We start from the raw sequence: 115,343 nt of genomic DNA on the forward strand, positions 1-115,343 counted from the left end.
TGGTAAGTCGGGATGACCCCCTAGCCTTAACAGTGCTCTACCCCCAGTAGTATTCGTCCGAGGCGCTACCTAAATAGCTTTCGGGGAGAAACCAGCTATCTCCAGGTTTGATTGGCCTTTCACCCCTAGCCACAAGTCATCCGCTAATTTTTCAACATTAGTCGGTTCGGTCCTCCAGTTGATGTTACTCAACCTTCAACCTGCCCATGGCTAGATCACCTGGTTTCGGGTCTATATCCAGAGACTGAACGCCCAGTTAAGACTCGGTTTCCCTACGGCTCCCCTAGATGGTTAACCTTGCCACTGAATATAAGTCGCTGACCCATTATACAAAAGGTACGCAGTCACAGGACAAAGCCTGCTCCTACTGCTTGTACGTACACGGTTTCAGGTTCTATTTCACTCCCCTCACAGGGGTTCTTTTCGCCTTTCCCTCACGGTACTGGTTCACTATCGGTCAGTCAGTAGTATTTAGCCTTGGAGGATGGTCCCCCCATATTCAGACAGGATATCACGTGTCCCGCCCTACTCGATTTCACTGAACACACGTCGTCAACTACGGGACTATCACCCTGTATCGTCGGACTTTCCAGACCGTTCGTCTAACGCGTGTAAAGCTTAAGGGCTAGTCCAATTTCGCTCGCCGCTACTTTCGGAATCTCGGTTGATTTCTTTTCCTCGGGGTACTTAGATGTTTCAGTTCCCCCGGTTCGCCTCGTTATGCTATGTATTCACATAACGATACTTACTTATGTAAGTGGGTTTCCCCATTCAGAAATCCCAGACTCAAATGGTTGTTACTACCTAATCTGGGCTTATCGCAAGTTACTACGTCTTTCATCGCCTCTGACTGCCAAGGCATCCACCGTGTACGCTTAGTCACTTAACCATACAACCCGAAGGAGTTTCGAGCTGATGAACAAGTCACCAAAGTTGTCTGCAATTTTTATACATGATGCAGACTCGATTTTGCCGGACTCAAATTCCAAGAACACTTGAATGTGTTATTTTGGTGTTTGTCTTAAAGACAAACATTGAGAACTTTACAAACAACAATAAATTGTTGTTTTGTCAGCTTTCCAAATTGTTAAAGAGCTAATCACTTCTAATGAAGTAACCATTTTTAAAAGCACTCATCGAATGCGCTTAAAGATGGTGGAGCTATGCGGGATCGAACCGCAGACCTCCTGCGTGCAAGGCAGGCGCTCTCCCAGCTGAGCTATAGCCCCATCAAGGTGTCGATACTGTATGCCAACTCCCTAAAAGGAATTGGTGGGTCTGAGTGGACTCGAACCACCGACCTCTCGCTTATCAGGCGAACGCTCTAACCACCTGAGCTACAGACCCAGTATCGTCTCTTTTACATAAACCGTATCAATCTGTGTGGACACTCATCGTGAGTAATCATCGTTTAAGGAGGTGATCCAGCGCCAGGTTCCCCTAGCGCTACCTTGTTACGACTTCACCCCAGTCATGAACCACAAAGTGGTAAGCGTCCCCCCGAAGGTTAAACTACCTACTTCTTTTGCAGCCCACTCCCATGGTGTGACGGGCGGTGTGTACAAGGCCCGGGAACGTATTCACCGTGGCATTCTGATCCACGATTACTAGCGATTCCGACTTCATGGAGTCGAGTTGCAGACTCCAATCCGGACTACGACGCACTTTTTGGGATTCGCTCACTTTCGCAAGTTGGCTGCCCTCTGTATGCGCCATTGTAGCACGTGTGTAGCCCTACTCGTAAGGGCCATGATGACTTGACGTCGTCCCCACCTTCCTCCGGTTTATCACCGGCAGTCTCCCTGGAGTTCCCGACATTACTCGCTGGCAAACAAGGATAAGGGTTGCGCTCGTTGCGGGACTTAACCCAACATTTCACAACACGAGCTGACGACAGCCATGCAGCACCTGTCTCAGAGTTCCCGAAGGCACCAATCCATCTCTGGAAAGTTCTCTGGATGTCAAGAGTAGGTAAGGTTCTTCGCGTTGCATCGAATTAAACCACATGCTCCACCGCTTGTGCGGGCCCCCGTCAATTCATTTGAGTTTTAATCTTGCGACCGTACTCCCCAGGCGGTCTACTTAACGCGTTAGCTCCGAAAGCCACGGCTCAAGGCCACAACCTCCAAGTAGACATCGTTTACGGCGTGGACTACCAGGGTATCTAATCCTGTTTGCTCCCCACGCTTTCGCATCTGAGTGTCAGTATCTGTCCAGGGGGCCGCCTTCGCCACCGGTATTCCTTCAGATCTCTACGCATTTCACCGCTACACCTGAAATTCTACCCCCCTCTACAGTACTCTAGTCTGCCAGTTTCAAATGCAATTCCGAGGTTGAGCCCCGGGCTTTCACATCTGACTTAACAAACCACCTGCATGCGCTTTACGCCCAGTAATTCCGATTAACGCTCGCACCCTCCGTATTACCGCGGCTGCTGGCACGGAGTTAGCCGGTGCTTCTTCTGTCGCTAACGTCAAATGATAGTGCTATTAACACTACCACCTTCCTCACGACTGAAAGTGCTTTACAACCCGAAGGCCTTCTTCACACACGCGGCATGGCTGCATCAGGCTTGCGCCCATTGTGCAATATTCCCCACTGCTGCCTCCCGTAGGAGTCTGGACCGTGTCTCAGTTCCAGTGTGGCTGATCATCCTCTCAGACCAGCTAGGGATCGTCGCCTTGGTGAGCCCTTACCTCACCAACTAGCTAATCCCACCTAGGCATATCCTGACGCGAGAGGCCCGAAGGTCCCCCTCTTTGGCCCGTAGGCATCATGCGGTATTAGCCATCGTTTCCAATGGTTATCCCCCACATCAGGGCAATTTCCTAGGCATTACTCACCCGTCCGCCGCTCGACGCCGTTATCGTTCCCCGAAGGTTCAGATAACTCGTTTCCGCTCGACTTGCATGTGTTAGGCCTGCCGCCAGCGTTCAATCTGAGCCATGATCAAACTCTTCAATTTAAGATTTTGTTCGGCTCAATGAATACTGAACATTACATAAAGTAATGTTTGAATTGACTGTGCTGAATCCGAAGATTCAATGGTCACTTCGTTTCATTGAAACCTAATTTGATACCGAAGTATCGAATTGGATTATCATCAACGAGTGCCCACACAGATTGATAGGTCTATATTGTTAAAGAGCTTGGCTTTCAGTGCCTTAGCACTCAAGCGAGGTGCGTATAATACGCTTTCCACTTTGAAAGTCAACATAAAATTCTAAAAAAGATTAGAACCTTATGGTGACTTGCTTAAATCTTAAGCAAGTGCAAATTAAAGCCTGGCGATGTCCTACTCTCACATGGGGAAACCCCACACTACCATCGGCGCTATTTCGTTTCACTTCTGAGTTCGGAATGGAGTCAGGTGGGTCCAAAACGCTATGGTCGCCAAGCAAATTCTTTAATTCGGAAAGCTGTTTTTGTGTTCTCTACACATTCAATTCTGTTCTTGCTTCGAGTCCATCAAAACCCCTTGGGTGTTGTATGGTTAAGCCTCACGGGCAATTAGTATCAGTTAGCTCAATGCCTCACAGCACTTACACACCTGACCTATCAACGTCGTAGTCTCCGACAACCCTTTAGGATACTTAAAGTATCAGGGAAGACTCATCTCAGGGCTCGCTTCCCGCTTAGATGCTTTCAGCGGTTATCGATTCCGAACTTAGCTACCGGGCAATGCGTCTGGCGACACAACCCGAACACCAGAGGTTCGTCCACTCCGGTCCTCTCGTACTAGGAGCAGCCCCCTTCAATCTTCCAACGCCCACGGCAGATAGGGACCGAACTGTCTCACGACGTTCTAAACCCAGCTCGCGTACCACTTTAAATGGCGAACAGCCATACCCTTGGGACCGACTTCAGCCCCAGGATGTGATGAGCCGACATCGAGGTGCCAAACACCGCCGTCGATATGAACTCTTGGGCGGTATCAGCCTGTTATCCCCGGAGTACCTTTTATCCGTTGAGCGATGGCCCTTCCATTCAGAACCACCGGATCACTATGACCTGCTTTCGCACCTGCTCGAATTGTCATTCTCGCAGTCAAGCGGGCTTATGCCATTGCACTAACCTCACGATGTCCAACCGTGATTAGCCCACCTTCGTGCTCCTCCGTTACTCTTTGGGAGGAGACCGCCCCAGTCAAACTACCCACCAGGCACTGTCCGCAACCCCGATTAGGGGTCGACGTTAGAACATCAACACTACAAGGGTGGTATTTCAAGGACGGCTCCACACATACTGGCGTACGTGCTTCAAAGCCTCCCACCTATCCTACACATGTAGGGTCAATGTTCAGTGCCAAGCTGTAGTAAAGGTTCACGGGGTCTTTCCGTCTAGCCGCGGGTACACTGCATCTTCACAGCGATTTCAATTTCACTGAGTCTCGGGTGGAGACAGCGTGGCCATCATTACGCCATTCGTGCAGGTCGGAACTTACCCGACAAGGAATTTCGCTACCTTAGGACCGTTATAGTTACGGCCGCCGTTTACCGGGGCTTCGATCAAGAGCTTCGACCGAAGTCTAACCCCATCAATTAACCTTCCGGCACCGGGCAGGCGTCACACCGTATACGTCATCTTACGATTTTGCACAGTGCTGTGTTTTTAATAAACAGTTGCAGCCACCTGGTATCTGCGACTCTCAATAGCTCCATCCGCAAGGGACTTCACCGTCGAGAGCGTACCTTCTCCCGAAGTTACGGTACCATTTTGCCTAGTTCCTTCACCCGAGTTCTCTCAAGCGCCTTGGTATTCTCTACCCGACCACCTGTGTCGGTTTGGGGTACGATTCCTTACAATCTGAAGCTTAGAGGCTTTTCCTGGAAGCATGGCATCAATGACTTCACATCCGTAGATGCTCGACGTCGTGTCTCAGCCTTAAAGAGAGCCGGATTTACCTAACTCTCAAGCCTACGCACTTGAACCTGGACAACCGTCGCCAGGCCCACCTAGCCTTCTCCGTCCCCCCATCGCAATTGTAAGAAGTACGGGAATATTAACCCGTTTCCCATCGACTACGCCTTTCGGCCTCGCCTTAGGGGTCGACTTACCCTGCCCCGATTAACGTTGGACAGGAACCCTTGGTCTTCCGGCGAGGAGGTTTTTCACCCCCTTTATCGTTACTCATGTCAGCATTCGCACTTCTGATACGTCCAGCATGCGTTACCACACACCTTCAACCGCTTACAGAACGCTCCCCTACCCAATATACAAAAGTATATTGCCGCAGCTTCGGTTTACTACTTAGCCCCGTTACATCTTCCGCGCAGGCCGACTCGACCAGTGAGCTATTACGCTTTCTTTAAATGATGGCTGCTTCTAAGCCAACATCCTGGCTGTCTGAGCCTTCCCACATCGTTTCCCACTTAGTAGTAATTTGGGACCTTAGCTGGCGGTCTGGGTTGTTTCCCTCTCCACGACGGACGTTAGCACCCGCCGTGTGTCTCCCGGATAGTACTTACTGGTATTCGGAGTTTGCAAAGGGTTGGTAAGTCGGGATGACCCCCTAGCCTTAACAGTGCTCTACCCCCAGTAGTATTCGTCCGAGGCGCTACCTAAATAGCTTTCGGGGAGAACCAGCTATCTCCAGGTTTGATTGGCCTTTCACCCCTAGCCACAAGTCATCCGCTAATTTTTCAACATTAGTCGGTTCGGTCCTCCAGTTGATGTTACTCAACCTTCAACCTGCCCATGGCTAGATCACCTGGTTTCGGGTCTATATCCAGAGACTGAACGCCCAGTTAAGACTCGGTTTCCCTACGGCTCCCCTAGATGGTTAACCTTGCCACTGAATATAAGTCGCTGACCCATTATACAAAAGGTACGCAGTCACAGGACAAAGCCTGCTCCTACTGCTTGTACGTACACGGTTTCAGGTTCTATTTCACTCCCCTCACAGGGGTTCTTTTCGCCTTTCCCTCACGGTACTGGTTCACTATCGGTCAGTCAGTAGTATTTAGCCTTGGAGGATGGTCCCCCCATATTCAGACAGGATATCACGTGTCCCGCCCTACTCGATTTCACTGAACACACGTCGTCAACTACGGGACTATCACCCTGTATCGTCGGACTTTCCAGACCGTTCGTCTAACGCGTGTAAAGCTTAAGGGCTAGTCCAATTTCGCTCGCCGCTACTTTCGGAATCTCGGTTGATTTCTTTTCCTCGGGGTACTTAGATGTTTCAGTTCCCCCGGTTCGCCTCCTTACCCTATGTATTCAGGTAAGGATACGTGCTTATGCACGTGGGTTTCCCCATTCAGAAATCCCAGACTCAAATGGTTGTTACTACCTAATCTGGGCTTATCGCAAGTTACTACGTCTTTCATCGCCTCTGACTGCCAAGGCATCCACCGTGTACGCTTAGTCACTTAACCATACAACCCGAAGGAGTTTCGAGTTGATGAACAAGTCACCAAAGTTGTCTGCAATTTTTATACATGATGCAGACTCGATTTTGCCGGACTCAAATTCCAAGAACACTTGAATGTGTTATTTTGGTGTTTGTCTTAAAGACAAACATTGAGAACTTTACAAACAACAATAAATTGTTGTTTTGTCAGCTTTCCAAATTGTTAAAGAGCTAATCACTTCTAATGAAGTAACCATTTTTAAAAGCACTCATCGAATGCGCTTAAAGATGGTGGGCGATACCGGGCTCGAACCAGTGACCCCCTGCTTGTAAGGCAGGTGCTCTCCCAACTGAGCTAATCGCCCATTGTTTCAAAATATGGTGGAGCTATGCGGGATCGAACCGCAGACCTCCTGCGTGCAAGGCAGGCGCTCTCCCAGCTGAGCTATAGCCCCATATTTTGAGTTTTAATTCCTAATGGAAGGAATGGTGGGTCGTGCAGGATTCGAACCTGCGACCAATTGATTAAAAGTCAACTGCTCTACCAACTGAGCTAACGACCCAATGGTATCCCGTAGGGGAGTCGAACCCCTGTTACCGCCGTGAAAGGGCGGTGTCCTAGGCCTCTAGACGAACGGGACACTGGATTGAAGAGTTTGGGAACTCTTCTTCTCTTTACTTTATAAACCGTATCAATCTGTGTGGACACTCATCGTGAATAATCATCGTTTAAGGAGGTGATCCAGCGCCAGGTTCCCCTAGCGCTACCTTGTTACGACTTCACCCCAGTCATGAACCACAAAGTGGTAAGCGTCCCCCCGAAGGTTAAACTACCTACTTCTTTTGCAGCCCACTCCCATGGTGTGACGGGCGGTGTGTACAAGGCCCGGGAACGTATTCACCGTGGCATTCTGATCCACGATTACTAGCGATTCCGACTTCATGGAGTCGAGTTGCAGACTCCAATCCGGACTACGACGCACTTTTTGGGATTCGCTCACTTTCGCAAGTTGGCTGCCCTCTGTATGCGCCATTGTAGCACGTGTGTAGCCCTACTCGTAAGGGCCATGATGACTTGACGTCGTCCCCACCTTCCTCCGGTTTATCACCGGCAGTCTCCCTGGAGTTCCCGACATTACTCGCTGGCAAACAAGGATAAGGGTTGCGCTCGTTGCGGGACTTAACCCAACATTTCACAACACGAGCTGACGACAGCCATGCAGCACCTGTCTCAGAGTTCCCGAAGGCACCAATCCATCTCTGGAAAGTTCTCTGGATGTCAAGAGTAGGTAAGGTTCTTCGCGTTGCATCGAATTAAACCACATGCTCCACCGCTTGTGCGGGCCCCCGTCAATTCATTTGAGTTTTAATCTTGCGACCGTACTCCCCAGGCGGTCTACTTAACGCGTTAGCTCCGAAAGCCACGGCTCAAGGCCACAACCTCCAAGTAGACATCGTTTACGGCGTGGACTACCAGGGTATCTAATCCTGTTTGCTCCCCACGCTTTCGCATCTGAGTGTCAGTATCTGTCCAGGGGGCCGCCTTCGCCACCGGTATTCCTTCAGATCTCTACGCATTTCACCGCTACACCTGAAATTCTACCCCCCTCTACAGTACTCTAGTCTGCCAGTTTCAAATGCAATTCCGAGGTTGAGCCCCGGGCTTTCACATCTGACTTAACAAACCACCTGCATGCGCTTTACGCCCAGTAATTCCGATTAACGCTCGCACCCTCCGTATTACCGCGGCTGCTGGCACGGAGTTAGCCGGTGCTTCTTCTGTCGCTAACGTCAAATGATAGTGCTATTAACACTACCACCTTCCTCACGACTGAAAGTGCTTTACAACCCGAAGGCCTTCTTCACACACGCGGCATGGCTGCATCAGGCTTGCGCCCATTGTGCAATATTCCCCACTGCTGCCTCCCGTAGGAGTCTGGACCGTGTCTCAGTTCCAGTGTGGCTGATCATCCTCTCAGACCAGCTAGGGATCGTCGCCTTGGTGAGCCCTTACCTCACCAACTAGCTAATCCCACCTAGGCATATCCTGACGCGAGAGGCCCGAAGGTCCCCCTCTTTGGCCCGTAGGCATCATGCGGTATTAGCCATCGTTTCCAATGGTTATCCCCCACATCAGGGCAATTTCCTAGGCATTACTCACCCGTCCGCCGCTCGACGCCGTTATCGTTCCCCGAAGGTTCAGATAACTCGTTTCCGCTCGACTTGCATGTGTTAGGCCTGCCGCCAGCGTTCAATCTGAGCCATGATCAAACTCTTCAATTTAAGATTTTGTTCGGCTCAATGAATACTGAACATTACATAAAGTAATGTTTGAATTGACTGTGCTGAATCCGAAGATTCAATGGTCACTTCGTTTCATTGAAACCTAATTTGATACCGAAGTATCGAATTGGATTATCATCAACGAGTGCCCACACAGATTGATAGGTCTATATTGTTAAAGAGCTTGGCTTTCAGTGCCTTAGCACTCAAGCGAGGTGCGTATAATACGCTTTCCACTTTGAAAGTCAACATAAAATTCTAAAAAAGATTAGAACCTTATGGTGACTTGCTTAAATCTTAAGCAAGTGCAAATTAAAGCCTGGCGATGTCCTACTCTCACATGGGGAAACCCCACACTACCATCGGCGCTATTTCGTTTCACTTCTGAGTTCGGAATGGAGTCAGGTGGGTCCAAAACGCTATGGTCGCCAAGCAAATTCTTTAATTCGGAAAGCTGTTTTTGTGTTCTCTACACATTCAATTCTGTTCTTGCTTCGAGTCCATCAAAACCCCTTGGGTGTTGTATGGTTAAGCCTCACGGGCAATTAGTATCAGTTAGCTCAATGCCTCACAGCACTTACACACCTGACCTATCAACGTCGTAGTCTCCGACAACCCTTTAGGATACTTAAAGTATCAGGGAAGACTCATCTCAGGGCTCGCTTCCCGCTTAGATGCTTTCAGCGGTTATCGATTCCGAACTTAGCTACCGGGCAATGCGTCTGGCGACACAACCCGAACACCAGAGGTTCGTCCACTCCGGTCCTCTCGTACTAGGAGCAGCCCCCTTCAATCTTCCAACGCCCACGGCAGATAGGGACCGAACTGTCTCACGACGTTCTAAACCCAGCTCGCGTACCACTTTAAATGGCGAACAGCCATACCCTTGGGACCGACTTCAGCCCCAGGATGTGATGAGCCGACATCGAGGTGCCAAACACCGCCGTCGATATGAACTCTTGGGCGGTATCAGCCTGTTATCCCCGGAGTACCTTTTATCCGTTGAGCGATGGCCCTTCCATTCAGAACCACCGGATCACTATGACCTGCTTTCGCACCTGCTCGAATTGTCATTCTCGCAGTCAAGCGGGCTTATGCCATTGCACTAACCTCACGATGTCCAACCGTGATTAGCCCACCTTCGTGCTCCTCCGTTACTCTTTGGGAGGAGACCGCCCCAGTCAAACTACCCACCAGGCACTGTCCGCAACCCCGATTAGGGGTCGACGTTAGAACATCAACACTACAAGGGTGGTATTTCAAGGACGGCTCCACACATACTGGCGTACGTGCTTCAAAGCCTCCCACCTATCCTACACATGTAGGGTCAATGTTCAGTGCCAAGCTGTAGTAAAGGTTCACGGGGTCTTTCCGTCTAGCCGCGGGTACACTGCATCTTCACAGCGATTTCAATTTCACTGAGTCTCGGGTGGAGACAGCGTGGCCATCATTACGCCATTCGTGCAGGTCGGAACTTACCCGACAAGGAATTTCGCTACCTTAGGACCGTTATAGTTACGGCCGCCGTTTACCGGGGCTTCGATCAAGAGCTTCGACCGAAGTCTAACCCCATCAATTAACCTTCCGGCACCGGGCAGGCGTCACACCGTATACGTCATCTTACGATTTTGCACAGTGCTGTGTTTTTAATAAACAGTTGCAGCCACCTGGTATCTGCGACTCTCAATAGCTCCATCCGCAAGGGACTTCACCGTCGAGAGCGTACCTTCTCCCGAAGTTACGGTACCATTTTGCCTAGTTCCTTCACCCGAGTTCTCTCAAGCGCCTTGGTATTCTCTACCCGACCACCTGTGTCGGTTTGGGGTACGATTCCTTACAATCTGAAGCTTAGAGGCTTTTCCTGGAAGCATGGCATCAATGACTTCACATCCGTAGATGCTCGACGTCGTGTCTCAGCCTTAAAGAGAGCCGGATTTACCTAACTCTCAAGCCTACGCACTTGAACCTGGACAACCGTCGCCAGGCCCACCTAGCCTTCTCCGTCCCCCCCATCGCAATTGTAAGAAGTACGGGAATATTAACCCGTTTCCCATCGACTACGCCTTTCGGCCTCGCCTTAGGGGTCGACTTACCCTGCCCCGATTAACGTTGGACAGGAACCCTTGGTCTTCCGGCGAGGAGGTTTTTCACCCCCTTTATCGTTACTCATGTCAGCATTCGCACTTCTGATACGTCCAGCATGCGTTACCACACACCTTCAACCGCTTACAGAACGCTCCCCTACCCAATATACAAAAGTATATTGCCGCAGCTTCGGTTTACTACTTAGCCCCGTTACATCTTCCGCGCAGGCCGACTCGACCAGTGAGCTATTACGCTTTCTTTAAATGATGGCTGCTTCTAAGCCAACATCCTGGCTGTCTGAGCCTTCCCACATCGTTTCCCACTTAGTAGTAATTTGGGACCTTAGCTGGCGGTCTGGGTTGTTTCCCTCTCCACGACGGACGTTAGCACCCGCCGTGTGTCTCCCGGATAGTACTTACTGGTATTCGGAGTTTGCAAAGGGTTGGTAAGTCGGGATGACCCCCTAGCCTTAACAGTGCTCTACCCCCAGTAGTATTCGTCCGAGGCGCTACCTAAATAGCTTTCGGGGAGAACCAGCTATCTCCAGGTTTGATTGGCCTTTCACCCCTAGCCACAAGTCATCCGCTAATTTTTCAACATTAGTCGGTTCGGTCCTCCAGTTGATGTTACTCAACCTTCAACCTGCCCATGGCTAGATCACCTGGTTTCGGGTCTATATCCAGAGACTGAACGCCCAGTTAAGACTCGGTTTCCCTACGGCTCCCCTAGATGGTTAACCTTGCCACTGAATATAAGTCGCTGACCCATTATACAAAAGGTACGCAGTCACAGGACAAAGCCTGCTCCTACTGCTTGTACGTACACGGTTTCAGGTTCTATTTCACTCCCCTCACAGGGGTTCTTTTCGCCTTTCCCTCACGGTACTGGTTCACTATCGGTCAGTCAGTAGTATTTAGCCTTGGAGGATGGTCCCCCCATATTCAGACAGGATATCACGTGTCCCGCCCTACTCGATTTCACTGAACACACGTCGTCAACTACGGGACTATCACCCTGTATCGTCGGACTTTCCAGACCGTTCGTCTAACGCGTGTAAAGCTTAAGGGCTAGTCCAATTTCGCTCGCCGCTACTTTCGGAATCTCGGTTGATTTCTTTTCCTCGGGGTACTTAGATGTTTCAGTTCCCCCGGTTCGCCTCCTTACCCTATGTATTCAGGTAAGGATACGTGCTTATGCACGTGGGTTTCCCCATTCAGAAATCCCAGACTCAAATGGTTGTTACTACCTAATCTGGGCTTATCGCAAGTTACTACGTCTTTCATCGCCTCTGACTGCCAAGGCATCCACCGTGTACGCTTAGTCACTTAACCATACAACCCGAAGGAGTTTCGAGCTGATGAACAAGTCACCAAAGTTGTCTGCAATTTTTATACATGATGCAGACTCGATTTTGCCGGACTCAAATTCCAAGAACACTTGAATGTGTTATTTTGGTGTTTGTCTTAAAGACAAACATTGAGAACTTTACAAACAACAATAAATTGTTGTTTTGTCAGCTTTCCAAATTGTTAAAGAGCTATGTTAGCTACAAGCTTGCGCTTGTGAACTATCAATCTGTGTGGACACTCATCGTGAATAATCATCGTATAAGGAGGTGATCCAGCGCCAGGTTCCCCTAGCGCTACCTTGTTACGACTTCACCCCAGTCATGAACCACAAAGTGGTAAGCGTCCCCCCGAAGGTTAAACTACCTACTTCTTTTGCAGCCCACTCCCATGGTGTGACGGGCGGTGTGTACAAGGCCCGGGAACGTATTCACCGTGGCATTCTGATCCACGATTACTAGCGATTCCGACTTCATGGAGTCGAGTTGCAGACTCCAATCCGGACTACGACGCACTTTTTGGGATTCGCTCACTTTCGCAAGTTGGCTGCCCTCTGTATGCGCCATTGTAGCACGTGTGTAGCCCTACTCGTAAGGGCCATGATGACTTGACGTCGTCCCCACCTTCCTCCGGTTTATCACCGGCAGTCTCCCTGGAGTTCCCGACATTACTCGCTGGCAAACAAGGATAAGGGTTGCGCTCGTTGCGGGACTTAACCCAACATTTCACAACACGAGCTGACGACAGCCATGCAGCACCTGTCTCAGAGTTCCCGAAGGCACCAATCCATCTCTGGAAAGTTCTCTGGATGTCAAGAGTAGGTAAGGTTCTTCGCGTTGCATCGAATTAAACCACATGCTCCACCGCTTGTGCGGGCCCCCGTCAATTCATTTGAGTTTTAATCTTGCGACCGTACTCCCCAGGCGGTCTACTTAACGCGTTAGCTCCGAAAGCCACGGCTCAAGGCCACAACCTCCAAGTAGACATCGTTTACGGCGTGGACTACCAGGGTATCTAATCCTGTTTGCTCCCCACGCTTTCGCATCTGAGTGTCAGTATCTGTCCAGGGGGCCGCCTTCGCCACCGGTATTCCTTCAGATCTCTACGCATTTCACCGCTACACCTGAAATTCTACCCCCCTCTACAGTACTCTAGTCTGCCAGTTTCAAATGCAATTCCGAGGTTGAGCCCCGGGCTTTCACATCTGACTTAACAAACCACCTGCATGCGCTTTACGCCCAGTAATTCCGATTAACGCTCGCACCCTCCGTATTACCGCGGCTGCTGGCACGGAGTTAGCCGGTGCTTCTTCTGTCGCTAACGTCAAATGATAGTGCTATTAACACTACCACCTTCCTCACGACTGAAAGTGCTTTACAACCCGAAGGCCTTCTTCACACACGCGGCATGGCTGCATCAGGCTTGCGCCCATTGTGCAATATTCCCCACTGCTGCCTCCCGTAGGAGTCTGGACCGTGTCTCAGTTCCAGTGTGGCTGATCATCCTCTCAGACCAGCTAGGGATCGTCGCCTTGGTGAGCCCTTACCTCACCAACTAGCTAATCCCACCTAGGCATATCCTGACGCGAGAGGCCCGAAGGTCCCCCTCTTTGGCCCGTAGGCATCATGCGGTATTAGCCATCGTTTCCAATGGTTATCCCCCACATCAGGGCAATTTCCTAGGCATTACTCACCCGTCCGCCGCTCGACGCCGTTATCGTCCCCCGAAGGTTCAGATAACTCGTTTCCGCTCGACTTGCATGTGTTAGGCCTGCCGCCAGCGTTCAATCTGAGCCATGATCAAACTCTTCAATTTAAGATTTTGTTCGGCTCAATGAATACTGAACATTACATAAAGTAATGTTTGAATTGACTGTGCTGAATCCGAAGATTCAATGGTCACTTCGTATCATTGAAACCTAATTTGATACCGAGGTATCTAATTGGATTATCATCAACGAGTGCCCACACAGATTGATAGGTTCTTATTTTTAAAGAGCTTTTCTAACTTACCCAGCAACTCAGTTGCTCGTCGTTAGGGGTGCGTATCTTACTCCGCACCGTGAGAGAGTCAAGCATTTTTTCAAATTTCTTTTTTCTCTCATTTCCGACTCGCTGTGTGACTTTCGTCTCACTCCGTGTCGGTGGATGCGCAGTATAGGGAGTTGAGAAATTAGTACAAGCGTTTTTTACAAAAAAACTTTCAACCGAACAAATAACAAGCATTCTGCATAGATACTCAACGATCTTGTCTAATATTTCGGGTTGTAGAGGATCTTTTCATGAAGAAACACCTGACTTCCGCATTAAAAGATCGCCGATTTCTTGGTAATTTCGGTTGCTGATCTTATCTCTCTTGGTTCTTTTTTCCCTTTCTACCTATATAAAGATGAAAAAAAGAGCAGAACGATGACGAACTGCTCTTTGGTCTTTGCTTTTTACTTGGGGTACTTCAGGTGAAGTCTTGGAAATTACTTCTTCTATATAGAAGAAAAGATCAGAGCATCCTTGCCCTTCTCTTTTACGACAGATTAGCTAGGGGTATATCTAAATGTCGTGGTTGTTCGATGACACATTGAGCTCGTAAGAGTGGAGCATGCTTGCATTCCCAATGGCGTCATCTTCGAGAGGAACTTAGTTCTTCAATACTTTTACGGTGTAGCTACCATCTTTTTGTTGGTACAGGCCGTGGATGTCGGTTTCGAAACCTGGGTAATGCGCACCGATCTCACAAAGCATCTCTAGGAAGTCCAGCACAGGGCGAGACTCTTGAGTCACCATTTCACCAGGAAGTACTAGTGGCACACCTGGAGGGTAAGGAAGGATCATGTTCGCACTTACGCGACCAACCATTTCTTCCAGTTTGATTTCTTCTACGTTACCGCGAAGCTCTTCTTGCCATGCTGCGTGTGGTGTTACTTTCATTTCTGGAAGAACATCGAACGCTTTGTACATTAGCTCTGGTAGATTGTATTTCTTAGTTAGGTCGTGAATTGCTTGTGCTAGTTCTTGAACGCGCATGCCTTCATAGAAGCTTGGGTCTTCGTTATATAGTGAAGGTAGGAAGCTCTTGATGGTTAGGTTCAAGTCATAGCCACGTTTAAATTCAGTCAGACCGCGTAGCAATTGCATTGCTTTTGATTTGTCGATACCGATTGAGAATAGGAACAACAAGTTGTATGGGCCTGTTTTCTCAACCACGATGCCGCGCTCGTCTAGGAATTTAGCCACCAGCGAAGCAGGAATACCTGATTCTTCTAGTTCGCCTTCTTTGTTCATCCCTGGAGTCAGTAGCGTTACTTTGATTGGGTCAAGATACATGTGGTTGTCATCCATGTTCTTGAAGCCGTGCCATGTGTCGCTAGGGTCTAGTTTCCAACATTCTGTGGTATCGATGTTTTCTGGTTGCCATACATCGAAGAACCAGCTGTCGCTTTCTGCTTCTAGGCGTTTGATCTCTTTACGGAAGCGGATTGCGCGATCGATAGAGTCTTGCATCAACTTCTTACCAGTGTTGCCGCGCATCATTGCCGCTGCAGTTTCAGTAGAAGCAACAATGCCGTACTGAGGTGAAGTTGAAGTGTGCATCATGAATGCTTCGTTGAAAGACTCTTTATCAAAGTCACCTTTCACGTGAATCATTGAAGCTTGTGAGAACGCTGCCAACAGTTTGTGTGTTGATTGTGTTTCGTAGAACACTTTGCCTGGCATCGCTTCACCACTCATACCACATTTACCTTCGTAAATTGGGTTGAAGTTAGTGTAAGGCACCCAAGCACTGTCGAAGTGGATGTGTTTACAGTCTAGCGACTCTTTGATGAATTGTGTGTTGTACAACAGACCATCGTAAGTTGAGTTAGTCACTACTGCGTAACTTGGCGCTGTTGCACCTGGTGTTTTCGCCACTTTCTCTGCAATGACATCGCGGCTGAATTCGCTTTGTGGAATACCACCAAGGATGCCGTATGCGTTACGAGTTGGGCGGAAGTAGATTGGTGTCACGTCGCTCATCATCATTAGGTGAGTCAGAGATTTGTGACAGTTACGGTCAATCAGTACTGTGCTGCCCGCAGGTGCTGAGTACATGCCGACGATTTTGTTCGATGTAGACGTACCGTTAGTTACGATGTAAGAGCTGTCTGCATTGAAGGTACGTGCGATGTATTCTTCTGCATCTTTATGAGGACCTGAGTGGTCTAGTAGAGAACCTAACTCAGGCATTGAGATTGATACGTCCGCTTTGAATGTGTTTGGACCGTAAAAATCATAGAAGATGCTACCAGCAGGGCTTTTCTGGAACGCAGTACCACCCATGTGACCTGGAGTACAGAAGGTGTATTTACCTTCTTCTACGTATTTGAATAGCGCTTTAGTGAATGGAGGCATGATGGCATCTTTGTATGCCTCTGTCGCTTGGTTGATTTTGATAGCGATGTCGTCAGCCATACCTAAAGCGTACTCGAAGAAGCTCACGTTTAGACGTAGGTCTGTTAGTGAAATATCTAGAGTAGACTGTTCGTTAGCAAATGCGTGAACAGGCAGTTTTTCGTTGATTTGGCTAATACGTTCACATAGCTCTAGTGAGTATTTATCCCAGTCGAACAGCACACCGCAAATGCGTGGGTTCATCTCAATCATTTTGATCAAGTCTTTATCATCTACTGGGTAAACCACTTCGTAGCCCGCTTTCTCAAGAGCAGCGTGAAGTTGACGAACTGGCTCTTCTTTAAAGAACACACCCATGTGGTTCAAGATAGCGAAAATATTCATTTGGACATCTCCAAGGCGAATGAAGGCGCTCTCTGCCATTTACAGGCAGTGAGTAAGGTGAGCGCCGAGTGAATTTGTTTTTTATTGGCTGGCACCGAAGTGCCAGCGTTTGGGGATTAGTTGCTTGCTTGAGCAGGCATGTCGTCAGCGTGTAGCTTCATGTACTGAGCTAAGCCGGCTTTTTTGCTGTAGAACATCAAGATAACGAGAGACACGATGAAGGTTGCTGTTAGCGTACCGCCTTCTGCACCAGCAAGGGCAATGAAGCAGAACAAACAAGCTACACCAGAGAACAGCATTACGAAGCCGTTGCGTGTTGTCATACCTTCGAAGCGAATCAAGTTAATGCTTGAGTAGAAGTAAGGCAGCATAGTTAGTAGAACTGCATCAGTCGTTAGTTGGTTGAACAGGTCTGATGCATGTGCTGTTTTAGAGCTGAAGAACATCAGTACAACCATTAATGCTGTCATCTTGATTGACGCAAGGATTAGACCTTTCTTAGGCACACCGTTTTTGTCAGTTTCGCCGTAGATTTTAGGGAAGTTGCCATCGCTTGCTGCACGTTTACCAGCTTCGCCCACCAGCATCATCCAAGAACCTAGCGAAGTAAAACATGCTAGTGCTGTGAATGCTGATACGAATGGTGCTGTCCAGCTACCGAATAGCTCAGTGGTAGCCAATGCAAATGGCGCACCTGATGCCGCAACTTCAGAAGCAGGGAACATGCCGCTGATCATTTGAGTTGATAGGATGTAAATCACACCAGCGATACCAGTACCCAGCATGGTTGCTAGCGGTACAGTACGTTTAGGGTTTTCTACCATACCTGTCGATACTGCTGCTGATTCCACACCAACGAATGACCATAGACAGATAAGAACCGCAGTCACAATCGCATGGCTATCAGTACCCGCAGATACGTTCCAGTTTTGGCTGTATAGCGCAGTGTCGAAGTGCGTCCAACCAAATAGAGCGGTACCAACAACTGGAATTAGGATTAGAACAAGACCAAGCGTACATAGACGGCTTACCCAGCTACCACCAAGTAGGTTGACGAAAGTGAAGATCCATACCGATGCAATCGTCGCAATACCTGCTGGGATTGGGTCATTAAGCACAGGGAAGAATACTGAAAGGTAAGAAACACCTGTAATAGCAATAGCTAGGTTACCAATCCAGTTCGCGTGGTAATAAAGCACGCCCGTTTGGAAACCAAAGACTGGGGAAACTTCGCCCGCATAAGCGATAGGACCACCTTCTTGAGGGTTTTTGGTTGCCAGACGAGCGTAAACAAACGCAAGGCTCAGTGCACCGATCAAACAGATCAGCCAGCTGAAAATTGAAACAGAGCCTACTGAAGCTAGGCTAGAAGGTAACAGTGCAATACCACTGCCCATCATGTTACCGGCGACTACACCCGTACAGGCAATTAGGCCGATTTTTTTCGTATTCGATGACATAACATCTCCAAATCTATTCTACTCAAGTCAACGTGACTCAAACTGAACGGTTATTAGCGAGATGCTATGAAGTAGATACCTGCTCGACCTCGCTAAATTTCGAAGTGAAGACTACGCCCAAAAATCGGGAAAAAAATAAACTTGGCGTTATCAATAAAATGATTAGTTAATCAACATCAAGTTGAGATAAACATGATAAACACAAAAATATAAAACCAAATTATTCATGCAGTTATAAGAAAAACATCAAACCTTCTACCGATAGATAAACTCTCATCAACTCGTTGGTAATCGCAATAAAAGTTATCAACCTCTATCAACTTCCCCATCCTGAAGGGTTAATTCCCTGAACTGTTGATTCCATAAATCTCTCCCTGATCGCGCTTTTTGACCCACATCAATATTCATCTCGCCTGCAAGAAAGCATCAGAATCATTCTCGCCACATAACTCAGCCAGACACTCCATACAATCAATAGAGATAGAGATAGAGATAGAGATAGAGATAGAGATAGAGATAGAGATAGAGATAGAGATAGAGATAGAGATAGAGATAGAGATAGAGATAGAGATAGAGATAGAGATAGAGATAGAGATAGAGATAGAGATAGAGATAGAGATAGAGATAGAGATAGAGATAGAGATAGAGATAGAGATAGAGATAGAGATAGAGATAGAGAAGCAAACCGGATATGTTTTCCCGTTGCAAGCTTGCGTTGTTAACTCCTTCGTACGTCATTGCCCCACCCTTTTCACTTTTCGACAGCGACAAAAAAGCCCCTCACCGAAATGAGGGACTAGTATTTGAGTCCGAGAGAATTAAAGCATTCGAACGACAGAAGGGTGAACAGCGCGATACATGGCGTAATCAATCGCCTTCATGTTACTTGGGAAGACCAAGTTTTCGCACAGCAGGTACGTCTCAACCGACGTATCAATATAAAAAGCTTCGCTGTAAGACTCACTGGCCAAATCCAGATCACCATCCAATTCAGCATGCTTACCACGAATCACATAAGACAGCACTGAATCTCGTAACATCAATGCTTGCCCAAGATGCTGCTTGGCTGAAGCTATGTCACCTGCGATGGTTTCGTGTAGGGCCAAAGCTTCATAAATTCGAGGTTGAATTGGCCCAACCATCATTTTCACGTTGGTTTCCAGCGCATCGCTGAGTTGTTGCACTCGCCCTTTCTTTAGTTCGAGAGACGAATCAAGCACTTTCTGCACGTGGTAAGCAATCAGTAATTCAGCTTGAACATAAGCATTATCTGGCTCGATTTCTAAAATATTTTCCATCAAATCGATGCCTTGGCGAAACTGCTTGGCATCAGAGACATTAAGATAATGGTTAGCTTGAACAAACAATTCCAAGGCATCGGGATTCATGGGCATTCCCGCCACCAGCATCGTAGATTTTAATTTGGCATCCGGCACTTTCAGCACTTGCATCAAGTCCAACGATGCTTGTTGAAGCACGGTCTTTAAATGGCTACTGGTTAACGCGTATTGACGACTAAACAACACCTTTTCAGATGAGTTATTGCGATATTCCACCTCTAAAAAGCTGCCACCGTCATTCTCACGAACTCGTACCACAACGGATTTACCAGGCACAATGCCAGAAGTAAACGACGCCTTCTTTAGCATGACTCGGTAATCACTGACTTGAGCAATGTCAGACATCAACTTTTGGGCAAACCCGTCTGCCAAGTCATAGCTTAACCCTTCGCTCGTGAAGTTATCTTGAAACTTGAATTCGATAAGGTGAGTATCGATGGCTTGGGTAATACGCACTTCCGATTGCTTGTAGGTAAACACGCCCATCACCACGACCAAAACACTGATCCAGATGAAGTTCATCAGTCCCAAGCGCCACGGGCTGATTTTATTTTTTTTCTGAGGGGGCTTTTTCTCTTTCGACATCTCGCAGACCGCACGAGTCAGAGGGCCGGCAGGAAAAGTAACGGCAGGTGCGATAGGCAGAGTCTCTTCTTCTGGTTCTTCAACCAAAGGTGCGTTCTCTTCCTCTTCACTTTGGCGACTTGCGACAAACTCTTCATGCGTCATCGGAGTCACGTTCGCCACCAGCTTGTAGCCACGTTTCGGTACTGTAATGACGTAACTGGTATTTTCTTCCCGACCGTCACGCAGCAATTTACGCAACTCAAAAATGGACTGAGTCACCACTTGATCGGTCACAATCGCCCCAGCCCAAACGTACTGGATCAATTCCTCGCGATTGAACACCTCATTTGCATGCTCAGCTAAGAAGTGCAAAAGATTAATTAAGCGCGGCTCAACAGTAACTTCCCTATCTTGTCGATACAGCTTATTTTCATCAACGCTTAAAACCCAGTCATTGATTTGAAAATAGACTCCAACCATGTATGAAAACTCTCGTATCTACCAGACAGCTATCGCTGTAGGAATGATGGAACTTCACATTCGCACAGTCGACCAAAAGCGAGATTATAGGTGGGAAAACGGCGTGCACCTAGAAAAGCAAGCCGCCAAAAATGCAAACTTAAGTTAAGTGATGCAAAAATGAGACTACTCAAGTGCTGCAAGAATAGAACAATGACTGGCATCATCGTTTGTATGGCCACAGCACGCATCATTAATCTTCTTCAAAGCACGGCGAATTTTCGTCAGTTCGTTAATCTTCTCGTCGATCAGCTCTAACTTGGCAGAAGTAATGGCTTTTACCTCTGCACAACTGTGTTCTGTCGCCTCTAACTTAATTTCTAATAGATCTTTTATCTCATCCAAACTCAACCCTAGCTCTTTCGCTTTTAAGATGAAGCGCACCTGCTTTTGATTCTCTTCATTATAAAGTCGGTAGCCTGATTCGCTTCGCCCTGCGGGTTTTATCAACGCATTTTTCTCATAAAAACGCAGTGTATCTGAAGTCACACCACAGCGTTTTGCCAACTCACCTATCTGAAACATAACTTTCCTTATTAACTATCTCGTTACTTTTAAAGCTAAAGAACGACTTTTTTGCAATTATTTTTGAGATGCCAAACGATTGCGCGAGCTTTTTTGTAATAAATTGGTTAGAATACGCGCCATCAAATGTGGAGACTGTTTTCTAAGCATGAAAACACCTGCAAAGGTCTTTACCAAAACTGGCCAATATTTTACCCCAAGAGGTAAAAACAAGTTCATTTTTGGCAAACATCTTTAACTCCGTGAATTTGAGGAAAATGGAAGCATGAATAACGCTCGTCCTATTCGCCGTGCGCTTATCAGCGTATCAGACAAAACAGGTATTGTTGAGTTTGCACAAGCTCTTGCTGAGCGCGGTGTCGATATCCTATCTACTGGTGGTACAGCACGCCTACTTGCCGAACAAGGCATCGCAGTAACAGAAGTCTCTGACTACACAGGTTTCCCAGAAATGATGGACGGCCGCGTTAAAACGCTTCACCCGAAAGTTCACGGTGGTGTGCTTGGTCGTCGTGGTCAAGATGACGACGTGATGGCAAAACATGGCATCAACCCAATCGACATGGTCGTTGTTAACCTATACCCATTTGCAGAAACCGTTGCAAAAGATGGCTGTACTCTTGCTGACGCAGTAGAGAACATCGATATTGGCGGTCCTACCATGGTTCGCTCAGCAGCGAAGAACCACAAAGACGTAACTATCGTTGTCAACGCTTCAGACTACGACCGCGTAATCGCAGAGATGGACGCAAACGACAAGTCCCTAACTCTAGAAACGCGTTTCGACCTTGCTATCGCAGCATTTGAACACACCGCCGCTTACGATGGCATGATCGCAAACTACTTCGGCACCATGGTTCCATCTTACGGTGAGAACAAAGAAGGTGATGAAGAGAGTAAATTCCCTCGCACCTTTAACCAACAATTCGAGAAGAAACAAGACATGCGCTACGGTGAGAACAGCCACCAAGCTGCCGCATTCTACGTTGAAGCCAACCCACAAGAAGCGTCTGTTTCTACTGCTCGCCAAATCCAAGGTAAAGCCCTTTCTTACAACAACATCGCAGACACGGACGCCGCACTTGAATGCGTGAAAGAGTTTAATGAGCCAGCATGTGTAATCGTAAAACACGCCAACCCATGTGGCGTCGCGCTAGGTAAAGACATCCTAGAAGCATACAACCGCGCTTACCAAACAGACCCAACATCAGCGTTCGGCGGCATCATCGCATTCAACCAAGAGCTAGATGCTGAAACAGCAACCGCTATTGTTGAGCGTCAATTCGTTGAAGTAATCATTGCTCCCTCTGTTTCTGCTGAAGCGATTGAAGTCGTTGCCGCGAAGAAGAACGTACGTCTACTAGAGTGTGGCGAGTGGTCAACGAAGACAACGGGCTTTGACGTGAAACGCGTCAACGGTGGTCTACTGGTTCAAGATCGCGACCAAGGCATGGTAAGACTAGACGACCTTAAAGTGGTTTCTAAGCGTCAACCGACAGAAGAAGAGCTGAAAGATGCGCTGTTCTGCTGGAAAGTAGCGAAATACGTGAAATCTAACGCGATCGTTTACGCGAAAGGCGACATGACTATCGGTGTGGGCGCAGGCCAAATGAGCCGCGTTTACTCAGCGAAAATTGCCGGCATCAAAGCCGCAGACGAAGGCTTAGAAGTTGCCGGTAGCGTAATGGCATCTGACGCTTTCTTCCCATTCCGCGACGGTATCGATGCCGCAGCAGAAGCCGGCATTAAGTGCGTAATTCAGCCAGGTGGCTCTATGCGTGACGACGAAGTTATCGCAGCAGCAGATGAGCACGGCATGGCGATGATCTTCACGGGTATGCGCCACTTCCGCCACTAATTTCCTCATCGTATTTGGCACTGTGGCGTCGTTAACTGCTTTTGCCCACCCCAGTTACGTAGCTGGCTATGTTTCCGGGATGGGCTCAATTGTTGCCTAGCCACATCATCAACTACTTTGAGTAAACAGTATTTATAAGATTAAGGATTTTCATATGCGAGTTTTAATCATTGGTTCAGGCGGTCGTGAACATGCGCTAGGCTGGAAAGCAGCGCAAAACCCAAATGTTGAGACTATTTTCATTGCTCCAGGCAACGCAGGTACGGCACTAGAGCCAAAACTAGAGAACGTAAACATCGATGTAGAAGACATCGCTGGCCTTGTTGCTTTCGCCAAAGAGAAAGCGATTGAACTGACTATCGTTGGCCCAGAAGCACCATTGGTTATTGGTGTGGTTGATGCGTTCCGCGAAGCGGGCTTACCAATCTTTGGCCCTACCCAAGCCGCAGCGCAGCTTGAAGGCTCTAAAGCGTTTACTAAAGACTTCCTTGCTCGTCACCAAATCCCAACCGGTGCTTACGCAAACTTCACAGAAATTGAACCAGCGCTTGCTTACGTGCGTGAGCAAGGTGCACCAATCGTGGTGAAAGCAGACGGTCTTGCTGCTGGTAAAGGCGTAATCGTTGCGATGACGCTAGAAGAAGCAGAAGACGCAATCAAAGACATGCTAGCGGGCAATGCATTTGGCGACGCAGGTAGCCGCGTAGTTATCGAAGAGTTCTTAGATGGTGAAGAAGCAAGCTTCATCGTAATGGTCGATGGTGAAAACGTTCTGCCAATGGCCACCAGCCAAGACCACAAACGTGTTGGTGATAAAGACACGGGCCCGAACACCGGGGGGATGGGCGCTTACTCTCCAGCTCCTGTGGTCACACCCGAAATTCACAATCGCATCATGGAAGAAGTCATTTACCCAACGGTACGTGGCATGGCATCTGAAGGGAACCCATACACAGGTTTCCTATACGCGGGTCTGATGATCGACAAAGATGGCACTCCGAAAGTGATCGAGTACAACTGCCGCTTTGGTGATCCAGAGACACAACCAATCATGATGCGCATGGAATCGGATCTTGTTGATTTGTGCCTAGCGGCAATCGACGAGAAGCTTGATCAAGTGGAATCTAAATGGGATCCGCGCGCATCTATTGGTATCGTGCTAGCAGCCGGTGGCTACCCAGCAGCGTACAACAAAGGTGACGTGATCTCTGGCCTGCCTCAAGTTGAAATTGAAGGCGAGAAAGTCTTCCACGCGGGTACAGACAATCAAGATGGCGACATCGTGACAAATGGTGGTCGCGTATTGTGTGCAACTGCATTGGGCAACAGCGTATCAGAAGCACAACAACGCGCATACGAGCTAGCAAAACAGATCAGTTGGGATGGCATGTTCCATCGTAATGACATCGGCTACCGTGCTATCGCTCGCGAGCAAGAAAAATAATAACAACTTCAGTTGGCTAAAAAGACAAAAGGCGCATTCAGCGCCTTTTTTATTGCTCTGTCGCATCCAGCGTAAAAACGTAGAAGCCTTACTCAGAGATAAACTTTGGTCGTGATACACAATCAAAGTCGTCATCATTGAGCATCAAGAGGCTGTCTACCACCACTTCATTACGAGATTCTTTACCAACAAAGGCAATGTAGCTATCGACCGATGATAAACGGTCGACGACAAATTTCGGCAGGGTTTGGTTGAACTCTAGCGTCGAAAACTCTTTCCCTTTGCAGGTTTCAAATGCTTGACCATTCCAATAGCCTTGTACGAGGTTCTGCCCGTTGCGAGACTGCTCTTTGATGGCAACAACGACATCATTAGCTTCGGCTTTGTATCGATCAAGTTGCTCGCGCTGCAACGGCAAGACTTTGCGATTTACGCGATATTGCTGATAAATCGCTTCACCATCTTTATTAAAGCGGATGTGGATTTGAAAAGGCACCAGTCTTTGCTTGGCATCGATTTGCTCACCTTTTCGAATCAACTCACGCAACTCGCCTTCATCCCAACGGTAATCACTTTTATACCAGCCATGATCACCCATCGTGACGTAATCTGCCGCGGTACTGACTCGAGTTAATCGCTCAGTCATCCAATACAAACTACTGGTGTCACCTGCGGTTTTTCCGCCAGAAAAGTGGGTAAATTGTTCTAGATTAGGCGTTTCAACAGAAGAACAGCCAATAAGAGAAAGGCTAGATAGGAGGAGTGAAGTGAGTAGATGTTTTTTCATGAAATTGCACCGAGGCAGGATACCTCGGTGCATTCTAACTTAGTTTACTGATTCTTTCAGCGCTTTACCTGCTACGAATGCAGGTACGTTAGCTGCTGCGATTTGAATCTCGTCACCAGTCTTAGGGTTGCGACCAGTACGTGCAGCGCGGTGGTTTACTTTGAATGTACCAAAACCAATTAGTTGAACTTGGTCACCCTCTTTAAGTGCACCAGTTACACCTTCAAGAGTCGCTTCAAGAGCAGCTTTAGCTTGTGCTTTTGATAGGTCTGCTTTCTCTGCGATAAAGTCGATTAATTGGGTCTTGTTCATTAGGTTTCCCTTCTCATATGTTATCGAATTCGTCTCACTCTAAAGCATAAATGCCCCATCTGGCAAAGGTTTGTAAGCGATCTTTCGATTTTCTGACGTACTTTTAGCCATAATATGAGTAATAACTCACAATTTGTTACCACATGCGGTCTGAAAGCCCTTGCTTTCCTACGTATTTGGACCAATTAATAAGGCACTTTTGCGGTTATAATCACTGCAAATAACAACTATCAGACTACTTTCAAGGGCAACTATGCTGCTGTTATCCATTTATATCTCTATTGCTATCGGCATTTCGTTTATCTGTTCGGTACTGGAGGCGGTACTACTGAGTATCAGTCCGAGCTACATTGCGCAGCTCAATCAACAGGGGCATCCTGCTGCTGAGCAGCTATCTAAACTCAAGTCCGACATCGACCGCCCATTAGCGTCGATTCTGACTCTAAACACTATTGCTCACACTATCGGTGCAGCAACAGCAGGTGCACAGGCGGCCGTCGTATTCGGCAGCGAAGCACTTGGCATCTTCTCTGCTGTGCTGACACTGGCGATCTTGGTTCTCTCTGAAATCGTACCGAAGACCATCGGTGCAACGTACTGGCGTCAGCTTGCACCAGCAGCGGCGGTATCGCTACGTTGGATGGTATGGGCGCTAACGCCGTTTGTATGGTTTTCAGAGCAAATCACCAAGCGTTTGGCTCGTAACCACGAAGCACCAAAAATGCGTGATGAACTTTCTGCGATGGCGATTTTGGCACGCGAAAGTGGTGAATTTGCAGAAGGCGAATCTAAAATCTTAAGCAACCTGCTAGGGATTCAAGATGTGCCTGTCACACAAGTCATGACACCTCGCCCTGTTGTCTTCCGCGTTGACGCAACGATGACCATCAATGAGTTTCTGGACAAACACAAAGACACACCGTTCTCACGTCCGCTGGTATACAGCGAGCAGAAAGACAACATCATCGGCTTTGTGCATCGTCTAGAACTGTTTAAGATGCAGCAATCCGGCAGTGGTCAGAAACAACTCGGTGCGGTCATGCGTCCAATCCAAGTGGTTCTGAACAATACAGCGCTACCAAAAGTATTCGATCAAATGATGACGCACCGCCTACAACTGGCACTTGTGGTCGACGAATACGGCACCGTGCTTGGCCTTGTGACACTAGAAGACATCTTTGAGCACTTAGTTGGTGAAGAAATCATCGACGAAGCCGACAAGAGCACCGACATGCAAGAACTGGCCTACCAACGCTGGGAAAGCTGGAAAGAAATGCACGGTGTAATCGAAAGCCGCGATGACGACGACGAAGAGTTAGAAAAACAAAACGTTGAGCCAGAAACACAAGAGCCAACAAAACCAGACTCAAAAGAATCGTAACCACGTTTCCAACAAAAAAGGCATCCCACGGGATGCCTTTTTCATATTCGCTTTCGCATTACAGTGCGATGCCGATGTTGCTCACGGCTTCTTCGCGTAGTTCTTCACGCAAGTCTTTGATCAAGTTGATATCACGTTCCGTTGCTTCACGCAGCGGACGGAAGATTGCCCACTGGACATCCCACTCTTCACATACGGCTTCATTTTCTTTTTGATTGTCGTTTGTGATTGGCTCGCTGCCCTGTGCTTGCTCTAAATCAGCAACGGTTTGTACCGACTGTTGGCTCACTTTAAGCATTGAATCGAAAAGGTAGTCGCGATCCAACAGACCATGCAATAGAGTAGACAATGCCTGACACGCATCCATCGCTGGGTATACACCGTAAAAATCATACTCGTCGGCACTTGGGAACAATTCTTCGAGCTTCTCTAGTTGACGCTCGAAATTCACTTTCGCGTTCTTAACGGTCAGAATTTCCCATACACTATCAAGAATCGCTCGGTAAGCACGCGGTTCAGCAAATTCTGTGTTCTCACAAAACATCGCATAGTTTGGATACATGCGTTCACACAGACACGCCATAAAGGTAATTTGTTGCCAAGGTTCTAGTTTTTCTAAACGAACCTGAAGAGGATTCTTAAGCATAGTCACTCAATCATTGAAGAAAAAAACAGCGAAAGTGTACTTGATTCATCACAGGGAAAAAAGTTAATGCAGCATCCAAATCAGATTTTCCTGCTCTCAGAGCATCGCGACACCTACGAAACGTTATTGGCGGAGAAAAATCTGCCCGACCTGAACATTACGGACAAGCCGCAAGAGGCACACATTGTTCTTGCCGATCCTCCTTTACTCTCACAAAGATTAGACGAATTTTCACAACTTGAGTGGGTACAATCTACCTATGCGGGCGTAAATGCGCTCATTACCCCAGAATTTCGCCAAGACTATACGCTGACGAATGTGCGTGGCGTGTTTGGGCCGCTAATCGCAGAGTACGTCCTCGGATATTGCATCAGCCACTATCGTCATTTTATGCACTACCACCAGCAACAACAAAACAAGCAGTGGCAACCGCATTTCTACACATCACTGCAAAGCAAAACCATGGTGATTCTCGGTACGGGTAGCATTGGGAAATGCCTAGCACAAACGGCCCAGGCGATGGGGATTAACACGATTGGTATTAATCGCACAGGAATTCCAACAGCCAATGATGAATTTGCACAAACCTTCCACATCAATGAACTAGCAAATGCTTTAAGAAAGGCAGATATTGTCGTTAATACATTACCGAGTACACCTAATACTCGCGCCTTGCTCAACCGTGAAACACTTCAACATCTCAACCAAGCTTTATTATTCAATGTAGGTAGAGGAGATGTGTTGGATGAAGCCAGCTTGTTGCTCGCCATCAAGAATCGCTGGGTAGAACACGCTTTCTTGGACGTGTTTGAGCAAGAACCATTGCCTCCAGCGCATCCGTTTTGGAAATTACCGCAAGTGACCATCACGCCACACATTGCCGCATTGAGCTTTCCTGAACAGGTGGTCGACATTTTTGCCGACAATTACCGACTTTGGCGCGATGGTTTCTCATTAAACAATCAAGTGGATTTCGAGAAAGGGTATTAAAGATTGATGTCTCTAGAGAATCTACTCCAACAAGTGCGCGCGTGCCAGATCTGCGCTGAGAGTTTACCTCTCGGAGCCAACCCTGTGGTTCAAGCCGGTAAAAACGCACGCATTCTGATTATTGGCCAAGCGCCAGGAACAAAAGTTCACAGCACTTCGATACCTTGGAATGATCCAAGTGGTGACCGACTGCGCCAATGGCTTGATATCGACAAAGACGTGTTCTACGACCCGAATAAAATTGCCATTGTACCAATGGGATTCTGCTATCCGGGTAAAGGTAACTCGGGAGATCTGCCACCGAGAAAAGAGTGCGCTCCTACATGGCACAAAAAGATTCTCGAACAGCTCCCCAATATAGAGTTGACTCTGCTTATTGGTCAGTACTCTCAGCAGTACTACCTCACCAACAAGCCCAAAACTCTCACGCAAACCGTTCAGCAATGGCAAGATTGGGAACCTGAGTTTATTCCTCTACCACACCCTTCCCCACGCAATACGCTGTGGTTAAAGAAGAACCCATGGTTTGAGTCGGAAGTCGTTCCCTATATCCAACAGCGCATTCACTCGATGCTTTGAGTTACCTATGATCTAATTGCTGGTTAATCTGAACAAGAAAATTGAAACACAAACAACATAAACTTAAGTCATTGTTTACAATTGACTTTAATTTTTATTGTACAGCTTAGAGAGTAATTAGATCATGGCAGGCCAAATGCTTACTAAGCTGTACAATTCAAATTTCAGGTAAAAAAATACCGGCACTGACGGCCGGTATTGGATTTCAATAAATAGAGGTTACTTGTGGTAAGGCTTAGATAGCTCATGTACCGCTTCAACAAACACACCCGCGTTTTCTGGCGGCACATCTAGGTGGATGCCATGGCCTAGGTTGAATACGTGACCTGTACCAGCATCACCAAAACCTTCTAGGATACCCGCTACTTCTTCACGGATGCGCTCAGGTGAAGCGTAAAGCATAGATGGATCCATGTTGCCTTGCAGTGCCACTTTATCGCCGATACGCGCTTTCGCATCAGCAATATTGATCGTCCAGTCTAGACCAACCGCATCACAACCCGTTGCTGCGATTTGCTCTAGCCACATGCCGCCATTCTTAGTAAATAGCGTAACAGGTACGCGACGACCGTCATTTTCGCGAATCAGGCCATCCACAATCTTGTGCATGTATTGCAATGAGAACAGGTTGTAATCACGAGGAGTCAGAACGCCACCCCATGTATCAAATACCATAACTGACTGCGCGCCGGCTTTGATTTGTGCATTTAGGTATTCAATCACGCTATCTGCTAGCTTATCCAGTAGAAGATGCAGAGTTTGAGGTTCTGCGTACATCATCTTCTTGATCTTCGTGAAGGCCTTAGAGCTACCACCTTCAACCATGTAAGTCGCAAGCGTCCATGGGCTACCAGAGAAACCAATTAGAGGTACATCACCATTCAAATCTTTGCGGATTTGACGCACGGCATTCATTACGTACTGCAGTTCACCTTCTGGATCTGGCAGACCGATTTTCTCTACGTCGGCTTTGCAAGTAATTGGGTTATCGAAGACCGGACCTTCACCAGCAGCAAAACGCAGACCCAGACCCATTGCATCTGGGATAGTTAGGATGTCAGAGAACAAGATCGCTGCATCAAGAGGAAAACGGCGTAGTGGTTGAAGAGTTACTTCAGACGCCAGCTCCGCATTCTTACACAAAGACATGAAATCGCCCGCTTGAGCACGCGTAGCTTTGTATTCTGGTAAGTAACGACCTGCCTGACGCATCATCCATACTGGCGTGTAATCTACCGGCTCTTTAAGAAGCGCACGCAGATAACGATCATTTTTTAATTCAGTCATTCCGTAGTTCCAATTGTTAGGCTTTCTTTGAAAGGGGGTATTCTATCACTGATTTAAGGCCAATAGCTGTGTGCTTTGCAACCTGGATCAAGTTATTAACTTTTAAATCAATGCTTAATTTGCACACAATCCGCATCAGTGTTAAAAATTTGTTCGCTAGCGAAAACTACAATTATAAACTGAGTACTCGGTACTCAGCATCTCATAACGACATCTTACTTACCCCCTCCCTCTCGGAGGGTTTTTTTTGCCTAAATTTCAATAAATTAAAAAGCCACCTTGCGGTGGCTTTAAGAACGAGCAGTTATGACTGGCAAACTTTTTTCATTAACCCTTTTACATGTCCTTTAGACAAATATGTCGGGCAAAGTGCTTCTCTTACGGTCTGCGACTCAATAATGTAATTTTCAAAGTTTGTTAGTGCGGTGTTAGCACACCTTTGTGTAGCAACCTCTTTCGCCAAAGCGAAGTTGGTATTATTTGGTCTGTCCAAGGTGTAGAGCAACGCATTTGCGACGTTTTCATCCGCACAGTAGTTCTCAGCTTGCTGCACTGCTGCTGCAAAAAAAGGAACCGACAGTGACTTCGAGACATTCTGGAAAACTTTGGCTCCTTCTTCGTAACTCACCTCAGCGCTTGGGGCCAAGGTATTAAGAAGCTGACCATAATTTTCCACACATCCCTCTATCGCATATTGAATACATGGTTGTGCTGCAGGCACCAACTCTTTCGAGAACTGCTGAGTAAAACTCTTAGATTGAGAGAGAAATGGGTAAGATAGGATTAACTGCTGACCCAGACCAATCGCATCATCTTTTGCTCCAGATGCGACATAGTGTTCAAACGCTCCCAACGCCGCATTTTGAACTAGGCTTTCCCACTCGCTATTACGTTGAGATGGACGAATATCTTCCGCATGCGCTAATAGCTCATTCCAATTTTTAGAGCCGTTCAATGCCTTTAAGTCGTCCATGGTGTAACGAGCTTCTTCACCGACCACGGCAAAGCTGACGGACACCATGAATAACGACAATAACGTTTTCTTCATCGTGTTAGTTCCATGCCTGCTTAAGGTACTTCAACGTTGAAGAGTCGTAAGCCGCATTTGGATTCAAGGCAACTTTGAGTACGCTACCACCTTCATCTAACGCGAAACCTGCTTTTTTCGCATTCACTGAATCTTGACCTACGAATTGGATTTTTTGAACTTTTTGAAACTCTTCTTTATACAAAGCTGCGTGCTCAGTTGTCGTGCACAACTTCACCATATCATCATAGATGTAGTTAATAAGGCCACCTAACCAACCTGTGGTTTTTACTTTATCAAGTCGAGCTTCAGAAAAATCATAATTATCCCACTGAGCCCAATCGATATTGGTTTCTAGTACTTCATTACCACAAGCCTGCTGCACCTTGGTTACATTTTCTGTCATGGTATTTTCTGTCAACATGCGCTTCGCTTTTACTTCGATACTTGCATTTGCCGACATGCTTACCATTGTGCACGATACTAATCCTAGCCATAACGCTGATTTCAACTTCATTCGGTATACTCCATTATTTATAAACCCATCAATACAGAACGTCATACCAAGCTAGTCTAGCAACAGTGATGTCTCAAAAATGATTAATTTTTAACCTTTACTTCCTTTACGATCAGCATCTCAGTCTGAAAGAATATCACTAACGGTCTGCTCAATTAGCGCTCTTGCAATAGTGCCTGTTGGTGCCACTGGTGGCATCTCTTTCACACCGAACCATTGCGCATCGGATAACTCCGTATAATCCGGATTGAGCTCACCAGAATCATAATCGGCGAGGAACGCCATCATCATACTGGATGGAAAGGCCCAAGGCTGACTGCCAAAGTAACGAATGTTTTTCACGTGAATGCCCGTCTCTTCATGCACTTCGCGCGCGACACAGTCTTCTAAGGTTTCTCCCGCCTCTAAAAAGCCCGCAATCACGGTGTACATGCCATTTCGATGCCTTGGGTGTTGCGCTAGTAAAATCTGATTTTCTTTACGCACAGCAACGATGATGCATGGGAAAATGCGCGGGTAGTGCAAAGTACGACACTCTCCGCATTGCATGGCAAATTGATTATTATTAAGAAAGTTGCGCCCACCACATTGCGGACAAAAGCGTAAGCTTTGGGTCATGTGCCCATATTGGATAGCCTTGCTCAACAGCATAAATAGCGGTTCAGGGAAATGTAGACAGTCGCGCAATGAAACGAGTGGGAGATCTTGCTCCAAATCTGCAAAATTAATCCACATCACTGGCGAACCAAGATAGTCACCAATTTGCCTCGCATTCTCTTCTGGCAGTGAGAACTGCTCCGCACTACCAAAAGGCACAGCACCATCCACCAGCCAAATTTCACTTCCTGCAACAACACACCAGTGTGCATTTGCCACACGGTTAACATCACCTTTTCTTAACATTACACCATCCCTTTGCTTGAAGTTCGTTCATTTTACTGGCAATCTAATTTCATACTAGAGTTTGTTCTTAACGATATTTGCAACTATAAATTCTAGTAAGGACAAGAGTTTGTAATAACTTTACTAACTTTGCTTTGCAAAGGATACGTTCGCCAACCGGCGATCAGATCATGAGGGCATGGTCATGCTAAAAAAATTCAAACAAACACAAGACCAGTGGGGTGGCTCAAGTGATGTCATTGATCACTGGTTAGAGACGAGACAATCCTTAATTGTCGAATATTGTAAGCTTGCAGCACTGCAACCTTGTTCGAAATCCAACGTTCTAGAACTTCCTTCTCCCTCCGAGCTACAAAACTTCTGCCAACACCTAGTCGATTATATTTCCGAAGGCCACTTCAAAATCTACGATATGGTAATGGATAAGTGGAAAGCCACGGGCTTTGTCGCAACAAACGAAATCAACCAAACTTACGGCAAAATCGTGCTAACCACAGAACCGTTGTTAAACTTCACTGATAAGTATTCAGACGTGACAGAAGATGATGAGTTAGAGGATTTCGACTCCGATATGTCTTTGATCGGAGAGATCATTGAAACGCGCTTTGAAGTAGAAGACCATTTGATCCAGCTTATCGCGGATAGCCTTGCGATGCCTCCTGGTGCATAAATGATAATAGAAAGGAGTGAAAGGGTTGATGACTATATATCAGCCCTTTTTTGTACCTCACAACCGAGTGAAGTGAATAGATACAAAAAAGGCACCCGAAGGTGCCTTTTCTTTTAAGCTCTTAACGATTACTCGTCAGAAGAGAAGCCAGCGTTTAGAAGTGCTGCTAGGTTATCTGTTGCTTGTTCAGCAGATGGACCTTCTTGCGCTTCAGCACGTTTAGCCTGACGCTCTTGGTGGTATGCGAAACCAGTACCAGCTGGGATCAGACGACCAACAATTACGTTCTCTTTCAGACCACGTAGGTCATCACGCTTACCAGAAACCGCAGCTTCTGTTAGTACGCGAGTTGTCTCCTGGAACGATGCCGCAGAGATGAACGACTCAGTCGCTAGAGACGCTTTAGTGATACCTAGAAGTTCACGTTCAAAACGTGCAGGCTCTTTGCCTTCAGCTTCTAGATTACGGTTAGCAATCTTAACTTGTGAGTATTCAACTTGCTCGCCAGGTAGGAACTCAGAGTCACCAGCGTGAGTAATTGTACACTTACGTAGCATTTGACGAACGATAGTCTCGATGTGCTTATCGTTAATCTTAACGCCTTGTAGACGGTAAACTTCTTGTACTTCGTTAGCGATGTACTGAGTTACTGCGTGTACGCCACGTAGACGTAGAATGTCATGTGGAGACTCTGGACCATCAGCGATTACATCACCACGTTCAACGCGCTCACCTTCGAACACGTTAAGCTGACGATGCTTAGGAATCATCTCTTCGTAAACTTCACCGCTATCACGCGTGATAACTAGACGACGCTTACCTTTGGTCTCTTTACCGAAGCTAACTGTACCTGTGTGTTCAGCAAGAATCGCAGGCTCTTTAGGCTTACGAGCTTCGAACAAGTCAGCAACGCGTGGAAGACCACCGGTGATATCTTTGTTACCGCCAGATTTTTGAGGAATACGTGCTAGCGTATCACCCACACCTACTTCTGCGCCGTCTTCAATGTTCACGATCGCTTTACCAGGTAGGAAGTAGTGAGCTGGCATTTCAGTACCAGGGATCATTACGTCGTTACCTTGCTCGTCAACAAGTTTGATAGCTGGACGCATATCTTTACCTGCTGCTGGACGAGCTGCTGCGTCCGTTACTTCGCTTGAAGATAGACCAGTTAGGTCATCTGTTTGACGAGAAACTGTTACGCCATCAATCATATCTACGAACTGGATACGACCAGCTACTTCAGTGATGATTGGCAGTGTGTGCGCTTCCCAGTTCGCTACTGTTTCACCAGCTTCAACTGCGTCGTTGTCGCCTTTGCTTAGTAGCGAGCCGTATGGCAGTTTGTGTTTCTCTTTCGTACGGCCGAACTCATCGATGATAGTTAGTTCAGATGCACGAGAAGTGATAACTAGCTTGCCATCTTTGTTTGTTACGAACTTAGCGTTGTGAAGCTTAACAGAACCGTTGTTCTTCGCTTGGATGCTGTTCTCTGCTGCTGCTGTCGATGCCGCACCACCGATGTGGAACGTACGCATCGTAAGCTGTGTACCCGGTTCACCGATAGACTGAGCAGCGATAACACCTACTGCCTCACCTTGGTTTACTAGGTGACCACGTGCTAGGTCACGACCGTAACACTGTGCACAACAACCGAAGTCAGAATCACACGTTACTACAGAGCGCACTTTCATGCTGTCTACTGAGTTCTCTTCCATGATTTGACACCACTTCTCATCGATCAGGGTGTTACGTGGAATAAGAACATCTTCAGTACCAGGTTTTAGAACGTCTTCAGCAACTACACGACCTAGAGCTAGCTCAGACAGTGCAACTTTAACATCACCACCCTCGATGTGAGGCATCATGTCAACACCCTCGTGAGTGCCACAGTCATGTTCAGTTACAACAACGTCTTGAGCAACGTCTACTAGACGACGAGTTAGGTAACCCGAGTTCGCTGTTTTCAGTGCCGTATCCGCAAGACCCTTACGAGCACCGTGCGTTGAGATAAAGTACTGAAGTACGTTTAGACCTTCTTTAAAGTTCGCTGTGATCGGCGTTTCGATGATTGAACCATCTGGACGCGCCATCAGACCACGCATACCGGCAAGCTGACGAATCTGTGCTGCAGAACCACGAGCGCCCGAGTCCGCCATCATGTAGATGCTGTTGAATGACTCTTGCTGTTCCTCTTCACCTTCACGGTTAACTACCGTTTCAGATGAAAGGTTTTCCATCATTGCTTTCGCAACGCGGTCGTTGGTCGATGCCCAGATATCGATCACTTTGTTGTAGCGTTCGCCTGCAGTAACAAGACCTGATTGGTACTGTTCCTGGATTTCACGTACTTCTTCTTCCGCTTCTGCGATTTCAGTGTACTTAGCTGGCGGTACAACCATATCGTCGATACCAACAGATACGCCAGAAAGTGCCGCGTAAGCGAAACCTGTGTACATGATTTGGTCAGCGAAGATTACAGTGTCTTTCAGACCTAGCTTACGGTACGCCTCGTTTAATAGGTTAGAGATTTGCTTCTTACCTAGTTTTTGGTTAACGATGCTGTACGGTAGACCAGCTGGCACGATTTGCCATAGCATTGCACGACCAACAGTGGTATCTACCATCTTGGTCTCAGTTGTGCTGTTGCCGTCTTCGTCTACAACTGTCTCTGTAATACGTACTTTAACGCGCGCGTGAAGCTCAGCTTGTTTAGTGCGGTATGCTTTCTCAGCCTCTGCTGGGCCAGAAAGGTACATGCCTTCACCTTTCACGTTGATCTTTTCACGAGTCATGTAGTACAGACCCAATACAACGTCCTGAGAAGGTACGATGATCGGATCACCTGACGCTGGCGACAGAATGTTGTTTGTCGACATCATCAGAGTACGAGCTTCAAGCTGTGCCTCTAGAGTTAGAGGTACGTGAACCGCCATTTGGTCACCATCGAAGTCCGCGTTGTACGCCGCACAAACAAGTGGGTGTAGCTGGATCGCTTTGCCTTCGATTAGTACTGGTTCGAACGCCTGGATACCTAGACGGTGAAGTGTAGGTGCACGGTTCAATAGTACTGGGTGTTCGCGGATTACTTCGTCTAGGATATCCCAAACAACCGCTTCTTCACGCTCTACCATTTTCTTCGCAGCTTTGATTGTAGTCGCAAGACCACGAGTCTCTAGCTTGCTGTAGATAAATGGTTTGAATAGCTCAAGTGCCATCTTCTTAGGAAGACCACACTGGTGCAGACGAAGGTATGGACCTACTGTGATTACAGAACGGCCAGAGTAGTCTACACGTTTACCTAGAAGGTTCTGACGGAAACGACCTTGTTTACCCTTGATCATATCAGCAAGAGATTTCAGAGGACGCTTGTTAGAACCAGTGATCGCACGACCACGACGACCGTTATCTAGTAGCGCATCAACAGACTCTTGCAGCATACGTTTTTCGTTACGTACGATGATGTCCGGAGCAGCTAGCTCTAGAAGACGCTTCAAACGGTTGTTACGGTTGATCACACGACGGTATAGGTCGTTCAGATCAGAAGTCGCAAAGCGACCGCCATCTAGTGGTACTAGAGGACGTAGATCTGGCGGAAGTACTGGAAGTACAGTCAGGATCATCCACTCTGGGTTGTTACCCGATGCGATGAACGCTTCTACCAGTTTAAGACGCTTAGTGACTTTCTTACGCTTAGTTTCTGAGTTTGTAGTCTCAAGCTCTTCGCGCATTTGTTCAGCTTCAGCGTGCATATCCATAGAACCTAGTAGGTCCTTGATAGCTTCTGCACCCATCTTAGCTGTGAACTCGTCACCCCACTCTTCTAGACGGTCTAGATACTCTTCTTCAGTTAGCATCTGACCTTTTTCTAGATCAGTCATACCCGGTTCAGTTACTACGTACATTTCGAAGTAAAGAACACGTTCGATATCACGTAGAGGGATATCCATTAGTAGACCGATACGAGACGGTAGCGATTTTAGGAACCAGATGTGAGCTACTGGTGAAGCAAGCTCGATGTGGCCCATACGGTCACGACGAACTTTAGTTTGTGTAACTTCTACACCACACTTCTCACAGATAACACCACGGTGCTTCAGGCGCTTGTATTTGCCACAAAGACATTCGTAGTCTTTAACTGGGCCAAAGATACGCGCACAGAACAAACCATCGCGTTCAGGTTTGAACGTACGATAGTTGATCGTTTCAGGTTTTTTAACTTCACCGAAAGACCATGAACGGATCATGTCTGGTGAAGATAGACCGATTTTGATTGCATCAAATTCTTCGGTCTTATGCTGTGCTTTTAGAAAGTTTAATAAGTCTTTCACAATCAGCTCCTGTAAGGAGTTAAAAGGAGCTCACCCGCAAAAGTGAGCACCTTTCTACCGATAATCCCGTGGGGATTACTCTTCGTCTTCTAGCTCGATGTTGATACCTAGCGAGCGGATCTCTTTCAACAATACGTTGAACGATTCTGGCATGCCAGGTTCCATGCTGTGGTTACCGTCTACGATGTTTTTGTACATCTTAGTACGGCCGTTAACGTCATCTGACTTAACGGTTAGCATTTCTTGTAGAGTGTAAGCCGCACCGTATGCTTCTAGTGCCCATACTTCCATCTCACCGAAACGCTGACCACCGAACTGAGCTTTACCACCTAGTGGCTGCTGAGTTACTAGGCTGTACGAACCAGTTGAACGTGCGTGCATCTTGTCATCAACAAGGTGGTTCAGTTTCAGCATGTACATGTAACCAACAGTTACAGGACGCTCAAACGCATCACCTGTGCGACCATCAAACAGCGTTAGCTGACCAGATGTTGGCAGGTCTGCTAGCTCAAGAAGTGCTTTGATTGATGCTTCTGGAGCACCATCAAATACAGGTGTCGCGATTGGTAGACCGCCACGCAAGTTCTTGATCAGAGTACGTACTTCATCATCAGATAGAGAAGCAATGTCTACTTTCTGGCGAGTGTCGCCTAGATCGTAAACTTTTTGTAGGAACTCGCGGAATTTCGCTAGTTCTTGCTGCTCTTTAACCATCTGGTTGATCTTGTCACCGATACCTTTCGCTGCCAGACCTAAGTGAACTTCCAGGATCTGACCGATGTTCATACGCGAAGGTACACCCAGTGGGTTAAGTACGATGTCTACAGGCTGACCTTTCTCATCGTATGGCATGTCTTCAACAGGGTTGATCTTAGAGATTACACCCTTGTTACCGTGACGACCCGCCATCTTATCACCAGGCTGAATGCGACGTTTAACCGCTAGGTAAACCTTAACGATCTTCAGTACGCCAGGTGCTAGATCATCACCTTGAGTGATCTTGCGACGCTTAGTTTCGAACTTCTTATCGAAGTCAGCTTTTAGCTCGTCCCACTGCTCAGCAAGTTGCTCAAGCTGAGTTTGTAGTGCGTCATCTTCTAGCGTTAGTTCTAGCCACTTCTTACGATCAGTCGCGTCTAGTTTCGCTTCAGAGTAACCGCCTTCAATCAATACAGCTTTAACACGGTTTAGAAGGCCACCCTCAAGAATCTGGAATTCTTCAGTTAGGTCTTTCTTCGCTTCTTTAAGCTGCATCTGTTCGATTTCAAGCGCACGCTTGTCTTTCTCTACGCCATCGCGAGTGAAGACTTGAACGTCGATGATCGTACCTGAAACAGAGTTAGGTACACGTAGTGAAGTATCTTTAACGTCAGATGCTTTTTCACCGAAGATTGCACGTAGTAGCTTCTCTTCAGGCGTTAGCTGAGTTTCACCTTTAGGTGTTACTTTACCAACTAGGATGTCGCCACCCTTAACTTCAGCACCGATGTAAACGATACCTGACTCGTCTAGTTTAGACAGAGCAGATTCACCTACGTTTGGAATATCCGCTGTGATCTCTTCAGAGCCCAGCTTAGTGTCACGCGCCACACAAGTCAGTTCTTGAATGTGGATTGTCGTGAAGCGGTCTTCTTGAACTACGCGCTCAGATACTAAGATCGAGTCTTCGAAGTTGTAACCGTTCCAAGGCATGAACGCGATACGCATGTTTTGGCCAAGCGCTAGCTCACCAAGGTCTGTTGAAGGACCATCAGCAAGAACGTCACCGCGTGCTACAGGTTCACCTGGCATCACACATGGGCGCTGGTTAATACATGTGTTCTGGTTAGAACGTGTGTATTTAGTCAGGTTGTAGATGTCGATACCAGCTTCACCTGGTACTAGCTCTTCTTCGTTCACTTTAACAACGATACGAGAAGCATCTACTGACTGGATTACACCACCACGTTTAGCAACAGCCGTTACACCTGAGTCAACGGCTACGTTACGTTCGATACCAGTACCAACAAGCGGTTTGTCAGCTTTCAGTGTTGGAACTGCCTGACGTTGCATGTTCGCACCCATCAATGCACGGTTCGCATCATCGTGTTCTAGGAACGGGATAAGCGATGCAGCGATAGATACAACCTGGTTTGTCGCAACGTCCATGTACTGAGCGTGCTCACGAGGGTGTAGACCAGATTCACCTTTCTGACGAGCTGTGATCAGCTCATCTGCAAAAGTACCATCTTCGTTTAGCTTAGCGTTCGCCTGAGCGATAACGAATTGGCCTTCTTCGATTGCAGATAGGTAATCTACTTCGTCTGTTACAACACCATCTACAACGCGACGGTATGGCGTCTCAAGGAAACCGTACTCGTTACAACGCGCAAACGCAGATAGAGAGTTGATCAGACCGATGTTTAGACCTTCCGGCGTTTCGATAGGACATAGACGACCGTAGTGAGTTACGTGTACGTCTCGAACTTCGAAGCCAGCACGTTCACGAGTCAGACCGCCAGGACCCAATGCAGAAATACGACGCTTGTGCGTTACTTCTGATAACGGGTTGTTTTGGTCCATGAACTGTGAAAGCTGTGAAGAGCCAAAGAATTCTTTAACCGCTGCAGAAATTGGCTTCGCGTTGATCAGGTCTTGAGGCATGATTGCGTCAAGATCGCCTAGGCTTAGACGCTCTTTAACTGCACGCTCAACACGTACTAGACCTACACGGAACTGGTTCTCAGCCATTTCGCCGACAGAACGGATACGACGGTTGCCTAGGTGGTCGATATCGTCCACTTCGCCTTTGCCGTTACGGATCGCGATAAGCTTCTTCATCACTTCGATGATATCTGTTTCATCAAGTGTGCCTTGCTCTTGAGCATCTTCACGACCGATAGAGCTATTAAACTTCATACGACCAACAGTCGATAGATCGTAACGCTCTTCAGAGAAGAATAGGCTTTCGAATAGTGCTTCTGCAGCTTCTTTTGTTGGTGGCTCACCAGGGCGCATCATACGGTAGATTTCTACCAATGCAGAAATACGGTCAACAGTGCTGTCGATGCGTAGTGTTTCTGACATGAATGGACCGTGGTCTAGATCGTTCGTAAACAGAACTTCTAGCGCTTTGTGGCCAGCTTGAGACAGGTTCGCTAGCGCTTCCAGGCTGATTTCCTGGTTAGCATTAACAATGATCTCGCCTGTTGCTTCGTTGATGTAATCTTTCGATGCAACTTTACCAACGATGTACTCTACTGGTACTTCGATGTGATCAACGCCATCTTTCTCTAGTTGGCGGATATGACGAGCTGTTACGCGACGACCTTGCTCTACGTAAACTTTACCATTCGATTCGATGTCAAATGACGCAGTTTCACCACGTAGACGATCTGGAACCAACTCCATCAGTAGAGTTTGGTCTTTCACTTCGAAGTTCACTTTCTCGAAGAAGATATCTAGGATTTCTTCAGTCGATTTACCTAGTGCACGAAGGATGATCGATGCTGGTAGCTTACGACGACGGTCGATACGAACGTACAAGTTATCCTTAGGATCAAACTCGAAATCAAGCCATGAACCACGGTAAGGAATAACGCGCGCGTTGTATAAAACTTTACCTGAAGAGTGGGTCTTACCCTTATCGCTGTCGAAGAATACGCCTGGGCTTCGGTGCAGCTGGGATACGATAACCCTCTCGGTACCGTTAATTACGAAGGTACCATTGTCTGTCATGAGTGGAATTTCACCCATGTAGACTTCTTGTTCTTTAATGTCTTTTACAGTACCTGCTGGCGCGTCTTTATCAAAGATAACTAGGCGTAGTTTTACACGTAGTGGCTTTGAGTAAGTTACACCGCGGATTTGACATTCTTTAACGTCAAAAACTGGCTCACCAAGACGGTAGCTAACGTATTGCAGCTCAGAATTGCCGTTGTAGCTCTGAATCGGGAATACAGAACGGAAAGCAGCTTCAAGACCGTATTGACCTTCAGGATCCTGTTCGATGAATTTGTCGAACGAATCGAGCTGGATCGATAGCAGGTATGGAATGTCCAAAACTTGTGGACGAGTACCAAAGTCCTTATGGATGCGCTTTTTCTCGGTATAAGAGTAAACCATGGGGTTCCTCAGCTCGCTGATAAGTGACCCAAACTGTCCGCCCACTCCTAGTTACTTAAGGGGGGTAAGGGACAGTGACTAATATAGCTGTTTACTGTAGTGACATTTCATTTCGAAAGAATGAAATGTTTTTTGCATGGATATCAGGCGCTTAAACAGCGGGAAAATTCGCCTATACCCTACAGCGCAAAAAGGCCGGTGGTTAAAAAACCACCAGCCAATTAGCCGTTAGGCTAAGAAACTATGCAATAATTACTTAACAGCAACAGTTGCACCAGCTTCTTCTAGCTGAGCTTTAAGAGCGTCAGCTTCTGCTTTGTCAACACCTTCTTTAAGAGGTGCTGGAGCGCCGTCTACAAGAGCTTTAGCTTCTTTAAGACCTAGGCCAGTTGCGCCACGTACTGCTTTGATTACAGCAACTTTGTTACCGCCAGCAGATTCTAGGATTACGTCGAATTCAGTTTGCTCTTCAACAGCTGCACCAGCAGCAGCGCCGCCAGCTACAACAGCAGCAGCAGCAGAAACACCGAATTTCTCTTCCATTGCTTCGATTAGTTCAACAACTTGCATTACAGACATTTCTGCAACTGCGTCTAGGATTTGCTCGTTAGTAATAGACATAACAATTCTCTTTTAAGTCAACAATAAGTTTATTAAGCAACCAGTAAAAAGCAAGGCTTATTAAGCAGCTTCTTTTTGATCGCGGATAGCAGCGATTGTACGAACCAGCTTGCCAGCAGAAGCTTCTTTCATGCACATCATTAGGCGTGCGATTGCTTCGTCGTAAGTTGGTAGTGTCGCTAGTACTTCAGCGTCAGTTAGCGCGCCTTCAAATGCAGCAGCTTTGATCTCGAAGTCTTTGTTCTCTTTAGCGAAGTCTTTGAAAAGACGCGCTGCAGCACCTGGGTGCTCGTTAGAGAACGCGATTAGAGTAGGACCAGTGAAAGTGTCAGTTAGACACTCGTAGTCTGTACCCTGAACCGCACGACGTGCTAGAGTGTTACGCACGACTTTCATGTAAACGCCAGCTTCACGAGCTTGTTTACGTAGAGAAGTCATTGCGCCAACTTCAACGCCACGAGAATCAGCTACAACTGCAGAAAGTGCACCACTGGCAGCTTCGTTGACTTCAGCAACAATTGCTTTTTTGTCTTGAAGGTTTAAAGCCATCTTGGATTTACTCCTGGTTGTCGTTACACCACTCACTATCATCACGACAGTGAGAGCTATTGAGGTGCATTCCCAGAAGAAAGTTAACTATTTACATAGAGCTTTCTGTCAGTTCGGGCACCATCTACGTAGGATAATTAAGTCAACGGTTAGGCAGACACCTACGGTCTTGGACGGAGACTGGGTCTTAATTCATTTCGAACTAGGAGACAGTTCAAAGAACCAAAGTTCAGCCCCAACCACAAATATTAGGCGCAAAATTATACACAAATTTTGCGCCTAAGCAAATAAATTATGCTTGAGTGTTCAGGCTAGCCTGATCAACAGCAACACCAGCACCCATAGTAGTAGAGATGCTTACTTTCTTCAGGAAAGTACCTTTCGCTGAAGATGGCTTAGCTTTCTTCAGAGCAACTAGAAGTGCTTCTAGGTTCTCTTTGATCTGCTCAGCAGAGAAGTTTGCTTTGCCGATAGTAGTGTGGATGATGCCGTTTTTGTCGTTACGGTAACGAACCTGACCAGCTTTAGCGTTTTTAACTGCTTCAGCAACGTTAGGAGTTACAGTACCAACTTTAGGGTTTGGCATAAGACCGCGAGGACCTAGGATAGTACCTAGTTGACCTACAACGCGCATTGCATCTGGAGAAGCAACAACTACGTCAAAGTTCATTTCGCCTTTCTTAACTTGCTCAGCAAGATCTTCCATACCAACGATGTCTGCGCCAGCTTCTTTAGCTGCTTCAGCGTTTGCACCTTGAGTGAACACTGCTACGCGGATGTCGCGGCCAGTACCGTGAGGTAGTACAGTTGCACCACGTACGTTCTGGTCAGATTTACGAGCATCAATGCCTAGGTTAACAGCAACGTCTACAGACTCAACGAATTTAGCAGTAGCTAGTTCTTGAAGAAGAGCAACAGCTTCGTTGATTTCGTATTCTTTAGTTACGTCAACTTTTTCGCGGATTACGCGCATGCGCTTAGTTAGTTTTGCCATCTTATTAACCCTCTACCACTAGGCCCATTGAACGAGCAGTACCAGCGATAGAACGCTTCATCGCTTCGATGTCAGCACCAGTCATATCTGCAGCTTTAGTTTCTGCGATTTCTTGGATTTGAGCGTCAGTTACAGTGCCCACTTTTTCAGTGTTTGGACGGCCTGAACCAGACTTAACGCCAGCAGCTTTCTTAAGAAGAACAGCAGCAGGTGGAGTCTTAGTTACGAACGTGAAAGAACGGTCGCTGTATACTGTGATAACTACTGGAGTTGGTAGACCCTTCTCTAGAGATTCTGTTTTCGCGTTGAACGCTTTACAGAATTCCATGATGTTAACACCGTGTTGACCTAGAGCAGGACCAACTGGTGGACTTGGGTTCGCAGCGCCAGCAGCAACTTGTAGCTTGATGTAAGCTTCAACTTTCTTAGCCATGATAATTCCTAAGTTTGGGTACAAACGCTAATCACGGATCAGCTCCCCGTTTGTGTAAGAAACTTTTTACTTCACAAGAAGTAAAAAGGCGCGAAATTATAGTCATAATTCGCGCCTTATACAACCCTAAAAAGGTGATTTTTTATACTCTTTAAATCAGAGTATTAGTCCAGTTTTTCAACCTGACCAAATTCAAGCTCAACTGGTGTTGCACGACCAAAGATCGACACAGACACTTTCAGGCGGCTCTTCTCGTAATCCACTTCTTCAACGGTACCGTTGAAATCAGCAAATGGACCTTCATTAACACGAACCACTTCACCCGCTTCGTACATAGTACGTGGACGAGGAGCTTCACTCGCTTTCTCAAGACGGTTAAGAATAGCGTCAGCTTCTTTATCAGTGATAGGTGCTGGACGGTCTGAGGTACCACCAATGAAGCCCATGACACGCGGCACACTACGTACTAGGTGCCATGATTCATCGTTCATAATCATCTGAACAAGGACGTAACCTGGGAAGAACTTACGCTCAGATTTGCGACGTTGACCCGCGCGCATTTCCACTACTTCTTCAGTAGGAACTAGTACTTCACCGAATAGCTCTTCCATGCCGTGCATTTTGATATGCTCGCGCAGAGATTGAGCTACACGACCTTCAAATCCAGAGAAGGCTTGAACCACATACCAGCGTTTTTTTGGAGCTTCACTCATGAATTAAAACCCTCTATACCCCAGTTGCTAGAGCTACTAGACGAACCATAATTCCGTCAATACCCCATAGCACTAGAGCCATTACAATACTTACAGCTAAAACGATCAGTGTTGTTTGCATGGTTTCTTGGCGAGTAGGCCAAACAACTTTACGTACTTCCATACGCGATTCTTTTGCAAAACTGATCGCTGCTTTACCTTTAGTCGTTGTTGCTGCAACGCCAAGGGCAGCTGCAATTAGAACAACAACGCCTGCAGCGCGAACCACTACAGACATTTCACCATACAGGTAATTACCCACAACAGCGGCAGCTGCCAATACGAAAGCGGCAACCCACTTAAACGTATCTGCTGCATTTGAGCTATCAGGAGTTTCAGCATTATTTGCTTTCATAAAACCAACCTGTTACAAGTCTTAATATAGACGACAACAACCCCGCTGTTGCAGGGCAAACTCCATATCGCTGAAAAACAGCGAACTCTTCTTAAGATTAAGCCTCTTTGCCTAATCTTGCTCTGCACCCAACCCACTTCTGAACAAGAAAACAGCAAAAATAATGTTGAGCGCAGAAAAAGGGCATCAAATGATGCCCTTTTTGCTACTGGTTCGTCAAATCTAATTCAAGATTTTCCGAAAGCATTCGTTTAATTCGTTAAGAATTATTCGAAGATCTTAGCAACAACACCAGCACCTACTGTACGGCCACCTTCACGGATAGCGAAACGTAGACCTTCGTCCATTGCGATTGGTGCGATTAGCTCAACAACCATTTGGATGTTGTCGCCTGGCATTACCATTTCTACGCCTTCTGGTAGAGAGATATCGCCAGTTACGTCAGTTGTACGGAAGTAGAACTGTGGACGGTAACCTTTGAAGAAAGGAGTGTGACGACCGCCTTCTTCTTTAGATAGTACGTATACTTCTGATTCGAACTTAGTGTGTGGAGTGATTGAACCAGGCTTAGCTAGTACTTGACCACGTTCAACTTCGTCACGCTTAGTACCACGTAGAAGTGCACCAACGTTCTCACCTGCACGGCCTTCGTCTAGAAGCTTACGGAACATCTCTACACCAGTACATGTTGTAGTAGTTGTATCCTTGATACCTACGATAGCAACTTCGTCACCAACTGTTAGGATACCACGCTCGATACGGCCAGTTACTACTGTACCACGACCTTGGATTGAGAATACGTCTTCGATAGGCATTAGGAATGGCTGATCTACCGCACGCTCTGGCTCAGGGATGTAAGTATCTAGAGCTTCAGCTAGTTCAACGATTTTCGCTTCCCACTGCTCTTCGCCGTTTAGTGCGCCTAGTGCAGAACCTTGGATAACTGGTAGGTCATCACCTGGGAAATCGTATTCAGATAGAAGTTCACGAACTTCCATTTCTACTAGTTCTAGTAGCTCTTCATCGTCAACCATGTCACATTTGTTCATGAATACGATGATGTATGGGATACCAACCTGACGGCCTAGTAGGATGTGCTCACGAGTTTGTGGCATTGGGCCATCTGTCGCAGCAACAACTAGGATACCACCGTCCATCTGCGCAGCACCAGTGATCATGTTTTTAACATAGTCAGCGTGTCCTGGACAGTCAACGTGTGCGTAGTGACGTGATGGAGTGTCGTACTCAACGTGTGAAGTAGCGATTGTGATACCGCGCTCACGCTCTTCTGGAGCGTTATCGATAGATGCGAAGTCTTTCGCTTCACCGCCGTAAACTTTAGCTAGAGTAGTACAGATAGCTGCAGTTAGAGTTGTTTTACCGTGGTCAACGTGGCCGATAGTACCAACGTTAACGTGCGGTTTCGTACGTTCAAATTTTTCTTTAGACATGAGTGGTCCCTCTAGGTACGGATTTTTGGTGGCCCAAATTGACCACGCAACCAAATAAAGATTATTGGTAAATCTAATATCAAAAGGAGATAACTTTGAGAGCTGGTGCTGATAGGCAGACTCGAACTGCCGACCTCATCCTTACCAAGGATGCGCTCTACCACCTGAGCTATATCAGCACTCAAATTAGAGTGGAGCGGGCAGCGGGAATCGAACCCGCATCATCAGCTTGGAAGGCTGAGGTAATAGCCATTATACGATGCCCGCAACACGTAACTCTGAGAGCTATTTCCTAAAGAATATGGTGGAGGGGGACGGATTCGAACCATCGAAGGCAGTGCCGGCAGATTTACAGTCTGCTCCCTTTGGCCACTCGGGAACCCCTCCAAATTTTTAAGCCATTCTAACTACTAAAGGAAAGAATGGTGCCGACTACCGGAATCGAACTGGTGACCTACTGATTACAAGTCAGTTGCTCTACCTACTGAGCTAAGTCGGCATAAGTGGTGCGCATTCTATTGAATGATTTTCTAGGTTGCAATAGCTATTTAAAAAAAAGTCGTAAAATTCGGTTTTTTAGTTTCAATTGCTGCAAAATCATACAAACCTCGCTTTTTAAAGCAAACTTTCGTGCTTTGTCGTTTGCTTTGCACGGTGCTTGTTGTATGTTCTTGCTCTCTACTAAACCAAGGATAAAAGAGACCCATGAGTCCATTTTTGTCATTTGACCGTGCCGAGTGGGCAGAACTGCGTAATTCTGTTCCGATGACACTCTCTGAAGACGATCTAAAGGCGCTTCAAGGCATAAATGAAAACCTCACTATGGAGGAAGCGGTAGAGATCTACCTTCCTTTGTCTCGTCTACTCAATTTATATGTACAGGCTCGCCAAAGTCGCAACTCTGTTCTTCAGCAGTTTCTAAATACCGAGGAACACGCTCCGCCATTTGTTATTGGCATTGCGGGTAGTGTGGCTGTTGGAAAAAGTACAACAGCACGCATTCTTAAAGCACTGCTTTCTCGTTGGGAAAATCATCCCAAAGTCGCCTTAGTTACAACGGATGGCTTTCTGTATCCCAAAAAGGTTTTGGAAGAGCGCGGTATCATGCATCGCAAGGGTTTTCCCGAATCTTACGACATCAAACGCTTGGTAGAATTTGTTTCTGATGTAAAGGCGGGTAAACCAAATCTTGAAGTACCTGTTTACTCACACATCACATACGACATTACTGATGAGCTAAAAAAAGTCGACCGACCTGACGTGCTGATTATTGAAGGCTTAAACGTATTACAAAGCGGTATGGACTACCCACATGATCCACATCGAGTATTTGTATCTGATTTTCTTGATTTCTCAATTTATGTTGATGCGGAAAGTGAAACGATAGAGCAGTGGTATGTCGAGAGATTTTTGAAGTTTCGCCGCGGAGCTTTTACTAAACCAGGCTCCTACTTCAGCCACTATACGCAGCTGTCGGTCGATGAAGCGAAAAGTAAAGCGAAAGAAATTTGGCGCAATATTAATGGACTCAATCTGGAATTGAACATTCTTCCAACCAGAGAAAGAGCCCATTTGATCCTCCACAAAGGTGCTAACCACCTTGTCGACAAAGTATCGCTAAGAAAGTAAAGGGGCTCAGTCCCCTTTTCTCAACGAAATTTCTCCGCCAATGTAGGTTTCCAAACCATTTTCAGTTTTGAGCACCACCCCACCCTGTTGGTCGATACCTTGTACCACTCCGTGTATTTCTCTCGGTCCCATAAGAAGCTTAACCGGTCGGCCGATAAAGTTGTCCAAACGATTCCAACGTTCAACAAAACCACCCAGTCCAGTCAGTTCATATTCTTCTAACGCGGCTTTCCAATGATCGATAAGACGTATCGCCAATTGAGTTCTATCGATACTAACTTCATTGGAAATTTGGTTGAGTGTTGTCCAAGGTTGATCAATACCGGGCTGCACATCAGGCATGCCAATATTTAATCCCATTCCAATCACTAAGTGAGCTGCGCCTCCTGCTTGACCAGACATCTCCACTAAAATACCGGCTAGTTTTTTATCTTGATAGTAGATGTCGTTTGGCCACTTAAGCTTAACACCTTGGATACCGATACTTTCCAGCGCTTCGACTGCTGCAATACCCACGACCAAACTCAGTCCCATCGCTGCCGCCATACCCGCATCTAAGCGCCAGTACATAGACAAATACAGATTGGTGCCAAATGGCGATATCCATTGACGTCCGCGACGACCGCGCCCCTGCGCCTGATATTCAGCGATACAAACTCGCCCTTTATCGGATTCACTGACTTTCTCTAACAAATATTGATTCGTTGAATCGATCACGGAAATCAGTTCTACCGGAGTGCTAATGGCATTTTTCAGACGAGTTTCATCGAGTAATTGAAGAGGATGAGCCAGTTGATAGCCTCGTCCTTGGATACGATAAATATCCACTCCCCAATCATTCAACCCTTTAATGTGCTTTGCAATTGCCGCTCTAGAAATGCCCAGTTGTTGTCCAAGCATTTCACCTGAATGAAAACCGCCATCGCTGAGTGTTTTAAGGATATGTAGCTTCACTGAGTGTTCTTTTCTCATTGAGCCGCCTCAATCTTAGCGAGATTAGTTTCACCTTGACGATTCATAAAGCGCACTTCGTGTTCGAGTTCAATTTGGTACTTATCCCACACCGCCCTTTTCACCAAAGAAGCAAGTGCAACCACGTCATCAGCACTGCAGTTGTCGACATTTGTTAATACCAACGCTTGTAAAGGGTTCACCTGAGCACCGTTGACTGAAATACCTTTCAAACCACACTGGTCAATCAGCCAACCGGCTGCCACTTTCATTCCCTCGTTTGCAGGGTAAGCCACCATGTCGCTATGCTTTCGAATGAGTTGATCATAATGATCTTGGCTGATCACAGGGTTTTTAAAGAAACTCCCTGCGTTACCGACTTTAGCTGGGTCTGGCAGTTTCTCCATACGAACTTGGCACACACGTTCAAATATTGCATTTGGACTTAATTCGTTTTCAGGGATGTTTTGTAACGGCCCATATTGATTCTTCGGCGTCCATCGCTTCGGCAGCTTCAAGCCAATGGCTGTGACAAAGCATTTTTCATATAGATCATGTTTGAAAACTGAATCTCGGTACCCAAATTCGCAGTCTTCCGCACTCATCCGCCTCGTTTTTAAAGTCGTCAAATCCAATACATCGACGTAGCTACAAAGATCTTTTAGTTCAACCCCGTATGCGCCGATGTTTTGGATCGGAGCTGACCCAGCACAACCGGGAATCAAAGCTAAGTTTTCGATCCCGCCCATACCTTGGGCAACACACCAAGCCACCAAACTCGGCCAATCCTCCCCACCTTGAACATGCAGAAGATAATCTTCATGGGTTTCTGAAACCGATTTCCCCAAAAGGCGGTTAACAATGACGAGACCATCAAAATGTTCAGTAAATAGAACATTGCTGCCTTTACCCAAAAACAACTTCGGCAGACTTTGAAAAGCAGGATTTTGATAGAGGCTGATTACATCATCTATCGAGTCAACAATGGCTAAGTAGGAGCAAGTCTGCTCGATACCAAAAGTGTGAAAAGCCTTGAGGCTTGCGTGTTCTTTAATTTGCATAGTGATTTGCAACGCCAGATAAGATTCTCTTAAACTGGGCACATTCTACCCCAGTTAACTTTTAACCGCAGTGACAATACCTAACTCATTAATCATAGAAGTGTTAAATCCGATCAAACTCCCTTTGATCAAAAAGCTCTATAAAGCCCATTACCCCTCCGGGCGAGCCAAAAAAGATGAACTCATCATCACAGCCAGTCGTGAAGGTGTGATCGTCGCACTACTAAGATTAAAAACCGTAGAGCAATATCGCTTATTAACAGGCATGCTCGTCATCCCAGAAGTTAGAGGCACGAGCGTTGGCCGCACTCTGCTAGAGCATTGCGAGAACAAAGTTTTCGAAGATGGTGATTATTGCTTCGCTTTTAGCTACTTAGAAAAATATTATGCTCAACATGGTTTCGAAACCATTGACAGTCATGAGCTGCCGAACTCCTTAAAGATGGCCTTTCAACGTTATGTTGATAGCGGCAAAGATCTCATTCCAATGCAATTTATCCCTTCAAAGGTTTCAAAGCGTGCGCTTTAGTAGCCAGGGAAATCATATCTTTGGTAAAATATCAGGTTCGCAATATTGCACTAAAATAAGGTACTCACACCGATATGATAGTAAATAGGAATCCATTCGAGCAGTTGCCTAGTCTCGCAATCAATCCTGAAGACTTTGATGTTCTGTACTCTGCAGAAACATTTCGAACTCGTCTTTTAGATGCGATCAGCAAAGCAACGTCACGAATCTACCTAGTCGCTCTATATCTGGAAGATGATGAAGCTGGGCGTGAAATACTCACTGCACTTTACGAAGCAAAGCAGCGTAATCCAGGATTAGACATTAATATCTGTGTTGACTGGCACCGAGCACAACGCGGCCTTATTGGTGCAGAAACATCAGAAGGCAACTCAGCGCTTTATAAAGCGTTTGCTGACCAATACCAACATGCCATCCCTGTTTATGGTATCCCCGTTCGCGGCCGAGAAGTATTTGGTGTGCTTCATTTAAAAGGCTTCGTCGTCGACGATACCGTGATTTACAGTGGCGCTAGCCTTAATAACGTTTATTTGCAGTACCATGGTCGCTATCGATTTGATCGCTACCATGTTATTAAGCACAAGTCCCTTGCAGATACGATGGTGAACTTCGTTCAAAATGAAATGATTGCTCACCCTGCAGTAAACGACTTGGCCGATCGAGATAAGCCAGAAACCAAAGAAATTAAATCGGCAATTCGCCAACTTCGCTCTTCTCTTGCTCAAGCCAACTATCAATTTGCCCATGAGTCAGCGGCAGAAGATAAAGTAAAGCTCACACCACTTGTTGGTCTTGGTAAGCGTCGAAACTTACTAAACCAGCAAATCGTCAAGCTACTAGCAGCAGCAAAAAACGAAATTTTCATCTGTACGCCATATTTTAACTTCCCTAAATCAATTCACCGGGAAGTAAAACGTGCGATGAAACGTGGAGTAAAAGTAACGATCGTGGTAGGAGATAAAACCGCGAACGATTTCTATATCTCTCCAGAAGAAGATTTCAAAACCATTGGTGGTCTTCCTTACCTTTACGAGGTAAATCTGCGCCGCTTTGCCAAAGCAAATGAGGCGAACATTGCAGCTCGTAAGCTTTCAGTGCACTTATGGAAGCATGAAAACAACAGCTTCCACCTAAAAGGTATCTGGGTTGATAAACGATACATGCTGCTTACAGGTAACAACTTAAATCCGCGTGCTTGGTCTCTCGATCTTGAAAATGGTTTATTGATTCAAGATGACTACGCAAACCTTACTCATAAGTTTGAAGATGAAGTAGCCCGAATCCTTGAACATACGCAGCTAATCTGCACTTACAAACAGTTGGAAAAAGTCGAAGATTACCCGCTTGCTGTGCAAAAACTCGTGAGAAAAATCACTCGCTTAAAAGCTGACGGTGTTTTAAAGCGTATCCTTTAAATATCTTCCGTTTATTTGTCTTTCGAAAGCCCAACTTATGTTGGGCTTTTTTTGTACACGGCAGATCAAGTGATTTCCATTTTTCAAAAGACATATCTCACCCTGAAAGCCCCCACACACTTTTTAAACATAAATACAGAGCGAGTATTTGATTAGTTCTAAGCACCTTAGAACGGCTTAAAAAATACTTATTAAAGGATTGAAACTAGGCTCACTCTCGAAAAAACAGACAAAGGTGGTTAACACCCTATCGAATTCGCATGCTTAATCTTATAGATTGAATCAAATCGACAAACTCATATTACTCAAGACGATTGGAAATTGGGGAAAGCGAGTCCCGTATCGATATTAGCAAAACAGTAGAGAAGAATGCATTGTAGACTGATGGGACACTTTAAAATGACTAGCTAAGCTTTCAAATCAGTGTAAATGGCGGAGCTATTGGGACGGCAGACCACCGAGAATGGCCTTTCTTGGAAGGGAAAAGACAGCCCCTAAAACGACAAAAGCCCTGCTATTTCTAGCAGGGCTTTCAAATAAGTGGCGGAGCGGACGGGACTCGAACCCGCGACCCCCGGCGTGACAGGCCGGTATTCTAACCAACTGAACTACCGCTCCGCACTGGTTAGACCTAAGTCTAAATTTAAAGCCTGGCGATGTCCTACTCTCACATGGGGAAACCCCACACTACCATCGGCGCTATTTCGTTTCACTTCTGAGTTCGGAATGGAGTCAGGTGGGTCCAAAACGCTATGGTCGCCAAGCAAATTCTTTAATTCGGAAAGCTGTTTTTGTGTTCTCTACACATTCAATTCTGTTCTTGCTTCGAGTCCATCAAAACCCCTTGGGTGTTGTATGGTTAAGCCTCACGGGCAATTAGTATCAGTTAGCTCAATGCCTCACAGCACTTACACACCTGACCTATCAACGTCGTAGTCTCCGACAACCCTTTAGGATACTTAAAGTATCAGGGAAGACTCATCTCAGGGCTCGCTTCCCGCTTAGATGCTTTCAGCGGTTATCGATTCCGAACTTAGCTACCGGGCAATGCGTCTGGCGACACAACCCGAACACCAGAGGTTCGTCCACTCCGGTCCTCTCGTACTAGGAGCAGCCCCCTTCAATCTTCCAACGCCCACGGCAGATAGGGACCGAACTGTCTCACGACGTTCTAAACCCAGCTCGCGTACCACTTTAAATGGCGAACAGCCATACCCTTGGGACCGACTTCAGCCCCAGGATGTGATGAGCCGACATCGAGGTGCCAAACACCGCCGTCGATATGAACTCTTGGGCGGTATCAGCCTGTTATCCCCGGAGTACCTTTTATCCGTTGAGCGATGGCCCTTCCATTCAGAACCACCGGATCACTATGACCTGCTTTCGCACCTGCTCGAATTGTCATTCTCGCAGTCAAGCGGGCTTATGCCATTGCACTAACCTCACGATGTCCAACCGTGATTAGCCCACCTTCGTGCTCCTCCGTTACTCTTTGGGAGGAGACCGCCCCAGTCAAACTACCCACCAGGCACTGTCCGCAACCCCGATTAGGGGTCGACGTTAGAACATCAACACTACAAGGGTGGTATTTCAAGGACGGCTCCACACATACTGGCGTACGTGCTTCAAAGCCTCCCACCTATCCTACACATGTAGGGTCAATGTTCAGTGCCAAGCTGTAGTAAAGGTTCACGGGGTCTTTCCGTCTAGCCGCGGGTACACTGCATCTTCACAGCGATTTCAATTTCACTGAGTCTCGGGTGGAGACAGCGTGGCCATCATTACGCCATTCGTGCAGGTCGGAACTTACCCGACAAGGAATTTCGCTACCTTAGGACCGTTATAGTTACGGCCGCCGTTTACCGGGGCTTCGATCAAGAGCTTCGACCGAAGTCTAACCCCATCAATTAACCTTCCGGCACCGGGCAGGCGTCACACCGTATACGTCATCTTACGATTTTGCACAGTGCTGTGTTTTTAATAAACAGTTGCAGCCACCTGGTATCTGCGACTCTCAATAGCTCCATCCGCAAGGGACTTCACCGTCGAGAGCGTACCTTCTCCCGAAGTTACGGTACCATTTTGCCTAGTTCCTTCACCCGAGTTCTCTCAAGCGCCTTGGTATTCTCTACCCGACCACCTGTGTCGGTTTGGGGTACGATTCCTTACAATCTGAAGCTTAGAGGCTTTTCCTGGAAGCATGGCATCAATGACTTCACATCCGTAGATGCTCGACGTCGTGTCTCAGCCTTAAAGAGAGCCGGATTTACCTAACTCTCAAGCCTACGCACTTGAACCTGGACAACCGTCGCCAGGCCCACCTAGCCTTCTCCGTCCCCCCATCGCAATTGTAAGAAGTACGGGAATATTAACCCGTTTCCCATCGACTACGCCTTTCGGCCTCGCCTTAGGGGTCGACTTACCCTGCCCCGATTAACGTTGGACAGGAACCCTTGGTCTTCCGGCGAGGAGGTTTTTCACCCCCTTTATCGTTACTCATGTCAGCATTCGCACTTCTGATACGTCCAGCATGCGTTACCACACACCTTCAACCGCTTACAGAACGCTCCCCTACCCAATATACAAAAGTATATTGCCGCAGCTTCGGTTTACTACTTAGCCCCGTTACATCTTCCGCGCAGGCCGACTCGACCAGTGAGCTATTACGCTTTCTTTAAATGATGGCTGCTTCTAAGCCAACATCCTGGCTGTCTGAGCCTTCCCACATCGTTTCCCACTTAGTAGTAATTTGGGACCTTAGCTGGCGGTCTGGGTTGTTTCCCTCTCCACGACGGACGTTAGCACCCGCCGTGTGTCTCCCGGATAGTACTTACTGGTATTCGGAGTTTGCAAAGGGTTGGTAAGTCGGGATGACCCCCTAGCCTTAACAGTGCTCTACCCCCAGTAGTATTCGTCCGAGGCGCTACCTAAATAGCTTTCGGGGAGAACCAGCTATCTCCAGGTTTGATTGGCCTTTCACCCCTAGCCACAAGTCATCCGCTAATTTTTCAACATTAGTCGGTTCGGTCCTCCAGTTGATGTTACTCAACCTTCAACCTGCCCATGGCTAGATCACCTGGTTTCGGGTCTATATCCAGAGACTGAACGCCCAGTTAAGACTCGGTTTCCCTACGGCTCCCCTAGATGGTTAACCTTGCCACTGAATATAAGTCGCTGACCCATTATACAAAAGGTACGCAGTCACAGGACAAAGCCTGCTCCTACTGCTTGTACGTACACGGTTTCAGGTTCTATTTCACTCCCCTCACAGGGGTTCTTTTCGCCTTTCCCTCACGGTACTGGTTCACTATCGGTCAGTCAGTAGTATTTAGCCTTGGAGGATGGTCCCCCCATATTCAGACAGGATATCACGTGTCCCGCCCTACTCGATTTCACTGAACACACGTCGTCAACTACGGGACTATCACCCTGTATCGTCGGACTTTCCAGACCGTTCGTCTAACGCGTGTAAAGCTTAAGGGCTAGTCCAATTTCGCTCGCCGCTACTTTCGGAATCTCGGTTGATTTCTTTTTCTCGGGGTACTTAGATGTTTCAGTTCCCCCGGTTCGCCTCCTTACCCTATGTATTCAGGTAAGGATACGTGCTTATGCACGTGGGTTTCCCCATTCAGAAATCCCAGACTCAAATGGTTGTTACTACCTAATCTGGGCTTATCGCAAGTTACTACGTCTTTCATCGCCTCTGACTGCCAAGGCATCCACCGTGTACGCTTAGTCACTTAACCATACAACCCGAAGGAGTTTCGAGTTGATGAACAAGTCACCAAAGTTGTCTGCAATTTTTATACATGATGCAGACTCGATTTTGCCGGACTCAAATTCCAAGAACACTTGAATGTGTTATTTTGGTGTTTGTCTTAAAGACAAACATTGAGAACTTTACAAACAACAATAAATTGTTGTTTTGTCAGCTTTCCAAATTGTTAAAGAGCTATGTTAGCTACAAGCTTGCGCTTGTGAACTATCAATCTGTGTGGACACTCATCGTGAATAATCATCGTATAAGGAGGTGATCCAGCGCCAGGTTCCCCTAGCGCTACCTTGTTACGACTTCACCCCAGTCATGAACCACAAAGTGGTAAGCGTCCCCCCGAAGGTTAAACTACCTACTTCTTTTGCAGCCCACTCCCATGGTGTGACGGGCGGTGTGTACAAGGCCCGGGAACGTATTCACCGTGGCATTCTGATCCACGATTACTAGCGATTCCGACTTCATGGAGTCGAGTTGCAGACTCCAATCCGGACTACGACGCACTTTTTGGGATTCGCTCACTTTCGCAAGTTGGCTGCCCTCTGTATGCGCCATTGTAGCACGTGTGTAGCCCTACTCGTAAGGGCCATGATGACTTGACGTCGTCCCCACCTTCCTCCGGTTTATCACCGGCAGTCTCCCTGGAGTTCCCGACATTACTCGCTGGCAAACAAGGATAAGGGTTGCGCTCGTTGCGGGACTTAACCCAACATTTCACAACACGAGCTGACGACAGCCATGCAGCACCTGTCTCAGAGTTCCCGAAGGCACCAATCCATCTCTGGAAAGTTCTCTGGATGTCAAGAGTAGGTAAGGTTCTTCGCGTTGCATCGAATTAAACCACATGCTCCACCGCTTGTGCGGGCCCCCGTCAATTCATTTGAGTTTTAATCTTGCGACCGTACTCCCCAGGCGGTCTACTTAACGCGTTAGCTCCGAAAGCCACGGCTCAAGGCCACAACCTCCAAGTAGACATCGTTTACGGCGTGGACTACCAGGGTATCTAATCCTGTTTGCTCCCCACGCTTTCGCATCTGAGTGTCAGTATCTGTCCAGGGGGCCGCCTTCGCCACCGGTATTCCTTCAGATCTCTACGCATTTCACCGCTACACCTGAAATTCTACCCCCCTCTACAGCACTCTAGTCTGCCAGTTTCAAATGCAATTCCGAGGTTGAGCCCCGGGCTTTCACATCTGACTTAACAAACCACCTGCATGCGCTTTACGCCCAGTAATTCCGATTAACGCTCGCACCCTCCGTATTACCGCGGCTGCTGGCACGGAGTTAGCCGGTGCTTCTTCTGTCGCTAACGTCAAACGAATACGCTATTAACGTACCCGCCTTCCTCACGACTGAAAGTGCTTTACAACCCGAAGGCCTTCTTCACACACGCGGCATGGCTGCATCAGGCTTGCGCCCATTGTGCAATATTCCCCACTGCTGCCTCCCGTAGGAGTCTGGACCGTGTCTCAGTTCCAGTGTGGCTGATCATCCTCTCAGACCAGCTAGGGATCGTCGCCTTGGTGAGCCCTTACCTCACCAACTAGCTAATCCCACCTAGGCATATCCTGACGCGAGAGGCCCGAAGGTCCCCCTCTTTGGCCCGTAGGCATCATGCGGTATTAGCCATCGTTTCCAATGGTTATCCCCCACATCAGGGCAATTTCCTAGGCATTACTCACCCGTCCGCCGCTCGACGCCGTTATCGTTCCCCGAAGGTTCAGATAACTCGTTTCCGCTCGACTTGCATGTGTTAGGCCTGCCGCCAGCGTTCAATCTGAGCCATGATCAAACTCTTCAATTTAAGATTTTGTTCGGCTCAATGAATACTGAACATTACATAAAGTAATGTTTGAATTGACTGTGCTGAATCCGAAGATTCAATGGTCACTTCGTATCATTGAAACCTAATTTGATACCGAGGTATCTAATTGGATTATCATCAACGAGTGCCCACACAGATTGATAGGTTCTTATTTTTAAAGAGCTTTTCTAACTTACCCAGCAACTCAGTTGCTCGTCGTTAGGGGTGCGTATCTTACTCCGCACCGTGAGAGAGTCAAGCATTTTTTCAAATTTCTTTTTTCTCTCATTTCCGACTCGCTGTGTGACTTTCGTCTCACTCCGTGTCGGTGGATGCGCAGTATAGGGAGTTGAGAAATTAGTACAAGCGTTTTTTGCAAAAAAGCTTTCAACCGTTCATTAATCCATCAAAACGCCGAAATTTGCATATTTCTTCGTCACATTTGAGACATATCACAGCAATTGGTTGGAAAAACACCAACCATATACGTAAGATTCATGTGTCTATTCTGTTAAATAGACAATCGATCTCTTTATTATCTATATGTAGTAATCAAAATGACGTCTAAAAAAAATCTGATCCTATCTGCCGGGCTGGCCGTCATTGGGGGAGTGCTATTCTCTCAATTCGCTATTCCACCAGCTTTGAGCTTTCTTATCGGTGTTGCCGCTACTGCTTTTCTATTTTCATTTTCTAGCCAAACACCATCTATTCAACCAACGGAATCTGATCCTTCAACTAAAACGCTGTATGTCGGTAACCTTCCTTATAAAGCAAATGAGAGTCACGTTCGTGATTTATTTGCAGAGTATGGGCAGGTATTTGCTGTGCGCTTAATGAAAGATAAACGCACAGGTAAAAGAAGAGGGTTTGGTTTTGTCGTTATGGCCGCTGCTGACGCAGAACCGGCTATCGCGAAGTTAAATGAAAGGGAATATATGGAGCGAACACTTAAAGTTCGTATTGCTAACGATCCGAAACATCCAGATGGCGATAAATCTGAACTGGATTAAATCCTAATTTCGCCAAACAAATGTTCAGTGCATCTTCTTGCCAAGGAGGTGCACTGGCAAAGATTCGTTTTATCCCTTCTTCTTTCTCTTCAAGCTCGCCACAAGACAGTAATACTTTAACCCGGCGCGCTATCGCCTCCCCAGAATCAATCAAAACGACGTTGCTACCCAGCACTTGCTGAATTTCGTTTTTGATTAGTGGGAAGTGTGTACAACCAAGTACAGCGACGTCTACTTTATTGCATAGCGGCGATAAGATACTTTTCAGTTCATCCAAAGGAACACTTTCACCACGTAGCTTTTCTTCTGCCATATCAACCAAACGCGTCGAACCTAGTAATTCAACTGGCTTACCTTGTGCAAAATCGCGGATCAGCTCATGAGTGTATTGACGAGTGACGGTCGCAGGCGTTGCGATTAATCCTACTCCCTGAGTCGCTAGTAAGGAGGCCGGTTTGATGGCAGGCACGACACCAACAACTGGCACTAATAAGTTGTCACGCAATGACGGCAATACGATTGTACTGGCAGTATTGCACGCAATGACTACGATATCGATGTGATGCTCTGCTACCAATGCGGAAACCAGCTGATTGACGCGCGAGATAAGCACATTCTGATCGAGTTCGCCGTAAGGATAAGCTTCGTTATCGAACAGATAGAAGTAGTCTAAGTGTGGAAGGAGTTGGTGAATTTCTTGGAAAACTGACAGTCCGCCGACACCGGAATCAAACACTAGAACTTTTTTCTTACTTGATGCTCGCACGAGTCTTACCTGATGAATAGAGACTCGGCGATCATACTGGTTAGATTTGTTTTGGCAATGCTTTGGCGCGGTATCTTTGATGGCTAAATCGCTCCCCTATTTCTACTTCAAGCTTAGTCAGTTCTATATGTCCTTGAAATGATGGGGTTGATGTCACCAATGTGTGGAACTCACCATTTTCTCCACATGGATCAATATGACGTGGTAATGACTCGATTAATACTTGGTCATACCAACGACCACACCATTCTGGAGGGAGAACACTTCCGTCTATGGTGATCAACATAGCTTGAATACCACGCTCTATGACTTCCATCGCTAAGCTCAAACTATTCTCCCCCAAGAGAGGAAAGACACATTCCCATCCTGCTGGCTCAATGTAGCTACGTCGATAGTCGGCGATACCATTGCAGAACATATCGCCAAATGCGACAGCTTCTACGTTCAGCCCACTACTTTGTAATGCATTAACGATGGCCGATTGATAAATGTCGTTACTCGGAAAGACTTCAGGCAGCTCGATAGTAATGAGCGGAAGAGCAAGTAAGTCCGCTTGCATTTGCACGACCCCAAGCGGAGTTGCTTGGAACGGCACTTCTTTCCCTACGTAAGTCGTGTACAAACCAACCACCTGATAGTCCGGGTTTTCGTTTAAACGCTCTAACGTTAGTGTAGAGTCTTTACCGCTCGACCAACTGATTACGACACGTTTTGGTTTCGTCATTTTGTTTTCCAGCCATTTTCTGTACACCAATAATGATAAAGACCGCCAATAAGGCGGCCTTTGTTGTATCAAACGCAATTAGAATCGGTAGTCAGCGGATACAAAGTACTGACGCCCAGGAGTTGCGTAACCTGAGTACATCTCGTAGTTTTTATCGAAAGCGTTGCTTAGTTTGGCGTTGATGTCCCAACTTGAGTTTACAGCGTAAGAAGCGGTGAAGTTCCATAGGCTGTAGCTCGGTAGTCTTGTACTACCATTAAAGCGCTCACCTTGGTAAAGATACTGCGAGCCCAACGTCCATTGGTCAAATGTCGCATAAGCATTCCACTTAGCACCACGCTTGGAGCGGTATGCTAGTTGGGTATCTTCTGCACCAGACTTGTCGACAGGATCTTTGTAATCTAGGTAGAACTCATGAGAGACAATATCAGTATCGAGTTTAACTTCTAGTTCGATACCTTTAATCTCTGCTTCACCAATGTTTTGCATACCCGCACCTTTCCAGATCAGCATGTTTTCAATTTGGTTGTAATACCCAGTTACAGTCCAATCAACAATCGATGCCACACCAGATAACGATAGTTCCGTGTTTTTTGACTCTTCAGGCTTTAAGTTCGGCATTTCATAGCCAGGGTAATACAAGTCAACAAAGCTAGGCGCACGAAATGCAGTGCCGTGGCTCAGCGTTAATTCGTATCCTTCGTAAACTTTCCAACCTGCTGCGGTTTGCCACGTAGTGTTGTTGCCAAACTGGTTGTTTTCATCATTACGTACGCTGGCTTCGAAGGTCCATGCATTCAATGCATATTGAGCAATTGCGCTGATGCCAATGTTTGTTCTTGGGTTCTTCTCTGGGTTGTAGTCTTTCGCTGGTCCCCAGTCACTTGGTGCAAGGTAGCCTTTTGCTAACTTCTCATTACGGTAATCTAAGCCGCCTCCAATACTCAGTTCATCATTGATGCTGTATGAGTTTAGCCAAATTGCATTGAACTGTTCGATGGCCACGTGATCGCCGGTCGACTTACTTTGGCCCGATTTAAGGTCATAGTTGTCTTGTTGACCGTAAGCTAACTTCAACTCAGAAGTGTAAACATCTTTAGAATACTCAAGTGACAAATCTGCACCTACGTATTCCACTTCACCCGTTTTCTTTTCGTGCTTATCTACTGTTCCCCACCCAGGATTGCCATAACTGCTGTTGTCATAGTCGTATTCGTTGCTGTATGTACTAAAGCCTACGTAACCAGAAAAATTATCAGAAAAGTTTTGCTGGTAACCTAATTTAAGGTTCAACGTTTCAAATCCGTGCTCATCGCCATCATTCAAACCCGGTAAAGGTTTAACGTTAAAACCATCCGTTTTCTCGTAACCTAATACCCCTTTGATGTGCTTACCTTCACCAACAGGTTTAGATACGGCAAACGTGCCTTTTTTATGATTGTTGGAGCCATAACCCGCCGACACTCGGCTTGCATCATCATCAATATTTGCACGAGTAATAATGTTGATTACGCCGGAAATCGCCTCTGAGCCATAGATAGATGCGCGTGCGCCGCGAATGTAGTCGATACGTTCAATAGAGTTGATTGGAAATTGGTTGAAATCGATACCGCCCATGATTGCGCGAGGCATACGTACACCATCAACCAAAACCAACACTTGGGTGGCACTGCCACCGCGAACAAAAATCGATGCGCTTTGGCCACGGCCACCATACTGAGCAACCTCAATACTAGGCAAAGTACGGAACACATCAAACAAACTGTCGGCTTGCTGACGGCGAATATCTTCTTTCGTTACTGTCACGGTTTGAGCTAGAACAGCCCCATCGATTTGCTTGAATCGATTCGCAGTAACAACGATGGTTTCGTCAACAGAAACTTCTTGGGCCTGTAGATAAGAGACAGGTGAAAGCAGCGATGCCAGGGTGATCGCCAATGCGGATTTTTTCATTATATTGTCCTAAATCGCGTAATTCCTTCCGAGCCCTGCCTCCTTAGGCAGTCCAGTGCTATGGCTCAGTTGCTGGCAGGTATTCGGACTGAAGAGCGAGGTTTACACCACCTAGTTGCTCGACTTCCCACATAAACTAATGCAGTGTCGTGATGAGCGTTCGTTCTCTTTTACCGCTGCGCGTCAGTTCTGGGTTTTCACCAGATTCCCATTTCAGCCATCTAGATTGCTAGATGACACCAGCTTGAGGCAAATATTATTCAGCTATTGATTATTTGTCCAGCCAATATTGCCCATAGAAATTGTAACGTTTTGATTAATTTTGCTTTCTCCTCAACCTGTACGCACTATCTTTAAATCAATTCCCGTACAAAACTGGACATACTGTTGAGATTGAATAAAATCTGCGCTCTTAAATTGAATGCACCATAAAAGGTAAGATCATGGCTACTCTTGATGTAAATCCACAACGCTACCAAGAACAACTGGCTGAAAAAGTCGAACGTCTCACGGATATGTTCGCGCCATACAACGTGCCAGAACTGGAAGTGTTTGAATCACCAGAGCAGCATTACCGCATGCGTGCTGAGTTCCGTGTTTGGCATGAAGGCGAAGATCTTTACTACATCATGTTCAACCAAGAAACTCGTGAGAAATACCGAGTTGACCAATTCCCTGCAGCAAGCCGTCTGATCAACGACCTGATGCCGCTATTGGTTGAAGCGATGAAAGACAACGACTCACTACGTCGTAAACTGTTCCAGGTGGATTTCCTATCGACGCTAAGTGGTGAGATTCTGGTTTCACTCCTTTACCATCGCCAACTTGATGAAGAGTGGATTGAAAACGCGAAAGCCCTTAAACAGCGTTTAAATGATGAAGGCTTTAACCTAAACATCATTGGTCGCGCTCGTAAGATGAAGATTGTCCTAGACCGCGACTACGTGATCGAGAAGCTCGATGTAAATGGTCAGAGCTACATCTACCAACAAGTAGAGAACAGCTTCACTCAGCCGAACGGCAAAGTCGCAGAGAAGATGTTGGAATGGGCGGTCGACTGCACCCAAGAAAGCACTGGCGACCTACTAGAACTTTACTGTGGTAACGGTAACTTCTCGCTGGCCTTGGCACAGAATTTCGACCGCGTCCTAGCAACTGAGCTAGCCAAACCATCGGTTGTATCTGCACAGTACAACATCGCCGCCAATAAGATTGATAACGTACAAATCTTACGTCTATCAGCAGAGGAATTTACTCAAGCGATCGAAGGTAAGCGTGAATTCCGTCGTCTACAAGATGCAGGCGTGGATCTGAAGAGCTACAACTGCAATACGATTTTTGTCGATCCACCACGCTCTGGTATGGATGTCGACACTTGTAAAATGGTGCAAGGTTACGAGCGCATCATGTACATCTCTTGTAACCCTGAGACTCTAAAAGAGAACTTGGACATTCTATGCGAAACACACCACGTAACGCGTTTTGCTCTGTTTGACCAATTCCCTTATACCCACCATATGGAAGCGGGCGTGCTATTGGAACGCAAAGCGTAACCCACGGCGTCAAATACAAAAAAGCGAGCTCAATGGCTCGCTTTTTTTGTATTTGATTCGTTTTGCTTATTCCGCAGAAGTCTTCTTGCTGACAAACCCTAGCTTCTTACCAATCCATGCGAGTAAGATCATTGAAACCATGATCGCAAAGAAGTTTGAGCCTGCTTCTGGGTATTGCGCTTTAATAAACGCAGAGTGACCAAACGCACCTACGAAGAAACACGCCAAGCCCACTAACGGAATATCTTCCGATACCGGGTTGTTTAAGTACTCTTGATAAAGAGCTTGTACAGCCAGTACGAGTGCAATCAGTGGGAAGATTGAGAAAGACACTTCACTCATGGTCAACCACGACAACAAAGCATCACCACACATACCTGCAACCAGTGCCAAAATCAGCGTTTTCTTTTCAGATTTATTTCCATTCGACATTATTCTATCCCGCCTTTTAATCGGTTACGTTCACGTTCTTTGCGATACCAATAGGCCCCTTTGGCTATCATTCGCAATTGCATGATCAATCGCTCGGCGAGTTCATCGCGCTCACGTCGATCTAAATCTAAAGCTTCAGCACCCGAACTAAAGACCAAAGTCACCGACGCCTCTGCTTGAGTATACGCCTCTTCTCTGGTCATACCGGTGCTCATTAAATACTCGGTTAATTCTGCCGCAAAATGCTGGATTTCTCGAGCGACGGCAGTACGAAATTCAGAAGAAGTGCCAGAGCGCTCACGCAATAATAAGCGGAATACGTTAGGGCTACTTTCAATGAATTCCATAAAGGTTTCAACCGAAGTTCGAATCACACTGCCTTCTTTGACAATACGTTGACGTGCCTGACGCATCAGTTGACGTAATAGTAAACCGCCTTCATCAACCATTGTTAAGCCTAGCTCATCCATGTCTTTGAAGTGACGATAAAAAGAAGTGGGTGCAATTCCTGCCTCTCGGGCAACTTCTCGCAAGCTGAGACTGGAAAAGCTGCGATCCGCACTTAATTGACTAAATGCCGCATCGATCAGTGATCGACGTGTCTTCTCTTTTTGTTGTGCGCGGATTCCCATCGATTTCATTCTTAACTTGCTCTTTTCTGTAGGGTACAAGAGCTTCAATATAACGCAATTCACCCCTACGGAGAAAGATATGTTGCCTCACCCGAGGTAAGCGGCGAGAACGTTACTATTGGCATGCATCTAATTGCAATGTTCTCGAGTCAATTTATAGACATACAACATACCAATTCATCCTTTTGTTCGATTCTGCGTGATCACTTCCACTCTCTCGCAGCCATTACGTGTACGTATAGAGCAAATGAGTTAAAATCGCGCTAAAGCAATGTTAAGCAAATATAACAAGGAAGGCATCATGGCGCATGTTAATCACTATGACGTGATCGTAATTGGTAGTGGCCCTGGCGGAGAAGGGGCTGCAATGGGGTTAACCAAAGCGGGACTGAATGTTGCCATCGTCGAGAAAGAAAGCAGTGTGGGCGGTGGCTGTACGCACTGGGGAACCATTCCATCGAAAGCGCTGCGCCATGCAGTAAGCCGTATCATCGAATTCAATAGCAACCCACTATTTTGCAGAAACAACACCAGCCTTCATGCAACATTTTCTGACATTTTAGGCCATGCGAAAACGGTTATCGATAAACAGACTCGCCTTCGTCAGGGGTTTTACGACCGCAATGACTGCACGCTGCTGTTCGGTACTGCACGTTTTATCGATACGCACTCTATCGCGGTAATGCAAAATGACGGTACGGAAGAAACCTACTCGGCCGATAAATTTGTCATCGCGACGGGCTCTCGTCCTTACCGACCAAACGATGTCGACTTCTTGCATGAACGAATCTACGACAGTGACTCTATCCTGAGCCTGAAACACGACCCTCGTCATATCATCATTTATGGTGCAGGCGTTATCGGTTGTGAGTACGCCTCTATCTTCCGCGGACTTGGTGTGAAAACCGACCTGATCAATACCCGAGATCGTTTGTTGGAGTTCTTGGATAACGAAGTGTCTGATGCACTGTCTTACCACTTCTGGAACAGCGGCGTTGTCATTCGTAACGACGAAACCTACGAGAAAATCGAAGGCACAGAAGATGGCGTCATAATTCACCTGCAGTCAGGCAAGAAAATGCGCGCCGATTGTTTGCTGTATGCGAACGGCAGAACCGGTAACACCGACAAACTCAGTTTGGATGTCGTCGGTCTAGAATCGGATTCTCGCGGCCAGCTTAAAGTGAACCGCAACTACCAAACGGCGGTTGAGCACATTTACGCAGTAGGTGATGTGATTGGTTACCCTAGCCTTGCAAGCGCAGCCTACGACCAAGGACGCTTTGTCGCACAAGCGATCACCAAAGGTCAGGCAGAAAACTATCTGATTGAAGACATCCCAACAGGCATCTACACCATTCCAGAAATCAGCTCTGTTGGTAAAACAGAACAAGAACTGACGGCAGCGAAAGTGCCTTATGAAGTTGGCCGCTCTTCATTCAAACATCTGGCCCGTGCGCAAATTGCAGGCAAAGATATCGGCAGTTTGAAAATTTTGTTCCATCGTGAAACCAAGGAAATTCTCGGCATTCACTGCTTTGGTGAACGTGCAGCGGAAATCATCCACATTGGTCAAGCCATCATGGAACAAAAAGGCCAAGCCAATACGATTGAATATTTCGTGAATACTACCTTCAACTACCCGACCATGGCCGAAGCCTATCGTGTAGCGGCATTGAATGGGTTGAACCGATTGTTCTAGTAGCCATACAATGCTGAGATAATGAGGTTAAATGAGTATTTGGGTTGCCATGATCCAAATGCAAAAACAGCAGGTTTTCGACCTGCTGTTTTTATTTACGCGAGGAACGTTCCTTTACGCCATTGATAGAAGAATATCGCCCCAAGACCAAACCCTCGCATTGCCATAAAGCTGGTCATCGCAAACCACAGTGCATGGTTTTGCCAGCCAGAGAACAAAAAGAAGATTACGAAGAAACAGCAAGTCGCCACGAACATACTGTTCCGCATATCTTTACCTTTGGTGGCACCAACAAAAATGCCATCGAATAAGAAACACCACATGGATGCCAACGGCATCACCACCAGCCAAGGTAGATAGATCGCTGCTTGCTGCTGCACAATCGCAATAGAAGTGATCATGGCGATCAAATTCGCTCCCGCCAAGCCAAATACCGCAGTAAGCCCTAAGCAGATGATCAGACTCCAAAAGAATGTCCCGATCAGAGAATCACTAAGCTGAGCTCGGTCTTTCGCGCCAATCGCTTTCCCCACCATCGCTTCCATCGCGTAGGCAAAACCATCCATGCCGTAGGAAATCATCATCAAGAAGCTCATCAACACAGCGTTTGCCGCGACAACATCATCACCAAAGCTCGCGCCCTGAAACGTCATAAAGCTAAACGCAGCTTGCAAACATAATGAACGAAGAAAGATATCGCGATTGAGTTTCACAAATCGCCCTAGCCCATGCTGAGTGTCAGCAAGTAATTGCTTGGGTGACGGCAACTGACGTACTTGCCATGTCTTCCACACGCAGACCAAACCAAACGCCATGCCTGAGTAATCAGCAATCACGGATGCAAGCGCAGCACCTTCAACTTTCCAACCTAAGCCCATCACAAATAACAAATCGAGAGCGATGTTGGTGACATTGGTGATGATCACCATCCACATAGGCGCTTTGGAGTTTTGCGTGCCGAGCAGCCAGCCCAACAACACAAAGTTCATTAGAGCTGCGGGGGCACTCCACACACGGATAGAGAAATATTGCATGCCGTAGTGCTTCACTTCGGCACTGGCATCACTCCAGCCAAAAATCAGATCAGCAAGTGGGTTATGGGCTATGAGGAACACCAAAGCAAACAGCAAAGCCATGAATGAGCCTTGCATAAACACCAAGGCAAGTTGCTTTCGGTCTTCACCGCCATAGGACTGCGCCGCTAGGCCAGTCGTCGACATGCGTAAGAAGCCAAGCAGCCAGAACGTTACGCTGATCATAGTGCTGCCCAGCGCAACGCCGCCCAAATACCACGCGTGCTCTAGGTGGCCAATCACCGCCGCATCGACTAAGCCTAATAGTGGAACGGTAATATTCGACAACACCATAGGTATAGCTAAAGCTAAGACTTGACGATGTACTTGGGGATTCGATAAAGGAGAGAAAATAGAGTTTGTCACAGGCACCTCGTTGTTTAGATCGACGAGTGTACCTGAGTGCTTAATGACTAGCCAATTACCACTTGATGTGAACAAGCACTGGCGTGAGACGGTGCTTTAGCATTGGAATTTTATTGAGCCAGCGTTGCCAAGCTTTCCATCGTGAACAGAATCGGTCGAATGGCGAGAACGCTTTCACCCATTGTGCCCACGGCAGCCATCTCAGAACTTGTTCCGCCGGTGCCTCAAATCCATGGGCATAGTAATCCGAACCAAGCTTTTGCCCCCACTTGCTTTCTGTTAAGTCTCCAGCGAGTACCATACAAACCTCAGCTGAGACAAAATGGCGACCTAAGTTTTGAATAAACCGCGCAACATGTCGCTCAGAGCAATCCAACAATGCCATTTCGCACAGAATCAATACGGGTGATTTATCTGGAATGGTCAGAGATTCGAGCCACGACATGTCTTCCACACTCCCACTGCGATGTTCGTAGCGTTCGTTTTTATGAAATAGACGCTGACGCCAAACTAGATTCTCCGTAACATCCAATTCAATCCAGTGACAGCGGCCGTTATCCAAACGGTAAAAACGGGTATCGAGTCCAGCTCCAACATTGATGATCCAAGCGTCCGGATTTTGCTGCAAAAACTGCGTTACCTGTTGGTCGCACAGTTGAGTCAACGTCACATGTAGCAGCTGCTTTTGCGCGACATCACCACTTAAACAATCAGGTGCCATCTTGCAGCTTAGACAAGCTTTCGCCGCAATGGGGTCATACACCAAACCATTGTCGACCATGCTTTCACGGCTGCGTAATAGCAAAGGTTTCAATAGATGATTAGGAACTTGATGTTTTGACTTAGACATGGGCATTTCCTGCGCCAGTGAGAAAGAGTGGACACTGGAAAGATGATAATGAATATCAATTACATTATCAAGCACAGAGAGAGCCGACAAGAATATGAGAAATAAACTGCGAGCAGGAAATCAAAGCGGATGAGAAAAAAGTGCTAAGACAAATAGGCAACAGCCCAGCGAAACTGGGCTGTTGCGATAAACTTACATCCAATCGGTATTGCGAATAATACCAACGGCTAAGCCTTCAATAGTCAGATGCTGAGACGTTAAGTCCACTTGAATCGGTGCAAACTCTTCATTCTCTGCATGCAATAAAACGGTTGAACCTTTACGCTCCAAGCGCTTGACGGTCACATCGTCATCAACACGAGCAACGACAACCTGACCATCGCGAACATCTTGTGTTTTGTGCACAGCAAGCAAATCACCGTCCATGATACCGATGTCTTTCATACTTTCGCCGTTTACACGAAGTAAGAAATCCGCTTGCGGCTTGAACATCGCAGGGTCAACTTGGTAGTGCGCTTCTACGTGCTCTTGAGCCAGAATCGGCTCACCCGCAGCGACTTGACCAATCAGAGGCAAGCCCTGTTCGTCATTGGCCGCATCTTCAAGCAGGATTCTGATCCCACGCGATGCGCCCGGAATAATTTCAATGGCTTGCTTACGAGCAAGCGCTTTTAGGTGTTCCTCTGCGGCATTCGCAGAGCGGAAGCCAAGCTCACGCGCAATCTCTGCACGAGTTGGTGGCATTCCGGTGTCATCGATTTTGCTTTTAATCAAATCGAAGACTTGTTGTTGGCGTGGCGTTAACGGCTTCATGTCTCACCTGTCTTTTTATACAGTTAACTGTGAGTATATCCAGTAAATGGTCAAATGGAAACCCAATTGGTTGTTTTTTAATTTATTTGCTGCGCTTTCTGAACTTGCCCACAAACTGTGGCGCAAAACGCGTTTAAAACACCGTACCTGAAGTTAATCAAAGTAAAGCAACAACTTAGGAGTTCGACTAATTTCCACTCAATAAAATTAAAAGGTTTGACCAGTTTCTGGTATCCTTGCTGCGCTTAAAATTTATTGCCTAGGCTTATTTCTATTGCCGTACTCATTTCTTTGCCAAGAAGTTGAACCACGCGGACACAGAACTAAGGTTGGGCCTGTTTGAATACCTATTGAGGCTGTGAACTTTATGTCTTCTGGACAATCATTTTCACGTTCATTACTAAAACTACCTTTATCGGTAATGGTAAAGGGCACCACAATCCCATCGAATCCGATTGACGATCTCAACATCGACCTAACTAAGCCGATTGTGTATGCCTTGCCGTTCCGTTCGAACGTGGATTTGCTGACACTGCAAAAACAAGCCATGAGCCTTGGGCTACCAGACCCGCTCAGTCCGCTGGAAATCAATGGCAAAACGCTTAATCGTTTCGTCTTTATTGCCTCACGTCCAACCGTGATGGGTAATGACAACGACATCCCGACAGATTCTGTTTCTCTATTTACTGAGCTGCTGGAACTGCACAAGCTTGATAGCGAGCTTGATGTGCAGATGATCCCAGCGACCGTACTTTGGGGACGCAAACCAGGTAAAGAAGAGAGCCATCGACCGTACCTGCAACCAATGAATGGGCCACAAAAAGCGAAAGCGGTAATGGCAGCAGGTCGTGACTGTTTGGTGCGCTTTAGCCCGGTGGTTTCACTGCGTTATATGGCGGATTCTCACGGTACAGACAGTGCTATTGCGCATAAATTAGCGCGCGTGGCACGTATCCACTTTTCTCGTCAAAAATTGGCGGCATCAGGTCCAAACCTACCGCAACGCCAAGTGCTATTTGCTCGCCTGTTAAAGTCACCTGCAATTGAACAAGCGATTGAAGACGAGGCAAAAAGCAAAGACATTTCGATTGAGAAAGCGCGCAAAGAAGCCCATGACATCATGGATGAAATCGCAGCCGACTTCTCATACGGTCTGGTGAAAAACGGCGATCGCATCCTGAGCTGGCTGTGGACCAAACTGTATCAAGGCCTACACATCAACAACGCTTCGACAGTGCGTCGCTTGGCGCAAGATGGCCATGAGATCGTGTACGTGCCGTGTCACCGTAGTCACATGGACTACCTATTGCTGTCTTACGTTCTGTACCATGAAGGTATGGTGCCACCGCACATTGCTGCGGGTATCAACCTGAACTTCTTCCCTGCGGGTCCGATTTTCCGTCGTGGTGGTGCGTTCTTTATTCGTCGTAGCTTTAAAGGCAACAAACTGTACTCCACGATTTTCCGCGAGTATCTAGCCGAGCTGTTTGCAAAAGGCTACTCGGTAGAGTACTTCAGCGAAGGTGGTCGCTCACGTACCGGTCGTTTACTGCAAGCGAAAACGGGTATGTTGGCCATGACGATTCAAGCGATGCTGCGTGGTCTAAACCGCCCCGTAACGCTGGTACCGGTTTACATCGGTTACGAGCACGTAATGGAAGTAGGCACTTACGCCAAAGAACTGCGCGGTAAACGTAAAGAGAAAGAAAACGCAGGTCTTGTTCTGCGTACTCTACGTAAACTGCGTAACTTTGGTTTGGGCTACGTGAACTTCGGTGAGCCAATTCAGCTCAACCAATACCTTAACGAGCACGCACCAGAGTGGACAAAAGACATCGATAGCATGGGCGGTAGCAAACCACAGTGGATGAACCCTGTGGTCAATGAGCTAGCAAACAAGATGATGACGCACATTAACGATGCGGCAGCGGCAAACGCCTTAACGCTTTGTGCAACAGCATTGTTGGCTTCTCGCCAACGTGCACTGTCTCGTGATTCTCTGATCAATCAGATTGAGTGCTACTTGAAGCTACTCAAGAACAACCCATACTCAAGCACTTCAACCATCCCAACAGAAAGTGCTGAAGAGTTGGTTGATCATGCTATCTCGTTAGATAAGTTTGTGATTGAAACAGACAGTATGGGCGACATCATTTCTCTGGATCGTAGTCAATCGATTCTGATGACTTACTATCGCAACAACATCATTCACTTGTTTGCGCTGCCATCGTTGATTGCCCAAATGATTATTCGTCAGCGCAATCTCACCGTGGAGAAAATCCAAGAGAACGTCGCGCAAATCTACCCATTCTTGAAGAAAGAGCTGTTCCTAAGCTACCAAGAGGAAGATTTAAACGACCTTGTGGTGAAAACGTTGAATGAGTTTGCCGAACAAAAAATGATCTGTCTTGATGGCAACAAATTGGAAATCAACCAATCAAACAACCAACCGCTGGTTCTACTTGGTCGCACGATTACTGAGACGCTGCAGCGTTACTCCATCGCCATGAACCTATTGGTTGCGTACCCTGAATTGGGTAAATCGGATCTGGAACAGAAGAGCCAAGACATCGCGCAACGTTTAGGTCGCCTGCACGGTATCAACGCGCCGGAGTTCTTCGACAAAGGTGTGTTTACCGCCATGTTCAATACGCTCAAACAGCAAGAGTACCTCGATAGCGACGGTAACTGCGATAAGAAGAAAACGCAGAAATTTGCCAAGCTACTGTTTACGCTGCTGTACCCAGAAGTGAAGTTGACCATCGAAGAAAGTATCCACCAACTTCAGGCATAACAAACACAAAAAAACAAAAGGCATCCAATTGGATGCCTTTTTTGATCTTCGGATTGATTACCAGAACGCGACTAATAAACCTATCGCTATCACCATGCCAACGTAGTTGTTGTTAAGGAAAGCTCTGAAACACAAATCACGCTCGCGGTGGCGGATCAAATGCTGCTGATAAACAAACAATGATGCGGCAATCAGAACCGTCCAGTAGTAACTTTGGCCTAATTGATAAAACTGCCCTAGCCCCACCAACATCGCCAACGTCACTAACTGTAACACTCCAATAATTAACTTGTCGTGGCGACCGAACAGAATCGCTGTCGATTTGATACCGATTTTTAAATCGTCATCGCGATCCACCATTGCATACTGAGTGTCGTAGGCAATCGTCCACAATGCATTAATCACAAACACAAACCAAACCATCACTGGTAGCTCACCGGTTTGTGCCGCCCATGCCATAGGAATCGCCCAGCTAAACGCTAATCCCAAAAACAGCTGCGGGATATGCGTGTAACGCTTCATAAAAGGGTAGATAAAGGCTAAGACAATGCCCGCAAAAGAGAGCTGAATCGTTAAGGGGTTCATAGTCAAAACAAGTAAGAATGAGCTCACGGCCAAAACCAAAAATAAGCCAATCGCCTCTTTCGCCGTGACCTTACCCGAAGGCAATGGGCGCTGTTTAGTACGCTTCACATGACCATCGACTTTACGGTCTGCAAAATCGTTAATGACGCAGCCTGCGCTACGCATTAAAAATACACCCAACACAAACACAATGAGCACATCCCAACTCGGTATGCCTTGGGCTGCAATGACCAGAGCCCAAACCGTTGGCCACAACAACAATAGTGAACCAATTGGGCGATCCATTCGCATCAACTGCCAATATGCTTTGGCTTTTTCTGCGGACATTTACACTCTCTCCTTGGCGTAAATAGGTGAATTCGATAAGAATAACTCAGCGACTAACATAGGTTTGTGATTCATCCACAACCTTGAGCGTCGTGCGAGAAAACGACCTTGAGGCAAGTGAACCCAACCCATTTGGAGCGAGTCGCGCTCGACATTATCGGCGCTAAAGACGGTGAGCCCTAGTGGGATATCACCTTGCTGCGCTAAGTCGTATTGCTGATCGACCAACGTAGTACGTGGGATCAAAGTACGACCAACAACCCAAGGGCAGTCGTCTCCACACAGGACGACCTCTCTTAGGAGGCAATCTTGCTCAGACAGTAACTGACTTTCATCCGATTTCAGTGTCTTCGCTGTGACGATATGATTTTGCAGCAGTTCTACCGTCAATTCCTGACAGTGCTGCTTTAAACGACGTGACAAAGACCCTTGTTCTTCCAGCCAATGCTTGGCAAATTCGTTTGGAAATTCAAATTCTTCGGGCTTTTGCCACTCTACTTCCAATAAAGAAGCAAGATAGAGTGATGTTGGCTGATTCATACTAGTATTCAATTGGAGGCTTTATGCGTACAATAAAGCAACAACTTACCGTCTTATTGAAACCGTAAGTTCCGTTATTTGTTATAGACGGTCTATTGTATCAAGACTGAAGCGATTCGAATATCGCGATCCAGAGAAAGAAAAGTTAGAAATATGTACAAACGTTATGTAGCCCAAATTATTTTTGCGTTAACAATCCTGATCTCCGCACCAAGTTGGGCTGAAACGGAAGAGACTGGACCAAAATTAGCGTACTTCACCCTAGAGCCAGATTTAACCACTAACTTTTACACCAAAGGTAAAAAATTAGGCTATGTACAAGTGCGTATCGACATCATGGTGATGAGCCAACAAGACCTAGCGATTGTTGAGCACCATCAACCCTTGATTCGCGATGCGGTCATCGAACTCCTAGGCAAACAAACCGAAGATACGATCAAGTCGCTTTCTGGCCGAGAAGACCTACGCAAAACGTTGGTAAAAGAGCTAAACGAAACCTTACTGCCAGAGACCGGGAAAACCGTCATTGCTGATTTGCTGTTTACCAAATACCTCTATCAGTAAGTAACGCTGCTTTAGATACAAAAAGACCGCTTTCGAGCGGTCTTTTTTTGTTTTTGCTATCACGCTTGTTGTTGGTATTTCTGCTTGCCCGAGTCGAACAGCGCAATCGCCATCCCGGCTAACAAGCCAGCTAAGTGAGCCGTATTGGCAATGGCCATAAACGGTTGCACAAAACCAAGTACCAACCACACCAACATAAAACCGATGATGGATTTCGGCAGCGTTAAACCTAAATGAGGTAAACGGTAACCCAAAACCCACAAATAGCCGAGTAGCGCGTACACAACACCAGATAACCCGCCGAAGTTCGCACCTTCAACATAGAACTGGCCAGCACCAGAGAGTGCCGCAGATACCACAAAGATTTGCAGTAACTTGCCAGAACCAAGGCGACGTTCAATATCGCCACCAAGTTGCCACCACCACAACAAGTTAAAGATGATGTGTGTTACCGAGAAATGCAGCAATGCATGACTCACCCAACGCCACAATTGCCATTGCTGGCCTTCAAACGCGGGAAAGTGCAACAGAGCAAATACCCCATTTCCAAAGCCTAACATCTGCAAACCATAAATCACGGCGCATACGGTCATGATCAATAAGGTCACTGGACCGGCTTTGGCTTTGATCATTCCTATGATGCTTGGGCTAGCGTAATGAAATTGGCTCTTACGAGTATCGGCAACGTCCCAGGAAGCGGCGCTGTATTTGCTAGCGGATGGATTCGCCAAAAATTGCTTCAGTTCGGCTTCTGCCTCAACTTCATGCTGGCTGTCCGTAAGCCAAAGTGCAAATTGTCCTTCACCTTCGGGCATCATCTCAATATCTATCTGACGAGAGGCCATATAATCGATAAAGGCTTGCGCCATGCGTGGATTATTTAACGTTACCAATCTCTTCATTAACTTCTCACTATCGGTAGTTGTGCTCGCTGCCAGGCTTCAAAGCCACCGTCTACACTGTACACCTGTTCGAAGCCTTGGTTAACTAAATATTGCGCTGCGCCTTGGCTGCTAATTCCGTGATAACACATCACGAGGATCGGCTGTTCAAACTCTACATCTTCCATAAACGCCACAATCGTATCGTTGGTTAGATGATAAGCCGACTCAGCATGTGCCACGGCAAACGATTGAGGATCACGAATATCTACAAGCTTTGCCTCGCCCTGCTCAAGCAAAGCCTGTGCACCTTGTACATCGATATGCTGAAACTGGTCCATTTACTTTCTCATTTTGTCGTTATGAATATACCCAAATAACCTTGGTACCCGAACTAAACACTATGCTGCTCGGTGTATTAAGTCGGAAAAAGTCATTTGGGTATACTGCCGCCATTGTAACCTATCCAGTGGCAAACTTAGACACAAGGATAATCAGGGCTTTTAAAATTGTACACATTCCAACCATTTGTGGATAAAGCTGTGAATTGCGTTGATAAAGTATATTTGGATCTTTTGATCCACAAGATGTAGTGATGATCCTGATCTAGCTGTGTGTATATTTATAACTATCCCCAAGCGACAAAACCGCTATCACCCTTATTTTGTCTGGGTTTCGAACAGTTGATAAATAATTACTTCACAGAGTTATGCACAGGTAGCACAGAAAATTTAGATCGCAAACGCTATCTATTTTCGATCGAAAATAAAAAAGCCGAGATCACATGATCTCGGCTTTCTATGAAAATCTTACTTTATATTAGAGGCTGAAGTTAGAACTCACCAACGGCCAGTTTCAGCTTCTTCATCGCATTCTTTTCTAACTGACGAATACGCTCTGCAGAAACGCCAAACTCATCAGCCAAGTCTTGCAATGTTGCTTTCTCATCGTCTAACCAACGAGAGCGCACAATGCGTTGGCTACGCTCATCTAGGCTTGCTAGTGCGTGACCAAGACGATTATTGGTGTGCATTTCCCAGTTTGCAGCTTCGATGTTGTCAGCCACGTCCGACGATTTGTCTTCTAGGTACAGCATCGGGGCAGTGTATGAGCTAGTCGCACTGTCATCATCGTCAGTTGGCATATCAAACGTTGAATCGACCGCCGCAAGACGTGATTCCATCTCGCGAACTTCGGAAGGTTCTACGCCCAACTCACGAGCTACGGTTTCGACTTCGCCATTGTTAAACCAACCTAAGCGTTTTTTCGATTTGCGTAGATTGAAGAACAATTTACGCTGCGCTTTGGTTGTAGCGATTTTAACGATACGCCAGTTACGTAGTACGTACTCATGGATCTCTGCTTTGATCCAGTGAACAGCAAAAGACACCAAACGTACGCCCACTTCTGGGTTAAAACGTTTAACGGCTTTCATTAGACCGATATTGCCCTCTTGCACTAGATCTGCCATTGGCAAACCGTAGCCTGAGTAACCTCGAGCAACGTGAACAACGAATCTTAGGTGTGACAGGATCAGGCCTTTCGCAGCCTCAATCTCACCTTTGTAGTGTAATCGTTCTGCCAGTTCACGCTCTTCATCTGCTGTCAGCATTGGGTAGCTGTTTACAGAGCGAATATAGCTATCAAGGCTATCTTGCGTGACTAGAGCCATCGGATACGCTTCTTTTGTCATTCAATTCCTCATCAATCTCTGATCTGGAGCATTACATTGCAATTTAGCTTCGATATCTTGAACTCAAAATGAACAAGTTTCAAGAAGGGCGAGCAATTATCCATAAACAATTGGTCTAAACAAGAGGTAAAAATTAGCTTGTGCTAATAAATTCCAAGTATAAGACCTTCATCACTTAAACTGGTTCAATTTCTTTTAAGTGGCGCTGCGCTGAAACGCGCGCGGCAATACAACCTAAAAGGCTACCGGTGATAATCAGCAGCAAAGATTCATCCCAACTTAGGCCAATTAAACGGAATTGGCTGTCGTACAACGCGGCAAGATCTTCTACGGCGCTGTTCATCACAATGGTCACTAACGCCGTGACAAACCACGCAATGACGGCACCTAATACACCAAACCACATACCTGTGTATAGGTACGGACGCAAAATGAAGCCGTCGGTCGCACCGATAAGCTTCATGGTTTGAATCTCTTCTTTATTCGCCAGTACATTAAAACGTAATGTGTTACCAACGATTAAAAATACCGCACCCAACATTAGGATTGTCAGAGTCACGACAATAATGCCTGCTAGTGTTTTGATGGCATTTAAGCGCGCAAGCCAGTCTTCATCTAGCCTAACATCGGTCACGTCTTGTTGTTGACCTACTTCTTTTGCTAGGGCTTGAATGTCTGTTTTGATATCAGATTCTGGCGTAATCACCAACACGCCTGGTAATGCATAACCGCTTAGCAAGCTCAGTGCTTGGTCAAAACCCGCGTACTGGCTTAAATCGGCCAAACCTTGCTGTGGAGAAATATATTCCACTTCTTTTACAAGAGGCCAAGTTTCAATTTGATCTTTGAGAACCATCACACGCGCATCCGGCATGCCTTCCACTAAGTAAGCACTAACTTGCGAGGGAGATGCCACATCTTCAGCAGCGCCTGCCACGTTTTTGCCCAATAGATACAAACAAGCTGGCATGGCAAGTGCCATGGAGATCACCGCTAGAGTCAGAATGTTGCCTAGTGGTCGTTGCCATAAGGCGCTAAAAGAGGATTTTGCTTGTTTTGCATGGACAGAGAAAAAACCATCGGTATTTGTACGCTTGGCACTGCGGCCTTTCCCTTTCTTTTGGGAGTGCTTGTTACCTGCCATAGTCTTCTACCTCACTTAGGAAGCCTTGGTTCAATTCAAAATGACGATATTGTGGGCGAGTGTTTACTAACCCAACATCGTGCGTGGCAAGTAGGATGGTCACGCCCGCACGGTTAAATTCTTCGAATAAACGCAACACACGGTTGGATAATTCTGGGTCAAGGTTACCCGTTGGCTCATCTGCCACTAATAACGTTGGTCGGTTTACCACTGCACGGGCAATACCAACGCGTTGTTGTTCACCACCAGAGAGCTGGCTCGGCAAACAACGGGCTTTATCGAGTAAGCCCGTTTTGTCTAACGCCGCAGAAACGCGACGCTTAATTTCAGTTTCGGAAATCGATTCAATACGCATCGGCAGTGCGACGTTATCGTACACACTGCGGTCCATTAATAGACGGTGGTCTTGAAAGACAATCCCAATATTGCGGCGCAAAAATGGAATGTCTTTGCTTGGAATGCGCGTGATGTCGTGACCATTGAAATGGATTTTGCCATCGGTCGGACGCTCTATCGCACATATCAATTTCAACAAGGTACTTTTACCGGCGCCGGAGTGCCCGCCTAAAAACGCCATTTCTCCGCGCCTCAGGTGAAAATCGACTTTTTGTAGTGCTTGTCGACCACCTCGGTAAGCTTTACTCACTTGTTGAAATTTGATCACCGTTGATTTCCTCTAACTTCAATTACTCTTCACGGCTAAACAAAGCGTCGATAAACTCTTGAGTTTCAAAAGGACGCAAGTCTTCAATGCCTTCGCCAACACCAATGTAGCGAATTGGAATACTAAACTGATCAGCGATAGCGAAAATAACGCCGCCTTTCGCTGTACCATCCAGCTTAGTCAATGTAATCCCGGTTAGAGGAGCTACATCACTGAAAAGTTTCGCTTGGCTAATCGCATTTTGGCCAGTACCTGCATCCAGCGTCAGCATGATTTCATGTGGTGCAGAATCATCAATTTTCTTCATCACACGTACAATCTTGCGTAGCTCTTCCATTAGGTTGGCTTTGTTTTGTAGACGACCCGCCGTATCGGCGATAACCACATCGACGCCACGCGCTTTTGCCGCTTCAATCGCATCGTAGATAACCGATGCGCTGTCTGCGCCAGTATGCTGCGCGATCACAGGAACATTGTTACGCTCGCCCCACACTTGCAGCTGCTCAACCGCTGCCGCTCGGAAAGTATCGCCTGCCGCTAACATTACTTTCTTGCCTTGGCTTTGGAACTGCTTCGCAAGTTTACCGATGGTGGTGGTTTTTCCCACACCATTCACACCAACCATCAAGATGACGTAAGGTGTTTTGCTGCTGTCGATCTCTAGAGGCTGTTCTACTTTAGATAGAATCTCCGCCATTTCTTCTTTCAGCAGACCATAAAGGGCTTCGCCATCTTTCAGATCACCACGAGAGGCTTTTTCTGTCAGGTTGTTGATGATTTTTGTGGTGGTGTCCATGCCCACATCGGCAATGAGCAGTTGCTCTTCTAGCTCTTCAAATAGGTCGTCATCGATTTTTTTACCGCTGAACAGGCCAAAGAAACCAGCACCGATGTTTGCTTTTGTACGGCTAAGGCTGCGCTTAAGGCGAGCGAAGAAGCTTTCTGTCGGCTTTTCTTGCTCTTGAATACGAGGCGCAACCGGTACTTGTGGCTCTTCTGCTTCTGCTTCTGCTTCTGCTTCTGCTTCTGCTTCTGCTTCTGCTGGGGCAGCCTCAGCTTTTTCTGGCTCTTGTTCAAGCTCTTGAGTTTGTTGCGCTTGCTCAGCAACCTCTTCGGTTTGCTGCTCTTCAGAAGGCGCTTCCACTGCTTCTTCTGTTACTGTTTCTTCAGTTTTTGGTTTTGGGCTTTGTTCTTCGTCACCAAAACCTAGCCACGAAAGTAATCCGCGCTTCTTTTTTTCCGTCATCTGGGGCTATCCTAGATTGTCTTTTTATCTATTAATGACTCTTTTTTGACAAGATTATTATCTGTCTAAAAAAGGCTAATGACAAAGTTGTGAAAACTTTCCAATTAGGTGATTCTAATCTTATTAGTGTTACACTCTGTCATCTTGAATTTTCTGGGCTGTATCCAAGCTCAAAGCTTGGGCGATTGGGTATAGTATCACTTTATTAGCGGTCAAAAAATCTATGGTAAGACGTCGCCAGCAAAACACATCACAAAAAAAGCCAACAACGGGCTTTGTTCGCATTATTAGTGGTTTATGGAGAGGCAGAAAACTCCCTGTCCATGACGCTGAAGGTTTGCGTCCAACCACTGACCGCGTGAAAGAAACCCTGTTTAACTGGTTAGCACAAGATGTGCCGCAAGCAAAATGCCTCGATTTATTTGCTGGCTCTGGTGGTTTAGGTTTTGAATCGGCTTCACGCCAAGCAGAACTCGTGACCATGATTGAGCTCAACCCGCAAGCTTTTCAGCAGTTACAAAAAAACGTCGCGTCGTTGAAAGCCACTAATATCCAAGTGGTGAACACCGATGCCTTGAGCTTTCTGAAACAACCAGGTACACCACATCACGTGGTTTTCATCGATCCACCTTTCCGTAAGGGACTATTGGATGAAACCGTGACCTTGCTAGAGCAAAACGGTTGGCTTGCAGAAGACGCTATGATTTATATTGAAACGGAAAAAGAGCTGAGCATTGCTGGGCTTCCAGAAAATTGGCACCTGCACAGAGAAAAAACCGCAGGCCAAGTCAGTTACCGTCTGTATGAACGTACCTCAGCCTAACGCCTCGATTTAAAAGGACACTTAAATGAAAGCACTACTTATCCTAGCTAAAGCGGCGATTGCCTTTGTTTGGCTGGTTTTGATTCTGAATATTGTGATGCCATTTCCAGGTAATGCTGCGATTGCGTTGTACATCATGACAGCCTTCTTGTTCATCATGCACGGTTTGCAAATGGCAATCTTCATTGGTGCATTTGGCGATAAGATTCAGATGAGCAGTTGGGAAAAGTATTCCATCTTGATTTTTGGTATTTTTGCCCTGCTCGACATTCGTCGTAAACACATGATGTAAACATCGTTATAAAGAAAAGCCGCTCACTGGAGCGGCTTTTTGTTGTCTTTGATTTATCCCAAATAGCTTTTCACACCATCTAGGAACATCTGGGTGGAAATCATCACCAATAACAAGCCCATCAAGCGTTCCACCGCTTTCAGACCGCGTTCGCCCAACAGACGATTGAAAAAGCCATAGAACATCAAAATAAAGAAGGTCGCGCCCCACGCAATCACCACCGACGCTGAGAGTTCGACCAGTTTGTCGGGATGCTGGGAAGAAAGCAGAAGTAACGCGGCAATCACTGATGGGCCAGCAATCATTGGAATCGCCATTGGCACAATAAACGGCTCTTCACCCGCCGCTAACCCGGTGATGCTCCCTGCACTTGGGAAAATCATCTTAATTGCGATGATAAATAAGATGATGCCACCAGAGATACTCAAAGTTTCCGGCTGTACGTGCAAAAAGCTCAAGATGCTTTGTCCGGCGAACAAGAACAACATCAAAATCAATAAGGCAAAAATCAGCTCGCGGATGAGCACCTTACGACGACGTTTGGGATCGATGTGTTTAAGAATGGACAACACAATGGGCAAATTGCCAAGAGGGTCCATGATAAGAAACAGCATGGTCGCTGCAGAAAGAATATCCATGTTCTGGCCTCGACGAAAAAAATGGCGACCAGTGTATAGTAAGGAGATTGCGCGAGTATACGCCTAAGGGCGAAATCAGATAATTCGCCCCCGATTACCGAAACAACCTCAGACGCCGCTTAATGGTTGCAAATACGCGCCATGTTGACGACGAACTTGCCTTCGAGTTCGCGAACCTTATCGCGCTGTAATAAAAAGGTTAGCAATGCATCTAAGTCTAGATCATTCAACTTACAGGTATGAAAGCGTACGTCTGCGCCAAAATGTTGTGCGAGCTCGTCGCGGCTCATTGGGGTTTCACGTAGTAGGTTTAGTAAGTTGTGAGCATGAATGTCACTCATCGTTAACTCCAGTTAGCAAATAGAACCCGACCAGTGTACTGAAATCGTCGAGCACTGCTTTGACTTACGTTAGTAAATGATAGAAGCAACAATGAGTGCATGAGCAAGAAAGTAGCTACCACTTACCCAAACATACGCGCGCTTCATTGGTTTACGGAATCCGTGTATGGCGTAAGCGAGCGCGGAATACGTCATGATGACGGTACCACTAAAGCCAATGGCATTCGCGTAGCTAGGCGTTTGCAGCCAAACCTCACCGGCAGCCCAAGCGAGCTGCACTAGCATTATGCCCATAGTCACAACGGGAAAAACGAGCGAATCTAACTGCGGTAAAAGAAGGAAAAACGCCACGATACTGGCGGCAAGCAACAAAGCCAACAACCACCACACGATATCGCCATTAAGCTGAACCCAAAAAGATTTGCTATAGCACACTTGCGCTGCGAGATAGGCAGCAAAATAGATCAGCTTGCGTGTTTTAAACGAATGCAGCGTATCGGCGAACATAGAAACCACCAAACCACCAGCAATCCAGTAGCTGTGATCGGCCGACGGCCCTTGGGTTAGCACCAAAATAAGAAGAAGTAATAGCGTAAAGATTTTAAACACTAAGGATTGTGTCGGGTTCGCTTGCTTTGCACCCAACACGGAATACATACCTGATAACCCTATCGCCAGCCAACTCCACATGCCGTACATACCTTTTACTTAAACTCGCCGCTAGTCTAGGTAGACCAGTTTTGATGTAAAGACACAATCTACGAAAGTTGGATCTCGCTAGCGATTCGAAACATTTTGTAACCCTCTCTAGCGCTAGCAAAAATAATGTGGATTGGAATTCGTAGTTAGTGTTCACACGATTTCATAGTGTGTGTAAAAAAGCCAACTTGTGTGTATGGCCATCAACACGGACAAACATCAACCACAAAAAGTCTGGTTACCCCTATTCATCCTGATATGGGAAAGAATGCCATGATAAGCCCATCTAAACATCACTCTCCAAGTGGATTTGTTTGTATTAAAAATATCATTAAAACAACGTAACTCAATGATAAATAAAAACACATTAACGTTAATGAGGGGAAAAATACTATTAGCCGCTCCACAACCCACCAATCATACTTCCTTGCCAGAATTTCTCATCAGATAAGAAATTCTTGCACCATCCTAGTGCCTTCATTAACCACCGCCATAGCACAACGCTCACTTTTCTCAACTTTTGAGAAATACAGACAAAATACCAAACCAACCACCAAACTGAGACAAAAAATAATATAACAGCCACTTATTAACCATTTACAACACATTAAAATCAATAACTTAAAACAAAAAAGCATAATTAAGACCCAAAGCGAACACTTTAAATACAGCCCAAAAAACACTGTTTTATAGGTCAATTTAAAGTAAAAACAGCCAAGTTAAGCATGAGTTTTGAAAAGTTTTCTACAGATACGTTGATCAACAGCCAAAAACAGTGCTATATTTACTCCATCGAGTTCATCAAAGATTTAAGAGGTAGTGTTATGATTTCATCTTCTCAAAAACAAGGGCTGGTTATGATTGCAGTGGTTGTGGGTTTAATGACACTGCCAATGATGTACTAAGTCACTGATTAAAAATAAAAAAGGACGCTTTCGCGTCCTTTTTTATTTCTCAATTTTTAGGTTTACTGTATGTGCTCTGACAAGATGTCCCAATGCATGTAGTAAAAACCGAGTGCAGCGAGTGTGATTAGCGCCATTAGCAAAATAGCGGTTCGCCAAATAAAACGGGAACTTCTTGGCGTTAACTCTTTTTCACAGTCATCACACGCTGCCATGAAACCTTTTCGATCATCCAGCTTATAGTTGTCCTCATGCACGACTTTATTACGCACAGTGGCGATAAAACGCAATTTCGCGATCACATCATGAGGTAAGCGCTCTTCACAACTGCTGATAAGTTGGTGCAACCCTTTCCCTTCTGCGTGATATTGAGTACGCAAAAGCTTTTCGATCGTTCGGGTACGCATGACTACTTTTTCGATATCTGACATCGTAACCCTCCTTTACTGACCTTCCCTTCGTTAGTCATTTCATTCTTCTATAAATTTAGAGCTTTTTCGAGCGGTTAAGTGCAATTTTCCTTTCAAATTGTGCCCTTGCACGCATATAAACTGTGAAGTCCGCCGAATAAAATCTACACCCCTTTTATTAGATCACGAATAGTTTATCTCAACTCATAGTTTAATCAGGGAGTTCTGTAGAATAGGGCCCAATGAAACATTGGAGGTTATCATGCCAATCTCACTTATCTTGGCCATTTTTGCCCTCATCGCTCTTGGCGCATGGGTGTTCTTTCGTTTCTACAGCAAACATTACGTTGGTGAAGATGCGCCAGAACAAAGTGTTCAAGTCACGATTTTAGACAAACAAGCGATCGATGTGCCGGATGCGCAGCCGGGACAGGACGACCAAGAATATTGGATTTATGTGCAACGTGGCCCAATCGGCCCGAAACGAGAATTCCAAATTGGTGTGCACTATTACCACGCGCTTAATCCAGGTGATAAAGGCACCCTGACCTACTGTGGCGACAAATTCCTACATTTCGCAATCAAACGCTAACTTACGGCAGCAACCAACGAGTCTTGGCTGATTTCGAGAACAAATAACTCATCGCCAAGGCTCCCGCCCCACTTAACACAATCCACACAGGGATCACCCATCCCGGATGACCGGTATACCAACCGAACTCTTTCATCGGCCATAAGAAGATTGGGTGAAGTAAGTAAATGCCCAAGCTGTGCTGGCTGATAAAACTCACCACTTTCTGCACGTTCTTCGGCAACCCTTCCCCAAAATACCGACACAGCATAAAAATCATCGATGCCGCCAAAATCACGTTCAATGTTTTGTATGACAACCAACGCCCCACGGTGTATTTCTCCGCTTCCAAACTGTTGGTCACCACCATGGTGAATGTCACGGCTAACGCCACCAATCCAAACCCAGTGAACAACGTCACCATAGAACGATTTAGTGGCACTTTTTGAAACAGCACATAGCCCAAAGGCAGATAGCCCATATAGAGCCACATTTGGTTACTCCATGGCCCATCAATCTTGAATAGGAATAACGTGCTAGTGAACATCCAAAAAGCCAGATAGGTATAGAGGACATTGTCATCAACATTACGTGCCATCCATTGGAATAGAGGAATCACGAAATACAGTGGAATAAAGTAATAGAAGAAGCCTAAATGGTAATAGGTGGCATGAAACGGACTATTACTCAGCACTTCTTTGACGGTTTCAAAATCGAATCCTTGTGCCGTCCAACCCGATAGATACGCGTAGAACGTCGACCAAATTAGAAAAGGCACCAACACCTTCCCCAAACGCCGCTTCACGTAATACTTGCCATCAAAAGGACGTGTATCACTGAGCATCAGAGCGCCCGTAATCAAAATAAATACCGGCACCGCCCATCGGGTCACGCTGTTCACTCCAACGGCGGTGAGCCATTGGTCCATTGGGATCACGCCCAACTCGTTTCGATAAGGCGCCAAGACATGAATAGCGATCACAGCCACTGCGGCGACGCAGCGCAATAAATCAAAAAACAGAACCCTTTCTCTCATATCCTTTCCTACCTTGGATCGCTTATCGTTTATAGCATAGGGCAATTTTCACTCAATTAAATAGTTAACAATCTGTTTTTGCTTATTTTTAACCCAACAATGACCTGTTAATTGTATTTAACCGATAAATACTGCTGAACAGAATCAATTGAAACGAAGCGATATGTGACCAACACTTTCTTGAATATGAAACAGATATAATTCACAGAACCCCCTAGGATACTGAGCACATTACAAAGAAAGGTCTTGTTATGAAGAAAACATTATTGGCGTCACTCGTATGTGTAGTGGCTTTAGCTGGATGTAATCAAAAGGAAGAGACCGAGGCACCAGCCCAATCGCAACCGGAAGCGAACCCAATCTGTAACTTAGAAAAACTGCCCGGCGGATGGTCGCAAAGTGACATGACCGATGAAGCGCAACCATTGCTTGATGTGGTACTCGCGCAAATGAACACTTCCGCTAAGTTAAAGCAAATCCTCAGTGTTCGCACTCAGGTGGTAAGCGGCATGAATTACGCGATTGAATTTGAAATGGATAATGGCGAAATCTGGAATACGATTGTCTACCGCTCGTTAAACGACGAAATCAAGATGACGCAACCTGCAAAACTTGGACGCTTCTGCTCATAATATGCAGACATAAAAAATGGCTCCCGATTGGAGCCATTTTTATTCACGATGTTCTGTTCAGCCCATCACATTCATCAGAACTAAGCCGTGGCGATATTAGCTTTAGGCAACTTAATCGAAATCAACGTTGTCAGCGCCAAGAAAGCGAAAGAGACCCACAAACACGCCGCTAGTCCTGCTTCTTGGTAAATCCACCCCGACAATACCGTTCCAATCAAACGTCCCATGGCGTTGGCCATGTAGTAAAAACCGACATCCAACGAGACGCCGTCGCCTTTGGCATAGCTCACAATCAGATACGAATGCAGCGAAGAGTTAATGGCAAAGACCGCACCAAAAATCATCAGCCCAACCACAATCACGATTTCCGGCTGCCAACCAATTTGTACTCCGTAAGCAATCCCGCCGGTGATTAAGGCAAGAATCCCCGCCCACACTAATGCCGCACTTCCATCAGGCACGCGACCTTGCGCTTTACCCGTAATGCGCGGCGCAAAACCTTGCACAAAGCCATACGCGATCACCCATGATGCTAAAAAGCCACCAACCCACAAGTGATCCCAGCCAAATACGCTGCCGAGATAAACCGGCAAAGCCACCACAAACCAGACATCCCGCGCACCAAACAGGAACATGCGCGCTGCGGACAAGATGTTGACCGATTCAGACTTAGAAAAGATGTGGCTAAACTTAGGCTTATTTTTCGCTTTGCCCATATCGGCTTCTAGCCAGATCATGCTGCAAATGAACACTACCGCGAGCACACTCGCCATAATAAACATCGAGTTTTGGAAACCCACCCAAGACAACAACAAGCCACCGACAAAGAAACCCGCCCCTTTGAGTGCGTTCTTCGACCCCGTCAAAATCGCCACCCATTTGTAAAGTGCGCCTTGCTGCTCATCTGGTACTAGCGTCTTAATCGCACTCTTTGCACTCATCTTGTTGAGATCTTTAGCGATGCCAGACAAAGCTTGCGCAGCCATCACCCAAGGAATCGTCAGCCAAGCGTTGGGCACTGCCAACATTAACAACGCAAACACTTGCATCGCTAGGCCAATATTCATGGTTTTGTTCAGGCCTAACCGGGCCCCTAACCAACCACCAATCAGATTGGTCACCACGCCAAAAAATTCATAGAAAAGAAAGAGCGAGGCAATGGCTAACGTTGAATAACCCAAGTCGTGAAAATAGAGCACCACCAGCATACGCAGCGCTCCGTCGGTTACGGTAAAGTTCCAATAGTTAAACGTCACTAACATGTACTGACGAATACTTTTGCTCAATTGAGAAATCATATTGACCTCTTATGTACAGCGATAGACGCATTTAGATCATCATGTTCTAAATACTGATTAACCTGTACACCAACCATAAGGCGATACAACCTTAGTTCGAGTTTACAAACACGCTGGCATTTATAATTGAAAATTAATAATCAATAAAAACAAAGGGTTAACCTGTCACCTTCCGTTTTATCGCTGAGCTATATTCCATTATAAAAACCAGACAATAGCTTTTGGATCATGATGTTCCAAAAGCTATTTAAGCTGATCACGCGTCCATTCTTTTTCTAGCAGTAAGTGAGCTGCGAATAAACCAGTGCGACCCGAGCCGCCCATACAGTGCATCGCGACTTTGCCATCTTGAGCAAGAATCGCATGCAGTTCAGGGCTAGCTTGTTGCCACTTCACCGCGAAATCCTCACTGGGTGCGCAATCATCTTCAATCTCGATCTGGAACCATTTCATGCCCAGTTGTTGGGTAACTTCACCCAAATCCGCGACGTCTTTCGATGCTAGCTCAGCATTGTCCAATGCCGTAACCACCGCTTGAACACCCTGCTCTTTTAATTGCTGTAAAGACGTTTGCAAATCGACGCCTTTCGTACCCGGGCACGGTGTTAGGACTAATGCACCAGAGGCCAAATCTAATTGCCATGTAGGATGAGACATTGTGAACTCCTATTAAGCCAAACCAACGTTACGAACCAATTCTGCGGTGCGCGTTGCGTAACCCATTTCATTGTCGTACCACGCGTAAATCTTCACCATGCGAGAACCAACGACCATTGTTGAGAGTGCATCAACGATGGTTGAGCGTTGATCGCCTTTGTAATCGATCGACACCAACGGACGCTCTTCAAAGCCAAGAATGCCTTTTAGCTCACCTTCTGACGCTTCTTTCAGCAAAGCATTCACTTCTTCTGCGGTGGTATCGCGTTTCACATCGAAGATGATGTCTGTCAGTGACGCATTCGCCAACGGGACACGCACTGCGTGGCCGTTAATCTTGCCTTTTAAATCAGGGAAAATTTCCACAATCGCAGTCGCACTGCCCGTGGTGGTCGGGATAAGACTCATGCCACACGCACGAGCACGACGCAGATCTTTGTGCGGTGCATCCAAAATGGTTTGCGTATTGGTCAAATCATGAATCGTCGTGAAAGAGGATTGCTCAATGCCCAATTTCTCATGAATGACTTTTACTACTGGTGCGATGCAGTTGGTCGTGCACGAAGCCGCTGTCACGATACGATGTTTGTCAGGATCGAAAATGTGGTCGTTCACGCCAACAACGATGTTCGCAATACCTTCTTCTTTCACTGGTGCGCTAACCACCACTCGCTTCACGCCCTGATCGAGATATTGGTCAAGGTACGATGTTTTGCGGTGCACGCCTGTCGCTTCAATCACAACATCACAACCAGACCAATTCACTGCATCGATGTCGCGATGCTGCGTCGTCGCGATGCGCTTGCCATTGATGACGAGTTCATTTCCCTCAACCTGCACTTCATGGTGCCAACGCCCTTGAACAGAGTCGAACTCCAATAAATGACCCAATGTTGCTGCATCGCCCGCAACATCATTGATTTGCACAAATTCCAATTCTGGCCAATCGAATGCCGCGCGCAGCGCCAAACGTCCAATGCGCCCAAACCCGTTAATCCCTACTTTAATCGTCATAGTCTTACCCTTTAATCTTCAACCTTGAATCTTTGTTCGCTGTTAACAGCAAGCCTCACGACTTTTATCGTGCAAGCGTGTAATGTCGTCTTGGTATTCTTGCTTCAAGCAATTCGATGCTACTAAGTCTTCAATCAACTTGCGCATCCATCCTGGCAATTGCTGCGATAACTCGTAGTACACCCATTGTCCCTGACGCTTATCGACTAAAATGCCACTCGATCTTAACTGAGCAAGATGACGAGAAACTTTCGGCTGACTCTCTTGCAATGCAAACGCCAAATCACCTACGCAAATTTCTCCTTCGCGGGCCACCAGCATTAAGCAGCGCACACGAGTCTCGTCAGATAAAAGCTTGAAAAACTGATGTGGAAGCATAGTTAACATACCTATATATGGATATGCGTATATGTTTATTTAATTGTGCCAAGGCGTCAAGAGCCACGCCCTTGCCTTCATAAAAGTTTCATACTAATAGAGAGAATTAGACCGCGACGACGCTTTGGCTCCAGCGAGCCGCTTCACTTAACGAGGCTTTGACTTCATCAAATGACAAACCCAACTGACCCGAGAGCTTTTCGACGCCATGCCAATCAGCTCGCTCGTAGCATTCTTCTAGCGAGATCAGCACGCCGTACTCACCCTTACGATGCAGTAATGCTTGCTGCACAGAATCACTCAACGGCAGTTGCTTCACCAGGGCTTCGATCGATAAGTCGAGCATGGCATCTAAGATCGACAATAAGCCGACCATAAAGCCTTGCTCATTAAGATGAGAAAAAGGTTGGTAACGCGACATCAGCTCACAGAACTGGGCACGTTGCAAAGAGAGGTTGTACAACTCACGCGGTTTGTTGCTTGAGATGTAAGACGCCACCACCAAAGAGACAAATTGCTTCAGCTTGTCTTGACCAAGGTAAATCAGCGCCTGACGGAACGAGCTGATTTCCACCTCTAATGTGGTGATCTGGGTATTCACAAAACGCAGTAACTTGTACGACAAGGCCACATCTTGCGTAATGATGCTTTCAATGCGGTCAAAATCCGGCTCTGGCGCGCAGACTTCCCGAAACAGTTGTAACGCTAACACCTGCTCCGGACTGACGTATTTGGTTTGCGACACCAATGGCTTGCTAAAAAAGTAGCCTTGAAAGAATTTAAAACCCGCCGCTTTGGCTTGCTCAAACTCTTCTGCGGTTTCGACGCGTTCCGCTAAAAAGTGATATTTGACGCGCTTGGCGAGGTGGGTTTTAACCAGTTCACACGCTTTTTCTAGCCCCATCGCCATGATATCGAGTTTAACGATGTGCACATAAGGTAAGAAGCGACGCCACTCCGGCGTTAAGGTGAAATCATCCAGCGCGATCAAATAACCTTCTCGATATAACTCGCGAATTGCATCGAGAAGATCATCGGTAGGTTGGCAAGTCTCTAAGACTTCTACGACGATTTTGTTTTTTGGCAAGCTGCGAGGCAAACGGCGTACCAAGCTCTGATGAGGAAAGTTGATGAAGCATCGCGAAGACGCAATCACTGGGTTAGTACCCAGTGATAGAAAGTTCTCGACGATTAATCGGTATGTCGCTCGGTTTGATTCGATATGGGCGGGATAGGCGTTGCTTTCCCCATCTCTAAATAACAATTCATAACCCAGCGTCTGTCTTTTACGGTTAAAAATCGGCTGACGAGCGACATACGTTGTATTCATGCGATAGAACTACCTATAAATGGCTTAGGATTTTGCAGCCGCTAATAATGCACCACAACCCATAAACATTGAACCGAATACTTTGTTAATTTTACCCATGATCTTGTCTGAACGGATAAAGCGTCCCATCTGCGCCGCTAACGTGGTGTAACCCAACATTACACACGCATCAATTACCACTGTCGTCACCCCTAGCGCCAACAATTGCGTCAGTTGGTCTTTTGCAGGGTCGATAAACTGTGGGAACAACGCCACCAAAAAGACGATCGATTTAGGGTTAGTCAGGTTAATTAAAACGGCTTTATACAATAATGCGCTACCTGACATCTCTTTGTGACTCTCATTGGCAATCAAGCCGGAAGTATCACGCCATTTCTGAATACCCAACCATACAAGGTAAGCCGCACCTACCCATTTAATGATAGTAAACGCAGTTGCCGATTGCGCCACCAGCGCACCGATGCCAGCGCCAACCAAGGCGATGTGAATCGCGAGTCCGATTTGCAGACCAACAATCGCGCCAAGCGATTTACGCGTGCCGTAACTCAAGCCATTGCTGATTGAGTTAACCGTGCCTGAACCCGGAGCCAAACTAAAAACGATTGCAGTTACCACATAGGCCAACCAAACGTGGGTATCCATTGCATTTCCTCACTAATTCTTCGATGATACATCGCGTCTACAATGTATCTTCAGGTAATCGACTAATGGCTACTAACCATTCACCTTTGACTTATACTCAAGAGACTTTATTTGAGCAAGCAATTGGTGGTCCGATCGCAGCACTTTGGCAAACTCGCCAAGAGGGCTTTGTTAAAGGGACAGAGAAAAAGAAAATCTACTGGTGCAAACTCACCAACCCTGAACACAAAAAAGCCGTGCTGATCGTCAATGGCCGCATCGAATCTTCCTGGAAGTACCAAGAGCTGTTTTACGATCTCTACCGCCAAGGTTACGATGTGTATTCCTTTGACCACCGAGGACAAGGTTTATCAGATCGCCTATTATCTGACTCTGATATGGGTCACGTCTATGACTTTACTGACTATATTGATGATATGGACGTGGTGATCAAACAACACGACCTTAAACAATATCAGCAGTGCTTTATCATCGCGCACTCCATGGGCGGTGCCATCGCGACGCGCTACCTGCAAACCCACCCAGAGCACCCATTCACTGGTTTGATTTTAAGCGCACCCATGTTTGGCATTAACTTGCCGTGGTACTTATCACCCATCGCTATCCCAGTGACGCAAATTCTTTCTGCCGTGTCACCACTGCCGCGTTATGCGCCGGGCCACAAGCCGTACTTTCCCAAGCCTTTTGAGGACAATCCTCTCAGCCAAAGCGCAGGCCGCTACCAGTGGTTTCGCAATCTCTATACAGAAAAACCGGAACTGCAAGTCGGCGGACCAAGCACGCGCTGGGTATGGCAAGGACTCATGGCAGCGAAACAGTGCTTTTTGTTAACTCGCCAAGTAAAAGTGCCTGTGCTACTGGTTCAAGCAGGTAATGATCGTATCGTCAGCAATCTCGCGCAAAAACGCTTTATCGAGAAGCTGCGTAAAACCAATCCTCATGCGGCATTGCTTTCTATTGAAGGCGCACAGCATGAAATCTTGTTCGAAACAGACCAGTACCGCAATCAAGCGCTCGATGCGATCTTCCGCTTTATGGATGACCCTACTTCGTCGTCAGACGAAAAAATGCAATAAGAGTTGTAGGCGACCACTTCACCGCAATGATTAAAGAGGAAATGTCTCTCAAACGATTTACCCTCTTTTTCATCCTTATTTTGGCGTACACTGCTTGCGTCTGTTTCGCCCACCTCGCACGTTTAACGAGGAAAGCAGGCAGCATTAAGTTCCCCCGCATTCGGAGCAGTATGATCTAGTCAGTCTACTGTACTCCGTTTGCAATCAACCTGTTCCACTCTATCCAAACCGTTTACGAGGGCTTCATGAGCACATCGCTACCTTGCAAAGAGATCACTAAAATCGTTGCCTCAGATCTGGATGGCACGTTACTGGCACCAAACCATCAGCTAAGTGCTTACTCAAAAGAGACGCTAAAAGCGCTGCATGAAAAGGGTTACACCTTTGTCTTTGCAACGGGTCGCCACCACGTAGACGTTGCAAGCATTCGTCGCCAAGTGGGCATTCCGGCTTACATGATCACCTCAAACGGTGCGCGTGTTCATGACCAAAACGATCAACTGATGTACAGTGAAAACGTACCTGCAGATTTGGTTCAAGGCGTGATCGACACGATCAAACATGATCACGAGATACTTATCCACATGTATCAAAACGACAGTTGGCTGATGAACAAAGACGACGAAACACTGCGTGATTTCCATGACGAATTCACATACGTCTTATTCGATGAAGACCAAGCGCCTACCGACGGCATTGCGAAAATTTTCTTCACCCATCCAGCGCAAGATCATGAACGTTTGGTGGTGTTTGAAAACAAACTGCGTGAACAGTTTGGCGATAAATTGAATATCGCGTTCTCTACTCCTTGGTGCTTAGAAGTAATGAGTGCGGGCGTTTCGAAAGGCCACGCGCTACAAGCAGTCGCGGAAACTCTGGGTTTAACGCTCGAAAACTGCATTGCATTTGGCGACGGCATGAATGATGTCGAAATGCTATCAATGGCAGGCAAAGGCTTAGTAATGGGCACATCACACGAGAAAGTGATGAAAGCGCTGCCAAACAATGAAGTGATTGGCAGCAACGCAGACGATGCCGTGGCGCATTACCTGCAAGATCACCTGCTCTAACCCTTGGGTTAACAACAAAATCACGAAGGGCTGCAATTTGCAGCCCTTTTTTTATCTCTGGCTTGGTAACTTCTCTTTGCCAAGAATCGCTTCCCACTCATCTTCGGTCACAGGCATGATCGAAAGGCGATTTCCGCGTTTCACCAGTGGCATGTTCTCAAGTTCAGGCATCGCTTTCATGACCGACAGTGGGATCACCCGCGCGGTTTTACGCACAAACTCAATATCGACCATGATCCAACGAGGGTTGTCTGGGTCCGATTTTGGGTCGTAATAATCACTTTCTGGGTCGAACTGAAAATGGTCGGGATAGGCTTCTCGCACGACTTTGGCAATCCCCGCCACGCCAACATTTTTACAGGAAGAGTGGTAAATCAGGACGAAATCGCCCACCTTTACTTGGTCACGCATCATATTGCGCGCCTGATAATTACGAACTCCCTCCCAACATGAAACCTTTTGGGTTCTAAGCGTGTCAATAGAAAAGGTATCTGGTTCTGTTTTAAATAACCAATATGCCATAATGCCATCCGATGCCGATTGAGTAACAATAATGAGGAAGATATAACATGAAGGCTTTGAAAAACCCAGTGGCACTCGCCACTCTGCTGGTTCTGCAAGCATGTAGTTCGCAACCGCCACAATCTGGCGCGGAAACACCAACCTCTCCACCAGCATCATTAGATAAGCCTGAAACTATTCAACCTCAAACTTTTATGTTGCGCGGCAAAGTAATCATCGGCCATGAAAGCCAATACATCATGCCTTGCGGCAGCGACAAACAATATTGGTTGCAACTGTCACCACAACAAATTCAACGCGCCATTAAGCTCGGCAATGAACCGTACCAAACCATGTATGGCGAAGTCATCGGTCATCTTAATCCTCCGGGCATTGATGGTTTCTCTGCGGATTTCGACGCCAACTTTGTGGTTGAGCAAGTGAACTTCCTCACTACCGAAAACCCAAATCGTTGCAGCCAACCGCAAAAACCGACGCGTGTATTTGGCAACGAGCCGTCTTGGGCAGCCAGTTTTGAAGCCAATGCGCTTAAGTTCCAACAGATGGGTAAAACCACCGAAATGCTGTCTATTCAAAGCAGTCAACTGCAGCCGCGCCAACGCACTTATAGGCTTGATGATGGTGAACTACGCATGACGGAAAACCTCTGTTCAGACACCATGAGTGACTCTTTATATGGCTGGAAAGCAACACTCAAACACGATGGAAACACTTACCAAGGGTGTGGCATGGCAGCGAACGTTGATGCAACGCTTAGCTGGGAAAATACCTATGTAGCCACCTCAACGCAATCACAAGGCTTTGAGGTGCAAATGACCTTAAACCCTGACCACAGCGCCACGACGAAATACAGCTACTCAAACGGTCAAGACCCATTAGTGGAACGCGGCTTCTGGCAACAGTTGAGCCCGTCGCAAGTTCAAGTTGTGATGACCCACCACCAGCAACAACGTTTGATGTCTGAGCGACTCTTTACGCGCGAAGGCAACCAACTCAAAGCCACCAAGGAAAAAGTGGGCAGCATGGTGTACCCGATCGCCGATGGTGGCTTAGTGCTTTACCCAGCAACCGTTCGTGATGCAGGCGTTCAACAACCGGCGGCGAAGCGCGCAGACCAACCTATCGGCAGTGCTGACGTCCCATCCAGTGCCGATTTCGATTCCAAAGTCGATGCTGCGGTACGTAACTACTTCTTCATCCATCAAACCGACCCAAGCAATAACCAATACCGCTGGCTAACGTACGATCTCAATGGTGATGGTAATGAAGAACTGCTGGTTCAATTGGATTGGTGCGGCTCAGGCGGTTGTACGCTCTTGGTGTTCGAAAACCATGAAAAAGAATGGCGCTTCAACAGTCGAATTACACTGGTAAGAAGCCCAATGATGCTCGGCCAACAAACGTCGCACGGTTGGCGCGACCTGATTTTCGATGTTAGTGGCGGCGGCGCAACACCAGCAAAACATGTCATGCAGTACACTGGCGTAAGCTACCCTCTGAACCCGAGCATGGCACCAACAGCCACACCTGAACAAATCAGTGGTGTTCGTCTGTTCTCGGATGGTATTAGCCCAGTGCGTGAAGGGGTTCGACTGTAATGTCACAACCGTGTCCCCATTGCGGTTTTCAGTTCAACTGTATTTGCTTGCTGGTGCCTAAACTCACCAGCAAGCACGAAATACTGCTATTGATGCACCCAAATGAGCTAACTCGTGACACCAATACGGGCCAGCTATTACAGCATTGCCAACTCAACGTCGAGCAAGCAATCTGGGATCGCAAACAACCACCAGCAGAGTTGCTCACTCGCTTGGCTGATCCTTCGCTGTACCCGGTGATTTTATTCCCAAGTGAAGAAAGCATCACACTCGAACATGTGGAAATGCAAAGCCAGCAACAAGCCAAAATGCCGCTGTACATTATTTTGGATGCCACTTGGCAAGAAGCGCGCAAGATGATCAATAAGAGTCGCTGGTTAGAAGGTATCCCTACCATGGGACTTTCCGCACTCGCCGATTCTCAATATCAACTGCGACGTAATCAGCAACAAGGCAACTTGTGCACCTTTGAGGTTGCTGCCCACTTATTAGGTCAACTTGGTGAACAAGATAACCAACAGCAAATGCATACGTTCTTTACTCACTACCTTGCGCTGTTCCAAGCCGAGAAAAGTGGCCATGCTCTCAAGTCGTCACCACGCTCTCTCGAGTAAACCCAATCGACGAAACAAAAAACGCAGCCAAGGCTGCGTTTTTTTATTGGCATTGTTTCACGTGAAACACGACTAAAACAGACGCGTAGGTTCACCTAAGTAGTAGCCTTGCAGATAATCGACGCCCATATCCTGCGCGATTTTGCACACCTCTCGATTGTGCACAAACTCCGCGACCGTTTCTGCATTAAACACCTGACACAAACGCACCAACTGAGAAGCTATTTTGCGCTGCTTTAAATCCTTATCGATGTCTCGAATCAAGCTGCCATCTAGCTTTATCACTTCCGGCTCTAGCTTTAAGATCTCATCAATATTGGAGTATCCAGAACCAAAATCGTCCACGATAATGCGCGCACCCAGTTTTCTGAAATGGCTGCACACTTCTATCATACGACCGTAATCTTTAATCTGTTCAGACTCCAGTACTTCCAGCCCTATTCGCGTCGGCTCATTCAACTGGCTAATTTCATGCTCCAGCAACATCAACGTTTTGTCGCTCAACAAATCTTGCGGAGACAGGTTAATCGAGAAATCCCCTTTCTTATCTCGCATGTAATGCAGCGTCGAGCGGATCATGTGACGACTCAATCTGGTGTACAAATGCGTGTCTGAGATGATCGGTAAAAATCGCCCTGGAGCAATCACTGTTCCGTCTTCTTCTAAAATCCGCACCAGACATTCTTGGCTGGCAGGAAGATGACTGTAAGCGTGCACAATCGGTTGGCTATACGTAATAATGTTCTGCTTGAGAATCGCGCGGCTGACGCAACTCAACCACCCTAGTTGCTCTTTACGTACATCTTCACTGACTTCGATGTCTTTAGCGTTGCAAATATGCGTGTTGCTGCGAACGCCAGAACGACGCGCTTCTATGCCTTTTAATAAGAGCTCATCAGGAGAAGCCGAAGGAAAATCACGACGGCTAACCAAGCCACCACACAAGGAAATAGACAGGTAATCAATTTCGCGCAGGCCGAGCGGCTCAAAGTTAGTTTGCTCAACCGCATCAGCAAAACGAGTAAAGTGCTGTTTTATCGTCTCGCTACTTTGTTCAGCCTTAAACACAAAAGCCCACTCACCTACACCGATGCTGTACAGTTGCAGCGCCGCTGGCATGCCTAAGCGCTTTCTCAATCGATTGGTAAAATGCATCGAAAGATCTTTGAGCAGCTGGTCTCCGACTCGATACCCGTACTTTTCGTTGATGTGGCTGAAATTGAGCAGCTTAAGCGTTAACAAATGCTCGTCACAATCGATGTGACTTAAGCGCTCTTGCAGCGCCACGCGATTTTGCAGCCCCGTGCGACTGTCACGACGGTAGCTTTCTTGTAACTTGCGAGTTTGACGATCAAGTTGATAACCCATGTGAGCGTTCATATGATTCAAATCGCCAATCGCATTGCGTATTAAGCTAAACAGCGGTGAAATCGAAGCGCTCACTTGCGGTTTAGGCAAATTCAGCGATTGCACCTCATCGCCTTCGCGCATCGCAAGGTACGTCAAACTGTGGTGAAGAATTTCTGGCTGGCCAATGTCACCATGTATTTCACCCATGCAGTAGCTGCCAAAGCTCGCGGCAATATCCATAAACGCCTGCACTTCATCACTACTATCAATAAAATCCAGCCGTGAGGCACAGTTGTAAATCATCACTACTTCTGGCTGATGCATAGCAAGTTCCACCACCCCATGACGCACTTGTTCTAACGTCAGAGAAGGATGGTTATAGCAAAACTGAACCTCATCACCGAGGCACCACGGCCTATCGAAACTCATGCTTCCATCAGCGTGAAGTTCTGTGACGGTACAAACTTCCTTGCGCCCCAACGTTTCTCGATACAACGGGAAACTGAGTAATTGGTTAATCGTCACGTCGTGCCCGTCGGCAAGATAATGCTTGTAAACATCGAGGGCTTTACGCTCTCCTAAGCAATACAAGCGCGTGCCTTTCGCATGCGTCACTTTGTGCGGCATGCCGATTGGGTTCCACTCGGAATACGCGTCTGTCCAAGTTTTCAAAGTATCACTGTGCAAAGCCACTGCCACTACGGCGTTGTCGTATGTCTGGTTTTGATAGAGCACCCAACAGCCGTCTTCTATGGTCTGCGCTAATCCACCAGACACTCGCACGTTTTCGGTCGCAAAAGTTTGATACAAAGGATAATCACGACGTTCGATTTGCACGGCAAAACTGATGATGACTTGAGAGTTGCTTTGTAACTGCAGCGAACGTTTGAGCTCGCCACCGTCTATATCGGGAGAGAAAGAATACGCTTGGACGGCAGACGTTAGCGTGGTTTGGTCAAACTCAATCAGGTTGATGAGGCAGCCAGAGGTAAAAATGTCGCCATCCAAAATTATATTGCGAGTACTGTGACCGATGACATGAGCATTGGGCAACATCGACAAAACCGCTTTGGCGAGTGCAGCCGCACATTCTCGCGATTGCGTAGACAAAATTTGCACCAAATACTGTTTATCTGGGTGCAACTGAGAAGTGACTAAAAAGTCATTAAGCTGACTTACATCGTGGACCCGTTTGGAAAAAGCTCGCATGTACCCTACTACTGCCGTAACACTATTTTCACCACGATGAGTGGCGTCGTTATTTTTACTTTAGGCTTAGTAATTTACGTTTCTTTTTGATGCTTTTCTAGGCACAAAATGACTTTAGAATGGATTAATGCGAAAGCAATTAAAAAAGTGTGAGTAACGGCTGCAAACTATTGATTTCAATGTCAGGTAACGTACTTGTTCTTGAATGATTAATGACATTTTTATTCATATCATTAAACCAACATGCGGCAAAACCCGCTAACTTTGCACCATATACATCCGTCGTGAGGTGGTCACCAACATGCAAAATGTTTTCGGCAGGTAAATCGAGGAACTGCTGCGCTTTGACAAACAAATCGGCAGCAGGCTTGGCGAGACCGTCAGGGCCCGCTTTTAATACGAGTTGGAAGTATGGCGTCAAACCGATTTTATCTAAGTCGACATTACCATTGGTGATCGCCACCAGAGGAAGGCGTTCTCCCAACTCCGCCAATACATCGAGACTTTGCTGCGGCACGTCAAACTGACTGCGCCATTCCAACGCCAGTTGCACGCCCTCTTCCGCTGCAACTTGAGCTTGCGCTTCATCGTAGCCAACGGATAGAAAACCATGCTTTAACTGCACTAGGCGCCAAAGCGTCACATCGCTTTTGAGATCAGGACTTTGCTGGAGCACATGTTTTTTTACCTGCAACCAATCGGCCTTTTCCATGTGCGCCACTGCAGGATGCGTTTGTTGCAACCAGGTCAGTAACTCGCGCTCCATACGGACAATCACTGGATGGTTGTCATACAGCGTGTCATCCAGATCGAATGTCATAGCCTTAATCGGCTCGATACGGCGGTAAAATTTCATGCTTTGGCTCACTCCCCGTTCTTTTTGCGGGCGCGTGGGTGGGCTTGGTCATACGCTTGCGCTAGATGCTGGAAATCCAAGTGTGTGTAGATTTGGGTCGTCGATATGTTCTCGTGACCTAAAAGCTCTTGCACCGCACGTAAGTTGTTGCTCGACTCCAGCATGTGCGTGGCAAATGAGTGGCGCAACTTATGTGGGCTAATGTGACTGGCTACAGACTGTTTTTGTCCCCACTCGGCCATGCGTTTTTGCACGCTACGGTGCGAAATACGGGTTCCGAGTTTAGACACAAACAATGCAGGTTCACCTGGCGCTGCTAAGTCACCACGAACGCGCAGCCACTTACCAACCCATTCCGTTGCCATCCCCGAAAAAGGCACTTTACGTTCTTTGTCACCTTTACCGATAACACGAAGCTCGCCACTGCGCAGCTGCACATCTCGCACATCCACACTGACCAACTCGGCTAAACGCAGGCCGGCACCGTACATCAGCTCCATCATTGCGCGATCGCGGATCGCCAATGGGTCATCTTCATTCACTTCGAGCAGTTGATTCACTTCATCCACATCGAGGTTTTTTGGCAGCGGGCGCTTTTTACGAGGTGCAGACACCCCTTTGGCAGGGTTGGCTGACATCTCACCACGCAAAATCAAGAAATCGAAAAAGCTACGCAGCGAAGACAAGCGCGTAGCTAAGCTGCTGGCCTTCATGCCTTCTCGCATGCCTTTACCCGCAAGTTGTCGAACCCAGCCAGCATCAACTTGAGACCAATCTTTCAGTCCCATTTCGGCAAGATGCTGCGCCATGGTTTCCAACTGTTGCTTGTAATTGCGTTGAGTGTGCAAGCTGAGCCCCTTTTCGCTTCGCAAGAATTCGTAAAAGCGTTCAAGAGGCTTTTGAAGACTATTTGGCAGAGGAGTGTTGGGAGTTGTCGTCATCGTAACTTTGCCATACCAATGTTTGAGCAAGATGTGCCACTACTAAGGATAGGTGACGCAAAAACAAGGTATCCATATCTGGTTGGAAATGACCGCCATCTTCGCTAGAAAACGCAAGCACGCCAAGCGTCTGCTTCTTCACCAGCGGCAGTACCACATAGGAACCCATTTCTGGCACATCCATATTGCCAAACAACGCTTCACGATCCACTTTACGCAAGCGGCCCAAATAAGCCTCTTTGCCATTTAGGTGGTTGGTCGCAAAACGCTGGTAATGTTCTTTGCTAAGTTGCGTCGATGCATCGCATTGGCTAAACAAGCGAACATACGCACGCAGTCCGAGATCTTTGGCTTTTAGCTCTATCGCGCTAATAACTTGCTTGAAGTCACCGCACTTTAGAATCGAGCCCTGCAAATCCATGAACTCGTAGAAGGTACGATCGTTGTTTGCCGCAAGCGACATTAACGTGGTGATCTCTTCTTCAAGCTCTTCAATACGCTGACGCTGGCGATTCATTTGAATATGCACCAACGAAACCGTACCTAAATCCGAATGTGGAAAAGACAGACGATCCACCAGCTCAGGGCGCTCAACAAAAAAGTCAGGGTGATCTTTTAGGTATTCAGCCACCACTTCTGCCGTTAATGCGTCAGCTTCAACTTGAGACAAACCGTTTCCTTTTTCTTTGACTAGCACGACAGTTGACCATCAAATACGTGAGTTGCAGGACCGGTCATAAAGAGTGGTTTGCCCGGGCCTTGCCAAGAAATATGCAGCTCACCACCAGGTAGCGATACTTTCACACTCTCATCCAAAAGTCCTTGCAAAATACCCACAGCCACCGCGCCACATGCACCGCTACCACAAGCTTGTGTTTCACCTGCGCCGCGCTCGTAAACTCGAAGACGAATGTGGTCACGACTCACCACTTGCATAAAGCCAGCGTTCACACGTTCAGGGAAGCGTTCGTGTGATTCAAGCAGCGGACCTAGAGTGTCCACATCTGCGGTATCCACGTCATCCACTACTGTCACCACATGCGGGTTACCCATGCTGACGGCACCACAAAACAGCGTCTTGTCACCCGCGCGCATGATGTAGGTTTTTTCTTTCTGCTTCGCTTTGAACGGAATTTTGTTCGGTTCAAACTCTGGCACACCCATGTTGACCGTCACTTCACCGTCGTCTTCCACATCAAGAATCATCTTACCTTTCTTGGTGCTCACGCTGATGCTGTATTTATTGGTCAACCCTTTCAAACGAACAAAACGCGCGAAACAGCGCGCGCCGTTGCCGCATTGCTCCACTTCACTGCCATCGGCATTAAAAATGCGATAGTGGAAGTCGGTTTCAGGATCATAAGGTGCTTCTACCACAAGCAATTGGTCAAAACCGACGCCAGTGTGACGATCCGCCAAACGACGGATCAAGTCTTGCGAGAAAAACACGTTCTGGGTAATGCAGTCGACGACCATGAAGTCGTTGCCCAAACCGTGCATTTTGGAAAAGTGGAAATGCATTTGTTGTGTGTTACTCCGGTAGAATCTGTTCCAGCTGCCACAAACTGGTCAGCTCTTCACGCTGGCGAACAAGGTGGCTTTGATTACCATCCACCATTACTTCTGCCGCTCGGGTACGAGTATTGTAGTTCGAAGACATCACAAAACCATAGGCACCTGCTGAACGAACCGCGAGTAGATCACCTTCTTGCAAAACGAGCGCGCGATCTTTACCCAAGAAGTCACCAGTTTCACAAATCGGGCCAACCAAATCGTAAGTTTGTGGCTCACCATTACGAGGGGAAACAGGCACAATATCTTGCCAAGCTTGGTACAGTGCTGGACGCATCAAGTCATTCATCGCCGCATCAATGATGGCAAAGTTTTTATGCTCAGTGTGTTTGAGGAATTCCACACGGGTGAGCAAAATACCGGCGTTTGCTGCAATCGCACGGCCTGGTTCAAAAATCAGTTCTAGGTCTTGATGATTTTCAAGACGCCCCAACAACGCTTTCGCGTAATCAGAAGGCTGAGGCGGTAATTCATCACGATATACCACGCCTAAACCACCACCAACGTCGAGGTGACGAATGTTGATGCCTTGTGCTTTCAGGTCATCAATCAAAGCCAGCAAACGGTCGGTTGCATCAATAAATGGGTCAATGCTCGTTAACTGAGAACCAATATGGCAGTCGATACCTTGCACATTCAGATTAGGTAGGCTCTGGGCGAATTGATACACTTCTGGCGCGCGGTCAAACGCAATGCCAAATTTGTTGTCACGAAGACCAGTCGAAATATAAGGGTGAGTTTTCGCGTCAACATCTGGGTTAATACGTAGCGAAATAGGCGCAATCACACCAAGCTCACCCGCCACTTTATTCAAGCGTTCAAGTTCCGGCTCTGATTCAACGTTGAAGCACTTGATGCCAAGCTCTAGTGCGCGCTTCATTTCTGCTGGCGTTTTACCCACACCAGAAAACACGACTTTCTTCGCATCACCGCCCGCTGCAATCACACGCTCTAGTTCACCACCAGATACGATATCAAAACCCGAACCCAAACGAGCCAGCGCGTTCAGTACGCCCAAGTTTGAGTTGGCTTTTACTGCGTAGCACACAAGATGAGGATGTTGACCCACAGCACTATCAAACGCCTTCCAGTGGCGCTCTAGCGTGGCTCGAGAATATACGTAAAGAGGAGTGCCATATTGCTCGGCAAGAGCTTGAAGTGGGACGTCTTCGGCCCAAAGTTGGCCATCATCCTGATAGTTGAAGTAATCCAAAATTCGCTTCCCTTATTTAATTCGACTGCTGAACCCTAATTTCACCCAAAGGTGCGGTTATTTATTGTGATTGCTCGTTTTGTTGTGCGTCATCTGGGATGTAAAGCGAGCCAGATTGGCCACACCCTGCCAGCATCGCGGCAGCCATCACAAACAACACAGTTACTAATTTTTTCATTTGGCATATCGTGATTATTGAATCAATGCCCCCTATAATCGCACCACACTCAGGAAAAGCAATAGGATAGACGGATGAACGATACTGAATTTCATCAACTGGTGGATGCGCAGATGCAAATCATCGAAGAATCCATCGATGATTCAGGCGCAGACATTGATTACGAGGTGTCTGGCAACGTAATGACATTAGAGTTTGAAGACCGCAGCCAGATCATCATCAACCGCCAAGAGCCAATGCATGAGATTTGGTTGGCCTCAAAATCGGGCGGTTTCCACTTCAAGTTAGTGGAAGACAAATGGACCTGCTCAAAAACGGGTATGGAGCTGTTTGAAATGGTGAAGCAAGAGTGTGAAAAACACGCTGGCGAAGAGATTGATTGGGCATAAATCCTCTCGATGAACACCAAAACAAAAAGAGCACCTCGGTGCTCTTTTGTTTATGGATATGTTTACGTTACGCGTTTACCGCTTTAGTAGGACGATGCGGTGAGCACCCATCATTGCGATAAGGAATGATGTAAGCGTTACCCTCTTCAGGGTGAATGATCTGATAGTACTGCGGTAAGTTGAAGTTAATAAACTTAGACGCCACGCGGCTGTCGTCTTTAACCGAAGTGTAGAAGCTGTTGACCGAGGCGATCATCTCATCTTTTGAGCCACTGAACTGGTGATACACTTCCACTTGGTTCGACTCATCCAATACATAAATGTTGAAACCATCTTCGTTATCTTCAAAGAAGAATTGCACCAAACCTTCACTGGCAAAACCATCCACCGCTTCTGGTAATTGGTATTCTTGCTCACGGTCGAGCATTAACAGCGGCGAGCCTTTTAGCTTGTTGGTAGAAATGCTGCGGTAGAAATCGATGGAGTTTTCTAACTTCTGCACCGACACACCACGGCGTTCAAAGAACAATCCGTAGGTTTGGTTACCAAGACGCATCGCTTTAAAGCGGCGGCGTTTTTCTTGCTCCACCGGCTTCAAACGCAAGTCGATGCATTCCGCAAGAAGCTGATACACCATATTACGCATCACACCACGCATGTTCTTCGCGTAGCAGAACACGTCGACCGATTCTGGTGGCAACGCATCTTGGTGCATTTTGCCCAAAATGGTTTTTAGCGCATCCAACATCGCCGTTTCGCCTTTGAAATGCAGTGTACGCACTTCATGCCAGGAGTTGCGGTAAACCAAATCGACACTGCCGACTAAGTTTTTATGTTCCGGACCAAAACTGAAGATATCGGTATTTTTCACATCCACCTTCAGTGAACGCCCGGACAGCTCTGACGTAGGGTCATTTTCGAAGTTGATGAACATCGCCAACTGGCTGATTTCACACGGGCTCGCTAACGCTTGCATCGTCGGACGACGTTTACGCAGTGCAAAGGTATTTCGTAAGTCACTCACCATTTGGTAGAACTTATCAATATCTAGCTGTGCTTCACGCACCACGGCATGCAAACGCGTGGATTCGGTGATGAGGCCATTAAAGAAAGCCCACGAGACCAGTTTGCTCAAGTACTCGTGATGCTCAAGACATGGCTGCCCAAGAATGCGATGTGCGATCAATGGTTGCTTGTAGAGATACCAACCCGACTTGTTCACCCCACCTTCTTTAACTTCGATGAAGCTCAAATCTGGTTCATGTAAATCAGGGGAAATTTGTGGGTTCAGCAACGTTACTTTGCCCGGCAACACTTCAAACGCAGCGTACAACTTACGCGCAAGAATGCTGATGTCTTGCGGGCTGATCGCGGATGTGATGTCGTTGCGACGCGCAAACTGAATCAAGTTACGGTAGCTCTGCATCAATGCATCAAGCAACGCATGATGCACGACTTTCACCTGTTCAACTTTCCAGTTGCGACGGTCATCGAGCTCGGCAACCACGCTGTCATCCCAATTCCATTTCGCAATCATGTCGCTCAGCGCTTCACGACGCCAAGCCACCGAACCGACATCGGGTTCACGCGATAGCTTTTCATGGGTTTTGAGATAAAAACAACGACGCACCAAATCCAAACGTGTATCGTCTTGAATTCGTTCTAAATAGCGCGTAACTTTTTCCAACATTAAGTAGTATGCGTCCATGCCATAGAGATCTGGCTCATGGGCAAAGAATCGACGCTTGGTATCAATACTTAACAGTTGTGTGTGCGGGTATTCCCACGAGTAAGCTTCTAGCAGAATGGCTTTTAATACCGATTTGTATGGCGAATCGATACTTTTGTACAGTTGCCACAAGTTCGAGCCAAAGTATTCTTCGGCAGGAATGCGGTTCAACTTACCAAAATCGATCCACTCGCTACAGTCGATGTAGCCATCGCTGCACAATTGAGAAACGTACTCGTCGTAACACTCTTCCATTTCTGGTGGCACAATTTGCCATAACAGGCGCTGGCCAGCGATACGCACTGCACTGCGATAGAACTCATCAAGCAAAAGCAAATGCTGTGAGGAGCCGCAGTTGTCACCCGTCATCTCTTCAGAATGGTTACTTCTAAAACGCTCTTCATCCATCAAGAAGAAGTTTGCTTCCACCCCTTGGCTTTGCGCCCAATCGGTGATCAGCAAACATTTGTTGGTGAGCAGTTCACGTTCGTCGCAATCCATCTCTGGCGAAATACATACCCAAATGTCTAAATCGCTGGAAGTGCTTTGACCAATCGATGACGTACTACCCATGGTATATAAGCCCAAGATCGCTGGCTTTTCTGCCGTCTTGAGTGGCTGACCAATAGCGAGTTGTATGTCGTCGATGAATTGCTGTTGGATAGGATTGAGTTCAAGACCGTGTACGCCGTACGGAACGTCAGCGTCGTAGTAGCCCGGAATGACTGGGTGATTGTAGTTCAGTAAGGCAGGAATCAAGTGGAAAACTTGCTGGCTTTGCGAATCCATAAGCGCCAGCGCGCGATCGATACGCTGCTGGTTCAAATTGTCTAATCGCTGAATGATGGTATAGGTGTAAGCCTGCAAGGGTAATTCCTTGGTTGAACAATCACGGACATCTGCTGATGTTTTAAACCAAAACGGCCTAAAAACGTGATCAATTTAACACTTTCATTGGAGTTGGTAAAGTTTTCCACCCGTAATTCGCACCGGACGTAAAACCATACTTTAGTCACAAAAATGAAGACGCGGTAGTGTCGCTTGTAATCGCCTCTAACTAATAATAGTCCTTAGTCTAATTGAGAATCCAGTCACACTATTTTCACAACCTTATGTAAATCCTTCCTTAGCCCCACGAGATAACTAACTAACAGTAAGCATTTCTTTATGAGAATGGTAGGATAAAGCCAAATCCAAACAGCATTGAGAAGATCATGACCCAATCCACACCAATTCGCATTGCAACTCGAAAAAGCCCACTTGCACTATGGCAAGCTCATTTTGTTAAAGACGCTCTTCAAGCCGCTCATCCTGGCTTGGAAGTCGAGTTGGTAACCATGGTGACCAAAGGTGACGTGATTTTGGATACACCGCTGGCTAAAGTTGGTGGCAAAGGCTTGTTCGTTAAAGAACTTGAAGTTGCCATGCTTGAAGGCCGCGCCGATCTAGCCGTGCACTCAATGAAAGACGTACCTGTCGACTTCCCTGAAGGCCTTGGCCTCGTGACCATTTGCGAGCGCGAAGACCCTCGCGACGCCTTCGTTTCTAATACCTATAGCAGCATTGATGAACTCCCTCAAGGTGCGGTCGTCGGTACTTGCAGTTTGCGTCGCCAATGCCAACTGAAAGAATACCGCCCAGACATCATTATCAAAGAACTGCGTGGCAACGTGGGGACTCGACTTGGCAAACTGGATGCGGGTGAGTACGACGCTATCATTCTTGCAGCCGCAGGTCTAAAGCGCTTGAAATTGGAAGACCGAATTCGCAGCTTTATCGAACCAGAACAATCACTGCCAGCGGTTGGCCAAGGCGCAGTCGGTATTGAATGCCGCGTAGACGACGAACGCTTACTCAAACTTCTGGAGCCACTCAACCATAAAGACACTGCCGATCGCGTGTTGTGCGAACGTGCCATGAACCTGACTCTTGAAGGTGGCTGTCAGGTGCCAATCGGTAGCTACGCGCTACTTGAAGGTGATGAAATTTGGCTTCGCGCGCTCGTCGGAGAACCAGATGGCAGCGAAATTGTGCGTGGCGAAGTGCGTGGTCACCGTAAAGATGGAGAAGCGCTCGGTATCCAGTTGGCTAACGAGCTACTTGATAACGGTGCCCGCGACATTCTAACCAAGCTGTACGCAGACCACGATTAATCATGGCAGTGTTGGTCACTCGGCCGGGAGAGCAAGGCAGCGCGCTTTGCTCTCTGCTCGAAAGGCACGGCATTTCCGCACACCACCATCCGCTGATCGACATTGTTGCCGATCTCACGGACACGCACCTCACGACTCATCTCCATCAAGCTCAAATAGTTATCGCCGTTAGCCGACACGCCGTGCAATGCGCCCAGCAAATCCTAACCAGCAATGACGCATCATGGCCGAAACAAGCGGTATACCTTGCCGTTGGTCAAAAAACAGCACACTATTTAAGCAAATGCACCCAACAGAAAGTACACTATCCCGAAGTCAGTGATAGTGAACACTTATTGCGACTTCCAGCGTTACAGAATGTAGAACAGCAGCAGGTTCTTATCCTTCGTGGTAACGGAGGAAGAGAGCTGATCAAAGATGCATTGGTGAGACGCGGAGCAAAAGTTCACTATAGTGAGACTTACAAGAGAGAATTCATCCCATTCGATCCAGTAAGCTGTGTCTCACTATGGAAAACCCTACAAATTGACCAGATCGTCGTCACCAGTGGTGAACAACTGGATTATTTGTGCAGCCAATTGACGTCAGAGCAATTGACTTGGCTTAATCAACAAGAGTTGTATATCCCCAGCCAGCGCATCGCTGACATTGCAATTCAAAGGGGGTTCACTCGGGTGAGGTGCACAGGAAGCGCATCCAACCAAGAATTACTGGCTGCTCTCCAGCCCTAGCTACACAGGATATAGGCATGACAAGTAAAAATAACGACCAAAAAAATAACGATAAAAACCTTTCCGAAGAAACCTCATCGGCACCGCTAGCTGAAAAAGACGCACCGAAAAAGGATGCTGAATCTAAAAAGGAAGCCTCTAAACCGGTTGAGCCTGCAAAACCAGCAGAACCAACAAAGGTTGAATTTGAAGAGAAGCAAGGCAAACGTGGCGTCAAGCTCGGCACAGTAGCGATCATTCTTTCAATCATCTTCGGTGGCGGTCTCGCTTATAAACTTCACGAGCAACAAGTTGATTACCAAACCCAAATCGCTCAGCTACAAAACCAACTAGAAAAAGCGCAAGCTTCGATGAAGCAAGAGCTAAACCAAGTTAAAGAAGAAACCATCGAGAAAGCGACCACAGTAACGCACAAAGCAGAAGTGGTGCTTGGTCAACAACAAAAGAGCATTGAAAGTTTACAACTCGCCGTCGCAGATGTGAAAGGCCGACGTCCGAACGACTGGCTATTGGCAGAGGCGGATTACCTTGTGAAGTTGGCTGGTCGTAAACTGTTCTTAGAGCATGACGTAGAAAGCGCAACTCAACTAATGGAAAGCGCAGACCAACGTATTGCCGCGCTAAACGATCCAAGCTTAGTTAAACTGCGTAAAGCGATGGCAAACGACATTACCAAACTGCGCACTGTCCCATTGATTGACCGTGACGGTCTTGTTCTGCGTTTAACCGCTCTACAGCAGCAAGTAGATAAGTTACCTCTAGCAAATGCACTACTGCCGGAAGCCCAAGTCGTTGCTCAACATGAAGTATCAGAAGACATTTCAAACTGGCAAGATAATTTGATGACCTCTCTGAAAGACTTCTCTGAGAACTTTATTACTTTCCGTACTCGCGATGGCAACGTCATCCCATTATTGTCTCCAGAGCAGCATTTCTATTTAAAAGAAAACATCAAGGCCAAACTGGAAACAGCAATCAAAGCGGTTTACCAAGAGCAAGGCGAAATCTACACCACGTCGTTAACGACAGCTGACAAGTGGGCGATGGCTTTCTTCAATCAAGACGACAATGCGGTGAAAGAATTCAACAAAGCACTCAACCAATTAAGCCAACAAAATATTCAAGTTGAGTACCCTGCAAAACTGGAAAGCCAATCTCAGCTATCGGATGTGATTCGTGAGCGACTACGTCGTGAAGTGACAACAATGACAGGTACGGGGGATAAATAATGATTCGCCTTATTTTCCTATTTGTCGTTCTAGGTGCAGGTCTATTTGCCGGTACTCAGTTTTCTGGTCAACAAGGATATGTACTGATCTCAATAGCAAACAAGACCATCGAAATGAGCGTGACCACTTTGGTGATCTTCGTTATCGCTGCGCTAGCTGGTCTTTTCCTCCTTGAATACCTGATTAAAAAATTGGTTTACGCGAGCTCAAGCACTTGGAACTACTTCAGCGTACGTAAAATGCGTCGTTCTCGTCGCTACACCAATGAAGGCATTATCAAGCTCCTTGAAGGTGATTGGAAAGGTGCAGAGAAGAAAGTCACTCGTTGGGCAAATCACCACGATATGCCACTACTTTGCTACCTCGTTGCTTCTGAAGCAGCTCAAGGTCAAGGTGATAAAGCAAAACGCGATCATTATCTTGCATTAGCTAGCCAACAGGAGAATGCTCATCTCGCTGTCGAACTGACTCGAGCCAAGCAATTTATTCGTGATAATGAGTTCGAAGCCGCTTTCGATACCCTGCAATCTCTAAAAGGCCAATACCCAAATAACTCGATTGTCTTGAACTTACTCAAAACAACTTACATGCAGCTTAAATTGTGGCAGCCATTGATTGACCTAATGCCACAACTGGCGAAAGCAAAGCTAGTAACGGAAGAAGAGCAAGCAGAACTGATTCAGAAAGCACAATGTGGTTTACTGCATGAAGTCGCGCAACAACAAGGTAGCGAAGGGCTAATTTCTCATTGGAACAGTCTGGCTCGTAAAGTGAAGCAAGACACGCATCTTATTGCTTGTTTTGCACGTGAGCTTATCGCTCGTAAAGCCGATACCGAAGCCTTTACCGTACTAAAAGAAGCACTGAAAAAGCAGCCTGAACCAGAACTTTACCAACTACTGCCAGACTTAAACCTACCAGATATCCATCCTGTAGTAGTCTTCCTAGAAGGCGTAGTAAAGAAAGAAGCTGACAACGCAGCGGCACACAGCGCTCTAGCACACTTCTACTTCCGTCAAGAGAAATGGCAACAAGCTCAGGAGCACTTTGAAATAGCTCTAAAACTTCGCTCAGACGTATCTGACTATGCTTTCCTAGCAGACACACTAGAGAAGCAAAATCTAACCAAAGCAGCTCATGAAGTCTCTCGTAAAGCTCTGATGCTAGTTCAGCACGACTAACTAATAACAACATTATCAAGCCGACAGTAAACTGTCGGCTTTTTTATTGCCTGCCATTTATCCATAACCATCAACACGTATTAAATTAACTAGAAACCCAGCTCCTCTCTTAAACTACTCGCTACAGTTTGACCCTTATCGTTTTTTGGCATTTCTCCACCCGCGCCAATGAGCACCACTCAGCAGACAAGTAATACCAATCTAAGTAAAAACATGACCCACAGAACTGATCCGCTATGGACAGCCTCAATAATATCGACGTTAAAAAACTCGCAAGTCAGCAAAAATCCATTCAGATGAAAATGAGGCCACTGACCCTTACTCATTTCAAAGATGGACACTCACGTACACAAATCGCCAAGTTTCTCAAGGTAAGCCGAACCAGTGTCAATAAGTAGGTTCAAACCTTTCTTGAAGAATGGCTGGAAGGACGACAAGAAAAGCCAAGAACAGGAAGACCACCATTCTTAACTTCCGAGCAAAGAGAGCAATTGAGCCAATGCATAAAAGATAAAGCCAATGACTTTAAAACTGTCAGTGTCATCAAACTTCTTCTCCAGAGCTAAACTCTATCGAACAAGTCTGGAGTGGGTTGAAACAACGCTATTTAGCCACCAATCTTTTACGGGTTACGATGACATCATCTCCAAAGTCTGCGATGCATGAAATCGGTTTTTGGATAGCTCCAAAAGAGTCACCAAAATGTCTTCGAGAAGATGGATAGACCTGACCAGTTAGTTTTCCAGATTGGGACAACCCCCTCTCATTTCCAGCTTGCGCTGAAATAAAAAAAGCCTCGCTATTTCTAGCGAGGCTTCTTAATTGTACAGAGAGTCTGGGTCACGACCAACTTGGGATTAAATACAAACCCCATCTAATTCTCAAACGTCAAAAATGACGAAAGCCTGCAAATTACTTTGCAGGCTTTCTGTATAGTGGCGGAGAGATAGGGATTTGAACCCTAGATACGCTATTAACGTATGCCGGTTTTCAAGACCGGTGCTTTCAACCACTCAGCCATCTCTCCACAAATTGTCATCATCAGATTAGTACACTGAAGGTGTTGTTACACGTAGTACGGGTAACGATATTTAAAGCCTGGCGATGTCCTACTCTCACATGGGGAAACCCCACACTACCATCGGCGCTATTTCGTTTCACTTCTGAGTTCGGAATGGAGTCAGGTGGGTCCAAAACGCTATGGTCGCCAAGCAAATTCTTTAATTCGGAAAGCTGTTTTTGTGTTCTCTACACATTCAATTCTGTTCTTGCTTCGAGTCCATCAAAACCCCTTGGGTGTTGTATGGTTAAGCCTCACGGGCAATTAGTATCAGTTAGCTCAATGCCTCACAGCACTTACACACCTGACCTATCAACGTCGTAGTCTCCGACAACCCTTTAGGATACTTAAAGTATCAGGGAAGACTCATCTCAGGGCTCGCTTCCCGCTTAGATGCTTTCAGCGGTTATCGATTCCGAACTTAGCTACCGGGCAATGCGTCTGGCGACACAACCCGAACACCAGAGGTTCGTCCACTCCGGTCCTCTCGTACTAGGAGCAGCCCCCTTCAATCTTCCAACGCCCACGGCAGATAGGGACCGAACTGTCTCACGACGTTCTAAACCCAGCTCGCGTACCACTTTAAATGGCGAACAGCCATACCCTTGGGACCGACTTCAGCCCCAGGATGTGATGAGCCGACATCGAGGTGCCAAACACCGCCGTCGATATGAACTCTTGGGCGGTATCAGCCTGTTATCCCCGGAGTACCTTTTATCCGTTGAGCGATGGCCCTTCCATTCAGAACCACCGGATCACTATGACCTGCTTTCGCACCTGCTCGAATTGTCATTCTCGCAGTCAAGCGGGCTTATGCCATTGCACTAACCTCACGATGTCCAACCGTGATTAGCCCACCTTCGTGCTCCTCCGTTACTCTTTGGGAGGAGACCGCCCCAGTCAAACTACCCACCAGGCACTGTCCGCAACCCCGATTAGGGGTCGACGTTAGAACATCAACACTACAAGGGTGGTATTTCAAGGACGGCTCCACACATACTGGCGTACGTGCTTCAAAGCCTCCCACCTATCCTACACATGTAGGGTCAATGTTCAGTGCCAAGCTGTAGTAAAGGTTCACGGGGTCTTTCCGTCTAGCCGCGGGTACACTGCATCTTCACAGCGATTTCAATTTCACTGAGTCTCGGGTGGAGACAGCGTGGCCATCATTACGCCATTCGTGCAGGTCGGAACTTACCCGACAAGGAATTTCGCTACCTTAGGACCGTTATAGTTACGGCCGCCGTTTACCGGGGCTTCGATCAAGAGCTTCGACCGAAGTCTAACCCCATCAATTAACCTTCCGGCACCGGGCAGGCGTCACACCGTATACGTCATCTTACGATTTTGCACAGTGCTGTGTTTTTAATAAACAGTTGCAGCCACCTGGTATCTGCGACTCTCAATAGCTCCATCCGCAAGGGACTTCACCGTCGAGAGCGTACCTTCTCCCGAAGTTACGGTACCATTTTGCCTAGTTCCTTCACCCGAGTTCTCTCAAGCGCCTTGGTATTCTCTACCCGACCACCTGTGTCGGTTTGGGGTACGATTCCTTACAATCTGAAGCTTAGAGGCTTTTCCTGGAAGCATGGCATCAATGACTTCACACCCGTAGGTGCTCGACGTCGTGTCTCAGCCTTAAAAAGAGCCGGATTTACCTAACTCTTAAGCCTACGCACTTGAACCTGGACAACCGTCGCCAGGCCCACCTAGCCTTCTCCGTCCCCCCATCGCAATTGTAAGAAGTACGGGAATATTAACCCGTTTCCCATCGACTACGCCTTTCGGCCTCGCCTTAGGGGTCGACTTACCCTGCCCCGATTAACGTTGGACAGGAACCCTTGGTCTTCCGGCGAGGAGGTTTTTCACCCCCTTTATCGTTACTCATGTCAGCATTCGCACTTCTGATACGTCCAGCATGCGTTACCACACACCTTCAACCGCTTACAGAACGCTCCCCTACCCAATATACAAAAGTATATTGCCGCAGCTTCGGTTTACTACTTAGCCCCGTTACATCTTCCGCGCAGGCCGACTCGACCAGTGAGCTATTACGCTTTCTTTAAATGATGGCTGCTTCTAAGCCAACATCCTGGCTGTCTGAGCCTTCCCACATCGTTTCCCACTTAGTAGTAATTTGGGACCTTAGCTGGCGGTCTGGGTTGTTTCCCTCTCCACGACGGACGTTAGCACCCGCCGTGTGTCTCCCGGATAGTACTTACTGGTATTCGGAGTTTGCAAAGGGTTGGTAAGTCGGGATGACCCCCTAGCCTTAACAGTGCTCTACCCC

86 protein-coding genes, 12 tRNA genes, 13 rRNA genes, 1 pseudogene and 1 riboswitch (1 of these 113 running past the window's edge) are annotated in these 115,343 nt (G+C 46.9%); of the genes and pseudogenes, 29 read left to right on the top strand and 83 right to left on the bottom strand.

Going from position 1 to position 115,343, the window contains the following annotated elements:
• From DYB02_RS00005 to cadB, 16 genes are all read right to left on the bottom strand, one after another.
• Nucleotides 1–889 (bottom strand): 23S ribosomal RNA (locus DYB02_RS00005); the annotation flags it as partial.
• Nucleotides 890–1,153: 264 nt separating this feature from the next.
• Nucleotides 1,154–1,229, bottom strand: a tRNA-Ala gene (locus DYB02_RS00010).
• A gap of 41 nt (nucleotides 1,230–1,270) precedes the next feature.
• Nucleotides 1,271–1,347, bottom strand: a tRNA-Ile gene (locus tag DYB02_RS00015).
• A 65-nt stretch (nucleotides 1,348–1,412) separates the two neighbouring features.
• A 16S ribosomal RNA gene (locus DYB02_RS00020) occupies nucleotides 1,413–2,965 on the bottom strand.
• A gap of 317 nt (nucleotides 2,966–3,282) precedes the next feature.
• Nucleotides 3,283–3,398, bottom strand: a 5S ribosomal RNA gene (gene rrf, locus DYB02_RS00025).
• A gap of 91 nt (nucleotides 3,399–3,489) precedes the next feature.
• Nucleotides 3,490–6,380: ribosomal RNA gene (locus tag DYB02_RS00030) — 23S ribosomal RNA — on the bottom strand.
• Between the two features lie 264 nt (nucleotides 6,381–6,644).
• Nucleotides 6,645–6,720 (bottom strand) — tRNA-Val (locus DYB02_RS00035).
• 14 nt (nucleotides 6,721–6,734) lie between these two features.
• A tRNA-Ala gene (locus DYB02_RS00040) sits at nucleotides 6,735–6,810 on the bottom strand.
• A gap of 32 nt (nucleotides 6,811–6,842) precedes the next feature.
• Nucleotides 6,843–6,918, bottom strand: a tRNA-Lys gene (locus DYB02_RS00045).
• 2 nt (nucleotides 6,919–6,920) lie between these two features.
• A tRNA-Glu gene (locus tag DYB02_RS00050) sits at nucleotides 6,921–6,996 on the bottom strand.
• Between the two features lie 89 nt (nucleotides 6,997–7,085).
• Nucleotides 7,086–8,638, bottom strand: a 16S ribosomal RNA gene (locus DYB02_RS00055).
• Nucleotides 8,639–8,955: 317 nt separating this feature from the next.
• Nucleotides 8,956–9,071 (bottom strand): 5S ribosomal RNA (gene rrf / locus DYB02_RS00060).
• A 91-nt stretch (nucleotides 9,072–9,162) separates the two neighbouring features.
• A 23S ribosomal RNA gene (locus DYB02_RS00065) occupies nucleotides 9,163–12,054 on the bottom strand.
• A gap of 277 nt (nucleotides 12,055–12,331) precedes the next feature.
• Nucleotides 12,332–13,884, bottom strand: a 16S ribosomal RNA gene (locus DYB02_RS00070).
• Nucleotides 13,885–14,702: 818 nt separating this feature from the next.
• Entirely contained in the window at nucleotides 14,703–16,838 is a 2,136-nt protein-coding gene (locus tag DYB02_RS00080) for a lysine decarboxylase CadA (RefSeq protein WP_005481757.1), read from the bottom strand.
• A 116-nt stretch (nucleotides 16,839–16,954) separates the two neighbouring features.
• Entirely contained in the window at nucleotides 16,955–18,298 is a 1,344-nt protein-coding gene (cadB, locus tag DYB02_RS00085; protein ID WP_005383654.1) for a cadaverine/lysine antiporter, read from the bottom strand.
• Nucleotides 18,299–18,685: 387 nt separating this feature from the next.
• On the opposite strand from cadB, the gene DYB02_RS00090 reads away from it, so the two are divergent.
• The gene (locus DYB02_RS00090; protein ID WP_079757999.1) at nucleotides 18,686–19,090 is read left to right on the top strand and encodes a hypothetical protein; all 405 of its coding nucleotides are present in this window, start codon (nucleotides 18,686–18,688) and stop codon (nucleotides 19,088–19,090) included.
• Nucleotides 19,091–19,116: 26 nt separating this feature from the next.
• Here DYB02_RS00090 and cadC read toward each other — a convergent pair whose 3' ends face one another.
• A complete protein-coding gene (gene cadC, locus DYB02_RS00095) occupies nucleotides 19,117–20,685 on the bottom strand; it encodes a lysine decarboxylation/transport transcriptional activator CadC (protein WP_029806013.1) in 1,569 nt (522 codons plus the stop codon).
• 165 nt (nucleotides 20,686–20,850) lie between these two features.
• Nucleotides 20,851–21,249, bottom strand: a complete 399-nt coding sequence (gene zntR / locus DYB02_RS00100; protein WP_005456436.1) for a Zn(2+)-responsive transcriptional regulator — start codon at nucleotides 21,247–21,249, stop codon at nucleotides 20,851–20,853.
• Between the two features lie 265 nt (nucleotides 21,250–21,514).
• Between zntR and purH the strand changes: the two genes are divergently transcribed.
• Together purH and purD are read left to right on the top strand one after the other, a co-directional pair.
• Complete coding sequence (gene purH / locus DYB02_RS00110) at nucleotides 21,515–23,107, top strand: bifunctional phosphoribosylaminoimidazolecarboxamide formyltransferase/IMP cyclohydrolase (RefSeq protein ID WP_029806011.1); 1,593 nt, start codon at nucleotides 21,515–21,517, stop codon at nucleotides 23,105–23,107.
• A gap of 154 nt (nucleotides 23,108–23,261) precedes the next feature.
• On the top strand, nucleotides 23,262–24,551 hold the full coding sequence (gene purD / locus DYB02_RS00120) for a phosphoribosylamine--glycine ligase (protein WP_005456447.1): 1,290 nt from the start codon (nucleotides 23,262–23,264) through the stop codon (nucleotides 24,549–24,551).
• An 88-nt stretch (nucleotides 24,552–24,639) separates the two neighbouring features.
• On the opposite strand, the gene DYB02_RS00125 is transcribed toward purD, so the two are convergent.
• Entirely contained in the window at nucleotides 24,640–25,338 is a 699-nt protein-coding gene (locus DYB02_RS00125; protein ID WP_005497586.1) for a DUF1481 domain-containing protein, read from the bottom strand.
• Nucleotides 25,339–25,377: 39 nt separating this feature from the next.
• Entirely contained in the window at nucleotides 25,378–25,650 is a 273-nt protein-coding gene (gene hupA / locus DYB02_RS00130) for a nucleoid-associated protein HU-alpha (RefSeq protein ID WP_005433627.1), read from the bottom strand.
• 253 nt (nucleotides 25,651–25,903) lie between these two features.
• Between hupA and DYB02_RS00135 the strand changes: the two genes are divergently transcribed.
• Nucleotides 25,904–27,031 (top strand): CNNM domain-containing protein, encoded by a 1,128-nt coding sequence (locus tag DYB02_RS00135; RefSeq protein ID WP_005456452.1) that lies wholly within the window; start codon nucleotides 25,904–25,906, stop codon nucleotides 27,029–27,031.
• A gap of 58 nt (nucleotides 27,032–27,089) precedes the next feature.
• Here DYB02_RS00135 and DYB02_RS00140 read toward each other — a convergent pair whose 3' ends face one another.
• Nucleotides 27,090–27,677: a YjaG family protein gene (locus DYB02_RS00140; RefSeq protein WP_005456454.1), complete on the bottom strand. Its 588-nt coding sequence runs from the start codon at nucleotides 27,675–27,677 to the stop codon at nucleotides 27,090–27,092.
• Between the two features lie 66 nt (nucleotides 27,678–27,743).
• Between DYB02_RS00140 and DYB02_RS00145 the strand changes: the two genes are divergently transcribed.
• Nucleotides 27,744–28,667 (top strand): D-2-hydroxyacid dehydrogenase, encoded by a 924-nt coding sequence (locus tag DYB02_RS00145; RefSeq protein ID WP_021823275.1) that lies wholly within the window; start codon nucleotides 27,744–27,746, stop codon nucleotides 28,665–28,667.
• A gap of 6 nt (nucleotides 28,668–28,673) precedes the next feature.
• Nucleotides 28,674–29,246 (top strand): uracil-DNA glycosylase family protein, encoded by a 573-nt coding sequence (locus DYB02_RS00150; RefSeq protein WP_021823411.1) that lies wholly within the window; start codon nucleotides 28,674–28,676, stop codon nucleotides 29,244–29,246.
• Nucleotides 29,247–29,465: 219 nt separating this feature from the next.
• Here DYB02_RS00150 and hemE read toward each other — a convergent pair whose 3' ends face one another.
• From hemE to nudC, 4 genes are all read right to left on the bottom strand, one after another.
• On the bottom strand, nucleotides 29,466–30,533 hold the full coding sequence (gene hemE, locus DYB02_RS00155; protein ID WP_005497578.1) for a uroporphyrinogen decarboxylase: 1,068 nt from the start codon (nucleotides 30,531–30,533) through the stop codon (nucleotides 29,466–29,468).
• Between the two features lie 304 nt (nucleotides 30,534–30,837).
• Nucleotides 30,838–31,581, bottom strand: coding sequence for a hypothetical protein (locus DYB02_RS00160; protein WP_021484599.1), 744 nt, complete (start codon nucleotides 31,579–31,581; stop codon nucleotides 30,838–30,840).
• Between the two features lie 4 nt (nucleotides 31,582–31,585).
• The gene (locus tag DYB02_RS00165; protein ID WP_015297455.1) at nucleotides 31,586–32,077 is read right to left on the bottom strand and encodes a hypothetical protein; all 492 of its coding nucleotides are present in this window, start codon (nucleotides 32,075–32,077) and stop codon (nucleotides 31,586–31,588) included.
• A 120-nt stretch (nucleotides 32,078–32,197) separates the two neighbouring features.
• Nucleotides 32,198–32,980: an NAD(+) diphosphatase gene (gene nudC / locus DYB02_RS00170; protein ID WP_017449540.1), complete on the bottom strand. Its 783-nt coding sequence runs from the start codon at nucleotides 32,978–32,980 to the stop codon at nucleotides 32,198–32,200.
• Nucleotides 32,981–33,158: 178 nt separating this feature from the next.
• Here nudC and DYB02_RS00175 point away from each other — a divergent pair, with 178 nt between their 5' ends.
• Complete coding sequence (locus tag DYB02_RS00175) at nucleotides 33,159–33,650, top strand: Rsd/AlgQ family anti-sigma factor (protein WP_005497574.1); 492 nt, start codon at nucleotides 33,159–33,161, stop codon at nucleotides 33,648–33,650.
• 128 nt (nucleotides 33,651–33,778) lie between these two features.
• Here DYB02_RS00175 and rpoC read toward each other — a convergent pair whose 3' ends face one another.
• From rpoC to DYB02_RS00245, 13 genes are all read right to left on the bottom strand, one after another.
• Nucleotides 33,779–37,981: a DNA-directed RNA polymerase subunit beta' gene (rpoC, locus tag DYB02_RS00180; RefSeq protein ID WP_005456484.1), complete on the bottom strand. Its 4,203-nt coding sequence runs from the start codon at nucleotides 37,979–37,981 to the stop codon at nucleotides 33,779–33,781.
• Nucleotides 37,982–38,056: 75 nt separating this feature from the next.
• Nucleotides 38,057–42,085 (bottom strand): DNA-directed RNA polymerase subunit beta, encoded by a 4,029-nt coding sequence (gene rpoB, locus DYB02_RS00185; RefSeq protein WP_029862114.1) that lies wholly within the window; start codon nucleotides 42,083–42,085, stop codon nucleotides 38,057–38,059.
• Nucleotides 42,086–42,337: 252 nt separating this feature from the next.
• Complete coding sequence (gene rplL / locus DYB02_RS00190; RefSeq protein WP_005466152.1) at nucleotides 42,338–42,706, bottom strand: 50S ribosomal protein L7/L12; 369 nt, start codon at nucleotides 42,704–42,706, stop codon at nucleotides 42,338–42,340.
• 60 nt (nucleotides 42,707–42,766) lie between these two features.
• The gene (gene rplJ, locus DYB02_RS00195; RefSeq protein ID WP_005481772.1) at nucleotides 42,767–43,255 is read right to left on the bottom strand and encodes a 50S ribosomal protein L10; all 489 of its coding nucleotides are present in this window, start codon (nucleotides 43,253–43,255) and stop codon (nucleotides 42,767–42,769) included.
• Nucleotides 43,256–43,547: 292 nt separating this feature from the next.
• Entirely contained in the window at nucleotides 43,548–44,249 is a 702-nt protein-coding gene (rplA, locus tag DYB02_RS00200; RefSeq protein ID WP_005489780.1) for a 50S ribosomal protein L1, read from the bottom strand.
• 4 nt (nucleotides 44,250–44,253) lie between these two features.
• Nucleotides 44,254–44,682 (bottom strand): 50S ribosomal protein L11, encoded by a 429-nt coding sequence (gene rplK, locus DYB02_RS00205; RefSeq protein ID WP_005489784.1) that lies wholly within the window; start codon nucleotides 44,680–44,682, stop codon nucleotides 44,254–44,256.
• Between the two features lie 164 nt (nucleotides 44,683–44,846).
• Complete coding sequence (gene nusG / locus DYB02_RS00210) at nucleotides 44,847–45,395, bottom strand: transcription termination/antitermination protein NusG (RefSeq protein WP_005384681.1); 549 nt, start codon at nucleotides 45,393–45,395, stop codon at nucleotides 44,847–44,849.
• Nucleotides 45,396–45,408: 13 nt separating this feature from the next.
• A complete protein-coding gene (gene secE / locus DYB02_RS00215; RefSeq protein WP_005384680.1) occupies nucleotides 45,409–45,789 on the bottom strand; it encodes a preprotein translocase subunit SecE in 381 nt (126 codons plus the stop codon).
• Nucleotides 45,790–46,055: 266 nt separating this feature from the next.
• Complete coding sequence (gene tuf, locus DYB02_RS00225) at nucleotides 46,056–47,240, bottom strand: elongation factor Tu (protein ID WP_005480487.1); 1,185 nt, start codon at nucleotides 47,238–47,240, stop codon at nucleotides 46,056–46,058.
• Nucleotides 47,241–47,343: 103 nt separating this feature from the next.
• Nucleotides 47,344–47,419, bottom strand: a tRNA-Thr gene (locus DYB02_RS00230).
• Between the two features lie 13 nt (nucleotides 47,420–47,432).
• Nucleotides 47,433–47,507: transfer RNA gene (locus tag DYB02_RS00235), tRNA-Gly, on the bottom strand.
• 35 nt (nucleotides 47,508–47,542) lie between these two features.
• Nucleotides 47,543–47,627 (bottom strand) — tRNA-Tyr (locus DYB02_RS00240).
• Nucleotides 47,628–47,663: 36 nt separating this feature from the next.
• A tRNA-Thr gene (locus DYB02_RS00245) sits at nucleotides 47,664–47,739 on the bottom strand.
• Between the two features lie 206 nt (nucleotides 47,740–47,945).
• Between DYB02_RS00245 and coaA the strand changes: the two genes are divergently transcribed.
• Nucleotides 47,946–48,869 (top strand): type I pantothenate kinase, encoded by a 924-nt coding sequence (coaA, locus tag DYB02_RS00250; RefSeq protein ID WP_015297458.1) that lies wholly within the window; start codon nucleotides 47,946–47,948, stop codon nucleotides 48,867–48,869.
• Nucleotides 48,870–48,875: 6 nt separating this feature from the next.
• Here coaA and birA read toward each other — a convergent pair whose 3' ends face one another.
• The gene (gene birA / locus DYB02_RS00255) at nucleotides 48,876–49,841 is read right to left on the bottom strand and encodes a bifunctional biotin--[acetyl-CoA-carboxylase] ligase/biotin operon repressor BirA (RefSeq protein WP_005478002.1); all 966 of its coding nucleotides are present in this window, start codon (nucleotides 49,839–49,841) and stop codon (nucleotides 48,876–48,878) included.
• Entirely contained in the window at nucleotides 49,838–50,881 is a 1,044-nt protein-coding gene (murB, locus tag DYB02_RS00260) for a UDP-N-acetylmuramate dehydrogenase (protein WP_020839817.1), read from the bottom strand. The genes birA and murB overlap by 4 nt, the downstream gene beginning before the upstream one ends.
• A 100-nt stretch (nucleotides 50,882–50,981) precedes the next feature.
• Here murB and DYB02_RS00265 point away from each other — a divergent pair, with 100 nt between their 5' ends.
• Nucleotides 50,982–51,410: a GNAT family N-acetyltransferase gene (locus DYB02_RS00265; RefSeq protein WP_005497562.1), complete on the top strand. Its 429-nt coding sequence runs from the start codon at nucleotides 50,982–50,984 to the stop codon at nucleotides 51,408–51,410.
• Between the two features lie 74 nt (nucleotides 51,411–51,484).
• Nucleotides 51,485–52,825, top strand: coding sequence for a CDP-diacylglycerol--serine O-phosphatidyltransferase (gene pssA / locus DYB02_RS00270; protein WP_015297461.1), 1,341 nt, complete (start codon nucleotides 51,485–51,487; stop codon nucleotides 52,823–52,825).
• Between the two features lie 541 nt (nucleotides 52,826–53,366).
• Here pssA and DYB02_RS00275 read toward each other — a convergent pair.
• From DYB02_RS00275 to DYB02_RS00290, 4 genes are all read right to left on the bottom strand, one after another.
• A tRNA-Asp gene (locus DYB02_RS00275) sits at nucleotides 53,367–53,443 on the bottom strand.
• Nucleotides 53,444–53,473: 30 nt separating this feature from the next.
• Nucleotides 53,474–53,589 (bottom strand): 5S ribosomal RNA (gene rrf, locus DYB02_RS00280).
• Between the two features lie 91 nt (nucleotides 53,590–53,680).
• Nucleotides 53,681–56,571, bottom strand: a 23S ribosomal RNA gene (locus DYB02_RS00285).
• Nucleotides 56,572–56,848: 277 nt separating this feature from the next.
• Nucleotides 56,849–58,401: ribosomal RNA gene (locus DYB02_RS00290) — 16S ribosomal RNA — on the bottom strand.
• 557 nt (nucleotides 58,402–58,958) lie between these two features.
• Between DYB02_RS00290 and DYB02_RS00295 the strand changes: the two genes are divergently transcribed.
• Nucleotides 58,959–59,414, top strand: coding sequence for an RNA-binding protein (locus tag DYB02_RS00295; RefSeq protein ID WP_005480876.1), 456 nt, complete (start codon nucleotides 58,959–58,961; stop codon nucleotides 59,412–59,414).
• Here DYB02_RS00295 and murI read toward each other — a convergent pair.
• The 3 genes from murI to DYB02_RS00310 all read right to left on the bottom strand — a co-directional run bounded on the left by murI (nucleotide 59,368) and on the right by DYB02_RS00310 (nucleotide 62,857).
• Nucleotides 59,368–60,180, bottom strand: coding sequence for a glutamate racemase (murI, locus tag DYB02_RS00300; protein WP_029806338.1), 813 nt, complete (start codon nucleotides 60,178–60,180; stop codon nucleotides 59,368–59,370). The genes DYB02_RS00295 and murI overlap by 47 nt on opposite strands.
• Before the next feature lie 40 nt (nucleotides 60,181–60,220).
• Nucleotides 60,221–60,904 (bottom strand): Dph6-related ATP pyrophosphatase, encoded by a 684-nt coding sequence (locus DYB02_RS00305; RefSeq protein WP_021822132.1) that lies wholly within the window; start codon nucleotides 60,902–60,904, stop codon nucleotides 60,221–60,223.
• Between the two features lie 78 nt (nucleotides 60,905–60,982).
• Nucleotides 60,983–62,857 carry a TonB-dependent receptor domain-containing protein gene (locus DYB02_RS00310; protein WP_021822871.1) on the bottom strand — a complete coding sequence of 625 codons (1,875 nt, stop codon included), beginning with the start codon at nucleotides 62,855–62,857 and terminating at the stop codon, nucleotides 60,983–60,985.
• Nucleotides 62,858–62,914: 57 nt separating this feature from the next.
• Nucleotides 62,915–63,114: riboswitch (cobalamin riboswitch) on the bottom strand.
• A gap of 186 nt (nucleotides 63,115–63,300) precedes the next feature.
• Between DYB02_RS00310 and trmA the strand changes: the two genes are divergently transcribed.
• Complete coding sequence (gene trmA, locus DYB02_RS00315; RefSeq protein WP_021822424.1) at nucleotides 63,301–64,410, top strand: tRNA (uridine(54)-C5)-methyltransferase TrmA; 1,110 nt, start codon at nucleotides 63,301–63,303, stop codon at nucleotides 64,408–64,410.
• A gap of 66 nt (nucleotides 64,411–64,476) precedes the next feature.
• On the opposite strand, the gene DYB02_RS00320 is transcribed toward trmA, so the two are convergent.
• Nucleotides 64,477–64,842: a YijD family membrane protein gene (locus tag DYB02_RS00320; RefSeq protein WP_005378634.1), complete on the bottom strand. Its 366-nt coding sequence runs from the start codon at nucleotides 64,840–64,842 to the stop codon at nucleotides 64,477–64,479.
• Nucleotides 64,842–65,483 carry an HTH-type transcriptional repressor FabR gene (gene fabR, locus DYB02_RS00325; protein ID WP_005480868.1) on the bottom strand — a complete coding sequence of 214 codons (642 nt, stop codon included), beginning with the start codon at nucleotides 65,481–65,483 and terminating at the stop codon, nucleotides 64,842–64,844. The genes DYB02_RS00320 and fabR overlap by 1 nt, the downstream gene beginning before the upstream one ends.
• A 262-nt stretch (nucleotides 65,484–65,745) precedes the next feature.
• Here fabR and sthA point away from each other — a divergent pair, with 262 nt between their 5' ends.
• On the top strand, nucleotides 65,746–67,176 hold the full coding sequence (sthA, locus tag DYB02_RS00330; protein ID WP_077345951.1) for a Si-specific NAD(P)(+) transhydrogenase: 1,431 nt from the start codon (nucleotides 65,746–65,748) through the stop codon (nucleotides 67,174–67,176).
• A gap of 95 nt (nucleotides 67,177–67,271) precedes the next feature.
• On the opposite strand, the gene dinF is transcribed toward sthA, so the two are convergent.
• From dinF to lexA, 3 genes are all read right to left on the bottom strand, one after another.
• Nucleotides 67,272–68,615 carry an MATE family efflux transporter DinF gene (gene dinF, locus DYB02_RS00335; RefSeq protein ID WP_029806405.1) on the bottom strand — a complete coding sequence of 448 codons (1,344 nt, stop codon included), beginning with the start codon at nucleotides 68,613–68,615 and terminating at the stop codon, nucleotides 67,272–67,274.
• Nucleotides 68,616–68,670: 55 nt separating this feature from the next.
• Nucleotides 68,671–69,465: a class I SAM-dependent methyltransferase gene (locus DYB02_RS00340; RefSeq protein WP_025501965.1), complete on the bottom strand. Its 795-nt coding sequence runs from the start codon at nucleotides 69,463–69,465 to the stop codon at nucleotides 68,671–68,673.
• Nucleotides 69,466–69,657: 192 nt separating this feature from the next.
• On the bottom strand, nucleotides 69,658–70,278 hold the full coding sequence (gene lexA, locus DYB02_RS00345) for a transcriptional repressor LexA (protein WP_005480871.1): 621 nt from the start codon (nucleotides 70,276–70,278) through the stop codon (nucleotides 69,658–69,660).
• Nucleotides 70,279–70,645: 367 nt separating this feature from the next.
• Between lexA and plsB the strand changes: the two genes are divergently transcribed.
• The gene (gene plsB, locus DYB02_RS00360; protein ID WP_005460370.1) at nucleotides 70,646–73,072 is read left to right on the top strand and encodes a glycerol-3-phosphate 1-O-acyltransferase PlsB; all 2,427 of its coding nucleotides are present in this window, start codon (nucleotides 70,646–70,648) and stop codon (nucleotides 73,070–73,072) included.
• A 57-nt stretch (nucleotides 73,073–73,129) separates the two neighbouring features.
• Here plsB and ubiA read toward each other — a convergent pair whose 3' ends face one another.
• Together ubiA and DYB02_RS00370 are read right to left on the bottom strand one after the other, a co-directional pair.
• Nucleotides 73,130–73,984, bottom strand: coding sequence for a 4-hydroxybenzoate octaprenyltransferase (gene ubiA / locus DYB02_RS00365; protein WP_029806361.1), 855 nt, complete (start codon nucleotides 73,982–73,984; stop codon nucleotides 73,130–73,132).
• Nucleotides 73,985–74,524 carry a chorismate lyase gene (locus DYB02_RS00370; RefSeq protein WP_005460374.1) on the bottom strand — a complete coding sequence of 180 codons (540 nt, stop codon included), beginning with the start codon at nucleotides 74,522–74,524 and terminating at the stop codon, nucleotides 73,985–73,987. It lies immediately after the preceding gene.
• A 153-nt stretch (nucleotides 74,525–74,677) separates the two neighbouring features.
• Here DYB02_RS00370 and DYB02_RS00375 point away from each other — a divergent pair, with 153 nt between their 5' ends.
• Nucleotides 74,678–75,088 carry a flagellar basal body-associated protein FliL gene (locus DYB02_RS00375; protein WP_005460376.1) on the top strand — a complete coding sequence of 137 codons (411 nt, stop codon included), beginning with the start codon at nucleotides 74,678–74,680 and terminating at the stop codon, nucleotides 75,086–75,088.
• Nucleotides 75,089–75,147: 59 nt separating this feature from the next.
• On the opposite strand, the gene glpG is transcribed toward DYB02_RS00375, so the two are convergent.
• The 6 genes from glpG to ftsY all read right to left on the bottom strand — a co-directional run bounded on the left by glpG (nucleotide 75,148) and on the right by ftsY (nucleotide 80,716).
• Nucleotides 75,148–75,990, bottom strand: coding sequence for a rhomboid family intramembrane serine protease GlpG (gene glpG / locus DYB02_RS00380; RefSeq protein WP_005460378.1), 843 nt, complete (start codon nucleotides 75,988–75,990; stop codon nucleotides 75,148–75,150).
• Complete coding sequence (glpE, locus tag DYB02_RS00385; protein ID WP_005460380.1) at nucleotides 75,990–76,310, bottom strand: thiosulfate sulfurtransferase GlpE; 321 nt, start codon at nucleotides 76,308–76,310, stop codon at nucleotides 75,990–75,992. Before glpE ends, glpG begins: the two co-directional genes overlap by 1 nt.
• A gap of 491 nt (nucleotides 76,311–76,801) precedes the next feature.
• Nucleotides 76,802–77,662, bottom strand: coding sequence for an RNA polymerase sigma factor RpoH (rpoH, locus tag DYB02_RS00395; protein ID WP_005490420.1), 861 nt, complete (start codon nucleotides 77,660–77,662; stop codon nucleotides 76,802–76,804).
• A gap of 175 nt (nucleotides 77,663–77,837) precedes the next feature.
• A complete protein-coding gene (gene ftsX / locus DYB02_RS00400) occupies nucleotides 77,838–78,806 on the bottom strand; it encodes a permease-like cell division protein FtsX (protein ID WP_029806417.1) in 969 nt (322 codons plus the stop codon).
• Nucleotides 78,796–79,470 carry a cell division ATP-binding protein FtsE gene (gene ftsE, locus DYB02_RS00405; RefSeq protein WP_005481953.1) on the bottom strand — a complete coding sequence of 225 codons (675 nt, stop codon included), beginning with the start codon at nucleotides 79,468–79,470 and terminating at the stop codon, nucleotides 78,796–78,798. Before ftsE ends, ftsX begins: the two co-directional genes overlap by 11 nt.
• 22 nt (nucleotides 79,471–79,492) lie before the next feature.
• A complete protein-coding gene (gene ftsY / locus DYB02_RS00410) occupies nucleotides 79,493–80,716 on the bottom strand; it encodes a signal recognition particle-docking protein FtsY (protein ID WP_005491145.1) in 1,224 nt (407 codons plus the stop codon).
• A 223-nt stretch (nucleotides 80,717–80,939) separates the two neighbouring features.
• Between ftsY and rsmD the strand changes: the two genes are divergently transcribed.
• Complete coding sequence (gene rsmD, locus DYB02_RS00415) at nucleotides 80,940–81,539, top strand: 16S rRNA (guanine(966)-N(2))-methyltransferase RsmD (protein WP_005455148.1); 600 nt, start codon at nucleotides 80,940–80,942, stop codon at nucleotides 81,537–81,539.
• Nucleotides 81,540–81,564: 25 nt separating this feature from the next.
• Nucleotides 81,565–81,831, top strand: a complete 267-nt coding sequence (locus DYB02_RS00420) for a DUF1145 domain-containing protein (RefSeq protein ID WP_005496405.1) — start codon at nucleotides 81,565–81,567, stop codon at nucleotides 81,829–81,831.
• A gap of 53 nt (nucleotides 81,832–81,884) precedes the next feature.
• Here the strand turns inward: DYB02_RS00420 and DYB02_RS00425 are convergent, their stop codons facing one another.
• From DYB02_RS00425 to DYB02_RS00435, 3 genes are all read right to left on the bottom strand, one after another.
• Nucleotides 81,885–82,469, bottom strand: coding sequence for a YhgN family NAAT transporter (locus DYB02_RS00425; RefSeq protein ID WP_005455144.1), 585 nt, complete (start codon nucleotides 82,467–82,469; stop codon nucleotides 81,885–81,887).
• 119 nt (nucleotides 82,470–82,588) lie between these two features.
• Nucleotides 82,589–82,810: a YecH family metal-binding protein gene (locus DYB02_RS00430; protein ID WP_015297472.1), complete on the bottom strand. Its 222-nt coding sequence runs from the start codon at nucleotides 82,808–82,810 to the stop codon at nucleotides 82,589–82,591.
• Nucleotides 82,811–82,879: 69 nt separating this feature from the next.
• Nucleotides 82,880–83,500: a lysoplasmalogenase gene (locus DYB02_RS00435; RefSeq protein WP_005481960.1), complete on the bottom strand. Its 621-nt coding sequence runs from the start codon at nucleotides 83,498–83,500 to the stop codon at nucleotides 82,880–82,882.
• 734 nt (nucleotides 83,501–84,234) lie between these two features.
• On the opposite strand from DYB02_RS00435, the gene DYB02_RS25610 reads away from it, so the two are divergent.
• Nucleotides 84,235–84,414 (top strand): hypothetical protein, encoded by a 180-nt coding sequence (locus tag DYB02_RS25610; RefSeq protein ID WP_005458791.1) that lies wholly within the window; start codon nucleotides 84,235–84,237, stop codon nucleotides 84,412–84,414.
• A 62-nt stretch (nucleotides 84,415–84,476) separates the two neighbouring features.
• On the opposite strand, the gene DYB02_RS00450 is transcribed toward DYB02_RS25610, so the two are convergent.
• Nucleotides 84,477–84,845, bottom strand: coding sequence for a hypothetical protein (locus DYB02_RS00450; protein ID WP_005489749.1), 369 nt, complete (start codon nucleotides 84,843–84,845; stop codon nucleotides 84,477–84,479).
• Nucleotides 84,846–85,086: 241 nt separating this feature from the next.
• Here DYB02_RS00450 and DYB02_RS00455 point away from each other — a divergent pair, with 241 nt between their 5' ends.
• Nucleotides 85,087–85,416: a DUF2500 domain-containing protein gene (locus DYB02_RS00455; protein WP_015297474.1), complete on the top strand. Its 330-nt coding sequence runs from the start codon at nucleotides 85,087–85,089 to the stop codon at nucleotides 85,414–85,416.
• Nucleotide 85,417: 1 nt separating this feature from the next.
• On the opposite strand, the gene DYB02_RS00460 is transcribed toward DYB02_RS00455, so the two are convergent.
• On the bottom strand, nucleotides 85,418–86,431 hold the full coding sequence (locus DYB02_RS00460; RefSeq protein ID WP_005489757.1) for an acyltransferase: 1,014 nt from the start codon (nucleotides 86,429–86,431) through the stop codon (nucleotides 85,418–85,420).
• A 251-nt stretch (nucleotides 86,432–86,682) separates the two neighbouring features.
• On the opposite strand from DYB02_RS00460, the gene DYB02_RS00465 reads away from it, so the two are divergent.
• Nucleotides 86,683–87,063 (top strand): cystatin family protein, encoded by a 381-nt coding sequence (locus DYB02_RS00465; RefSeq protein WP_029805981.1) that lies wholly within the window; start codon nucleotides 86,683–86,685, stop codon nucleotides 87,061–87,063.
• 80 nt (nucleotides 87,064–87,143) lie between these two features.
• On the opposite strand, the gene arsJ is transcribed toward DYB02_RS00465, so the two are convergent.
• The 6 genes and pseudogenes from arsJ to rhtB all read right to left on the bottom strand — a co-directional run bounded on the left by arsJ (nucleotide 87,144) and on the right by rhtB (nucleotide 92,382).
• Nucleotides 87,144–88,361 carry an organoarsenical effux MFS transporter ArsJ gene (gene arsJ / locus DYB02_RS00470; RefSeq protein WP_005485505.1) on the bottom strand — a complete coding sequence of 406 codons (1,218 nt, stop codon included), beginning with the start codon at nucleotides 88,359–88,361 and terminating at the stop codon, nucleotides 87,144–87,146.
• A gap of 249 nt (nucleotides 88,362–88,610) precedes the next feature.
• Nucleotides 88,611–89,018 (bottom strand): annotated as a pseudogene (locus DYB02_RS00475) (phosphatase domain-containing putative toxin); the annotation flags it as partial.
• Between the two features lie 12 nt (nucleotides 89,019–89,030).
• Entirely contained in the window at nucleotides 89,031–90,032 is a 1,002-nt protein-coding gene (locus tag DYB02_RS00480) for an ArsJ-associated glyceraldehyde-3-phosphate dehydrogenase (RefSeq protein WP_005459102.1), read from the bottom strand.
• A 42-nt stretch (nucleotides 90,033–90,074) separates the two neighbouring features.
• The gene (locus DYB02_RS00485; protein WP_005478993.1) at nucleotides 90,075–90,410 is read right to left on the bottom strand and encodes a metalloregulator ArsR/SmtB family transcription factor; all 336 of its coding nucleotides are present in this window, start codon (nucleotides 90,408–90,410) and stop codon (nucleotides 90,075–90,077) included.
• A gap of 106 nt (nucleotides 90,411–90,516) precedes the next feature.
• The gene (locus DYB02_RS00490) at nucleotides 90,517–91,740 is read right to left on the bottom strand and encodes an EAL and HDOD domain-containing protein (protein WP_029805976.1); all 1,224 of its coding nucleotides are present in this window, start codon (nucleotides 91,738–91,740) and stop codon (nucleotides 90,517–90,519) included.
• Nucleotides 91,741–91,764: 24 nt separating this feature from the next.
• Nucleotides 91,765–92,382, bottom strand: coding sequence for a homoserine/homoserine lactone efflux protein (rhtB, locus tag DYB02_RS00495; RefSeq protein ID WP_005459098.1), 618 nt, complete (start codon nucleotides 92,380–92,382; stop codon nucleotides 91,765–91,767).
• Nucleotides 92,383–92,447: 65 nt separating this feature from the next.
• Between rhtB and DYB02_RS00500 the strand changes: the two genes are divergently transcribed.
• The gene (locus DYB02_RS00500; protein ID WP_005459120.1) at nucleotides 92,448–93,458 is read left to right on the top strand and encodes an alpha/beta fold hydrolase; all 1,011 of its coding nucleotides are present in this window, start codon (nucleotides 92,448–92,450) and stop codon (nucleotides 93,456–93,458) included.
• A gap of 245 nt (nucleotides 93,459–93,703) precedes the next feature.
• Entirely contained in the window at nucleotides 93,704–94,528 is an 825-nt protein-coding gene (locus DYB02_RS00510; protein WP_005478981.1) for a Cof-type HAD-IIB family hydrolase, read from the top strand.
• A 51-nt stretch (nucleotides 94,529–94,579) separates the two neighbouring features.
• Here DYB02_RS00510 and DYB02_RS00515 read toward each other — a convergent pair whose 3' ends face one another.
• Nucleotides 94,580–95,050 carry an EVE domain-containing protein gene (locus tag DYB02_RS00515; RefSeq protein ID WP_011106124.1) on the bottom strand — a complete coding sequence of 157 codons (471 nt, stop codon included), beginning with the start codon at nucleotides 95,048–95,050 and terminating at the stop codon, nucleotides 94,580–94,582.
• Between the two features lie 47 nt (nucleotides 95,051–95,097).
• On the opposite strand from DYB02_RS00515, the gene DYB02_RS00520 reads away from it, so the two are divergent.
• Together DYB02_RS00520 and DYB02_RS00525 are read left to right on the top strand one after the other, a co-directional pair.
• Nucleotides 95,098–96,648, top strand: coding sequence for a COG3650 family protein (locus DYB02_RS00520; protein WP_029853553.1), 1,551 nt, complete (start codon nucleotides 95,098–95,100; stop codon nucleotides 96,646–96,648).
• Entirely contained in the window at nucleotides 96,648–97,262 is a 615-nt protein-coding gene (locus DYB02_RS00525) for a tRNA-uridine aminocarboxypropyltransferase (RefSeq protein ID WP_021453890.1), read from the top strand. Before DYB02_RS00520 ends, DYB02_RS00525 begins: the two co-directional genes overlap by 1 nt.
• Nucleotides 97,263–97,334: 72 nt before the next feature.
• Here the strand turns inward: DYB02_RS00525 and DYB02_RS00530 are convergent, their stop codons facing one another.
• The 7 genes from DYB02_RS00530 to lptM all read right to left on the bottom strand — a co-directional run bounded on the left by DYB02_RS00530 (nucleotide 97,335) and on the right by lptM (nucleotide 104,581).
• The gene (locus DYB02_RS00530) at nucleotides 97,335–99,821 is read right to left on the bottom strand and encodes an EAL domain-containing protein (protein WP_029805039.1); all 2,487 of its coding nucleotides are present in this window, start codon (nucleotides 99,819–99,821) and stop codon (nucleotides 97,335–97,337) included.
• 139 nt (nucleotides 99,822–99,960) lie between these two features.
• Nucleotides 99,961–100,677 carry a 5-amino-6-(5-phospho-D-ribitylamino)uracil phosphatase YigB gene (yigB, locus tag DYB02_RS00535; protein WP_029805038.1) on the bottom strand — a complete coding sequence of 239 codons (717 nt, stop codon included), beginning with the start codon at nucleotides 100,675–100,677 and terminating at the stop codon, nucleotides 99,961–99,963.
• Between the two features lie 8 nt (nucleotides 100,678–100,685).
• The gene (gene xerC / locus DYB02_RS00540) at nucleotides 100,686–101,618 is read right to left on the bottom strand and encodes a tyrosine recombinase XerC (RefSeq protein ID WP_005459099.1); all 933 of its coding nucleotides are present in this window, start codon (nucleotides 101,616–101,618) and stop codon (nucleotides 100,686–100,688) included.
• Nucleotides 101,584–102,315, bottom strand: a complete 732-nt coding sequence (locus tag DYB02_RS00545) for a DUF484 family protein (protein WP_020839837.1) — start codon at nucleotides 102,313–102,315, stop codon at nucleotides 101,584–101,586. Before DYB02_RS00545 ends, xerC begins: the two co-directional genes overlap by 35 nt.
• Entirely contained in the window at nucleotides 102,309–103,139 is an 831-nt protein-coding gene (gene dapF / locus DYB02_RS00550) for a diaminopimelate epimerase (protein ID WP_005459097.1), read from the bottom strand. Before dapF ends, DYB02_RS00545 begins: the two co-directional genes overlap by 7 nt.
• Before the next feature lie 10 nt (nucleotides 103,140–103,149).
• The gene (gene lysA / locus DYB02_RS00555) at nucleotides 103,150–104,403 is read right to left on the bottom strand and encodes a diaminopimelate decarboxylase (protein WP_005459130.1); all 1,254 of its coding nucleotides are present in this window, start codon (nucleotides 104,401–104,403) and stop codon (nucleotides 103,150–103,152) included.
• Nucleotides 104,404–104,464: 61 nt separating this feature from the next.
• Nucleotides 104,465–104,581, bottom strand: coding sequence for an LPS translocon maturation chaperone LptM (gene lptM / locus DYB02_RS26175; RefSeq protein ID WP_005459128.1), 117 nt, complete (start codon nucleotides 104,579–104,581; stop codon nucleotides 104,465–104,467).
• A gap of 74 nt (nucleotides 104,582–104,655) precedes the next feature.
• Between lptM and cyaY the strand changes: the two genes are divergently transcribed.
• Nucleotides 104,656–104,970: an iron donor protein CyaY gene (cyaY, locus tag DYB02_RS00565; protein ID WP_005459084.1), complete on the top strand. Its 315-nt coding sequence runs from the start codon at nucleotides 104,656–104,658 to the stop codon at nucleotides 104,968–104,970.
• Nucleotides 104,971–105,037: 67 nt separating this feature from the next.
• Here cyaY and DYB02_RS00570 read toward each other — a convergent pair whose 3' ends face one another.
• Nucleotides 105,038–107,566, bottom strand: coding sequence for a class I adenylate cyclase (locus DYB02_RS00570; RefSeq protein ID WP_005496375.1), 2,529 nt, complete (start codon nucleotides 107,564–107,566; stop codon nucleotides 105,038–105,040).
• Between the two features lie 347 nt (nucleotides 107,567–107,913).
• Between DYB02_RS00570 and hemC the strand changes: the two genes are divergently transcribed.
• Genes hemC through DYB02_RS00590 form a run of 4 tightly spaced genes read left to right on the top strand, consistent with a single transcriptional unit; the run spans nucleotide 107,914 to nucleotide 111,993 of the window.
• Nucleotides 107,914–108,852, top strand: coding sequence for a hydroxymethylbilane synthase (gene hemC / locus DYB02_RS00575; protein ID WP_005496374.1), 939 nt, complete (start codon nucleotides 107,914–107,916; stop codon nucleotides 108,850–108,852).
• A gap of 2 nt (nucleotides 108,853–108,854) precedes the next feature.
• Complete coding sequence (locus tag DYB02_RS00580; protein WP_021822289.1) at nucleotides 108,855–109,583, top strand: uroporphyrinogen-III synthase; 729 nt, start codon at nucleotides 108,855–108,857, stop codon at nucleotides 109,581–109,583.
• 17 nt (nucleotides 109,584–109,600) lie between these two features.
• Nucleotides 109,601–110,812: a uroporphyrinogen-III C-methyltransferase gene (locus tag DYB02_RS00585; RefSeq protein ID WP_025522962.1), complete on the top strand. Its 1,212-nt coding sequence runs from the start codon at nucleotides 109,601–109,603 to the stop codon at nucleotides 110,810–110,812.
• Nucleotides 110,812–111,993, top strand: coding sequence for a heme biosynthesis protein HemY (locus DYB02_RS00590; protein WP_024700463.1), 1,182 nt, complete (start codon nucleotides 110,812–110,814; stop codon nucleotides 111,991–111,993). The genes DYB02_RS00585 and DYB02_RS00590 overlap by 1 nt, the downstream gene beginning before the upstream one ends.
• A gap of 936 nt (nucleotides 111,994–112,929) precedes the next feature.
• Here the strand turns inward: DYB02_RS00590 and DYB02_RS00600 are convergent.
• The 3 genes from DYB02_RS00600 to DYB02_RS00610 all read right to left on the bottom strand — a co-directional run.
• A tRNA-Ser gene (locus DYB02_RS00600) sits at nucleotides 112,930–113,020 on the bottom strand.
• A 69-nt stretch (nucleotides 113,021–113,089) separates the two neighbouring features.
• Nucleotides 113,090–113,205: ribosomal RNA gene (gene rrf / locus DYB02_RS00605) — 5S ribosomal RNA — on the bottom strand.
• A gap of 91 nt (nucleotides 113,206–113,296) precedes the next feature.
• Nucleotides 113,297–115,343 (bottom strand): 23S ribosomal RNA (locus tag DYB02_RS00610) (it continues 844 nt past the right edge of the window).

This window comes from Vibrio parahaemolyticus (assembly GCF_900460535.1).
Lineage (GTDB): Bacteria > Pseudomonadota > Gammaproteobacteria > Enterobacterales > Vibrionaceae > Vibrio > Vibrio parahaemolyticus.

What these genes read in the sequence shown, in the direction of transcription:
- DYB02_RS00080 (WP_005481757.1), bottom strand. Translation starts at nt 16,838, where the DNA reads ATGAATATTTTCGCTATCTTGAACCACATGGGTGTGTTCTTTAAAGAA.
- cadB (WP_005383654.1), bottom strand. Translation starts at nt 18,298, where the DNA reads ATGTCATCGAATACGAAAAAAATCGGCCTAATTGCCTGTACGGGTGTA.
- cadC (WP_029806013.1), bottom strand. Translation starts at nt 20,685, where the DNA reads ATGGTTGGAGTCTATTTTCAAATCAATGACTGGGTTTTAAGCGTTGAT.
- zntR (WP_005456436.1), bottom strand. Translation starts at nt 21,249, where the DNA reads ATGTTTCAGATAGGTGAGTTGGCAAAACGCTGTGGTGTGACTTCAGAT.
- purH (WP_029806011.1), top strand. Translation starts at nt 21,515, where the DNA reads ATGAATAACGCTCGTCCTATTCGCCGTGCGCTTATCAGCGTATCAGAC.
- purD (WP_005456447.1), top strand. Translation starts at nt 23,262, where the DNA reads ATGCGAGTTTTAATCATTGGTTCAGGCGGTCGTGAACATGCGCTAGGC.
- DYB02_RS00125 (WP_005497586.1), bottom strand. Translation starts at nt 25,338, where the DNA reads ATGAAAAAACATCTACTCACTTCACTCCTCCTATCTAGCCTTTCTCTT.
- hupA (WP_005433627.1), bottom strand. Translation starts at nt 25,650, where the DNA reads ATGAACAAGACCCAATTAATCGACTTTATCGCAGAGAAAGCAGACCTA.
- DYB02_RS00135 (WP_005456452.1), top strand. Translation starts at nt 25,904, where the DNA reads ATGCTGCTGTTATCCATTTATATCTCTATTGCTATCGGCATTTCGTTT.
- DYB02_RS00140 (WP_005456454.1), bottom strand. Translation starts at nt 27,677, where the DNA reads ATGCTTAAGAATCCTCTTCAGGTTCGTTTAGAAAAACTAGAACCTTGG.
- DYB02_RS00145 (WP_021823275.1), top strand. Translation starts at nt 27,744, where the DNA reads ATGCAGCATCCAAATCAGATTTTCCTGCTCTCAGAGCATCGCGACACC.
- DYB02_RS00150 (WP_021823411.1), top strand. Translation starts at nt 28,674, where the DNA reads ATGTCTCTAGAGAATCTACTCCAACAAGTGCGCGCGTGCCAGATCTGC.
- hemE (WP_005497578.1), bottom strand. Translation starts at nt 30,533, where the DNA reads ATGACTGAATTAAAAAATGATCGTTATCTGCGTGCGCTTCTTAAAGAG.
- DYB02_RS00160 (WP_021484599.1), bottom strand. Translation starts at nt 31,581, where the DNA reads ATGAAGAAAACGTTATTGTCGTTATTCATGGTGTCCGTCAGCTTTGCC.
- DYB02_RS00165 (WP_015297455.1), bottom strand. Translation starts at nt 32,077, where the DNA reads ATGAAGTTGAAATCAGCGTTATGGCTAGGATTAGTATCGTGCACAATG.
- nudC (WP_017449540.1), bottom strand. Translation starts at nt 32,980, where the DNA reads ATGTTAAGAAAAGGTGATGTTAACCGTGTGGCAAATGCACACTGGTGT.
- DYB02_RS00175 (WP_005497574.1), top strand. Translation starts at nt 33,159, where the DNA reads ATGGTCATGCTAAAAAAATTCAAACAAACACAAGACCAGTGGGGTGGC.
- rpoB (WP_029862114.1), bottom strand. Translation starts at nt 42,085, where the DNA reads ATGGTTTACTCTTATACCGAGAAAAAGCGCATCCATAAGGACTTTGGT.
- rplL (WP_005466152.1), bottom strand. Translation starts at nt 42,706, where the DNA reads ATGTCTATTACTAACGAGCAAATCCTAGACGCAGTTGCAGAAATGTCT.
- rplJ (WP_005481772.1), bottom strand. Translation starts at nt 43,255, where the DNA reads ATGGCTTTAAACCTTCAAGACAAAAAAGCAATTGTTGCTGAAGTCAAC.
- rplA (WP_005489780.1), bottom strand. Translation starts at nt 44,249, where the DNA reads ATGGCAAAACTAACTAAGCGCATGCGCGTAATCCGCGAAAAAGTTGAC.
- rplK (WP_005489784.1), bottom strand. Translation starts at nt 44,682, where the DNA reads ATGGCTAAGAAAGTTGAAGCTTACATCAAGCTACAAGTTGCTGCTGGC.
- nusG (WP_005384681.1), bottom strand. Translation starts at nt 45,395, where the DNA reads ATGAGTGAAGCTCCAAAAAAACGCTGGTATGTGGTTCAAGCCTTCTCT.
- secE (WP_005384680.1), bottom strand. Translation starts at nt 45,789, where the DNA reads ATGAAAGCAAATAATGCTGAAACTCCTGATAGCTCAAATGCAGCAGAT.
- tuf (WP_005480487.1), bottom strand. Translation starts at nt 47,240, where the DNA reads ATGTCTAAAGAAAAATTTGAACGTACGAAACCGCACGTTAACGTTGGT.
- coaA (WP_015297458.1), top strand. Translation starts at nt 47,946, where the DNA reads ATGAGTCCATTTTTGTCATTTGACCGTGCCGAGTGGGCAGAACTGCGT.
- birA (WP_005478002.1), bottom strand. Translation starts at nt 49,841, where the DNA reads ATGAGAAAAGAACACTCAGTGAAGCTACATATCCTTAAAACACTCAGC.
- murB (WP_020839817.1), bottom strand. Translation starts at nt 50,881, where the DNA reads ATGCAAATTAAAGAACACGCAAGCCTCAAGGCTTTTCACACTTTTGGT.
- pssA (WP_015297461.1), top strand. Translation starts at nt 51,485, where the DNA reads ATGATAGTAAATAGGAATCCATTCGAGCAGTTGCCTAGTCTCGCAATC.
- DYB02_RS00295 (WP_005480876.1), top strand. Translation starts at nt 58,959, where the DNA reads ATGACGTCTAAAAAAAATCTGATCCTATCTGCCGGGCTGGCCGTCATT.
- DYB02_RS00305 (WP_021822132.1), bottom strand. Translation starts at nt 60,904, where the DNA reads ATGACGAAACCAAAACGTGTCGTAATCAGTTGGTCGAGCGGTAAAGAC.
- DYB02_RS00310 (WP_021822871.1), bottom strand. Translation starts at nt 62,857, where the DNA reads ATGAAAAAATCCGCATTGGCGATCACCCTGGCATCGCTGCTTTCACCT.
- trmA (WP_021822424.1), top strand. Translation starts at nt 63,301, where the DNA reads ATGGCTACTCTTGATGTAAATCCACAACGCTACCAAGAACAACTGGCT.
- DYB02_RS00320 (WP_005378634.1), bottom strand. Translation starts at nt 64,842, where the DNA reads ATGTCGAATGGAAATAAATCTGAAAAGAAAACGCTGATTTTGGCACTG.
- fabR (WP_005480868.1), bottom strand. Translation starts at nt 65,483, where the DNA reads ATGAAATCGATGGGAATCCGCGCACAACAAAAAGAGAAGACACGTCGA.
- sthA (WP_077345951.1), top strand. Translation starts at nt 65,746, where the DNA reads ATGTTAAGCAAATATAACAAGGAAGGCATCATGGCGCATGTTAATCAC.
- DYB02_RS00340 (WP_025501965.1), bottom strand. Translation starts at nt 69,465, where the DNA reads ATGTCTAAGTCAAAACATCAAGTTCCTAATCATCTATTGAAACCTTTG.
- lexA (WP_005480871.1), bottom strand. Translation starts at nt 70,278, where the DNA reads ATGAAGCCGTTAACGCCACGCCAACAACAAGTCTTCGATTTGATTAAA.
- plsB (WP_005460370.1), top strand. Translation starts at nt 70,646, where the DNA reads ATGTCTTCTGGACAATCATTTTCACGTTCATTACTAAAACTACCTTTA.
- ubiA (WP_029806361.1), bottom strand. Translation starts at nt 73,984, where the DNA reads ATGTCCGCAGAAAAAGCCAAAGCATATTGGCAGTTGATGCGAATGGAT.
- DYB02_RS00370 (WP_005460374.1), bottom strand. Translation starts at nt 74,524, where the DNA reads ATGAATCAGCCAACATCACTCTATCTTGCTTCTTTATTGGAAGTAGAG.
- DYB02_RS00375 (WP_005460376.1), top strand. Translation starts at nt 74,678, where the DNA reads ATGTACAAACGTTATGTAGCCCAAATTATTTTTGCGTTAACAATCCTG.
- glpG (WP_005460378.1), bottom strand. Translation starts at nt 75,990, where the DNA reads ATGAAGAGATTGGTAACGTTAAATAATCCACGCATGGCGCAAGCCTTT.
- glpE (WP_005460380.1), bottom strand. Translation starts at nt 76,310, where the DNA reads ATGGACCAGTTTCAGCATATCGATGTACAAGGTGCACAGGCTTTGCTT.
- rpoH (WP_005490420.1), bottom strand. Translation starts at nt 77,662, where the DNA reads ATGACAAAAGAAGCGTATCCGATGGCTCTAGTCACGCAAGATAGCCTT.
- ftsX (WP_029806417.1), bottom strand. Translation starts at nt 78,806, where the DNA reads ATGGCAGGTAACAAGCACTCCCAAAAGAAAGGGAAAGGCCGCAGTGCC.
- ftsY (WP_005491145.1), bottom strand. Translation starts at nt 80,716, where the DNA reads ATGACGGAAAAAAAGAAGCGCGGATTACTTTCGTGGCTAGGTTTTGGT.
- rsmD (WP_005455148.1), top strand. Translation starts at nt 80,940, where the DNA reads ATGGTAAGACGTCGCCAGCAAAACACATCACAAAAAAAGCCAACAACG.
- DYB02_RS00420 (WP_005496405.1), top strand. Translation starts at nt 81,565, where the DNA reads ATGAAAGCACTACTTATCCTAGCTAAAGCGGCGATTGCCTTTGTTTGG.
- DYB02_RS00425 (WP_005455144.1), bottom strand. Translation starts at nt 82,469, where the DNA reads ATGGATATTCTTTCTGCAGCGACCATGCTGTTTCTTATCATGGACCCT.
- DYB02_RS00430 (WP_015297472.1), bottom strand. Translation starts at nt 82,810, where the DNA reads ATGAGTGACATTCATGCTCACAACTTACTAAACCTACTACGTGAAACC.
- DYB02_RS00435 (WP_005481960.1), bottom strand. Translation starts at nt 83,500, where the DNA reads ATGTGGAGTTGGCTGGCGATAGGGTTATCAGGTATGTATTCCGTGTTG.
- DYB02_RS25610 (WP_005458791.1), top strand. Translation starts at nt 84,235, where the DNA reads ATGAGTTTTGAAAAGTTTTCTACAGATACGTTGATCAACAGCCAAAAA.
- DYB02_RS00450 (WP_005489749.1), bottom strand. Translation starts at nt 84,845, where the DNA reads ATGTCAGATATCGAAAAAGTAGTCATGCGTACCCGAACGATCGAAAAG.
- DYB02_RS00455 (WP_015297474.1), top strand. Translation starts at nt 85,087, where the DNA reads ATGCCAATCTCACTTATCTTGGCCATTTTTGCCCTCATCGCTCTTGGC.
- DYB02_RS00460 (WP_005489757.1), bottom strand. Translation starts at nt 86,431, where the DNA reads ATGAGAGAAAGGGTTCTGTTTTTTGATTTATTGCGCTGCGTCGCCGCA.
- DYB02_RS00465 (WP_029805981.1), top strand. Translation starts at nt 86,683, where the DNA reads ATGAAGAAAACATTATTGGCGTCACTCGTATGTGTAGTGGCTTTAGCT.
- arsJ (WP_005485505.1), bottom strand. Translation starts at nt 88,361, where the DNA reads ATGATTTCTCAATTGAGCAAAAGTATTCGTCAGTACATGTTAGTGACG.
- DYB02_RS00480 (WP_005459102.1), bottom strand. Translation starts at nt 90,032, where the DNA reads ATGACGATTAAAGTAGGGATTAACGGGTTTGGGCGCATTGGACGTTTG.
- DYB02_RS00485 (WP_005478993.1), bottom strand. Translation starts at nt 90,410, where the DNA reads ATGCTTCCACATCAGTTTTTCAAGCTTTTATCTGACGAGACTCGTGTG.
- DYB02_RS00490 (WP_029805976.1), bottom strand. Translation starts at nt 91,740, where the DNA reads ATGAATACAACGTATGTCGCTCGTCAGCCGATTTTTAACCGTAAAAGA.
- rhtB (WP_005459098.1), bottom strand. Translation starts at nt 92,382, where the DNA reads ATGGATACCCACGTTTGGTTGGCCTATGTGGTAACTGCAATCGTTTTT.
- DYB02_RS00500 (WP_005459120.1), top strand. Translation starts at nt 92,448, where the DNA reads ATGGCTACTAACCATTCACCTTTGACTTATACTCAAGAGACTTTATTT.
- DYB02_RS00510 (WP_005478981.1), top strand. Translation starts at nt 93,704, where the DNA reads ATGAGCACATCGCTACCTTGCAAAGAGATCACTAAAATCGTTGCCTCA.
- DYB02_RS00515 (WP_011106124.1), bottom strand. Translation starts at nt 95,050, where the DNA reads ATGGCATATTGGTTATTTAAAACAGAACCAGATACCTTTTCTATTGAC.
- DYB02_RS00520 (WP_029853553.1), top strand. Translation starts at nt 95,098, where the DNA reads ATGAAGGCTTTGAAAAACCCAGTGGCACTCGCCACTCTGCTGGTTCTG.
- DYB02_RS00525 (WP_021453890.1), top strand. Translation starts at nt 96,648, where the DNA reads ATGTCACAACCGTGTCCCCATTGCGGTTTTCAGTTCAACTGTATTTGC.
- DYB02_RS00530 (WP_029805039.1), bottom strand. Translation starts at nt 99,821, where the DNA reads ATGCGAGCTTTTTCCAAACGGGTCCACGATGTAAGTCAGCTTAATGAC.
- yigB (WP_029805038.1), bottom strand. Translation starts at nt 100,677, where the DNA reads ATGAAATTTTACCGCCGTATCGAGCCGATTAAGGCTATGACATTCGAT.
- xerC (WP_005459099.1), bottom strand. Translation starts at nt 101,618, where the DNA reads ATGACGACAACTCCCAACACTCCTCTGCCAAATAGTCTTCAAAAGCCT.
- dapF (WP_005459097.1), bottom strand. Translation starts at nt 103,139, where the DNA reads ATGCATTTCCACTTTTCCAAAATGCACGGTTTGGGCAACGACTTCATG.
- lptM (WP_005459128.1), bottom strand. Translation starts at nt 104,581, where the DNA reads ATGAAAAAATTAGTAACTGTGTTGTTTGTGATGGCTGCCGCGATGCTG.
- cyaY (WP_005459084.1), top strand. Translation starts at nt 104,656, where the DNA reads ATGAACGATACTGAATTTCATCAACTGGTGGATGCGCAGATGCAAATC.
- hemC (WP_005496374.1), top strand. Translation starts at nt 107,914, where the DNA reads ATGACCCAATCCACACCAATTCGCATTGCAACTCGAAAAAGCCCACTT.
- DYB02_RS00580 (WP_021822289.1), top strand. Translation starts at nt 108,855, where the DNA reads ATGGCAGTGTTGGTCACTCGGCCGGGAGAGCAAGGCAGCGCGCTTTGC.
- DYB02_RS00585 (WP_025522962.1), top strand. Translation starts at nt 109,601, where the DNA reads ATGACAAGTAAAAATAACGACCAAAAAAATAACGATAAAAACCTTTCC.
- DYB02_RS00590 (WP_024700463.1), top strand. Translation starts at nt 110,812, where the DNA reads ATGATTCGCCTTATTTTCCTATTTGTCGTTCTAGGTGCAGGTCTATTT.